Source organism: Mesotoga sp. B105.6.4 (genome assembly GCF_002896535.1).
Lineage (GTDB): Bacteria > Thermotogota > Thermotogae > Petrotogales > Kosmotogaceae > Mesotoga.
In genome coordinates this window covers 1-114,401 of sequence record NZ_JWIM01000004.1, presented here as the reverse complement: position 1 = coordinate 114,401, position 114,401 = coordinate 1, and the positions used below count along the sequence as shown (strand labels likewise).

At 45.1% G+C, this 114,401-nt stretch carries 117 protein-coding genes, 3 tRNA genes and 1 pseudogene; 50 read left to right on the top strand and 71 right to left on the bottom strand.

Annotation, left to right across the window (positions count from 1 at the left end):
- Positions 1-150 precede the first annotated feature (150 nt).
- Together panB and RJ60_RS01460 are read left to right on the top strand one after the other, a co-directional pair.
- Positions 151-951 (top strand): 3-methyl-2-oxobutanoate hydroxymethyltransferase, encoded by an 801-nt coding sequence (gene panB, locus RJ60_RS01465; RefSeq protein WP_099830644.1) that lies wholly within the window; start codon positions 151-153, stop codon positions 949-951.
- Positions 952-999: 48 nt separating this feature from the next.
- The gene (locus tag RJ60_RS01460; protein ID WP_103133905.1) at positions 1,000-1,728 is read left to right on the top strand and encodes a biotin--[acetyl-CoA-carboxylase] ligase; all 729 of its coding nucleotides are present in this window, start codon (positions 1,000-1,002) and stop codon (positions 1,726-1,728) included.
- Here the strand turns inward: RJ60_RS01460 and RJ60_RS01455 are convergent.
- Positions 1,718-1,942, bottom strand: a complete 225-nt coding sequence (locus tag RJ60_RS01455; RefSeq protein ID WP_103133904.1) for a S4 domain-containing protein — start codon at positions 1,940-1,942, stop codon at positions 1,718-1,720. The two genes, RJ60_RS01460 and RJ60_RS01455, sit on opposite strands and share 11 nt — an antisense overlap.
- Before the next feature lie 109 nt (positions 1,943-2,051).
- A complete protein-coding gene (locus tag RJ60_RS01450) occupies positions 2,052-3,386 on the bottom strand; it encodes a hypothetical protein (RefSeq protein ID WP_103133903.1) in 1,335 nt (444 codons plus the stop codon).
- Between the two features lie 241 nt (positions 3,387-3,627).
- On the opposite strand from RJ60_RS01450, the gene RJ60_RS01445 reads away from it, so the two are divergent.
- From RJ60_RS01445 to RJ60_RS01430, 4 genes are all read left to right on the top strand, one after another.
- Positions 3,628-4,764, top strand: coding sequence for an ABC transporter permease (locus RJ60_RS01445; protein ID WP_103133902.1), 1,137 nt, complete (start codon positions 3,628-3,630; stop codon positions 4,762-4,764).
- 111 nt (positions 4,765-4,875) lie between these two features.
- Positions 4,876-5,334, top strand: coding sequence for a ribosome maturation factor RimP (rimP, locus tag RJ60_RS01440; protein ID WP_258006153.1), 459 nt, complete (start codon positions 4,876-4,878; stop codon positions 5,332-5,334).
- Positions 5,335-5,355: 21 nt separating this feature from the next.
- Positions 5,356-6,384 (top strand): transcription termination factor NusA, encoded by a 1,029-nt coding sequence (gene nusA / locus RJ60_RS01435; RefSeq protein WP_103133901.1) that lies wholly within the window; start codon positions 5,356-5,358, stop codon positions 6,382-6,384.
- A gap of 28 nt (positions 6,385-6,412) precedes the next feature.
- Positions 6,413-6,880, top strand: a complete 468-nt coding sequence (locus tag RJ60_RS01430) for a Fur family transcriptional regulator (protein ID WP_103133900.1) — start codon at positions 6,413-6,415, stop codon at positions 6,878-6,880.
- Here RJ60_RS01430 and RJ60_RS01425 read toward each other — a convergent pair.
- Positions 6,811-8,172, bottom strand: coding sequence for a ComEC/Rec2 family competence protein (locus RJ60_RS01425; protein WP_103133899.1), 1,362 nt, complete (start codon positions 8,170-8,172; stop codon positions 6,811-6,813). The genes RJ60_RS01430 and RJ60_RS01425 overlap by 70 nt on opposite strands.
- 98 nt (positions 8,173-8,270) lie before the next feature.
- Here RJ60_RS01425 and RJ60_RS01420 point away from each other — a divergent pair, with 98 nt between their 5' ends.
- The 10 genes from RJ60_RS01420 to RJ60_RS01375 all read left to right on the top strand — a co-directional run bounded on the left by RJ60_RS01420 (position 8,271) and on the right by RJ60_RS01375 (position 18,851).
- Positions 8,271-9,338 (top strand): polysaccharide pyruvyl transferase family protein, encoded by a 1,068-nt coding sequence (locus RJ60_RS01420; protein ID WP_103133898.1) that lies wholly within the window; start codon positions 8,271-8,273, stop codon positions 9,336-9,338.
- Positions 9,339-9,342: 4 nt separating this feature from the next.
- Complete coding sequence (locus tag RJ60_RS01415; RefSeq protein WP_103133897.1) at positions 9,343-10,443, top strand: iron-containing alcohol dehydrogenase family protein; 1,101 nt, start codon at positions 9,343-9,345, stop codon at positions 10,441-10,443.
- Positions 10,440-11,618 (top strand): class I SAM-dependent rRNA methyltransferase, encoded by a 1,179-nt coding sequence (locus tag RJ60_RS01410; RefSeq protein ID WP_103133896.1) that lies wholly within the window; start codon positions 10,440-10,442, stop codon positions 11,616-11,618. Before RJ60_RS01415 ends, RJ60_RS01410 begins: the two co-directional genes overlap by 4 nt.
- Before the next feature lie 77 nt (positions 11,619-11,695).
- Positions 11,696-12,508, top strand: coding sequence for a septum site-determining protein MinD (gene minD / locus RJ60_RS01405; protein ID WP_099830633.1), 813 nt, complete (start codon positions 11,696-11,698; stop codon positions 12,506-12,508).
- A gap of 16 nt (positions 12,509-12,524) precedes the next feature.
- Entirely contained in the window at positions 12,525-12,800 is a 276-nt protein-coding gene (locus RJ60_RS01400; RefSeq protein ID WP_006491911.1) for a cell division topological specificity factor MinE, read from the top strand.
- Between the two features lie 5 nt (positions 12,801-12,805).
- A complete protein-coding gene (locus tag RJ60_RS01395; protein WP_103133915.1) occupies positions 12,806-13,195 on the top strand; it encodes a secondary thiamine-phosphate synthase enzyme YjbQ in 390 nt (129 codons plus the stop codon).
- A gap of 72 nt (positions 13,196-13,267) precedes the next feature.
- The gene (locus tag RJ60_RS01390; protein ID WP_103133895.1) at positions 13,268-16,018 is read left to right on the top strand and encodes an O-antigen ligase; all 2,751 of its coding nucleotides are present in this window, start codon (positions 13,268-13,270) and stop codon (positions 16,016-16,018) included.
- 101 nt (positions 16,019-16,119) lie between these two features.
- A complete protein-coding gene (locus tag RJ60_RS01385) occupies positions 16,120-16,857 on the top strand; it encodes an ATP-binding cassette domain-containing protein (RefSeq protein WP_103133894.1) in 738 nt (245 codons plus the stop codon).
- Positions 16,850-17,806: a SufD family Fe-S cluster assembly protein gene (locus RJ60_RS01380; RefSeq protein WP_103133893.1), complete on the top strand. Its 957-nt coding sequence runs from the start codon at positions 16,850-16,852 to the stop codon at positions 17,804-17,806. The genes RJ60_RS01385 and RJ60_RS01380 overlap by 8 nt, the downstream gene beginning before the upstream one ends.
- Positions 17,807-17,822: 16 nt before the next feature.
- The gene (locus RJ60_RS01375) at positions 17,823-18,851 is read left to right on the top strand and encodes a M42 family metallopeptidase (RefSeq protein ID WP_219725862.1); all 1,029 of its coding nucleotides are present in this window, start codon (positions 17,823-17,825) and stop codon (positions 18,849-18,851) included.
- A 46-nt stretch (positions 18,852-18,897) separates the two neighbouring features.
- Here the strand turns inward: RJ60_RS01375 and RJ60_RS01370 are convergent, their stop codons facing one another.
- The 5 genes from RJ60_RS01370 to RJ60_RS01350 form a co-directional block, all read right to left on the bottom strand.
- Positions 18,898-19,323: a hypothetical protein gene (locus tag RJ60_RS01370; RefSeq protein WP_099830629.1), complete on the bottom strand. Its 426-nt coding sequence runs from the start codon at positions 19,321-19,323 to the stop codon at positions 18,898-18,900.
- Between the two features lie 89 nt (positions 19,324-19,412).
- Positions 19,413-19,976: a multidrug transporter gene (locus RJ60_RS01365; RefSeq protein ID WP_103133892.1), complete on the bottom strand. Its 564-nt coding sequence runs from the start codon at positions 19,974-19,976 to the stop codon at positions 19,413-19,415.
- Positions 19,973-20,734: an ABC transporter ATP-binding protein gene (locus RJ60_RS01360; RefSeq protein ID WP_103133891.1), complete on the bottom strand. Its 762-nt coding sequence runs from the start codon at positions 20,732-20,734 to the stop codon at positions 19,973-19,975. The genes RJ60_RS01365 and RJ60_RS01360 overlap by 4 nt, the downstream gene beginning before the upstream one ends.
- A complete protein-coding gene (gene dnaB, locus RJ60_RS01355) occupies positions 20,734-22,080 on the bottom strand; it encodes a replicative DNA helicase (protein ID WP_180979883.1) in 1,347 nt (448 codons plus the stop codon). Before dnaB ends, RJ60_RS01360 begins: the two co-directional genes overlap by 1 nt.
- 12 nt (positions 22,081-22,092) lie before the next feature.
- Positions 22,093-23,214, bottom strand: a complete 1,122-nt coding sequence (locus RJ60_RS01350; protein WP_103133890.1) for an alanyl-tRNA editing protein — start codon at positions 23,212-23,214, stop codon at positions 22,093-22,095.
- 114 nt (positions 23,215-23,328) lie between these two features.
- On the opposite strand from RJ60_RS01350, the gene RJ60_RS01345 reads away from it, so the two are divergent.
- From RJ60_RS01345 to RJ60_RS01325, 5 genes are all read left to right on the top strand, one after another.
- The gene (locus RJ60_RS01345) at positions 23,329-24,366 is read left to right on the top strand and encodes an ABC transporter ATP-binding protein (RefSeq protein ID WP_103133889.1); all 1,038 of its coding nucleotides are present in this window, start codon (positions 23,329-23,331) and stop codon (positions 24,364-24,366) included.
- Positions 24,363-25,535 (top strand): ABC transporter ATP-binding protein, encoded by a 1,173-nt coding sequence (locus RJ60_RS01340; protein WP_103133888.1) that lies wholly within the window; start codon positions 24,363-24,365, stop codon positions 25,533-25,535. The genes RJ60_RS01345 and RJ60_RS01340 overlap by 4 nt, the downstream gene beginning before the upstream one ends.
- Entirely contained in the window at positions 25,532-27,256 is a 1,725-nt protein-coding gene (locus RJ60_RS01335; RefSeq protein ID WP_103133887.1) for an ABC transporter substrate-binding protein, read from the top strand. The genes RJ60_RS01340 and RJ60_RS01335 overlap by 4 nt, the downstream gene beginning before the upstream one ends.
- 85 nt (positions 27,257-27,341) lie before the next feature.
- Positions 27,342-28,313 carry an ABC transporter permease gene (locus RJ60_RS01330; protein WP_103133886.1) on the top strand — a complete coding sequence of 324 codons (972 nt, stop codon included), beginning with the start codon at positions 27,342-27,344 and terminating at the stop codon, positions 28,311-28,313.
- A 10-nt stretch (positions 28,314-28,323) separates the two neighbouring features.
- Positions 28,324-29,985: an ABC transporter permease gene (locus RJ60_RS01325; protein WP_103133885.1), complete on the top strand. Its 1,662-nt coding sequence runs from the start codon at positions 28,324-28,326 to the stop codon at positions 29,983-29,985.
- A 1,123-nt stretch (positions 29,986-31,108) separates the two neighbouring features.
- On the opposite strand, the gene RJ60_RS01315 is transcribed toward RJ60_RS01325, so the two are convergent.
- The 5 genes from RJ60_RS01315 to secG form a co-directional block, all read right to left on the bottom strand.
- Positions 31,109-31,537 carry a hypothetical protein gene (locus RJ60_RS01315; RefSeq protein WP_103133883.1) on the bottom strand — a complete coding sequence of 143 codons (429 nt, stop codon included), beginning with the start codon at positions 31,535-31,537 and terminating at the stop codon, positions 31,109-31,111.
- Positions 31,538-31,590: 53 nt separating this feature from the next.
- Complete coding sequence (locus RJ60_RS01310) at positions 31,591-32,838, bottom strand: hypothetical protein (RefSeq protein WP_103133882.1); 1,248 nt, start codon at positions 32,836-32,838, stop codon at positions 31,591-31,593.
- 116 nt (positions 32,839-32,954) lie between these two features.
- On the bottom strand, positions 32,955-34,643 hold the full coding sequence (locus tag RJ60_RS01305; RefSeq protein ID WP_103133881.1) for an S-layer homology domain-containing protein: 1,689 nt from the start codon (positions 34,641-34,643) through the stop codon (positions 32,955-32,957).
- Positions 34,644-34,732: 89 nt separating this feature from the next.
- Positions 34,733-35,926, bottom strand: a complete 1,194-nt coding sequence (gene tyrS / locus RJ60_RS01300; protein WP_103133880.1) for a tyrosine--tRNA ligase — start codon at positions 35,924-35,926, stop codon at positions 34,733-34,735.
- A gap of 12 nt (positions 35,927-35,938) precedes the next feature.
- Positions 35,939-36,190, bottom strand: coding sequence for a preprotein translocase subunit SecG (gene secG, locus RJ60_RS01295; protein WP_103133879.1), 252 nt, complete (start codon positions 36,188-36,190; stop codon positions 35,939-35,941).
- Between the two features lie 96 nt (positions 36,191-36,286).
- Between secG and RJ60_RS01290 the strand changes: the two genes are divergently transcribed.
- Together RJ60_RS01290 and RJ60_RS01285 are read left to right on the top strand one after the other, a co-directional pair.
- The gene (locus RJ60_RS01290) at positions 36,287-37,987 is read left to right on the top strand and encodes a lipopolysaccharide assembly protein LapB (protein WP_103133878.1); all 1,701 of its coding nucleotides are present in this window, start codon (positions 36,287-36,289) and stop codon (positions 37,985-37,987) included.
- Positions 37,987-38,259, top strand: coding sequence for a chromosome segregation protein SMC (locus tag RJ60_RS01285; protein ID WP_099829124.1), 273 nt, complete (start codon positions 37,987-37,989; stop codon positions 38,257-38,259). The genes RJ60_RS01290 and RJ60_RS01285 overlap by 1 nt, the downstream gene beginning before the upstream one ends.
- Before the next feature lie 48 nt (positions 38,260-38,307).
- Here the strand turns inward: RJ60_RS01285 and sufU are convergent, their stop codons facing one another.
- From sufU to sufC, 5 genes are read right to left on the bottom strand one after another with little or no spacing between them, the layout of a single operon-like run.
- Complete coding sequence (gene sufU, locus RJ60_RS01280; RefSeq protein WP_103133877.1) at positions 38,308-38,748, bottom strand: Fe-S cluster assembly sulfur transfer protein SufU; 441 nt, start codon at positions 38,746-38,748, stop codon at positions 38,308-38,310.
- Complete coding sequence (locus RJ60_RS01275; protein ID WP_103133876.1) at positions 38,745-39,968, bottom strand: aminotransferase class V-fold PLP-dependent enzyme; 1,224 nt, start codon at positions 39,966-39,968, stop codon at positions 38,745-38,747. Before RJ60_RS01275 ends, sufU begins: the two co-directional genes overlap by 4 nt.
- Positions 39,946-41,142 (bottom strand): SufD family Fe-S cluster assembly protein, encoded by a 1,197-nt coding sequence (locus RJ60_RS01270; protein WP_103133875.1) that lies wholly within the window; start codon positions 41,140-41,142, stop codon positions 39,946-39,948. Before RJ60_RS01270 ends, RJ60_RS01275 begins: the two co-directional genes overlap by 23 nt.
- A gap of 10 nt (positions 41,143-41,152) precedes the next feature.
- Complete coding sequence (sufB, locus tag RJ60_RS01265) at positions 41,153-42,547, bottom strand: Fe-S cluster assembly protein SufB (protein WP_103133874.1); 1,395 nt, start codon at positions 42,545-42,547, stop codon at positions 41,153-41,155.
- A gap of 2 nt (positions 42,548-42,549) precedes the next feature.
- Positions 42,550-43,302 (bottom strand): Fe-S cluster assembly ATPase SufC, encoded by a 753-nt coding sequence (gene sufC / locus RJ60_RS01260; RefSeq protein WP_103133873.1) that lies wholly within the window; start codon positions 43,300-43,302, stop codon positions 42,550-42,552.
- A 143-nt stretch (positions 43,303-43,445) separates the two neighbouring features.
- On the opposite strand from sufC, the gene RJ60_RS01255 reads away from it, so the two are divergent.
- Positions 43,446-44,264: a DUF368 domain-containing protein gene (locus RJ60_RS01255; RefSeq protein WP_103133872.1), complete on the top strand. Its 819-nt coding sequence runs from the start codon at positions 43,446-43,448 to the stop codon at positions 44,262-44,264.
- Here RJ60_RS01255 and RJ60_RS01250 read toward each other — a convergent pair whose 3' ends face one another.
- From RJ60_RS01250 to recJ, 5 genes are all read right to left on the bottom strand, one after another.
- Positions 44,265-45,275, bottom strand: coding sequence for a rod shape-determining protein (locus RJ60_RS01250; protein ID WP_099829117.1), 1,011 nt, complete (start codon positions 45,273-45,275; stop codon positions 44,265-44,267). It lies immediately after the preceding gene.
- A gap of 24 nt (positions 45,276-45,299) precedes the next feature.
- Positions 45,300-45,375: transfer RNA gene (locus RJ60_RS01245), tRNA-Arg, on the bottom strand.
- Entirely contained in the window at positions 45,354-46,064 is a 711-nt protein-coding gene (gene ruvX / locus RJ60_RS01240; protein WP_103133871.1) for a Holliday junction resolvase RuvX, read from the bottom strand. Before ruvX ends, RJ60_RS01245 begins: the two co-directional genes overlap by 22 nt.
- Complete coding sequence (locus RJ60_RS16460; protein WP_374704099.1) at positions 46,045-46,305, bottom strand: DUF3343 domain-containing protein; 261 nt, start codon at positions 46,303-46,305, stop codon at positions 46,045-46,047. Before RJ60_RS16460 ends, ruvX begins: the two co-directional genes overlap by 20 nt.
- A 4-nt stretch (positions 46,306-46,309) precedes the next feature.
- On the bottom strand, positions 46,310-49,453 hold the full coding sequence (gene recJ, locus RJ60_RS01230; protein WP_103133870.1) for a single-stranded-DNA-specific exonuclease RecJ: 3,144 nt from the start codon (positions 49,451-49,453) through the stop codon (positions 46,310-46,312).
- Positions 49,454-49,517: 64 nt separating this feature from the next.
- Here recJ and RJ60_RS01225 point away from each other — a divergent pair, with 64 nt between their 5' ends.
- Entirely contained in the window at positions 49,518-50,255 is a 738-nt protein-coding gene (locus tag RJ60_RS01225) for a pseudouridine synthase (protein ID WP_258006151.1), read from the top strand.
- 31 nt (positions 50,256-50,286) lie between these two features.
- Here the strand turns inward: RJ60_RS01225 and RJ60_RS01220 are convergent, their stop codons facing one another.
- From RJ60_RS01220 to acpP, 5 genes are read right to left on the bottom strand one after another with little or no spacing between them, the layout of a single operon-like run.
- Positions 50,287-52,110, bottom strand: coding sequence for a PEGA domain-containing protein (locus tag RJ60_RS01220; protein WP_103133869.1), 1,824 nt, complete (start codon positions 52,108-52,110; stop codon positions 50,287-50,289).
- A gap of 25 nt (positions 52,111-52,135) precedes the next feature.
- Positions 52,136-53,647, bottom strand: a complete 1,512-nt coding sequence (locus RJ60_RS01215) for a DUF5693 family protein (RefSeq protein WP_258006150.1) — start codon at positions 53,645-53,647, stop codon at positions 52,136-52,138.
- On the bottom strand, positions 53,575-54,339 hold the full coding sequence (locus tag RJ60_RS01210) for a hypothetical protein (protein WP_103133868.1): 765 nt from the start codon (positions 54,337-54,339) through the stop codon (positions 53,575-53,577). The genes RJ60_RS01215 and RJ60_RS01210 overlap by 73 nt, the downstream gene beginning before the upstream one ends.
- Positions 54,336-55,241, bottom strand: a complete 906-nt coding sequence (locus tag RJ60_RS01205) for an RluA family pseudouridine synthase (RefSeq protein ID WP_102818924.1) — start codon at positions 55,239-55,241, stop codon at positions 54,336-54,338. The genes RJ60_RS01210 and RJ60_RS01205 overlap by 4 nt, the downstream gene beginning before the upstream one ends.
- 29 nt (positions 55,242-55,270) lie before the next feature.
- Complete coding sequence (gene acpP / locus RJ60_RS01200; RefSeq protein WP_099829110.1) at positions 55,271-55,522, bottom strand: acyl carrier protein; 252 nt, start codon at positions 55,520-55,522, stop codon at positions 55,271-55,273.
- A 136-nt stretch (positions 55,523-55,658) separates the two neighbouring features.
- On the opposite strand from acpP, the gene RJ60_RS01195 reads away from it, so the two are divergent.
- Together RJ60_RS01195 and RJ60_RS01190 are read left to right on the top strand one after the other, a co-directional pair.
- Entirely contained in the window at positions 55,659-56,480 is an 822-nt protein-coding gene (locus tag RJ60_RS01195; protein WP_103133867.1) for a purine-nucleoside phosphorylase, read from the top strand.
- The gene (locus RJ60_RS01190; protein ID WP_258006149.1) at positions 56,477-57,463 is read left to right on the top strand and encodes a bifunctional oligoribonuclease/PAP phosphatase NrnA; all 987 of its coding nucleotides are present in this window, start codon (positions 56,477-56,479) and stop codon (positions 57,461-57,463) included. The genes RJ60_RS01195 and RJ60_RS01190 overlap by 4 nt, the downstream gene beginning before the upstream one ends.
- Here the strand turns inward: RJ60_RS01190 and RJ60_RS01185 are convergent.
- Genes RJ60_RS01185 through folE2 form a run of 4 tightly spaced genes read right to left on the bottom strand, consistent with a single transcriptional unit; the run spans position 57,460 to position 60,234 of the window.
- Entirely contained in the window at positions 57,460-58,098 is a 639-nt protein-coding gene (locus RJ60_RS01185) for a site-2 protease family protein (protein WP_258006148.1), read from the bottom strand. The two genes, RJ60_RS01190 and RJ60_RS01185, sit on opposite strands and share 4 nt — an antisense overlap.
- Positions 58,088-58,792, bottom strand: a complete 705-nt coding sequence (gene rsmI, locus RJ60_RS01180) for a 16S rRNA (cytidine(1402)-2'-O)-methyltransferase (protein ID WP_103133865.1) — start codon at positions 58,790-58,792, stop codon at positions 58,088-58,090. Before rsmI ends, RJ60_RS01185 begins: the two co-directional genes overlap by 11 nt.
- Complete coding sequence (gene rsmG, locus RJ60_RS01175; protein WP_103133864.1) at positions 58,789-59,466, bottom strand: 16S rRNA (guanine(527)-N(7))-methyltransferase RsmG; 678 nt, start codon at positions 59,464-59,466, stop codon at positions 58,789-58,791. The genes rsmI and rsmG overlap by 4 nt, the downstream gene beginning before the upstream one ends.
- 3 nt (positions 59,467-59,469) lie before the next feature.
- A complete protein-coding gene (gene folE2, locus RJ60_RS01170; protein WP_374704098.1) occupies positions 59,470-60,234 on the bottom strand; it encodes a GTP cyclohydrolase FolE2 in 765 nt (254 codons plus the stop codon).
- A 50-nt stretch (positions 60,235-60,284) separates the two neighbouring features.
- On the opposite strand from folE2, the gene RJ60_RS01165 reads away from it, so the two are divergent.
- A tRNA-Ser gene (locus RJ60_RS01165) sits at positions 60,285-60,373 on the top strand.
- Positions 60,374-60,391: 18 nt separating this feature from the next.
- On the opposite strand, the gene lepB is transcribed toward RJ60_RS01165, so the two are convergent.
- From lepB to RJ60_RS01055, 22 genes are all read right to left on the bottom strand, one after another.
- On the bottom strand, positions 60,392-61,234 hold the full coding sequence (gene lepB / locus RJ60_RS01160) for a signal peptidase I (RefSeq protein WP_099829104.1): 843 nt from the start codon (positions 61,232-61,234) through the stop codon (positions 60,392-60,394).
- Between the two features lie 6 nt (positions 61,235-61,240).
- Positions 61,241-61,588 carry a 50S ribosomal protein L19 gene (gene rplS / locus RJ60_RS01155; RefSeq protein WP_099829103.1) on the bottom strand — a complete coding sequence of 116 codons (348 nt, stop codon included), beginning with the start codon at positions 61,586-61,588 and terminating at the stop codon, positions 61,241-61,243.
- Between the two features lies 1 nt (position 61,589).
- Positions 61,590-62,174 carry an RNA methyltransferase gene (locus tag RJ60_RS01150; protein ID WP_103133862.1) on the bottom strand — a complete coding sequence of 195 codons (585 nt, stop codon included), beginning with the start codon at positions 62,172-62,174 and terminating at the stop codon, positions 61,590-61,592.
- Positions 62,164-62,907, bottom strand: coding sequence for a tRNA (guanosine(37)-N1)-methyltransferase TrmD (trmD, locus tag RJ60_RS01145; RefSeq protein ID WP_103133861.1), 744 nt, complete (start codon positions 62,905-62,907; stop codon positions 62,164-62,166). The genes RJ60_RS01150 and trmD overlap by 11 nt, the downstream gene beginning before the upstream one ends.
- Positions 62,904-63,464: a ribosome maturation factor RimM gene (rimM, locus tag RJ60_RS01140; RefSeq protein ID WP_103133860.1), complete on the bottom strand. Its 561-nt coding sequence runs from the start codon at positions 63,462-63,464 to the stop codon at positions 62,904-62,906. The genes trmD and rimM overlap by 4 nt, the downstream gene beginning before the upstream one ends.
- Positions 63,461-63,694: a KH domain-containing protein gene (locus tag RJ60_RS01135; RefSeq protein WP_099829099.1), complete on the bottom strand. Its 234-nt coding sequence runs from the start codon at positions 63,692-63,694 to the stop codon at positions 63,461-63,463. Before RJ60_RS01135 ends, rimM begins: the two co-directional genes overlap by 4 nt.
- Positions 63,694-63,984 carry a 30S ribosomal protein S16 gene (gene rpsP / locus RJ60_RS01130; RefSeq protein WP_099829098.1) on the bottom strand — a complete coding sequence of 97 codons (291 nt, stop codon included), beginning with the start codon at positions 63,982-63,984 and terminating at the stop codon, positions 63,694-63,696. The genes RJ60_RS01135 and rpsP overlap by 1 nt, the downstream gene beginning before the upstream one ends.
- A gap of 31 nt (positions 63,985-64,015) precedes the next feature.
- On the bottom strand, positions 64,016-65,332 hold the full coding sequence (ffh, locus tag RJ60_RS01125) for a signal recognition particle protein (RefSeq protein ID WP_103133859.1): 1,317 nt from the start codon (positions 65,330-65,332) through the stop codon (positions 64,016-64,018).
- Positions 65,333-65,575: 243 nt separating this feature from the next.
- A complete protein-coding gene (locus tag RJ60_RS01120) occupies positions 65,576-66,142 on the bottom strand; it encodes a thymidine kinase (protein ID WP_103133858.1) in 567 nt (188 codons plus the stop codon).
- 4 nt (positions 66,143-66,146) lie between these two features.
- Positions 66,147-66,941 (bottom strand): carbohydrate kinase family protein, encoded by a 795-nt coding sequence (locus RJ60_RS01115; protein ID WP_103133857.1) that lies wholly within the window; start codon positions 66,939-66,941, stop codon positions 66,147-66,149.
- Complete coding sequence (upp, locus tag RJ60_RS01110) at positions 66,910-67,548, bottom strand: uracil phosphoribosyltransferase (RefSeq protein WP_165775336.1); 639 nt, start codon at positions 67,546-67,548, stop codon at positions 66,910-66,912. The genes RJ60_RS01115 and upp overlap by 32 nt, the downstream gene beginning before the upstream one ends.
- Entirely contained in the window at positions 67,535-68,824 is a 1,290-nt protein-coding gene (gene glyA, locus RJ60_RS01105; RefSeq protein ID WP_103133856.1) for a serine hydroxymethyltransferase, read from the bottom strand. The genes upp and glyA overlap by 14 nt, the downstream gene beginning before the upstream one ends.
- A gap of 21 nt (positions 68,825-68,845) precedes the next feature.
- Entirely contained in the window at positions 68,846-69,892 is a 1,047-nt protein-coding gene (mtnA, locus tag RJ60_RS01100; protein WP_103133855.1) for an S-methyl-5-thioribose-1-phosphate isomerase, read from the bottom strand.
- Positions 69,892-70,698: an Mrp/NBP35 family ATP-binding protein gene (locus RJ60_RS01095; RefSeq protein WP_180979882.1), complete on the bottom strand. Its 807-nt coding sequence runs from the start codon at positions 70,696-70,698 to the stop codon at positions 69,892-69,894. The genes mtnA and RJ60_RS01095 overlap by 1 nt, the downstream gene beginning before the upstream one ends.
- Entirely contained in the window at positions 70,695-71,117 is a 423-nt protein-coding gene (locus tag RJ60_RS01090; protein ID WP_099829091.1) for an OsmC family protein, read from the bottom strand. The genes RJ60_RS01095 and RJ60_RS01090 overlap by 4 nt, the downstream gene beginning before the upstream one ends.
- A gap of 40 nt (positions 71,118-71,157) precedes the next feature.
- The gene (gene rplT / locus RJ60_RS01085; RefSeq protein WP_099829090.1) at positions 71,158-71,517 is read right to left on the bottom strand and encodes a 50S ribosomal protein L20; all 360 of its coding nucleotides are present in this window, start codon (positions 71,515-71,517) and stop codon (positions 71,158-71,160) included.
- A 23-nt stretch (positions 71,518-71,540) separates the two neighbouring features.
- On the bottom strand, positions 71,541-71,744 hold the full coding sequence (rpmI, locus tag RJ60_RS01080; RefSeq protein ID WP_006491740.1) for a 50S ribosomal protein L35: 204 nt from the start codon (positions 71,742-71,744) through the stop codon (positions 71,541-71,543).
- Positions 71,713-72,279, bottom strand: a complete 567-nt coding sequence (infC, locus tag RJ60_RS01075) for a translation initiation factor IF-3 (protein WP_258001819.1) — start codon at positions 72,277-72,279, stop codon at positions 71,713-71,715. The genes rpmI and infC overlap by 32 nt, the downstream gene beginning before the upstream one ends.
- Positions 72,280-72,403: 124 nt before the next feature.
- Positions 72,404-72,479, bottom strand: a tRNA-Lys gene (locus RJ60_RS01070).
- Positions 72,480-72,528: 49 nt separating this feature from the next.
- Positions 72,529-73,332 carry a carbon-nitrogen hydrolase family protein gene (locus RJ60_RS01065; protein ID WP_103133854.1) on the bottom strand — a complete coding sequence of 268 codons (804 nt, stop codon included), beginning with the start codon at positions 73,330-73,332 and terminating at the stop codon, positions 72,529-72,531.
- Positions 73,325-73,819 (bottom strand): hypothetical protein, encoded by a 495-nt coding sequence (locus RJ60_RS01060; protein WP_103133853.1) that lies wholly within the window; start codon positions 73,817-73,819, stop codon positions 73,325-73,327. Before RJ60_RS01060 ends, RJ60_RS01065 begins: the two co-directional genes overlap by 8 nt.
- Positions 73,819-74,535, bottom strand: a complete 717-nt coding sequence (locus RJ60_RS01055) for a tetratricopeptide repeat protein (RefSeq protein ID WP_099829086.1) — start codon at positions 74,533-74,535, stop codon at positions 73,819-73,821. Before RJ60_RS01055 ends, RJ60_RS01060 begins: the two co-directional genes overlap by 1 nt.
- Positions 74,536-74,616: 81 nt before the next feature.
- On the opposite strand from RJ60_RS01055, the gene thiI reads away from it, so the two are divergent.
- The 4 genes from thiI to RJ60_RS01035 are packed head-to-tail and all read left to right on the top strand — an operon-like array spanning position 74,617 to position 77,925.
- A complete protein-coding gene (gene thiI, locus RJ60_RS01050) occupies positions 74,617-75,831 on the top strand; it encodes a tRNA uracil 4-sulfurtransferase ThiI (RefSeq protein ID WP_099829085.1) in 1,215 nt (404 codons plus the stop codon).
- A complete protein-coding gene (locus tag RJ60_RS01045) occupies positions 75,806-76,558 on the top strand; it encodes a 1-acyl-sn-glycerol-3-phosphate acyltransferase (protein WP_099829084.1) in 753 nt (250 codons plus the stop codon). The genes thiI and RJ60_RS01045 overlap by 26 nt, the downstream gene beginning before the upstream one ends.
- Before the next feature lie 10 nt (positions 76,559-76,568).
- A complete protein-coding gene (locus RJ60_RS01040; RefSeq protein WP_099829083.1) occupies positions 76,569-77,099 on the top strand; it encodes a bifunctional nuclease family protein in 531 nt (176 codons plus the stop codon).
- Entirely contained in the window at positions 77,086-77,925 is an 840-nt protein-coding gene (locus RJ60_RS01035) for a polyprenyl synthetase family protein (protein WP_103133852.1), read from the top strand. The genes RJ60_RS01040 and RJ60_RS01035 overlap by 14 nt, the downstream gene beginning before the upstream one ends.
- A gap of 1 nt (position 77,926) precedes the next feature.
- On the opposite strand, the gene RJ60_RS01030 is transcribed toward RJ60_RS01035, so the two are convergent.
- On the bottom strand, positions 77,927-78,748 hold the full coding sequence (locus tag RJ60_RS01030) for a serine/threonine-protein kinase (protein ID WP_258006146.1): 822 nt from the start codon (positions 78,746-78,748) through the stop codon (positions 77,927-77,929).
- Between the two features lie 84 nt (positions 78,749-78,832).
- On the opposite strand from RJ60_RS01030, the gene RJ60_RS01025 reads away from it, so the two are divergent.
- A complete protein-coding gene (locus RJ60_RS01025; RefSeq protein ID WP_103133851.1) occupies positions 78,833-79,684 on the top strand; it encodes a PHP domain-containing protein in 852 nt (283 codons plus the stop codon).
- Here RJ60_RS01025 and RJ60_RS01020 read toward each other — a convergent pair.
- The 7 genes from RJ60_RS01020 to argS all read right to left on the bottom strand — a co-directional run bounded on the left by RJ60_RS01020 (position 79,646) and on the right by argS (position 87,234).
- Complete coding sequence (locus RJ60_RS01020; protein WP_103133850.1) at positions 79,646-79,834, bottom strand: MoaD/ThiS family protein; 189 nt, start codon at positions 79,832-79,834, stop codon at positions 79,646-79,648. The two genes, RJ60_RS01025 and RJ60_RS01020, sit on opposite strands and share 39 nt — an antisense overlap.
- On the bottom strand, positions 79,818-80,726 hold the full coding sequence (locus tag RJ60_RS01015; RefSeq protein ID WP_103133849.1) for a bifunctional enoyl-CoA hydratase/phosphate acetyltransferase: 909 nt from the start codon (positions 80,724-80,726) through the stop codon (positions 79,818-79,820). Before RJ60_RS01015 ends, RJ60_RS01020 begins: the two co-directional genes overlap by 17 nt.
- Positions 80,727-80,811: 85 nt before the next feature.
- Positions 80,812-81,618, bottom strand: coding sequence for an endonuclease VIII (locus tag RJ60_RS01010; protein ID WP_103133848.1), 807 nt, complete (start codon positions 81,616-81,618; stop codon positions 80,812-80,814).
- 532 nt (positions 81,619-82,150) lie between these two features.
- Positions 82,151-82,828 carry a PspA/IM30 family protein gene (locus tag RJ60_RS01005; RefSeq protein WP_103133847.1) on the bottom strand — a complete coding sequence of 226 codons (678 nt, stop codon included), beginning with the start codon at positions 82,826-82,828 and terminating at the stop codon, positions 82,151-82,153.
- A gap of 58 nt (positions 82,829-82,886) precedes the next feature.
- A complete protein-coding gene (locus tag RJ60_RS01000) occupies positions 82,887-83,975 on the bottom strand; it encodes a hypothetical protein (RefSeq protein WP_103133846.1) in 1,089 nt (362 codons plus the stop codon).
- A 311-nt stretch (positions 83,976-84,286) separates the two neighbouring features.
- Positions 84,287-85,603 (bottom strand): 23S rRNA (uracil(1939)-C(5))-methyltransferase RlmD, encoded by a 1,317-nt coding sequence (rlmD, locus tag RJ60_RS00995; RefSeq protein ID WP_103133845.1) that lies wholly within the window; start codon positions 85,601-85,603, stop codon positions 84,287-84,289.
- Positions 85,603-87,234: an arginine--tRNA ligase gene (gene argS / locus RJ60_RS00990; protein ID WP_103133844.1), complete on the bottom strand. Its 1,632-nt coding sequence runs from the start codon at positions 87,232-87,234 to the stop codon at positions 85,603-85,605. Before argS ends, rlmD begins: the two co-directional genes overlap by 1 nt.
- Before the next feature lie 163 nt (positions 87,235-87,397).
- Between argS and argF the strand changes: the two genes are divergently transcribed.
- The 3 genes from argF (at position 87,398) to RJ60_RS00975 (ending at position 89,929) form a co-directional block, all read left to right on the top strand.
- On the top strand, positions 87,398-88,339 hold the full coding sequence (argF, locus tag RJ60_RS00985) for an ornithine carbamoyltransferase (protein WP_099829076.1): 942 nt from the start codon (positions 87,398-87,400) through the stop codon (positions 88,337-88,339).
- 8 nt (positions 88,340-88,347) lie between these two features.
- The gene (arcC, locus tag RJ60_RS00980) at positions 88,348-89,286 is read left to right on the top strand and encodes a carbamate kinase (protein WP_103133843.1); all 939 of its coding nucleotides are present in this window, start codon (positions 88,348-88,350) and stop codon (positions 89,284-89,286) included.
- Positions 89,287-89,377: 91 nt separating this feature from the next.
- Positions 89,378-89,929, top strand: coding sequence for a TetR/AcrR family transcriptional regulator (locus RJ60_RS00975; protein ID WP_099829074.1), 552 nt, complete (start codon positions 89,378-89,380; stop codon positions 89,927-89,929).
- Between the two features lie 84 nt (positions 89,930-90,013).
- On the opposite strand, the gene RJ60_RS00970 is transcribed toward RJ60_RS00975, so the two are convergent.
- Positions 90,014-90,658, bottom strand: a complete 645-nt coding sequence (locus RJ60_RS00970) for a hypothetical protein (RefSeq protein WP_103133842.1) — start codon at positions 90,656-90,658, stop codon at positions 90,014-90,016.
- Between the two features lie 74 nt (positions 90,659-90,732).
- Between RJ60_RS00970 and RJ60_RS00965 the strand changes: the two genes are divergently transcribed.
- Positions 90,733-91,827 (top strand): AI-2E family transporter, encoded by a 1,095-nt coding sequence (locus tag RJ60_RS00965; protein ID WP_103133841.1) that lies wholly within the window; start codon positions 90,733-90,735, stop codon positions 91,825-91,827.
- Positions 91,828-91,957: 130 nt separating this feature from the next.
- Here the strand turns inward: RJ60_RS00965 and RJ60_RS00960 are convergent, their stop codons facing one another.
- Positions 91,958-93,589, bottom strand: coding sequence for a capsule assembly Wzi family protein (locus tag RJ60_RS00960; RefSeq protein ID WP_103133840.1), 1,632 nt, complete (start codon positions 93,587-93,589; stop codon positions 91,958-91,960).
- Positions 93,590-93,602: 13 nt separating this feature from the next.
- Positions 93,603-94,982, bottom strand: a complete 1,380-nt coding sequence (locus tag RJ60_RS00955) for a hypothetical protein (protein ID WP_258006145.1) — start codon at positions 94,980-94,982, stop codon at positions 93,603-93,605.
- A gap of 46 nt (positions 94,983-95,028) precedes the next feature.
- Here RJ60_RS00955 and RJ60_RS00950 point away from each other — a divergent pair, with 46 nt between their 5' ends.
- The 3 genes from RJ60_RS00950 to cysK are packed head-to-tail and all read left to right on the top strand — an operon-like array spanning position 95,029 to position 97,699.
- A complete protein-coding gene (locus RJ60_RS00950) occupies positions 95,029-96,192 on the top strand; it encodes an MFS transporter (protein WP_103133839.1) in 1,164 nt (387 codons plus the stop codon).
- 59 nt (positions 96,193-96,251) lie between these two features.
- The gene (gene epsC / locus RJ60_RS00945) at positions 96,252-96,815 is read left to right on the top strand and encodes a serine O-acetyltransferase EpsC (protein ID WP_258006144.1); all 564 of its coding nucleotides are present in this window, start codon (positions 96,252-96,254) and stop codon (positions 96,813-96,815) included.
- Positions 96,812-97,699: a cysteine synthase A gene (gene cysK / locus RJ60_RS00940; RefSeq protein ID WP_103133838.1), complete on the top strand. Its 888-nt coding sequence runs from the start codon at positions 96,812-96,814 to the stop codon at positions 97,697-97,699. Before epsC ends, cysK begins: the two co-directional genes overlap by 4 nt.
- Positions 97,700-97,710: 11 nt before the next feature.
- Here the strand turns inward: cysK and RJ60_RS00935 are convergent, their stop codons facing one another.
- Genes RJ60_RS00935 through RJ60_RS00910 form a run of 6 tightly spaced genes read right to left on the bottom strand, consistent with a single transcriptional unit; the run spans position 97,711 to position 103,518 of the window.
- A complete protein-coding gene (locus RJ60_RS00935; RefSeq protein ID WP_103133837.1) occupies positions 97,711-98,565 on the bottom strand; it encodes a hypothetical protein in 855 nt (284 codons plus the stop codon).
- Positions 98,562-99,374, bottom strand: a complete 813-nt coding sequence (locus RJ60_RS00930) for an Ig-like domain-containing protein (protein WP_146028882.1) — start codon at positions 99,372-99,374, stop codon at positions 98,562-98,564. Before RJ60_RS00930 ends, RJ60_RS00935 begins: the two co-directional genes overlap by 4 nt.
- A 9-nt stretch (positions 99,375-99,383) precedes the next feature.
- Positions 99,384-100,481, bottom strand: a complete 1,098-nt coding sequence (locus RJ60_RS00925; RefSeq protein WP_103133835.1) for a YncE family protein — start codon at positions 100,479-100,481, stop codon at positions 99,384-99,386.
- Positions 100,478-102,295: a peptidoglycan DD-metalloendopeptidase family protein gene (locus RJ60_RS00920; RefSeq protein WP_258006143.1), complete on the bottom strand. Its 1,818-nt coding sequence runs from the start codon at positions 102,293-102,295 to the stop codon at positions 100,478-100,480. Before RJ60_RS00920 ends, RJ60_RS00925 begins: the two co-directional genes overlap by 4 nt.
- Before the next feature lie 5 nt (positions 102,296-102,300).
- Positions 102,301-103,197, bottom strand: a complete 897-nt coding sequence (locus tag RJ60_RS00915; protein ID WP_103133833.1) for a DUF881 domain-containing protein — start codon at positions 103,195-103,197, stop codon at positions 102,301-102,303.
- 48 nt (positions 103,198-103,245) lie between these two features.
- Positions 103,246-103,518, bottom strand: coding sequence for an HU family DNA-binding protein (locus tag RJ60_RS00910; protein ID WP_103133832.1), 273 nt, complete (start codon positions 103,516-103,518; stop codon positions 103,246-103,248).
- Between the two features lie 216 nt (positions 103,519-103,734).
- On the opposite strand from RJ60_RS00910, the gene RJ60_RS00905 reads away from it, so the two are divergent.
- From RJ60_RS00905 to RJ60_RS00860, 10 genes and pseudogenes are all read left to right on the top strand, one after another.
- The gene (locus tag RJ60_RS00905) at positions 103,735-104,655 is read left to right on the top strand and encodes an ABC transporter substrate-binding protein (protein ID WP_103133831.1); all 921 of its coding nucleotides are present in this window, start codon (positions 103,735-103,737) and stop codon (positions 104,653-104,655) included.
- Positions 104,639-105,400 carry an ABC transporter permease gene (locus tag RJ60_RS00900; RefSeq protein ID WP_103133830.1) on the top strand — a complete coding sequence of 254 codons (762 nt, stop codon included), beginning with the start codon at positions 104,639-104,641 and terminating at the stop codon, positions 105,398-105,400. Before RJ60_RS00905 ends, RJ60_RS00900 begins: the two co-directional genes overlap by 17 nt.
- Positions 105,384-106,073 carry an ABC transporter ATP-binding protein gene (locus RJ60_RS00895; RefSeq protein WP_099829061.1) on the top strand — a complete coding sequence of 230 codons (690 nt, stop codon included), beginning with the start codon at positions 105,384-105,386 and terminating at the stop codon, positions 106,071-106,073. Before RJ60_RS00900 ends, RJ60_RS00895 begins: the two co-directional genes overlap by 17 nt.
- A 58-nt stretch (positions 106,074-106,131) precedes the next feature.
- Entirely contained in the window at positions 106,132-106,668 is a 537-nt protein-coding gene (locus RJ60_RS00890; protein ID WP_103133829.1) for a DUF177 domain-containing protein, read from the top strand.
- A gap of 17 nt (positions 106,669-106,685) precedes the next feature.
- Positions 106,686-106,868, top strand: a complete 183-nt coding sequence (rpmF, locus tag RJ60_RS00885; protein ID WP_099829059.1) for a 50S ribosomal protein L32 — start codon at positions 106,686-106,688, stop codon at positions 106,866-106,868.
- 3 nt (positions 106,869-106,871) lie between these two features.
- Positions 106,872-107,870: a phosphate acyltransferase PlsX gene (gene plsX, locus RJ60_RS00880; RefSeq protein WP_103133828.1), complete on the top strand. Its 999-nt coding sequence runs from the start codon at positions 106,872-106,874 to the stop codon at positions 107,868-107,870.
- 1 nt (position 107,871) lies between these two features.
- Positions 107,872-109,698: a glutamine--fructose-6-phosphate transaminase (isomerizing) gene (glmS, locus tag RJ60_RS00875; RefSeq protein WP_103133827.1), complete on the top strand. Its 1,827-nt coding sequence runs from the start codon at positions 107,872-107,874 to the stop codon at positions 109,696-109,698.
- A gap of 107 nt (positions 109,699-109,805) precedes the next feature.
- Complete coding sequence (rsfS, locus tag RJ60_RS00870) at positions 109,806-110,192, top strand: ribosome silencing factor (protein ID WP_103133826.1); 387 nt, start codon at positions 109,806-109,808, stop codon at positions 110,190-110,192.
- 78 nt (positions 110,193-110,270) lie between these two features.
- The gene (gene rpsB, locus RJ60_RS00865) at positions 110,271-111,080 is read left to right on the top strand and encodes a 30S ribosomal protein S2 (protein WP_103133825.1); all 810 of its coding nucleotides are present in this window, start codon (positions 110,271-110,273) and stop codon (positions 111,078-111,080) included.
- A gap of 899 nt (positions 111,081-111,979) precedes the next feature.
- Positions 111,980-114,401: pseudogene (locus tag RJ60_RS00860) on the top strand (hypothetical protein); the annotation flags it as partial.

Here is a 114,401-nt window from a genome sequence, read left to right as displayed (position 1 = left end):
ATTATTTGTGATGCATATCGTCAGATTGCTCTGGAGGTAGGCAAAAATGTATAATCTCATTGTTAGGGTCAATTTTTCAGAAATAGCGAGATATTGAATATTAGAACCTGAGACAGGCAAATTCGATTTTTGAAGGACGTGAGGTTGATTATGAATGTAAGAGAAATCATTGAATCAAAGGATCAAAGAAAGCTTTCCATGGTTTCCGCATACAGTTACTTTGAAGCCAAATTCGCAGAACAGGCCGGTGTTGATTTAATCCTTGTAGGAGACTCCCTCGGAACTATGGTTATGGGCAAAAGAGATACATTATCGGTAACAATGGACGAAATGATCTGGTCTCTTAAATCTGCCCGCAGGGGCTCAAAGCAGGGGTTTATTGTTGCCGATATGCCTTTTGGATCCTATCAATGTTCAAGAGAGAAGGCAGTTGAAAATGTTATTGCCTTTCTAAGGCACGGCGCCAACGCTGTAAAGATTGAGGGAGGTTACGAAACTGCAGACCTTATCAAGTATCTAGTTGATAGAGGATTACCTGTTATGGGACATATTGGAATAACTCCTGAACACGCCAGCTTGGATGGGGAGTACCACATACAGGGAAGAGATGAAAGAAGCATCAAGAGGCTTATTGAATCTGTGAATGATCTCGAAGAAGCAGGCGTCTTTGCGATTCTTCTGGAAATGGTTGTTGAAGACGTTGCCAAGAGGCTGACTGAGGACACGTCAGTACCAACATTCGGCTTGGGTTCAGGGCGTTACTGCAATGGACAGTTTCTTAGATTGCATGATCTTCTCGGCATAAACGACGAGTCGAAACCTAAGTACATAAAGAGATACGCTAACCTGAAAACAGATATCATTGCTGCTCTTTCAAGGTTTGACGAAGAAGTGAAGTCGGGAATGTTCCCCGATGAGGAAAACGCATTTGAGGGTGTTGAAGAGGTTTGAAGAGCGGCGGTTACAGGCTTGATGATGCGGAAAAGATGAAGTGTTGACATGATGGTAGGAGAGAATGTAGTTTCTTTCTCTGAAATCGATTCGACAAATCGATTCGCTATTGATAACCTAGACAGGCTGCCTTCTGGCTCGGTCATATGGTCACTTTCTCAAACAGAGGGTTATGGTAGACATGGAAGAGCCTGGTATTCAGGTAAAGGTGGATTGTGGTTCTCCGTTGTATTCAAGCCAACGCTAATCAAAGAGCCAAATGAATACACAAAGACCGTCTCTGTTGCTATAGTCGAGACTCTATTGCAGCTGGACTTTAAGTCTGTCAGAATAAAATGGCCCAACGATATCCTCATTAGCAACAAGAAAGTTGCTGGCGTATTAACTGAAGCTGTCTTCACCGGGAACTCGCTCAATGGTATCGTGGTTGGCATAGGCATAAACGTAAACAACGAGATCCCCGCTGAACTGAAGAAGATTGCCACATCTCTTAACTCGGTGAAAGGAACCTACATATCCCTCGAATTGCTTCTTGGCAAGCTCAACAAAAGGATTGAACTTCTGAGGAAGCGATATATCATCAGAGGGAAGAACAAATACTTGACGAGACTTTGGAAGAAACACCTTGCTTTTTCCGAGGGAGACGAAATAACTGTATCCCTACACAAAGAGGAGAAAGTGACAGGTATAATAAAGAGGATCAACCCATCATCGTTACAGATCGAACGAGAAGACGGGGAGATCCTTGATATCAAGTCCGGCGAGCTTATTCTCTAGTTTCCCTAATCACTTCTGAAAGAAATTCTTCTGTGACTCTTACTACAAGAGTCCTATTCGAAAAGCTTATTGAAACGACATCTCCGGGTTTTAGTTCGGAAGATGGTTTCGCCGGAACATTGTTCCTTTCAACATAACCCTTATCAATCGCTTCTTTTGCAATTACTCTTCGCTTTATTATTCCATTAACCTTAAGAAATTTATCCAGGCGCAAATCAAATCTCCTATAAGTATACACTTGACTATCTATCTTCAAAAAGGTATAATTATGTCAACGAGATGTTCTTGCCCCCGCCACTCCGCTAAGTGCAGGGGCTCTTTTTTTACTTGATTACCACAAGGCTTCTGATTAAACCCATATCTTCGATGAACTCGATATTTATAAGCACTCCGCTCTCAATCTCCAATCCCATAAGCCCGGTCAATATGTAGCCTGAATCAATAAAGAGACGCGCAAACCCATCAGAACCTACGAACCCGAGGAGTTTGTTGTATGTTTTCAGTTCCGAGACTACCACTCCATTTTGAAGCTCTTCGTTGGTTCTGATTTGATTCTTCGAAGAAACGTACAACCAGCTATCCTGAATCCAAATGTACTGGCCCTCAACAATGAGAACGTCGCCTGAAACCAATACTTGCAGATCGGGATCAGTCTTTTCAATCATAGATCTAGCATCATCTATTGATCCTTTGTACCCTGTCCTAACTACATAAGAATATCCAACTGATTCAGAGTCATCGGAAGCAGCCCCCTGCGTTCCCATAAGGCTTGAGAAGATATCGTCAACCGAGATATTTGCATCGATCATAATCTCGCCTGTCATATCTTTTGAGAAATCTACGAAGCTCACATTACCTATTCTGAGAGCTTCCAACTCTAGAGGAACAAAGCCGAGACCGTCAAATTCAAGTTCCGATAGAAAGGAAAGATCGTTAATCCTTGCAAATCCAGAAACAAGTGGGAGGTGACGAGTAACTTCAAGATCGTCAACAGAGGCTCCTTCTAGAGCAACATGAAACCTCTCTCTGCTTTCTTCAAAAAGAGGAATAGACAATGCCTCTGCAATCAATATCCCCTCCTCATTCCAAACAGAGCCCTTCTGAATAGTGCCTCCCATATCCACGTAGAAATAGCCGAAACCCGGCGAGAGATCAGACTTAACCAGAGAGAGGTTGTATCCCTTTCCAACCATCGAATATGCCTCGATGTCGCCAATGTAAAGGTACTCTTGATCCACAGCAACACTCAGTTTGATATCAGAAGGCAGCAACTGTGGAAGCAATTTCTCAATTGCCGTCTTCACAGTTCTGGGGTTTGATATCGGGCCAAGGATTGCTATCACTCGATCTAAGCCCTCTGAATCCACCCATGCGGCCAACCCGAAATCTCCATCGAAAGCCCTAAAAATATCCTTCGGATCAAGACCATTATTATATGCCAGCATCTCAACGTACTGAGCAATCAGCTGTTCTATGGCCAGCTGATTGAGCACCATATCAAATAAAACTGTTTGCTTCGAAACTTTGTAATTATCATTTAAGTGCTCTACTACCAGGACGCTCTGCGACGACACTGGCAGTCTCTCAGCCATGGAATCAACACTAGCTAGTGATATTGCTCCGACAACAAGTAAAACAAGCACCGTCAACTTCTTCATTTATTCACCTCCAAGATCGTACTTTGATTTTAGACGACTGAACAGCCCGAACTGTTCTTGGTGTGATTCTACCACTAGATAGTTGTGTAGGTGTGACTGCCATCCTCGTTGTGGCTTTTAAACTATGAGTGTAGTAATTGGAAAAAGAAGGTCTTGAGCTAATGATTCTAATTGGTATATAGTATAATAATTGTTGTCAAACGTGATTTGGTGCCGAGACCTAGAAAGAGAGGAGCGTTGCTTGAGGTTTCTGAAGCTTGTCCAAAATGATCTTCTTCTCATTTTCAAGTCAAGAGCTTTTCTTCTGATGCTGGTATTGCTGCCGGTAGTTCTTGCATCAATCTCTTCCATAACTTCCGATACTGGAGGTTACTCAAACTTGAGGATAGGTATTGTAAATGAAGACAAGACATTTGTAGGGCTTTTTTTCGTACAGTACGCTACATCAATGCTTAAAGGCGAAAATATCGTCCAGCTTTCAAGCAGGAGTGAAATCGACTCCGTAATCGATGATCTAGATGGTGTCTTTGTTATTCCAAGGGGATTTGCAAACAATCTCCTTTTTCAGGAACCGTCGGAGCTAATCTTCATTCCCAATCCCGGTTCGATGCAGACTGCGGTTGCAATCTATCAAGTGATGAGCAACGTATTGAGAGAATTCAAAGCTCTCCCCGTTGTTGCAGATCCAGAATTCATGAAAACAGTGGATATCGACCCGAATTATGTGGCACCCTCTCTCTCCGTCGAAGGGATAACTGAGTCAAGACTCAGTTTCTCTTCCCTTCTCTTTCCAATAGTCCTGGTTACGACGATAATGTTTGTTTCAACAGTCGGAGCCGCAACGGGAATCTTCGAGGATCGCAGAAGTGGAGTGATTGACCTTCTACGGCTTTCGAACGTTGGAGCATTAGAGTATACAGGAGCCAAGGTTTTGAGTTTCACGGTTTTTTCCACAATACAGGTTCTGATATTCATAACTGCTGGAAGCCTTTTTGGGCTCCAGATAGCCTCTAATCTCTTTCTCTATATAGCGGTAATTGAGGTATTTATTCTCCTTTTCACATCCATAGGGATTCTGATCGGCACGATTTTCAATTCTGCTAGGAGTGCGCAGCTTACATCTGTTTCTATTGTTACGACCGTGCTAATTCTCAGTGGAATCCTGATACCTCATTCAATGTTCCCCGAATGGCTTGAGATCTTCAGTAAAAACCTTCCCGTAACATCTCTTCTCGTAGCGCTTCAAGGCATCTCGATGCTAGATTTCAGTCTCTCCAAGGTGATTGCTCCTTCCGTTCTGAATCTCTCACTGGCAGTTATAATAGTTCTTCTTGGCGGAATTGTGGTAAGGAGAGAGGACATATCACTAGCAGATTAGATCGTCGTATTGACTGCTGCTGACAAAAGAGTTATAATTGCTTTAGTTGAAATGCTCCCAAAGGGAGAGGGCTTGTTTTGCCCTCTATTTTTTATTATGGTGGTGTTGTTTGTGGAGGACCTGAAGAAAGAGTTGCTCGCACTGGCAAATGAAGTCGCAAACAACCTGGGGTATTCGATCTATGACCTAGGTCTCTCAAGAAGAGGAAAGAAGAGACTGGTGAAAGTCACGATCGATAAGCTGGACAGATATATCTCAATAAGCGACTGTGAATCATTTTCGGCCGAGTTTGATAGAGCACTTGATTCAGCGGACCTCGTTCCCTTCTCTTATGATCTGGTAGTCGAATCCCCGGGGCTTGAACGTGCATTAAGAGATCTTGATGATTATGTCAGATTCACTGGAGAGAAGGCAAAGATTATACTCAAGGAACCCGTTGAAGGGATTTCAGTTGTGATTGGAAAGATTGTCTCGTGCCAAGGTGAAGTTGTTACTGTCGAGAGCTCTGAGAACGGTAAAGAGATAGCATTCCACTTTTCAAATGTTAAGCGTGCTAACCTAAAACTATGATTTGGATGGTGAGGAGTTCATATGAATCTCAATCTCTTGGAAGCCCTTGACCAACTGCAGGACGAAAAGAGTATCGAAAAAGAAGAGGTCATTGATATACTTGAGAAAGCGCTGCAAAGCGCCTACAAGAAGAATTTCGCTTCGGAAAGCGATGTCGATGTGAGAATAGACAGACTTACAGGTGACATTGAGGTTTTCGAAAGGCTTGTTGTTGTTGATACAGTAGAGAATCCTTCTTTGGAAGTAACTCTGGAAGAAGCTCTCAAGGTAAATTCTGCCGCTGAGATAGGCACCGTAATTGAGAGAAAGTTGAATATCAAGAAGTTCAAGAGAATCGCTGCACAGACAGCTCGGCAGGTGCTAATTCAAAAGATCCGTGAAAAGGAAAAAGAAAACCTGTTCGATAAGTATGTAGATATGAAAGGCACAGCAACCACTTCTGAGATATTGAGAGTCACTTCCGAATGGGTTGACCTTCGAATAGGAAAGTTAGAGACTAGAATTCCCACAAAGGAACTAATTCCTGGAGAACAGCCGAGGCTGAACTCTCTGATGAAGGTCTTTGTTGTGGATGTTGCGAGATCTGCAAGAGGTCCTCGTTTGCTTGTGACGAGACGTACACCTGAATTCGTCATCGAGCTGCTCAGACTTCAGGTTCCAGAGATCGAAAGCGGAGATGTGACAGTCAAAGCAATAGCTCGAGAGGAAGGGGTCCGGTCTAAGGTAGCTGTCTTCAGCGATAATACCAAGGTTGATCCCGTAGGAGCCTGCATAGGGGAAAGCGGTGCAAGAATTGCCGAGGTTCTTCGCGAGATAAAACCCGAAAAGGTCGATATCCTAAGATGGAGCAATGTTCCGGCCGAACTAGTCGGCAATTCGATTGCACCAGCCTCCGCTTTAGAAGTGAAAATTGTGAATGCAGAAACCCACGAGGCGGTGGTTTACGTTTCTCCAACACAATTATCTCTAGCAATTGGAAAAGGCGGACAGAACGCGAGACTTGCCGCAAAACTGACAGGCTGGAAGATCGACATAAAGCCCATAATGTAACTCAGTCTGGAACGGACGGTGACTGATTATGAAGAAAGACCAACTAAGGGCCGAACTTAAGAGAAGAAACCAGAGAATGACAGCTCAAAGAGAGTACGTGCTAAGATTCTTCTTTGAAGCTGAGACAGATCACTTAAGCGCCGACGAAGTCTACCACAAGATTCAGAGCAAGAAATTCGGGATAAGCAAAGCAACCGTTTATAGAACCATTGAGTTGCTCGTAGAGATAGGCCTTCTAAGGAAGATTATTTTCGAAGATGGAATTGTAAGGTACGAACCGGTGAAAAGGGGAGAGCATCATCATCATCACATAATTTGCAGCAACTGCGGTTCCGTTGTCGAGTTTCACCTTGACAATCTCGAAGAACTTGAAGAGCTTGTGAAGTCAAGAACAGGATATAGTATAGACGATCATCAGCTTAAATTCTACGGTTTGTGTCCAGAATGCCAGAGCAAAGTGAAGAATAAGAAAAGTGACAGCAACGATAATAGATAGGCAGTAAGAGGTTCAAAGCGTATCGTCGGGATGACTCCCCCAATTACACTAGTGACTTCACCAAGTAATGAGGACATTGCTCTGAGGCTACCAGCAATAAAACTGCCTACTATTTGCAGCCCAACAAGATCTGCTATCAAGATGAAAATCATTCCAAGATACGAAGGCACAACGAAGACTGGAACCATTACTACGGTTAACGGTACTCCTGCTAGAGACAACGTGCCAAATGTACTGAGAGAAAGCGGGATGATAGCCGTCTGAGCGATCGCTCCAACAAGCAATGTCTGACTTAGCAGATTCTTATTCTCGATTGCAGGCAAGAAGATTAGAAGCGCAGCTGTTGCAAAGAAACTCAGCTGGAATGAAATTGACGTAACAATAGATGGTTGTGCCATAACGATAATAATTCCGGAAAATCCCAGAATATTAAGCGGGTGCTGTCGATAATCAATGATCTTCAGTAGTGAATAACACAGTAACATTAAAAATGTTCTGGTAGCAGATATCGCTGGACCAGTAGATAAGGTATAGAAGAAGAGCAAGACAATAGAAAGTATCAGCTTCGTTTTCCTACCTAACATGAGAAAAGAGAGAGCGGAATGGACCAGCAAATACATAAGACCGATGTGCAAACCAGAAACCGCAAACAAATGCGCAACTCCAAGATCAGAAATCCTCTCCCTGGTCTCAAAATCAATGTGGCTTCTATCGCCGGTGAAGACGGCTGCAGCAATCGTGTCATTTAGTTTGTACCTCGAAAGTAACTCAGTAACATACTTTCCAGGATAAGAGAAGACCTCTAGCCTCTCGACACAGGCCTCAATATTTGATTCGATCTTGAAAAGAGGAAATGATTCTTGCCTTATAAGAGTTCCCGCTGTCCAGATTATCTGGCCCGCAAAAGCTGCGGCTTTTCTGTCGGAAAGCCTTATGTTTACAGCGACGGGAAGATTCATCCACTTTCCCTCAACAAGCACTCTTCCCATGCTTGCCTCAACGTTTCCAGTTCCGCCTCTGGATATGTATCCCACATATTCTACTTTTCCAGGATCAAGTGTCTTCAACGTTAGAGACTGACCGAGGCAACCGACCACAAAGAATATGAGCCATATGAAAGGGCTGACCCATCTGGAAGAAAGAAGAATGACGGCTGTCGATACAAAGATAAGTGGTATCCATGCACCTGCCGTCCAGGCAAGTGCAAATACCAACAGCTCCCCAAGCATCGTTGCAAGGAGATAGTATAGAAACGGGAAAGAGGTTTTCCTTTTCAGAAGTCCACCTAGCATAAATAGATTGTACATCCCTTGCAACGCTTTGTGAACAGCGTGTTCGATGATTCACATGTGATAGAATATTATCGTTGAATGTTCCTGGAGGTTTTGAGGTGAGACAGTTTTCTTTTGGCGGGCTGACGCTGGTGGGTTACTATGGATATAATAACCTTGGCGACGATCTACTATTGCTTTCATCACTATCCCTAATTGATGAGATAGGGTTTGAAGGGCCAATATACTTGCCCGCATCTTCTCAAATAGAGCAAATAACTCATAGATTCCCTTCGAAACTCGATATCAGATTGGTTAGTCGCTTTAGTATTGGTGAGATCACAAACTCAATTAGGCACTCAATTGTCACCATCTTCGGAGGGGGAAATCTCCTACAGGACCAGACTAGTTGGAGGAGCTTCCTTTACTATTATGAGATTGCCAGGCATACCCTTAACAGGGGGAAACCTCTGCTTCTTCTCTCTCAAGGTTTTGGACCGTTGAACAGACAGATCAACAGAAAGGCTCTAAATAAGCTGCTGAATAATCCTCTTACCTTTGGTGTAATGAGAGACTTAGTCAGCTACAAATATTTCGCTTCTATCTCGAAGAGAGTTATCTCAGGTACTGACTACGGCCCCTACTATTTGCAGAAAATGGGAATAATTCCGGAAAAACGAACAACCGAAAGTGGTCTTGCGGTAATTGTATTGAAGAATGGAACAAGTGTTGATGACGTCCTCAATTCGCTGAGGCTGAACAATCTGACTGAAGTGTGCGCTGTGGGTTTTCACAATCATCATGACGAAGAAAAGAGAAGTGAGCTCGAATCTAAGGCCAGATCAAATGGATTCAAAGTTAGAAAGCCTCCCGAAGACCTCGAAGGCATGATAAGAATCTTCAACAATGCAGAACTGATAATTACTGAGCGTCTTCACGGAGCAATTCTCGCTATCTCATTAGGAGTTCCATTTGTGTGGAAGAAGAACACGAAACTCGATAGATTTGTGAGATCTCTTAACAAGGATTGCGAACTCTCATTTGAAGGAAGCTGCGAGAGCTTGAGTCTAGCCATCAACAGTTCTCTGAAAGAGCCTGTTAATCTCAAAGACGAATACTGGTCTCAACTTGAGAAAACGGCAACCGAATCAAAAGAAGTATTGATTAAGTTGATCTATAGAAGGTGATTGAATGTGGAAATATTTCCTGCCAACTAGAGTCTTCTCGGGGACTAAAACAATAAGTCATAATAATGAGCTGTTCAGAGAGATCGGAACTAATGCTTTCATAGTCACTGGAAGGTCTTCAGCAATAAAGAGCGGGGCACTTGACGATGTGCAGGAAGTGCTTGACGCGTTGGATATTCCAAGCACATTATTTGATGAAGTGGAAGAGAATCCCTCCTTCTCAACAATTGAGAAGGGCGGAAAAATGCTCTCAAATAGCGCGTGCGATTTCGTGTTAGCTATCGGTGGTGGCAGTCCGCTAGATGCTGCCAAGGCTATCTCAGTAGTTGGGAAGAATGGCAACTGCAGCTGCAGAGATCTATTCAAAGGAAAGGATCTTCCCGCATTTCCAATTGTCACAGTCCCCACCACGTCTGGGACCGGAAGTGAAGTTACACAGTACTCGATTTTAACCGATCCGGAAGGTTCGAAAAAGGGCTTTGGCATGCCTTCAACATTTCCTAGAATCTCTTTCTTGGATGCGAGATACACCGTAACAATGCCCGTGGATGTGACAATTTCAACTGCACTCGATGCCTTATCTCATTCTATAGAAGGCGAAGCAGTCAACAAGGGACAGAACCCCCTGGTGAAGATGCTTTCGAAGGAAGCAACGAAGATTATAAAGCAATCACTCCGTGAAGTCTTGAAGAATGAAAATGATGTCTCTTCCCGAGAGCGGATACAGTTCGCCGCGACACTTGCCGGGATTGTTATTGCCCACACGGGAACGACCGCAGTTCATGCCGCAGGTTATCCTCTCTCATCCTTCAAAGGCATAAAGCATGGAATGGCAAATGCACTCATGTTGATTGGGATATTCGAAAGAATAGCCAGAACCGACCCGAATAGAATAAGCGGTGCAATAGAACCTTTCACTGATCTGGATGAGCTTAACGCCTTCTTACAGGAGTTTGGTGTAGGAAGAGTCTCATTACAGCTCTCCGAAGAAGAGATAGAGAAATGGTCCGATCAGACCTCTAAAGCATCTCATCTGAAAAAGACGCCGGGTGACTTCGACAAGCAATTCTTCGTTAATCTTTACAAGAGGATAATAAGCGATTGAGCCCCAGAGTGTTCCTCAAGAAAGAAATCAAGAGGAGGGTAGCTTTTGGCCATCCGTGGGTCTACGACAACGAAATCGAAAAACACGACCCGCTCGTTGATGGTTGCATAGTGGACGTGTTTACGTATTCTGGGCAATTCTTGGGAAAGGGTTACTACAATTCCGGTTCCACGATAAGAGTAAGATTCATTACAAGAAGGAACTGCAAACTCGATACAGACTTCTTTTCAGGAAAAATCCGAAGAGCAATACAACTGAAGTCTCTACTTCTGGAAGATAGTGACGCCTTGAGAATCGTATTCGGCGAGGCGGATGGTCTACCAGGATTGATAGTTGATAGATTCTCCGATTGGCTCGTTGTTCAATTCAATACTCTTGGCATCCAGCTAATGAAGAAGGAAATCATCGAAGCCTTGATCCTCGTTTTGAAACCAAAGGGGATTTTCGAAAAGAGCGAAGGAATCTCCATTGCAAAGGAGGGCCTGGAAGCTAAAGAAGGATGGTTGTACGGCAACGGGCCGGAGCTTCTGCCATTCAGCTTAAACGGGATTAGTTTTCTTGCAGACACAAAAGGCCAGAAGACCGGTTTTTTTCTCGATCAGAGAGAAAACGCAAAGCGCTTATCAGAGTACGCCGCCGGTCGAAGAGTACTCGACGTTTTTTCTTACACAGGTAATTTCTCCTTTCATTGCATAAACAAAGGAGCACGAAGTGCGATACTGGTCGATTCCTCTGAGCGTGCGCTCTCCGTCGCAAAGGAAGTAGCAGAGATAAACAGGTTCTCTGATAAGTGTGAGTTCATCAAGACAAATGCTTTTGATTACTTGAGAGAGAACAGTCTTTCAGGCTTTGGTCTTGCAGTAATAGACCCTCCGGCAATGGCGAAATCTCCATCTTCCAAGAAGAACGCTCTCAGGGGCTACAAAGAACTGAACCTGAGAGTAATCAAGAGTTTAAACGACGGGGCATTGATTGCTTCTTCTTCTTGCACACAGATCGTTTCGGAAGAAGATTGGATGAGAACGATCAATGATGCTTTTCACGATTGTAAGAAATTGGGTCTAGTAGCTTTCAGGGGTGGACAATCACTGGATCATCCAGAGGTTACTTCGATATTCGAGACCAAGTATCTTAAGTTCTGTCTATTTCGCATCTTTGAATTGATAAATTACTGAAAATCGGGCTAGTTACTGCTGAAGTATTAATGTAATGCTATAATTCAGAAAAGTCTAACGGCTGGAGGTAGATAGAAATGGCCAAAGTATACGTTGTGACTTCCGGAAAAGGGGGAGTCGGCAAGACAACAATCACGGCCAATATTGGTTGTGCTCTTGCCAATTCAGGGGCGAAGGTTTGCCTTATTGACGCAGACATAGGTCTCAAGAATCTGGACATCACATTGGGTCTTGAGAATAGAGTTGTGCATACAATTCTAGATGTTGCAAATGGTAAGGTAACTGCTTCTGAAGCGCTAGTGAGGCATAAGCAAATCAAGGGACTTTATCTACTCGCGGCCTCACAAATTGCAACGAAAGAAATGCTTTCCCCCGAAGATATGAAGAAAATGATTAGTGAGCTGTATCCGAAGTTTGACTATGTCATTGTGGACTCACCTGCAGGAATAGAGAGAGGATTCAGGAACGCCATAGCTGCAGCTGAAAAAGCTTTGATTGTTACTACTCCCGAACTTCCAGCCATTACTGACGCTGATCGGGTCATCGGACTTCTGGAGAACTCCGGGATGCAGGAAGCGAATATCAGACTCGTGATAAACCGTTTCAAAGTTCAGATGGTCAAACGTGGTGATATGCTTACAAGAGAGGATATTCAAAGTAACCTCGCAATCGACCTGATCGGGATTATTCCAGATAGTGACGAGGTGATCATAGCAACAAACAAGGGTGTACCGGTTATCCTGAACGGAAATGGAGAAGGAATCGGAAAGGTCTTCGAGAACATTGCTTTGAGGATGAAGGGAGAACCGATCCCCGTTGAACGGGATATCCTTGAGCAAGGATCGAAAGGATTCCTTGAATTCCTTAAGCGCATCTTCAGAAGAGACTAAGAGGGAGTTGAAGTGTATGTTCTTTGGACTTTTCAGGAAGAAGAAGAAAACCGAAGGAAGCAGAAAAGAAGCAAAGGATAGACTTGATTCCATAACTGGTGGCAGGAGGTATTCAGTACCGGTGAGAGAAGTGATCCCTCAAGATATCCTCCAGAATAGCGGTAAGGATATGGTACACCAGATAAAGACTTACGTTGCCGATAAGTATAAGGTTAAGGAAGAAAACGTCAAAGTTCAGCTTGAAGAGCACAACGGATACGTGGTAATTATTACAAACGTGGTCTTCCATTGATTCTTATGAGATATGCTGTAAAAACAAGCCTTAGAAATCAGCTGATAGATATTACCGATTTCATAGTTGAGTCAGTTAGAGAGTCTGGGGTCTCACACGGTATTGTTAATGTCTTTGTTCCGCATACCACGGCAGGAGTAACAATCAACGAGAATTCCGATCCAGATGTTGTTCAGGACATCTTAGAATGGATGGGAAAAAGCATTCCAAAAAGTGATAGATTCAGACACCGCGAAGGGAATTCTGATGCACATATTAAGGCTTCCTTGGTTGGTTCTTCAGTTACAATACCTTTCAGAGACAATTCACTCGCGCTGGGAACATGGCAGTGCGTTTATTTCTGCGAATTTGACGGTCCTAGGAGCCGTGAGGTAATCGTTACGATAGTGGAGTAGCAATTTCTCTCATGAGTCTTCGTCACTTACAGTAATTGGGGCTCTGAGAGAAGACTGTGGGGAGGGGACACAATGCGAAAAGGAAGATTCTTGTTTCTTGCTGTTCTAGTTTTCGGATCTTCGCTCTTCGCAATCAAGGGCTTCACCTGGGACATGGGCATACCTAAGTTCTATTTTGCATCGGTCTCAATAGCGATCTTCATAGTCTCTTTCTCATTGAAAGCTGTGAGAAATCCCTGCAGTGTCAGAGTAACGCTTCCGCAGCTGCTTTCATTGTTGTTTGGATTCCATGCGTGTCTGACTACCTTCCAACTTCTGAACACGCTGCCAAACGTCTTTCTTACTTCACTCGGTTTTGCAATGAATCTGCTTCTCTTTCTCCTCTTTTCATTGCTCATCTCGGCAGAGAAACAGGAAACTCTACTGACTATTCTCCAACTTTTCCTGTTTGCGGGGCTCATCATAGCCTTTGATGCCGTATTTTCATTCTACACAGGATATGGCTTGCTTTGGGGGACTGAGAACAATCCGTTCACAAGAGGAAATCTCTCATCCGTTATAGGAAACGTGAACTTCACGACCGACCTAATGGCAATGCTGCTATTTCCAGCTGCTTTTCTAACCGTTTCCAAGAAGAAGATCTGGAAGCACGAGAAGATTCGTCACTACTTCTACCTTTCACTCTACTCACTTTTCTTGATTGTAATAGTGATAGGCCAAACAAGAGCAGTCTATTATTCAGTAATAATATCGATGGTCTTTCTAGTAGTCTTCTTGATTTTCTCAATTCTGAGGTTCAAACTCAGATCCTTCATTTCTATATTTAGCAGGCTATTTGTCATTCTTCTTATTATCTCCACGATAGTAATTATGATCGTCTACTCTGGAGACAACCCTTTGACAAGCGGCCGTTTCAGCTTCTCTGAGAGGTTAACGTATACCACTGACGACTACGTTTCCGTCGACGTCAGAATTCTTCAGTGGAAAGCAGCTATCAAACAGTGGGAGAGTTCAGCCTTTCTGGGTACAGGCTTCGGATCATACAAGTATCTTTCTACGGAGAATATGGGAAAGGTACTGACTGAAGAGCCAGAGTACATGTATGTTGCAGGTCTGAACAGCATCCGAACCCACAACGAGTATCTTCAGCAGATGAGTGAAACAGGAATAATCGGAATCGTCCTAATTATGACCTTCATAGTTGCAATGCTTTTCTACACTGTCGGGGTGGTGAAGAGATCCTCCTCTGTCGAGAAGGTCACAAAGTATCTCTTTCTCGAAGCCGGGTTACTGATAATATTCGTTCATTCAGTACTTTCCTTTCCTGGTCATCTAATGCCAAACGCATTACTAGCTGTCTTCCTTTTTGGATTCATCATGAGCCCTGAGTTTTCCGAAGCGAAGGGAGTCACTGTTCCTATGTCAAAGGTACTTCCGCTACTGCTGGTTGTATTCGCGCTGAGTACATCAGTTCTGATGAGTAGAACGTTTTTCGCGGAAGGCCTTTTCACAAAAGGCTACATTGACTACAGAAGAATTGAAAGCATAAACCCGCAGATTCCAGAGTTAGTAAACTCGATCGGAAGTATCAAGAGGGAAATCGAGAATCTTGAGGACTATGAGGGAAGGTACTCCTATCTTCAACATGATGACTATATTCCCGATAGATTGATTGAATTGCAGAAGACTTATCCTGAGGCACCCTCAGAGTTGCTTCAACATATGGCTTCTGAAGAACGAGAAAATGCCTTTGCGTCAACGTTATCCGCGCTGGATTCTAAGCTACGATCTGCTTCTTCAGCGCTTCTAAGGGCGAGGCAGGACTCGTCAAACAGTTTCTACTCCGCGATGCGTAATCTGTCGACATCTAGAGAGATTTCCAGAGGCCAATATTTGTCAGAGGCTTACATAGGATACATGTATTTGACTGCTCAGAGAAAGGAAGATTTCCGTCTAAAGCTCAATATGTCGGGCAATGCATTAGCCGATGCCTTCACAGAGATATTCGCCAGAGAAGATGTCTTCTCGACCTGGCTTAACGAAGACACATCGCCGGGAGGTATGCTCAGCGAGTTGGAAATCGATCACTCATACCTTAGAGAGTTACCCGGTTTGTTGCGAGCAGACCTTACGGCTACCGATGTTTCTGCTCTGCTAGAGGTCTTGGATATCAATCTGCTTATCGACTATCAAGTGACTCTGGATGCGATAGATGCTCTTCTGAGGTCCACAAAGATATCTCCCGATCTTCAGGTAGTGAGAAATGTGGCAAGCTTGCTTTTCCGCGCGATGGCTGCCGCCGAGAGAGTCTCAGAAGAACTGGAGAAACTCGAAGGTTTTGTTGCAGACAGCGGCTCTCTAACCTCTCTAGTAGATTCGATCAGGAAGCTTCCGAAATCTAAGAGAGGGCATCTCGAGACACTCTACGAAACCGCCATCGAATACAACCCTGGTGGATGGTTGAAGGGAAGCAACAACGTCTACGGCGAGTATTCAAGAAACGTACTTCTTCTCTACGGTCTCGATGGACTGGATAAGGTTCAAGAGATAGCAGAGAGAGAGGTCTTTGCCTGGAATACGATGAAAGCAACGAATCGAGTCGTCCCATTAGGCAGCATTGGCCAGCTAACTCCTCTAAAGGATTACGTTTCAAGAGAATGGTTCGACAATCTTTACGAAGAAGTATATTTCTGGAGCGAGGAAACTTCATCCCTAATTATGAGAGAGATGGAAGAAGAACAGTTCTCAGGAATAGCACTTGAGAAGGCCGAATCAGCCCTAAACGAAATCGAGAAGTTCCTTCAGCTTTATTCACTTTGGTAACCCGTTAAACGTCACCTGGGTGTTACACAGGTAATACTTCGGGTATTGCTGACGTTATTGATCGGACTTATGATAGTGTTGAAGAAGATGGAGGTATATAAATGCTGGAAGTTAAAGAGGTCAAGTTAATCCGAGATGAACGAAACATTCTGAACAGTCTCACTGCTTCCTTTGAAAAAGGACGTGTTTACGCGATTCTTGGAAACAACGGTGTAGGAAAATCAACTCTATCATATGTGCTGATGGGGCTAGAATCTCACAACGACTACAAAGGAAAGATACTTCTAGATGGCGAAGAAATCGACACTCTATCAGTATCTGACAGGGCAAAGAAGGGAATTTCTCTGAGTTGGCAGGAACCGGCCAGGTTCAAAGGACTTACTGTGAAAGAGTATCTGACGCTCGGCGGAAAACTAAGACTCTCGAGAGAAGAACTCGATGAGACCCTGTCAATTGTGGGACTCAACAAGGAATATCTAGATAGACTTGTCGATGAGTCACTCAGTGGAGGGGAAAGAAAGAGAGTGGAACTCGCCTCGATAATGCTGGTAAATCCTAGAGTAACGATCCTTGACGAACCAGACTCAGGCATTGACATTATGTCCATGGAGATGATTGAACGAGTTCTTGAAAGACTGCGAGATAAGGGTTCGGTAGTAATAATCATCACTCATCGTGAAGAGATTGCGCGAATGGCAGATGAAGCATATCTTCTCTGTGGGGGAAGAATGATTGCCTCCGGCGAGCCAGAAGAGATTGTCAGCTTCTACAGGAAACTCTGTGACACTTGTCAGCACATAAATGAACCGATTACAGAAGGCGGTCTTGCAAATGATTGAATCAAGTTATGAGAGGGAATTCACTGCTATCGCAAAAGAGTACGAAAAATCAGGCGGTAACGTCTCTGATTTTCTGCGCAAAGACATCGTCTCTATTATAGTGAGCGGGAACAAAGTGATCGGAAGGAATACGGTCGAAGGTGTCCATGTTAGAGCAAAAGAATTGGATAACGGAGTGGAAATCTGGCTCGATATTGAAGATGACGTTGTTATCGAAAACCCTATTCACCTATGCACAGGTTATCTGAAACCTGAAGGAACACAGGAAGTGCTTATTCACAACCGTCTTGGAAGTCGAGCCCGGGCGAAATTCATATCACACTGCGTATTCCCGAGCGGAGTGAATTTCACGCACTCGATGGTTGCCGACACCGATGTTGGAGAAAACGCTGAGATGTTCTACGAAGACACTCACATGCACAGCAAGGACGGCGGAGTAACGGTTAGGGCAACCTACAATACAGTCGTTAGAAAAGGTGGCAGATTCCAGAATATGTTCTATCTTACCAAGACTAGAGTAGGAAAGCTCTTTGTAAAGATGAACGTCAATCTTGAGAAGAATTCTACAGCGCATATCGAATCAAAAGTATATGAGCGTGAAGACGATTATCTCGAAATTGATGAAGAGCTCCATCTGAATGGCGAAGGCTCATCCGGAATTGCAAAAACTACTGTTTTTGCTACAGACAGAAGTAAGGCGAAAATCATCAACAAAGCCTATGGAAACGCACCATATTCGAGAGGCCATATTGAGTGCAACGAAATCATTAAGGGCGATTCTGTAGAAGTAGGTACTATGCCTGAGTTGTATGTAAAAAACGAGAAGGCCGAACTGACACACGAAGCCTCTATTGGCAGAGTAAATGTCAAGCAGATGGAAACCTTGATGTCAAAAGGGTTGAGCGAGGAAGAAGCCACTGATATGATTGTCAAAGGTTTGCTCAGATAGAAGTGGAGGGAGTTACTTGAAATACAGCGAGATGTACATTGTGAAGAAACTAGTCGATCTAGCCAACATACCAAGTCCATCCGGATTCACCAACACCGTTATTGGCTATCTTGAGTCTGAACTGCAGGAAATGGGGTTCAGTCCGCGAAGAACAAGAAAGGGAGCTCTGGTGGCAGAGCTCGGCGGCAAAGGAAGACCTCTGGTGTTGGCTGCACACGTTGACACGCTTGGGGCTATGGTTAAATCCCTGAAGCCGAATGGCCGGTTAGAGATAACCAACGTTGGCGGATTCACAATGAATAGCATTGAAAACGAGAACTGCGTAATTCACACGAAAACCGGAAAATCCTTCACGGGAACAATCCAGTCCATATCACCTTCCGTTCATGTCTTTGAAAATGCAAGGACTCTTGAACGCAAGATATCAAATATGGAAATCCGGGTAGACGAATTGGTAAGAAGCGAAGAAGATCTTAAAAACCTTGGTATTGAAGCAGGGGATTTCGTTTCATTTGATCCTAGAGTGATGGTTACCGATAGTGGTTTTGTGAAGTCAAGACATCTTGATGACAAAGCAAGCGCAGCAATCCTTCTAGAGTTAGCAAAGAAAGTCTCTTCTGGCGAAGCGATCTGCGGAAGAAAAATCTACTTGTTTTTCTCGAACTATGAAGAAGTAGGACATGGTGCATCGGCTGCGATGCCAGATGATTGCGAAGAGATAATCTCTGTTGATATGGGAGCGATAGGCGATACTCTGAAGACCGATGAATTTGTGGTCTCGATATGTGCTAAGGATTCGGGTGGACCTTACGATCACTCAATCGTTAAGGGATTGATCGAAACTGCAAAGAAAGTGAAAGCCGAATACTCAGTAGACATCTATCCCTTTTATGGATCTGATGTGGAAGCATCTCTGAGAGCTGGATACGATGTCAGGTTTGGACTAGTCGGTCCCGGAGTTGAAGCCTCTCACGGATACGAAAGGACTCATTACAGAGCGCTCGAAAATACTTTGAAGCTTCTTAAGGGATATATTGAAAACTGAGGCGCAAAAGCGCCTCAGTCATTACTAGTTCTCCGCAACCATAGTTCTAGAAAACTATCTTGCCCTTCTTGTTACCTATCTCCTGACCAAGCTGGTTAACAAAACCGGCAGGAGCAACATCGATTACTTTGCTCTTCTCAGCTTCCATAGCTTCCTGAAGCTTCTTTCTGTAGGCATCCATTTTCTCTCTGAGTTCAGATACGTCCCCTTCAAGCCACCCATAGATACTTTCTGTAAGCTTCTCAGAAATCGCCTCTATTTCGTCGTTTTCTTCCATCATTCCTGCTTCTTTCGTTACCTCCAGCTCTTCACTTACTGCCCTCTCAACATCATCTTTCGTTAGCTGAGGAACGGCCGACTTTACCAAACGCATAGCGATGTTTGTTCTGAGTCTCAGATCATCTATGGTTGCCTCAAGATTATCTACTCTGGACATTATCGCACCCAAGAATTGATCAAGTGAAATCTGCATTTATTATTCAGCTCCTTTCAATGGTTTCTTATAACGATTTTACTACTTAGAAAGCCAACTATAGTTAAGCTCATGTTTTGCTTGTAATCTCAGCCTTTCTTGTCGAATCGATATCTGATTCTAATAAGCCATAGGGACAAAACAACAACAAGGATGAAAGCAGTAAGGTCGCCAGAAACAATTTGGAGAAGCCAGAAAGAAGGAAGATATCCGCTGGTAAACAGCGAAGATTTCAGAATTGATGGAAATACCCAACCTGTTATAAGCGTGGTAGCTGCAATGAAGACCGCTACAGATTTCTCCTCTATTCTCCTCAGCTTTCTAAATGGAAGAAAGGAAAACGAAGCGAGTGAGATCACTAAGGCCATAGATGAAACAAAACCAAGAATCGAAAAGAGACTCCTGTTCCAGCAGATCAACAACGAAATCAAGAGTATCAGGACAGATGGCTTCTTTAGAACTCCCTTGGCACTATCAGTAAGCATATCTTTTGAACATATGTTCTTTTCAAACTCCTGTCTGTAGACGACTATTCCCATAAGAATCGATAAAGGCATCAATCCGGCTGAAAGTGAGGCTTCCCAGAAGAAGAGCTGAGAGATTGCTATCGATCCAACAAGAATCTCGTGCAGAAATGTCAGAAAAACCCTCACTCTTCCCCCTCCAGACTCTCTATCAAGGCCTTCACACCGTTATCACCGGTAATGTCCAGGAAGAGATCCTCAAGACTTGACTCCACACTGCCGAAGCTTTCTTTCAGATCAGAAAGCGTGCCTTCTGCGATCATCCTACCTCTATCAATAATTCCAATTCTGTCGCACATCTTTTCCGCTACTTCGAGCACGTGAGTTGTCATGAATACAGTTGCTCCCCTATTTGCAATGTTTCTAAGCCATGCTTTCAGCTTCCCTGCGCTTGAGGCATCAAGGCCAACGGTAGGTTCATCGAGGAATATCACAGATGATTCTCTCATAAGAGCAATGGCAACCATGAGTTTCTGCTTCATCCCATGAGAGTAATCTCCTATGTACTTTCCAAGGTAATCGATCTTGAACGCGTCTGCCAGATTTCTAAGCCTTGATATGGTCTCTTCGGGTTGAAGCTTGTATATGTCGATTATGAACTTCACAAATTCTATTCCCTTGAGATTTTCGTACATCTTAGGTTCATCTGGAACAACAGATATTATCTGTTTGATCTCCATGAGGTCTCTTTCAATATCGAGCCCCGCAATTCGTATACTTCCCGAGCTAGGAGCAATTACTCCGGTCAGCATCTTTATAGTAGTTGTCTTGCCCGCGCCGTTTGGTCCAAGAAAACCGTATATCTCTCCTGACGATACTCTCAGATTCAGATTATCAACGGCTGTTAGATCCCCGAAACGCCTTGTCAAATCAAATGCTTCTATCATCATTCTTCTTCAAACGCCTTGTCGTAAAAAGTTGCAGTTTTTGGATGGAACATCAGTTCTATGGTACCTACCGGACCATTTCTTTGCTTTCCGATTATCACTTTGGTAACCTGTGGAAAATTGCTTACATCGCTCTTATCTTTGTAATAATCATCACGATAAAGGAACATCACTGTGTCAGCATCTTGTTCAATAGCTCCAGACTCACGGAGATCACTAAGACGCGGCATCTTGTCTTCTCTTTGCTCCACCGCTCTGGAAAGCTGCGAAAGTGCAACAACGGTGATGTTCAATTCCCTTGCCAGGAGCTTCATAGATCTCGAGATCTCCGAGATCTCCTGCTGACGGTTGTCGGATCTGCCTTTCGTATGCATCAGTTGGAGGTAATCGACAAATATGACCTGAACGTTGTGCTCCATCTTGATTCTCCTCGCCTTTGCTCTGAGCGTTCTGGGATCAAGGGATGGTTCATCGTCTATAATTATAGGAGCCGTCTGCAGGGTACTGGCACCATTTGTCAAACGTTTCCAATCTTCAGTGCCAATATCTCCTGCCCTGAGGCGAGATAGTTCAAAATTAGTGACATTACACAGAAGTCGCTGTGCAAGCTGTTCCTTCGACATCTCAAGGCAGAAGACAGCTACTGGCAACTGAAATCTCAGAGACATATTGGTTGCCAGACTAAGAGCAAAAGCAGTCTTTCCCATCGATGGACGTGCAGCAACAATAACTAAATCCGACGGTCTAAATCCTGTGGTAACTTCATCCAATTTCCTGTAACCAGATGCGATACCCGTGATCCTACCGGTCACCGCATTCTCTTTCAGCCTTTCAAGATTCTGGAATAGCTCATGCATTATTTTACCAATATGCTGATACGTCTTCGAAATCTGCGCCTCTGTAATCTGGAATATCGCTTTCTCTGCATTGTCAAGGATCTCGTCTGTTTCTTCTCCCTCATATGCGTTTTCAACTATCGAGCTGGCCGCAGTTATCAGCGATCGCAGAAGAGCCTTCTCCTTTACAGTCTTGCCGTAATAAAAGAAGTTGGCAGAAGTTGGAACGACATCCGCGAGTTTGGCAAGCTCGATTTCGCCTCCCATTTCTTCGAGCACTCCGCCGGTTCTTAGTCTTTCAGTAACTGACACAATATCCACCGGACTCCCCTCATCAAACAACTTCTCCATTGCGGAGAAGATCAACTGGTTCTTTCGAGAGTAGAAATCCCTACTTGTGAGAAGCTCCATCACATCCGGGACCACATCTGGATCAATCAAGATGCTCCCTATAACAGCCTCTTCAGATTCAATACTATTCGGAGGAATTCTCGTCTTCAATTCATTCACCAACTCTTCCAATTATGAGAAGTTCTTTAGAATAAGCTCCTTTACCGCTGAAAAATCTCCTTCGAAAAGAAACTGCCCTCTATCCTTACCAGAACCACCTCTAACTTCCAGTTCTTCCTTGACTCTTGTAAGGACCTCCTGACAGTCAAAGCCTTTACCAAAAAGCAGGAATCTATCATTTGCCTTTCCAATAATAAGATACTCTTCCAGTGTGACGAATTTGGTAATTGCAGCTAGAACACTCTCCTCTTCTTCAAGAAAAGTAATCCTCGATCGCGATCTATCAATATCTTCCGCTATATAATGACCTAGCCTTTCAGAGAGGCTTCTTATTATCGAATTGCTTGCTTTGAGCTCGCCTATTAAGGATTCGATCCGATTCGGCAGATCGGAGTATTTGCAGGTAAGAAATAAAGCCGACTTGGTTGTGAGATTGTGTTTTGCGACATAGTCATCTAGGGCTCTATTTCCCGCGGCGAAGAAAACTCTGGTGAGAGAACCCTTGACTTTCTCGCGTTTCAGGATTTTCACGAGCCTAATTTGCCCCGTCCTCTCAACATGAAGACCCGAGCAGGCGCTTACATCTATCCCTTCAATCTCAATCACTCTGATGTCCTTGTCACTTTCGCTGATTCTCCGATCTATCTCTTTCCTCAATCCCAACTCCTGGAGCTGAGATCTTTTGACACTGAAGCTTTTTACTGGAAGATTCTCACCGATCAAATCGTTGCAGATTCTCTCAACGTGAGAAATCATATCATCTGTGAGAACACCAAGCGAAAGGTCGATTGTCGTGTGTTCTTCCCCCATCTGAAACCCAACGGTTTCGGCATCCAATTCTCGAAGAAACACTGCCGATAACAGGTGCTGCGCAGTGTGCTGCTGCGAGATGTCCCATCTCCTCGTCTCATCGATCCTGATGTCCACCGATTCACCTCTGTCCTTATCTATTATTCCATCTACTTTGATAAGAATCTCATTATTCGACTCATTTACTGACAAGATATCCAGTCCGTCCACTTTTCCACGATCTCCAAGTTGTCCTGCTTCTCCGTCAGCATACACATTACCGTAACATATCTTGACGTAGGTAGTACCTTCTCCAAACCATATTTCCCTTACTGCTTCTAACATACATCGCCTCCGGCCACTTGATATTATGTGCAAATATATGTAATAATTATACAGTAAGCATTTACTTAACTCCGTGGGTGATAATTCGAGAAAAATGAATATGGGGTGATTTGGTTGCAGGAAAGGCCAATCCTTTCGGTAAAAAACCTCTCTACTCACTTCAATATGGCCGAGGGAGTTGTTAAGGCCGTTCAAGATGTCTCTTTCGATCTTTATCGAGATGAGGTCTTGGGAATAGTTGGAGAGACCGGTTCTGGTAAGAGTGTAACTGTGAAAACAGTTGCCGGAATGGTTGATAACCCAGGCTTTATTGCTGGTGGCGAGATTCTCTTTTTAACCGACGAATTCAGTAATAGCGGTGAAAAGGATTATATTGACTTGGCAAAGCTTCCGAAAGATAGTTTCTCCAGAGTCAGGGGAAAACACATAGGGATGATCTTTCAAGACCCTATGACCTCCCTTGACCCGATGTACACAGTTGGTAACCAGATGATAGAGACCATTGTTCATCACAAGAAAGTTACCGAAGAGGAAGCAAGAGAACGATCGATAAAGCTTCTCGAACAGGTAGGAATTCCTAAGCCTTCCGAACGAATCGATGATTATCCCTTTCAACTCTCCGGGGGACAGCGCCAGAGAGTAGTAATAGCGATAGCGCTGTCGTGCGATCCTGAAATCCTGGTTGCCGATGAGCCTTCAACAGCTCTAGACGTGACAGTTCAAGCTCAGATTTTAGAACTGATGAAGGATCTTCAGGAGCAGTTCAACAGCAGCATGATTTTCATTACCCATGATCTCGCAGTAATCGCTGAAATTGCTACGAGAATCAGCGTTATGTATGGAAGCTATCAAATGGAAATGGCGGACTCTCTCGAAATCTTTGACAGTCCGATGAATCCATACACATTTGCACTTCTTGAGTGCATTCCAAGACTTGATATAAAACAAGATAAACTCCTTCCTATTCCTGGCCAGCCGCCAGTTATGTTGAATCCACCCGTGCTATGCCCATTCCTTCCAAGGTGCTCAAGAGCAACAGACAAATGCTACAAAGAGATGCCACAGCTTGAGCAAATGAAGGATAATCATTTCGTCAGATGCTGGAACCCAATCACTAACAAAGTATTGCTGGTCAAGGAGGCTCAAGAATGAAGCTTCTTGAAGTTAGAAATCTGAAAAAATACTTTCCAGTCAAGCAAGGTTTCCTCATCGAGAGAGTTGTAGGATTCGTCAAGGCAGTTGATGATGTTTCTTTCTCGGTAGATAGAGGAAAGACAATCGGTATAGTTGGAGAATCGGGTTGTGGCAAGACTACAATCGGTAAGTCGATTATCCGCCTTCATGAAGTGACTGATGGAGAGATGCTCATTGATGAAGAAGACACCACTTTCTACTTCATGAAGAAGCGAAGGGCAAAACAGTATCTGAAAGAGAAGTATTTCGATACGGAGAAATTTAATAATGGTGACGGAGTTGGTTTTGAGCCTTTCGAAAAGAAGATGTACGAGATCTACAATAGTGTCAATAAGGACTCTTCCAAGGCAATCGATATTCTATTTGATAAGTCAGATCACAAGAAGAAGCTTCTCAGGCAAAAGGCACAGATAGTATTTCAGGACCCAATGTCTTCTCTGAATCCAAGGATGACAGTTGGGCAGATGTTAACTGAACCACTCCTTTTTCACAAACTTGCAAAAGACCTTGACGAAGCAGTTGAAATGGTGAAGGAACTGCTTGTAAAAGTCGGTCTTAAGCAATATCACGTGGACAGATATCCGCACCAGTTCAGCGGTGGTCAGAGGCAGAGAATAGCCGTTGCAAGGGCTATCAGTGTAAACCCCGATCTCATCGTTCTCGATGAGCCGACTTCTGCCTTGGATGTTTCGGTTCAAGCTCAGATAGTCAATCTCTTTGAGAAGCTGCAGGAGCAGCTCAATGCAGGTTATGTATTTATCTCTCATAATCTTTCTCTGGTAAGGTTTATTTCTCAAGAAGTCTCTGTCATGTATCTTGGTAGGATCGTAGAGCAGGGCAATAGTGAGTCGATCTTCAGCAACCCATTGCATCCTTACACAAAGGCGCTCCTGGCGGCTGCTCCAATACCCGATCCAAAGAAGAAACGTAACCGGAAAGACCTGGTTGGCGGACAGGTTCCCAGTCCAATAAACAGACCGTCTGGCTGTTTCTTCAATCCGAGATGCAAGTACAGAATGGATATTTGTACCAAGGAATATCCGCCCATGTTCAAGGCGGATGAAAACCATTATGTTGCGTGCCATCTTTATTCCACATCTCATGAACAAGGAGGGGAAAGTAAATGAAGAAACTCTTAGTGCTTCTCGTAGTACTCATTGCTGTTGGAATCCTTTTCGCAGCTCCCGAGTATCACGTAGAAGAGACATGGAACGGCAAGCCCGGAGGTACTTTCTATTACTGGGGCTTGGGAGATCCAAAGACATTTAACTATGACTGGGCACAGGAAACTAGTTCAACAGATCCTCTAGGATTCATACTGGCAACTCTTATTGAAGCCGATGAGGGTGGTATGCCGTCGCTTCCCGGTCTTGCAAAAGACTGGTGGTTCTCTGATGACGGATTGACTTTCTTCGTGCAGATAAGAGAGGGCATTCAGTGGTCCGATGGAGCACCATTCACACTTGACGATGTTTACTGGACATTCGTAAATGTTTCCTTTGTCCCGGAAAACACGGCAAACGGCAACGGGTCCTATCTGGATTCCAACGACCAGCTACCGGTTGTAGAAATTGTAGATGATACCACAATTTCCTTCACCTGGACAGTTCCCCAGGTAACGGCCCTTAGGCAGATCGGCTTCCGCCCCATCATGCCAAAGCATGTGCTCGAGGAAGTTGTCGCCAACGGTACCTATCCGGAATTCTGGACGATCGCTGACTTTGACAAGCTTGTTGGAATGGGGCCCTTTGTGATTACAGATTACATCGAAGGCGTCAGAATCGTTTTCGAGAGAAATCCATATTACTGGAAAGTCGATGGCAACGGTGTAAGATTGCCATACTTCGATAAGCTGAATTACGAGCTTCTCGCCGACCAGAATACCTCTCTGCTCAGATTTGAAGCAGGACAGATCGATCTCTACGGACCGACTGCCGAGCAGTTCCCAAGGCTAGCAGAAATGGCCGCAGATAAGGGCTGGATAACCGGTGTCGGTGGTCCCGCTCTCGGCTCGCAGTTTGTTACCTTCAACTTCAACAACCCAGATCCCGTTAAGCGAGAATGGTTCAGAAACGATGGGTTCAGAAGAGCTTTCGTCTACGCGATGGATAGAGACGCTATAATTGAATCTCTATACAATGGGCTTGGCTCTCCTCTATACGGTCCGGTCTCTCCATCAAGCGGTTTCTACTACCCTGAAATCGAGAAATTCGATTACAAGTACTCAATAACTAGAGCCAGACTTCAGCTCAGGAGAGGCGGCTTCGACTGGCTTCCAGATGGAACCTGTGTTGATGCAAATGGAAACCCGATTGAGTTTGAGCTCACTACAAATGCTGGAAACGTAGTCAGAGAGGCAATAAGCAACATCATCGTCGATGGGGCTGCAAAACTTGGAATTAAGGTCAATTTCAGACCTATTGACTTCAATACCGTTGTTTCAAGACTGACAGATGCGACCTACGACGCTGTCGTCATTGGACTCACCGGTAGTGTTGACCCCGGAACAGGCTGGAACGTTTACAGGCTTGACGGCGGACTGCACTTCTGGAACTATCCTCCGGACTACAATCCTGACGATCACATAACTGAGGACATGTATATTCTCCCCGACTGGGAGAAGAGAGTCGATGAAATCTACAGACTCCAGACGTCAGCGGTTGATCCACAAGACAGATATGACCTATTTGCTGAATTCCAGATGCTCTTTGCTGAGTATCAGCCAATTGTGTTCACAATGGCACAGAACTTCCTTTATGTCTACAAGAACAATATTAAGATGCCGGTCGAAAAACTAACACCTGCAACAGGCCTGCTATTCCAGTTAGAAGGCTGGTGGAAAGAGTAATATCTTAATTCTCGTTGCGGGAGGGTTTCCCTCCCGCTTTTCGTATCATCGAGAGACTTAGTGTGAGTTTTGAGGAGGGAATAAGGTGCTGAAATATATAGTTAGAAGGCTGATTCTAGCAATTCCGGTTCTGCTCGGAGTCTCTATACTGGCCTTCATGATTATATCCGCTGCCCCCGGTGATTTCTTGGATGCATACAGGTTAAACCCTTCTATTTCGAGAGATCAGATAAAGGTTCTTGAGAATCAATTTGGCCTTGATCAGAATGTATTCGTTCAGTATTTCAAGTGGTTGGGCAACGTTCTTACAGGGAACTTCGGTTATTCATTTAGTTACAGGATTCCTGTCTTCGAACTGGTTTTCAGGAGACTGGGAGCAACTCTTCTGCTTAGCATCACCACACTGATTTTTACCTGGGGAATCGGCATTCCTCTTGGCATATATTCAGCCCTTCATCAATACTCGCTCAGTGATCAGGCTTTTGCCTTCCTTGCATTCATTGGTATTTCTATTCCAAACTTCTTCTTTGCTTTGCTATGGCTCTTTATGTCGGCGAAGACAGGGTGGTTCCCAATAGGAGGATTGATCTCGCAAAACTTCAACGAACTGAGTATTATCGGCAAGATCGGTGATTATCTCTGGCACGTGGTCGGGCCAATGGTCACCTTGGGTACTGCTGGACTTGCCGGTCTGATGAGGCAAATGAGAGGTCAGTTGCTCGACCAGCTGAGGCAAGACTATGTTCTTTTTGCTAGGGCAAAGGGAATGCCTGAGAAGAACGTTATCTACAAGCACGCAGTTCGAAATGCTATCAATCCTATAGTCACAATGTTTGGATATGCACTTTCTGGTTTGCTCGGCGGCGCAGTTCTTACAGAGACGGTTTTCGGCTGGCCAGGAATGGGAAGACTAGTCATTGAAGCCCTGAATGCTCAGGATTTGTTCCTTGTCATGGCCACGTTGCTCCTTTCCGCTGTCCTTCTGGTAGTCGGCAATCTGCTGGCCGATCTTCTGCTTGCATGGGTCGATCCCAGAATTCGTTATAGACTGAGCTGAGGGGTGTAAAATGAAGAAGAAAAAAACCAATGATAACAATACATTGAAAAGTGCTGAAGTCAGTAAAGAAGATCTCTTTGAAGTAAAGTACATGAGTAGATGGCAGCTTGTGTGGAGAGCTTTGAGAAAGCACAAGTTGGGGATGATTTCTTTATGGATCCTGATAATCATGTACATCATAGCATTGCTGGCCGACTTCTTGTCCCCTACCAACCCTTATGAACAGACACAGGGACTTTCTTTTGCGCCACCTTCAAGAGTTCATTGGACCGACGAGAGCGGTAAGCTTACTGCTCCTTACATTTACGCCTGGGTAATGGAAAGAGACCCCGAAACGTACAGAACAACATTTGTTGAAGGTGTTTCAATAGGTTCGATCACTGCGTTGGATAGGTCAACTGGCACAGAAACCACTTTCACAAAGGGTAAAGACGGGGTAATAGATATATTTCTTACCATAAAAACGGTTAGATATGCTCTTGACGCAGAAGGCAATAGGGCTAATCTGGGACAACCCGACTACTCGGTTATCCAGAACATCAAGCTGAGCGAACTGGAGCTCTTCGAAAAGATGATGGTCAGTGAGACTTCTAATAGAACCACCATAGATTCCCTTAGCCCAAGCAGGTTCAGAGAACTTCAAAGGATTGGGCCGCCAGTAAAAGTCGTAACTGAGCGTTCTCTTCACAGAGTGTTTGCTCAAAAGGAAGCAGAAATCAAGGACATTGTTCTCGAGGCTATAAGTATTTACAATGAAGTTATCGACATTGATGGAGAAGACGTTGAGCTAGCAAAGGAGTTTCTAACCGAGCTCGAAATCTCACCTAATCTTCTTGGAGTAGTCGTCGAACCCGAAGTTACAGAGTACGAAACTGTTAAGTACCCGATCAAGTTCTTCGCCAAGTCCTGGGATTACAAGCTCTTATGGTTATTTCCAACTAACATTCACTTATTCGGAACAGACCAGCCATCGAAACTCTTGTTGTTTGGGGCAGACAGATACGGAAGGGACGTATTCTCGAGGATTCTTGCTGGGTCTAGAATTTCTATGAGTATTGGACTTCTTGCCATACTTATCACTTTCTCTCTTGGACTTTCGATTGGAGGTGCCGCTGGATATTTTGGTGGTATTACCGATGAAATTCTCATGAGGGTCACCGAGGTTCTGATGTCGATACCCAGTTTCTATCTTTTGATCTCGCTGCGTGCGATTCTGCCTACAAGCATACCTTCGCATATGACTTATCTCTTGATAGTTGTAATTCTGAGTTTTATTGGTTGGCCCGGGATGTCAAGGGTAATCCGAGGCATGGTTCTGGGACTGAAAGAGACAGAGTTCGTTCAAGCAGCCGTTGCTATGGGTTATCCATCATCGCGAGTTATTTTACGGCACATAATCCCGAACACGGCAACGTACATTATCGTTGCAGCAACTCTGTCGATACCCGGATACATTCTTGGAGAAGCAGGCTTAAGTTTCCTTGGGCTGGGAATAACTGAACCTTCGGCAAGCTGGGGATTGATGTTGTCGCAGGCACAAAGTATAAAGGCAATGACAGAAGCTCCCTGGTTACTAATACCGGGGATATTCATATTCATTGTTGTTATGGGCTTCAACCTCCTCGGGGATGCACTGAGAGATGCTCTCGATCCCAGATCTCTAGGGTACTAGACCTTTAAGAAGCTAATAGGCTGGATTTTAAGCGGGTCGAATGACCCGCTTTCTTAAGCGATATTTTATCCCCTACGGACTCGTTTTCAGAAGATAATACATTCTCAGCAGAAGCAACGGTTTGTGTAACCAGGTCTTTCAGGTTCGCGAAAACAATAACAGTAACTCCACTCTGTAAATTCCAGCCGCTCCTTCTCTCTTCCAAGCAGTCACAAACAATGTGTGTTCTCATAAGAGACGCACCTCAAGCTCGGAGCGAAATCTAGTTATGCAGATTCTGAATGAAAAAGAGGTAGTCTTAAGACAGAGATTAGGCCATCATCCGTGAAGTATTTTTCGGCTTTCTTTTGGGAATCCCTGACATAATCGGATTACCTTTATCCAGTGTTCGCAGTCCAGTCGATTGCTTGCTGATGCAAAGAATCTTGATAAAGTGAGCATCATCAATTATACTGTCCAGTTTAAGTGAGCGGCCGAGTATCCTGCAGTTGCTGTCAAGCTCGGATCTCTCACAGCTGCTTGCCTGGGATCCAATTTAGGTGGAATGAATTCACCTGATTGGGGGCTATCTTTCCAACAACACCTGCTAATTCCTTGGCTGTTTCTTATACTTGTCCCAATAAGATTTGGCTTCATATACAAACAAACAATCTCAGTCATCTTATTGACCTGCCTAAGATGAAGATAATCATTTCTCTTTCAAAAGCCAAACAGGGTTGATCCTTATCCACAAACCTATACTGGTTCAGAAAGTACTTTTTCTGAAAACTCTATCGGTCTTCTAAGAAGTATTGAAGCTAGTTGAAATGTTACTTCGACCTTTTTTCAATACTAAGTGAGATCATAGCAGCCGGGGGAGTCTTATCGGAAGTAAAACACACCAACATAGTCTGACAATACTTGTAATCACATTATTGAAAGTTGCTAACTCTACAAGCCCTAACAAGTAAGCGTTCATAATCGATTGAACATCAACTTTCGACTTCTCAGACTTCCAGATGAAGTCGATCATTGAGTGATAGATGTTTCTCACAATCACTCCTCGAACAAGTCAAGTCTGATTATTTCCTGTTTTCCACCAGTTCACAGGCCAAAGCGATACTCTTCTTGAAAGTTAGCCTCTCTACTCCTCTTCCTTTTCTCCAGAGACTATGATCATAAGTACTATTAGCGTCGCCATGACAAAGACGATTACTCCCGGCAACAGGTAGCCAATGATCGTAAAGGCAAGAGAAGAGGGAATGTAGTCTCTCAGAGGAGTCAGCCACCAGGTGAAGCCGCCTGCAAGGCTATCTCTGATATATAGAAACAGAGTGGCGCCAAGCAGCAGCTCTTCAAAGATCGGCAGAGCAATTCTCTTAGCAAGAGAACAATACTGAAGGAAGAAACCGGTAATAAACAGAGCAAATGGAAAGAGAAAGTCCATAATGTCTATATCAATGCTCTTTCCCTCCAGCAGAGAATTGACAACCTGCCCTCCTCCAAACAACAGTGCTATTGTCACTGCAATGATCATTAAGAGATTACCCAGAAATATATATATTCCCCTCATTCTCTTACCTCAAAAAAACCGGCCCAAGAGGGCCGGCTCATATACCAACTGAATCAGAATGTTTTGGAGAAGTAAAGTCCAACTGACCAGTCAACTGCGGGGAGAATATCAACGTTTGCCTCGAAAGTAACGAGATCAAGAACGGGGAAGCTCAGGTTCACGTTGAGCGCAGATGCTGAGTCCTTAATGTAGTATCCGCCATTGGCGCCGATCGTCGGCTTGAATCCGCCCATCTCGAGTGACAAACCAGCTTCTGCATAAGCAGATATGTTTGTCCAGTCGGCAAGAACGTCTGTGAGAATCTGATATCCAAAACCTGCTTTGTTTACATCATCCTTTGTTCTGAAATCACCTGAACCGACGAAGACGTCGAGACTAACAGGACCTGCTGCCCAACCGAGAGACTTAACCAGGAAGCCCAGCTCCATTGTCTGTGCCGGAGTTGCGAAGTCATAGTTATATACGAACTTGACTCCCGCATAGCCGATTCCATCCTTGGAAATGACGGGCTGTATCCATGCACCAAGCGCATTTGCAGCGATGTCGTATTCCACGTTTGCATCAATAGCAAGAACACCTATTTCATATCCAACGTTGAGACCGACCCACTGTCCAAGAGTATCGGAGTATCTCGCATATGGGTTCAGAGTCAGAAGACCGACTTCAAGAACGTAACCGACATCGACTACGTAATTGAAGACTGGAGTTCCCGTAAGGTCGCTTGCACTGACACCGCCCTTAATCGTTAGACCTTTGAAAGGTACCAGAGCTGCCTCAAGGATTACATCGCCGCTCCACTTAAGAGCATTGAGTCCGGTCTGTGCAGAGAAGGAGAAAATGTCCCATGCTCCTCTAAGAGCTATCCTATCGCTTGCACCCAGCAGGTCAGGTTCCTGAGTGGCAACCTGAAGACCGAGTTCCTTTAGATTGAGAACGAAAGTGGTTCCCTTTGTCATGCCATAATAAGAGAACCAGTTAAGACCGTAGCCGAGGTCATACGCAAAAGACTTTGCCTCGTACCAGCTGGCGGCGGCCTTGTCGTTCTCGACCGTGAAAGAGTTGAGAGTTACTGCTTTTCCAGCAAGGTCGATGTCTAGACTAAATGTCAGACCATCGACATCTGCAGACGCTCCGAAGCCGATTCCCACAAGAGTGAAGCCCAGATCTGTGTCCAGGCCGTTCTTATCGAGTTCTACATGCCCCCACAGTGTTCCTGTCAAGTAGGGATTCAGAGTTACTGTAGCAGAGAAAGCAACCGAGATGGCCAGAAGTACCACTAAGATTCCAACAAGCTTCTTCATGCACACTTACCCCCTTTATAAGAGTGTTTTTGGTTTTTGGTGATGCGCATAACGTAAATATACCATATTTCATGTAACAAAAGCAAACACACGTGTTGCTAAGTTGCACAGAGAGATCATTTCAGGATTAGCCCTACCGCACCAAATGCTAGTGCCACAAAAGAAAGAATAATAGCTGCATTTGTATTGATCACATTCTGCTTCTGTATCTCTTCCAGAGCCGATATCTTGCTTTCCAAGGCCACGTCGTTCTCTTCGAGCACAGAGATCCTCGTTTCTGCAGCTGCAAGAGCAGTCTTGTCTGCCTTGTTCCTGTCGAGCTTGAACATTTGAATGGCCATTGTGTTGGTAATGCTCTTCAGACTGTCGACTTCTTCCTCGAGAACTCCAACTTTTCCCTCAAGAGAAGTTGTTCTGCCTTCGATAGAAGCGATCATATCGGCGTGTTCGTCAAGAACTGCGATGTTGGCATCAATCTGATCGAAGGCGACTTCTAACATCTCGTAGTTGTCGGAAACGTCACTTCTCAGCGAGGATAGCTCATTACCGAGAATTCCGATCTCTGCCTTCAGTCTCTCTTCTGTGAGTCCAAGTTTCTTGTAAAGGAAATTCATTTTTGCTGTCAGCTGATCAGGAGTCACATAGTTCAACTCTGCTATCCGCTTATTCGCAGCCATCACAGCATTGCTAAGCATCTTAGCTGTTACTTCGAGATCCGTTACTCTTGCCTTGATCGAATCGACATCGCTCGCCATTGCTTTCGTTGAGAGATCAGCTTTAATTTCAGCAAGCTTTCCGTCCAAGTCGTCAAGTCTTGCAATGTTCAAGTCAACCTGATCGAAAGCAACTTCTAGCATTTCTTCCGCGTCAAAGATAGCCGACTCCAGTTTAACTATCTCTGAGTCGTAGTACTTGACTTCGGGCATCTTGGCAATGCTGTCCTGAATCATGAGGATCCGCGTGTACATTACCGAAAGCTTGTCATTTAACTCCTCATTGGTCACGAAAGGCTCGAGATCAGGCATTTCGCCCGTCAGTCTCGCTTCCAAATCTGCAAGGTCAGCCTTCGTAGCCATCCCTCTCCTTAGTGCAAATAGGTCAGAAGTCAAGCTATTGATAACATTTTCGGAAGCATCGACCCTTGAGGCAAGCGCAGCAAAATCAGCTTCTTGAGCAGTTTCATTCTTCTTCATGTTGGCAATCGCCTGTCCGAGGAGCTTAACCGTTACTTCAAGGTCGGTGGCCCTATTCTTTAGAGCCTCAATGTCCGAGGGAACGCCTGTCAACGCTTTCAGATTCTCATTAATGAGTTCAATACCCTCATTTGCGCTTACTGCTTCCACAGAGAGTCTGTCGATCTCATCATAGAGAAATGCAACTGTGTCGTCAAAAGTCTTTAGCGACACGAAATCCCCTGTTACTGCACTCTGCTTTAGAGATGCGACAGTTGCTTCAAGAGCCCTCAGTTCCGCCGTTAAGTCAACCAAATTCTTCTTGTTGTCAGAGATCTCCAGGGAGAGTCCCGCAACTTTCTTAGTGAGGGAAAATACCACTTCCTGAAGTTTAGCATCCCCGGCATCAGAATAATCCATGAACCTGGCAAGAGTCATGGCAAGCTGGTAACGCGTAGCAAATTCAGTACCTCTGAATGTGCCATCAGGGAAACCAATGAACAATCCACCGGATGTCGTCTTAATAACGCTATCGTAGGCCCAGTGATTCTCTGACAAATCGCTGTACTCTACACCCAGAGTTAGGGCTGCAAAAGCAACAACGACAAGTGCCAGTATAGAAAGCTTCTTCATGGATCCTACCCCCTTTCAAAATGTTGTCATTTTCTACAGCAAACTACGTATTAATTATACAGTAAAAATGCGTCTATATTCAAGAGTATTCAGCACTTAACAAGGCGATAGAAACGCTTCTTTCCGATTCTAAGAACATCACCATCGGAAATCTCAAGAACTGAATGGATATCGTCTAGTACTTGATCATTTATTCTCACTCCACCCTGATCTATCAATCTTCTTGCTTCGCTTCTTGATTGAATCTTAGCACGAGAAACGAGAAGATCGACAATCGAAATACTGTCTTCCACAAGTTTTATTTCCGGCATCTCCTCAGGAAGCTCCTTATTTCGGAAAATGTTTATAAACTCCTCTTTTGAGCTTTCGGCAATCTCTCTATCAAAGAACTGAGAAGTGATCTCCACAGCCAATTCTAGTTTCAGATCTCTTGGATTCACTGTTTTATCTTGGAGTTTCTTATCTATCTCCTCAAGCTCCCGATCGCTTTTATCGGTTAACAGTCTGAAATACTTTGACATCAGCGAGTCTGGAATTGACATAACCTTGCCAAACATGTCCCTCGGAGAATCATCAAAAGCTATGTAATTGTCGTAGCTTTTCGACATCTTCAGCTTTCCATCTGTCCCTTCGATCAAAGGAACGGTGAGAATTGCCTGAGCCTCAAGTCCGTACTCTTCCTGTATCTTTCTGCCAACAACAAGGTTGAAAAATTGATCATCACCGCCGATCTCTACATCGGCTTTAACAACGACAGAATCGTAAGCTTGCGCAAGAGGATAGAGAAATTCCGAGACACCAATTGGTTCGTTATCAGCGTATCTCCTGGCGAAATCATGCCTTTCCATCATTCTGGCCACAGTATACTTTGCAGAAAGACGAATCACATCCTCAAAACTCATTGGGTCAAGCCATTCAGAGTTGAACCTAATCTCGGTGCGATCTCTGTCCAAAATCCTGAACGCCTGCTTGCTGTAGGATTCAGCGTTCAGTCTCGCTTCTTCCCTTGAAAGCATGGGTCTGGTCTTTGATCTACCCGAAGGATCGCCGATCCTCGCAGTGAAGTCTCCGATGATCAACACCACTTGATGCCCGAAATCCTGAAAGAGACGAAGCTTCCTCAGGACCACCGCATGACCAAGATGTAAGTCCGGTCTAGATGGATCAACTCCCAGTTTAACCCTCAACGACCGCTTATTCTTAAGTTTTCCAAGAAGCTCTTCTTCAGAAATTAGTGAAACATGATTCTTCGAAAGCTCCTTAAACTGTTCTTCAGGGTTCAACAACTCTACCACCTAAGCGCCAAATGCTCTGGAAACTACAAATGCAATCAAAATACTGTTTGCCATAAATCCTATGGCAAGACCAAGTGTTATCTTTCCCATGGTATCCAGACCTTTCTTTCTTCCAAACATAGTGTGGGAAGCACCACCTCCGAAAGCTCCACCGAGCTCTGCAGACTTAGACATCTGCAGCATCACAGCAATTCCAAGTCCTGCACTTATTGCAATGTGCAGGGAAATAAGTACATAAGCAAGAACAACCATCAAGAAAACCTCCTGTATCTTCTATCGCTCTTCTGGTATTATACAATATGTGCGAGTTTGTAGCAAATGAGAGCAGAAAGCGGTTGGTGATTTTTTTTGAAGGACAAAACTGTCTTAATCTATCTTCCAATAAAGCCAGAAATGGCAAAGGCGAACAATCTTCCGGTGAAGCTTCCCGTCCTTGCAGAAGATCTGGAGAAAATCGCAGACAGGGACAGGATAGAACTAGACATAATAATCAGGGGACTTGAAGCCCAATGTAAGATCGAACGAGATGACTACTACGAATCCTATCTGCTCTACTACTACTTCGAGGCCTTCAAAAGAGCTTTGAACTCTGGGGCTATCGGGGAATCAAAGGAGTATTTAGATAAGGCAGGCAAGATAAAGAAGGATTACAGATATCACTTCTATCGAGGACTGATGTTTAGGGAAGAGGCAAGAACTGAACTTGCCGAAATCGAACTGAGAAGGTCTATTGAGATGAACGATGAATTCTACATCGGTTACTTTGAACTCGGAAGGCTGCTCCAGTCTCAAGAGGAATTTGATGATGCAATTGCCTCCTACCTGAAATCAATAGAAGAGTCTGGAGGGCAGTTTGCCCTTCCTTTTGTCGCAGTAATTGATTGCTTCATCTCTAAGGGAGAGTACAATGAGGCGTTGGAGATAGCCGGAAAGATAGGAAAGGGATTCCCCCTTTATTCGGATATCCTGCTGAGAAAGGGTGTTATCCTAAACGAAGTTCAAAAGTTTGCCTTGGCAGAAGAGACGTTCACTGAAAGCATCGGTAGTAATGAAGACTGGAGGAGCTTCTACAATCGCTCCTTTTCGAAGGCTAGACAGGGCAAGCTATATGAAGCCTACGAAGACCTAAAGACAGCCTATGCCATAAGCGGGAACCATGATGTCCTATACGAACTCGCGATCAATGAGAAAAATATGGGAATGCTCGAGGACTCTCTTTCGCATTGCCGAAGTTACTATAACAACACCGCCGATCAAAAAGCTCTGATGTTTGAATCACGTGTGCTTGACATGATGGGCGAGTACGACGTTGCACTCGAGTTGCTCGATGATACTTACCTCGAGCTCAAGACGCTTCTGCTCCTTCATAAGTATTTGTCAGAGGGAGTTATTGAGAGAGAGCTTGTCTTCGAAAACACACTGAATGAGTCTTATTACAGGTACTTGAGAGGACGGTTTCTCAGCAAAGACTTTTCGACTTGTAACTTGATCGAATCGGGAAAGATTAACGTTGAATCTCTTACTGGGTTGCTCTCTGAACTTGACAATGCCGAAGTAACCAAAAGGATCTCTGCGTTCTCTGAAGGAACTATCCCAAAGGAAATCAGGGAGATTACTTTGGCTGAAATGGGTTTCTTCACAGAACTTATCTATCAAATGGAAGCTTATCCTTCTCAGCAAGAATATCTTTCATACCTTATGGCCTTCCTTATATCTGGAAGTGGCAAGACTACCGGGATATTCAGGACGTTATTGTACGTTCAGAGATGGGTACTCTCGGGCTTGCCCTTCAGAACCGACTCCTTTATAGATGAGTACCTTGAAGAGCTAAAGGATTTGAGCTTCGATTTTGCGCTTAGGATCGCGAAGCTTTCTGCATATGGCGGAACCGACGTTGATACACTTGAAGAAGAAGCGAACGAGAATCCCGAAGAAGTAACCCTGGCAATTCTCTGTGCGTTAGAGAAGGGCACGGTCAGTGAGATTAAGACTAACAATGATTCGCTAGGTAAGTACATAATGAGGCTTTCTCGATCAGGAGGAGAATAGTGAATAATATTGACGAGTTATTAGAGAGGCTTTTTGAAGCACTTGAAAGCGACACCAGTGATAGAACAGATGAAGAAAAGGTTAAGCAAGCGCTGAAGACTGAATTCAGTGAAAATGAGCGAGAGATGCTTATGGGCGTATTAGATTCTCTCTTTGGCGAAGTTACGAAAATGGCAGAAAACCCGAAGAATTACTTTTTCAGCAACGAGCAAGAGAAACTGGACAAGTATCTGGCGGAGAGAGACAAAAAAGTTGATTCTACAGACCAATAAGTGTATAATCAAACTGTAGGGTTACTTCAGCGCAGAGTATAGCCGGTGTTATGCACCGGTCTTTTTTTGCTCGTTCAAAGCCAGAGCTTTGGCTGCCGTCTTCCAGGGTAGAGTCACACATTTGACTCTCATCGGGTGATCCTTCAGTCCCTGAAAGAACAACGCATCACCAATCAGCGATTCGTTAAAGCTCTCCCCTCGCAACATCTTTTCAAAACTCTCAACTATCTCCCGGGCCTCCTCATAAGTCTTGCCTTCTAGAATCTCAGCCATGACTGAAGCCGATGCCTGGCTGATCGCACAGCCCTCGCCCTCAAATCTCACTGCCCGAATAGTGGATTCGCCTTCTTCGAGATGAATGATGATCGAGTCACCGCAAGACGCATTCGATCCTTCTACACTGCACGTAGAGGCCGGGAGAACTCCTCTGTACATGCTGTTCTTATAGTGATGCATTACGAAGTCGGCATAAAGCTGCTCGAAGTTCACGAGAACCACCTCTCCGCTTTCGTTAATCCCTCAAAAAGCCTATCGATATCTTCAAGAGTATTATACAGATATAGAGACGCCCTGCATGCCGAAGATACTCCAAGAGCACCCATCTGCAACTGTGCACAGTGATGGCCGCTTCTTACGGCAACGTTCTGGGTTCTACCAAGGAACTCGGCGAGATCATGAGAGTGTATTCTCCTGTGAGAAAACAGCAGTATGGCATGGCTCGATGATGGGCTATGAATAGTTAAGTCAGGTATTTCCGCCAATCTCTCTCTTGCGATATTCGTAAGATAGGAGACGTGATCATTTATCCACTTCATGCCAATCCCTTTGAGATACTTTGTTGCACCGGCAAGGGAGATCGCGCCCGCTATGTTCTGAGTCCCCCCTTCGAGTTTAGAGACCCCCTCCGAGAAAGAGGAATCTTCAACATCCACGCGGTTGACCATTCCTCCTCCAAGAACTAAAGGCGAAAGCTCCTCTATTAGGCTCGATCGACCAACAAGGCAACCGATACCGGTTTCGGCAAGCATCTTGTGCCCGGAAAAGACAAGAAAGTCCGTTTTCGATTCTCTGAAATCGAAACTCTCGTGAGGAATTAGTTGAGCTCCGTCGATGACAATAATCCCACCGAGAGAATGGACAATCTCCGTAATCTCCTCAAAGGGAGTCCTGTAACCTGTAGAATTCATCAAGCCACCGATGGAAAAAACGAAAGGTCCTTCGATATCCCGAAGCGACCTATGTAAATCTTCAACCGATAACTCTGCGCCAACGGCGGGCAGAGCCACAAAGTCTAACCCGTTTCTCCGGGCGTAATACTGCCATGGGAGGAAATTGCTGTGATGTTCGATTATTGGAACTACGAAGGTCCCGTACTCACCTGAGGAGGCAAGCGAAGCAGCCAGAAGACTGAGGCTCTCGGTGGCACCTTTTGTGAAGACTACTTCATCTTGGTCAGCCCCGACAAAATGTGCTATTTCTTGTCTGCTGTACTCATAAAGACTGGTAGCCCTTTCCGCAAGAGGATATACCGCCCTATGAACGTTAGCGTTCTCGGCTTCGTAGAAACTTTTTACAAGATCTATTATGGACGCGGGTTTATGGGTTGTGGCTGCATTGTCCAGATACACTAGAGACGGATGATTACGGAAGATCGGAAAATCTCTTCTAAGGTCTTTCACCCTGGGTTCAGACTTCTTTTGCGAATTCATTTCTTACCACCCCCGTGAAGGTAGGAAAGATCTTGTCGATCTCTTTGAGTACTGGCTCAAAAGTTCCCTGAACAATGAATCGGATCGCCCGTTCTCTGGAAAACCCTCTTGACATTAGATAGAAGACTCTTTGTTCATCTACAGATCCTACGGTCGCTGCATGAGAAGCTTCTACTTCACTTTCTCCTACAAGCAGCGATGGTATCGTATCTGCTCTAGCTTTTTGAGAGAGCATCAAGACGCTGCTGTGTTCACTTGCTTTTGATCCCTTTGCGCCTTTCCTCATGTCCAATGTTCCTCTGAAGACGCTTCTCCCGTTGTCAAGGAGAACACCTGATCCGGAAATCATGCCTTCCGAGTTACGCGAAATTGCTTTCACCACATAATGCATATCGAGAACAGTATCTCCGCGAGCAACGAATAGAGGTTCTACAGATGCTTGTGCACCTTCACCTTCGAGGAGAACCATATGGAAAACCGCCATTGAGGCTTTTCCCGTACTCACCTCAACTACTCTTAGCTTAGCGTTCTTCTCCAGAAAGTACAGGTTGTTCGAAAACCCATAACCTCTTTCAGTCATTCTATTTATGTAAAGGACCTCCACAGTGGAATCCTCCTTGATAAGAAACCTGTTGTTCTGGAGAAGCCAGCTACCTGAAGACGTGCTATCTATGACTAACTTTATGGACGAGCCCTTCCCAGAAACAAATAGGTTGTTCATAATTCTTGAGTCCCTACTAAACGGAATCACATATGGTTTGCTTACTCTCTTTCGAGGCGGGACGGAGATCATTGCACCTTCAGAGAAGCAAATGTCTCCAAGCAAGAGAAGTTTTCTGTCAGAACCTTCAAAATCCAGCCTGTCAAGAAGTTCTACTTCGTCGCTGCTAAGAGAGATCATGGGTTTTGCATTTGGATCTGTATACTTCGTGCGATGCCTGACAGAGATGTCAGGCAAGGTCATTCCAGTTAACTTAAACCGCTTCCATAAAGGAAATGACAGTTTCTTGTATTCAGAATACCTGTTGCTAATGAAAGCAGACATCGCAGGCGAAGCCAAATCTGCGGTGAGAAGCAAGTCTCTATCGGCAAAATCCCCAACTGAAACCTCTTCTCTTCTGGGTGGTCTAACCATTTTGTAATTATTGTGAACGAAATCAGTTGTTACTTCCATCGTAGTCACCTCAACCAATACTGCTTTCAATCTCCATATCTATCAATCTATTGAGTTCCACCGCATACTCCACAGGGAACTGGCGCGATACGGGTTCCATAAATCCCCTGACAATCATTGCCTTAGCCTCCGATTCGCTCAGACCACGGCTCATGAGATAATATATTTCATCCTCCCCTAATCTTCCTATTCTCGCCTCGTGGCCGATTTCTGCTGAGTCATTCATTACCTCAATGATCGGAACTGTGTCGGATCTCGAATCGTTGTCTATCATCAGCGCCGTACATCGAACTGAAGACCTGCTGTTTTTCGCTCTTGAAGATATTTCTAGTAGACCTCTATAGAAAGCCCAGCCTCCACCCGCACTTATGCTTCTAGCATCTACAAGTGAACTGGTTTCAGGAGCAAGATGGATAACTTTGGATCCAATGTCCATTTGCTGACCGGGACCGGCGTAAGTTATTCCAAGATGCTCGGCCCTTGCACCTCTTCCCTTCAAAACGGATGTAGGATACAACATTGTTTTCAGACTTCCAAGAGAGCCCGATATCCATTCGATTGTTCCATCTTCCTCAACGATCGCTCTCTTGGTGTTGAGGTTGAATGTGTTCTTCGACCAGTTCTGAATAGTCGAGTACTTGACCCTGGCTTTGTTCAGAACGAATATCTCTACCATTCCTACATGGAGGTTCAGATCGTTGAATCTCGGTGCAGAACAGCCCTCAATGAACTGAAGATCAGATCCCTCATCAGCAATGATAAGCGTGTGTTCAAACTGTCCGCTGCCCCCCACATTCATTCTGAAATATGCCTGAAGCGGGAGCGGTACCTTCACCCCTTTGGGAACATATACGAAAGAACCTCCACTCCAGACGGCCCCGTGGAGCGCAGCGTATTTGTGATCGCCAGGTGGAACCGCCTTCATAAAATATCTCCTGACCAATTCCGAATGCTCTTTAACAGCCGTCTCCATATCCAAAAAGACTATGCCGAGACCCTCAAGCTCCCTTCTGATATTCTGATACACTATCTCAGAATCATATTGAGCTCCTACCCCTGCAAACGATTCCCGCTCTGCCTCTGGAATACCTAATCTGTCGAATGTCTCTCTGATCTCCTCAGGCACATCATCCCATGATCTCTTCTTGTCTGCATCGGGACTTAGATAAGAGATTATCCTGCTTAGGTCTAGACTTTCTGTATCAACTCCAAACCCAGGATCTCTCAAAGAGTTGAAGATTCTCAGAGATTCAAGGCGTTTATGAAGCATCCACTCAGGCTCGCTTTTCCTTTTCGAGACATCGATTATTAGGTCTTCCCTGAATCCTCTTTCGCTAACAAACCTGTACCTGGAATCTGAACTAAAATCGAACCTTGTACTGTCGATTAATCCTTCTTTTCGCACCCTCAGGCCCCCTTTGCTGACCCAAAGATCCCCTCGTAGCCATTCTCTTCAACTTCTACTGAAAGCTCCTTACCTCCAGTTATTGCCATCGTTCCATTTACATAGATATGCACATAATCCGGCTCCACATGTTCAAGCAACCTTTTGTAATGTGTGATCAGAATAATCGCGTTCTCCGAGTATCTGAATTCATTGATGGATCGAGCGATGCTCTTGAGCGCATCTATATCCAACCCGGAATCGATTTCGTCAAGGATAGCCAACTTAGGTTTCAAAAAACACATTTGAACTATTTCGGCCTTTTTCTTCTCACCACCAGAGAAACCTACGTTAAGATATCTATCTATGAGTTCCATCTCCAAACCTACATTATAAGCCAATCTGTCAACTTCCTGACTCATTTTAAGCAAAGGCGTTTTGTTCCCAAAGCTCCGAGAGGCAGCCATGAGAAAACTTCTGAGCTTGACTCCGGATATTTCCTGCGGCTGTTGGAAAGAGAGAAAGATGCCTAGCCTAGCCCTCTCGTCAACAGACAATCTTGATATGTTCTTGTTCATGAACCTCATGGTGCCTTCGGTCACTGTGTATTTTGGGTTGCCCATCAGCACATTTGCAAAGGTGGATTTCCCGCTTCCGTTAGGCCCCATAATGGCATGAATCTCTCCGCTCCTAACGGTTAGGTTCACTCCCTTCAATATCTCTTCATTATTCTCAGCAAGAACAGCGTGAAGATTCCTCACTTCTAGAAGAGTCAAGTCAATCCCTCCAAATCCGTTATTTCTTATCTGAATTATAACATATACCGACTATTATAGACGAGATTAAAGAAGAGTACACAAAGTGAGGAAAACAAGTCACAGGATATATAATTAGAGATATGGCGATCTGGGGGTGTCTAATGCTCTATGTGATCTTTGTAGGTGTACTAATGGGTCTAGCCAATCTCATTCCAGGTGTAAGTGGTGGTACAATCGCTCTTCTAGGAGGCATATATGAGCGATTTGTGGATTCAGTCTCATCGCTGACAGCTTTGAGGATCAAGAAGAAGGAGTTCGTATTCCTGATTCAGCTTATCGCGGGCATGGGGATAGGGATCTTCGCTTTCGCAGCTCTAATAGATCTCTCTCTTTCAGTCGTCCCTTCGCTAATGTATGGGATGTTCTCCGGACTCGTTGCTGGAGGAATTCCAGTTGTATTCAGGCGCATTGAAAAAATCGGCGCGACTTCGATTATCTCTTTCGCAGCCGGGGTAGTACTCGTTGTCATAATATCTCTGCTTGGTTCAAGGTCGGTAGAAGGTAGTGTTTCTGATCGCGGTGCTCTTAATCTCGTTTTTGATGTGGTAGCAGGTTTTTTTGGAGCGGCGGCTATGGTCCTTCCCGGACTTAGCGGTGCCTTCATACTTCTACTGCTCGGTGAATACACTAGGGCAATATCTGCTCTCAAGAACCTAGACTTAGTAATCATTGCCTTCATCGGAGTCGGTGTTATTCTTGGCGTGGTCTTCGTAAGCAGACTTCTGAAGTTCTTGATGAAGAGATGCCGCTGTGCGACTTTCTCATTCCTTCTTGGCCTTATGCTAGGCTCAATACCCGATCTACTCTCCAGACCGGGGATCAACTTCAATCTGATACAAATAGCGGTGGGAATTCTCTCGGGACTAGCATTCTCATACCTTATAGTAATACTCGAAAAGAGAAATAGAGTAAGAACCTAGCTATTTGTTGTGATTTATCGCTACTCTCTGAAGATGCTTATCGCTTTCAAGGAGCTCTCCTATTCCCTTGACAACGCAAGTTCTTGGATCCTCGGAGACTATGGTTTTGATACCGGTCTCCTGAATTATCAAATCCGGTAATCCTCGGATCAAAGAACCACCTCCTGTGAGCACAACGCCTGTATCCATTATGTCGGCAGCGATTTCCGGAGGTGTCTCTTCCAGAATCTGTCTAAGATTAAGAACAATATCCTGCAAGATCTGAGATATCGCCTCATGAATATCGTCAGAAGTGATCCTAATATTACCCGGAAGACCGTTCAGGGCATCTCTTCCTCTTACCTCAAGCTCGTAGCTTTCCAGAGTGGGAAAGGCCTTCCCGATCTTAATTTTGACGTCCTCTGCAGTCGAGCTGCCAATAAGAAACTTGTACTTGCGCTTTACAAACTTGATTATCGCGTCGTCCATTGCATCTCCTGCAGTTCTCAGAGAACGCGAGACTACTATCCCGCCAAGGCTGATTACGGCAATGTCGGAAGTCCCTCCTCCAATATCCACAACCATATTACCCACTGAATCAAATATGTGAAGGCCTGCTCCGATTGCAGCGACCACAGGTTCAAGAACCAGGTAAACTCTGCTTGCTCCTGCAGCCGTTGTGGCTTCGATAACTGCTCTTCTCTCAACACTTGTAACCTTGGCCGGAACACCGACAACAACCGCAGGTCTGGAAAGCGAGAATTTCGTGCGAGTTCGCTTCACAAGTTCCTTGAGAGCCTGTTCTAAAATCTGATAGTCTGCAATAACCCCATCTCGAATTGGCCTTACAGCCTTTATGTCCTTTGGTGTCTTACCGATCATTTCCTTAGCTTCAGAACCAATTGAGATTATCTTTCCCGTCTTCGTTTCAACAGCGATGACCGAAGGCTCATCAATCACTATATCCTTGCCCTTCTGAAAGACCAAGAGAGAAGCGGTTCCCAAATCGATGCCAAGATCACCCTTTTTCATACAAAACCTCCCGCGTTGCAAACATGGTGTGCTCGGTGGGATTTGAACCCACAGTCTCTGGATCCGGAGTCCAGCGCTCTATCCGTTGAGCCACGAGCACTCAATAACCTGCGGACCTTCTGAGTTCAGATCTAACTTCCCATCAAGCTCTTCTCCACAAGCGATTACTATTATATCGTAAGTTGAAAAGTCTATGTCATCAATGAGGTTTACCGGGTTCATTCCTTTTCTCTTGAATGCCAGAAAGATCTGAGGATCTTCGACAAAAACTCCTGGGTCTGTCTCCAGAGAGTCAATACCTTCTATTCGAGCAGATTCTGGTTTGTACAGCAATACCCTGCTATTTGAAGGGATTTCACGAAGATCACGGCAGACGACTCTTCTCTCACGTACCTCCCACCTTCTGGCCGTAATAGAAGACTCATTTCTAAGAATCTGCATTGCACTGAAAACATCCTTTACTTTCGAGAAATCCTGTCCAACTTCTTGAGACATTCTCATCGCCGTCTCTGTAGTTAGAGATTCATCCACCAGAAAGACTGGGCCAGAATAGATGTTCTTTACCTTTTCAGCAAATGAGACCGCTCTCATAGTAGATTCGCTGAATCTGCCAGACATTGAGATTGGTAATCCAATAACAACTATCTCGACTTTCTTCTCCTCTAGTATTCTTGAGAGTGTTTTGCGATAACCTGAGTGATCAATGGTTCTTAGAGGGATTTCTACACCCTCTATCTGTAAAGCAAGGCCGATTCTTGATGTGCCAAAGTCAATGCCAAGTTTTACCATAGAAGGACCTTACCGGGTTTTCGTCACAATGGTTAGTGAGGAGAATCTCAATGTCTGCCTCTTTTAGGAGGCTGACGCTTGCGCAAAGATCTCCAGATGAGATCGCAATTGAAAGCGAGCAACCCAAGAATAAATCTGGTGGAGTAGGGAAGATCTTCGCATTCAAACCTCCGTCCCTAATCAGCGACAGCGCCTTCATAATTTCTTGCCGCGAGACTGTTATCAGAGAATCCAGCACCATGGTGTCAACCAACCTTAAGCACCTCTTCTGCGTTTGTAAGACTCCGAAGCAGTCCTCTTGTCGTCATTGTCGAAAGCTTGGTGGCGAACCATCTGGTCATTCTCTTTTCAGCGATTCCCTCTCTGTAACGCAATGTCTTTTTCACCTGAACTGAGTCGAGTTCCGAGCTCGAACTGCTGTACCAGATTCCTTCGTCAGCACTTACAAGCTTCATCTCCTCCAACATAGAAAGAAAGACCTTCGAGATTCCGTCTTCAAAGCTAAGGGCCTTTCTGATATCCCTCTCAGACGCTGGCAGAACATCCTTAAGGTCCTGATAAACGGCTTCAAGCTCTTCAACTGTCGGAAAAAGCCTGTCCATTTCACCGGTATTAGAAATCAAGTCGGCCTTGTTGAAAGATAGATTCAAGAACAACTCCGAATCTTCACCGGGTCTGGTCGAAACAGAATCAATAATCTCCAGGAAGTTCCTTGGCGCACTGTAGAATACAATATTAGAGTTACCTAAAGTGACACCGAGTCCGTCGCTAGATGGAGTAGTAATCAGGACCCTGATCTTCTGTCTCTCAACAAGTGAGTATATTACCGACCTCTGAAAGTCCTTCAGCAGATAATTGTAGAAAATCAGTTCCCCATTCTGAAGAGCATGGGATAATCTTGATCCCATAGATTTGGCAAGAGTGACCGTCTTATGTGGGGAATCAACAATCACAGCGACATTCTCACCATGACCGACGATCGACATCACCTGCTCGACCTTCTTTCTGGAGCCTCGGTTGTCGATTATGCCCACCCTTTTGATTGGACTTGGCTTATATACGTGAGATATCCTTCTATCCGATAGAAAATCCTTCAAATCATCATAGTAGACACTTCCTGCAAATCCAGATATTCCTAGGACCTTATCGATGTTTGAGAAAAAACCTTCAAGATCCGGATGGTCCTTGAAAATGCCCGAGAGAATATAAGTAGGTTCGTCGAAAATAATCTCTCCGGCTATTTCAGCAATCTCGTCAAACCTTTCAACGAAGAAGGGCAGAGTGGTGAAAACAACGGGTTCATCCAACCTTCCTCTGTACAGAGAGTTGGCAAAGACTGGTTTTATCGAATCCAGATAGTGCTGTAGAGAATAATAGGTATGTGCAAGCGTGCCGTTTATTGCAGACACAACGAAAGTCTTCTTGCCTTGCTGATAGTTTTTAAGTATTTTGAGAGCGAGAAAAGGGTTCTTCAGTCTGATGTTGCCAAACACTCCCCATGGATTCTTGATACTTACTTCCATGAACTCCGGACACTTATGAGAGAGCTTCTTCTCAAGCTCGCTTATCAGAGCGGATACATCAGTTTTTACCTGCGAACCGGGCTGCTGATTCTTCCAATCTCTTATAAACTCAAAAACGAAATTCTTGTCCCTTACTTCTTCTTCAAAGACTGGATCAATGTAAAGCTTTGCATCCGAAAGAGAGAGTTTGACACTCTGCAGTCCATAAAGGTTCTCGCTCTTAATTGAAGCAACCGCATCCACCTTTAGGAGATTTGGCTTCACATATTTGAAGTCATCAAACATTGAACCCATGTTGTAACCTATCGCAAGCGTCTTTCTATCTCCAGAACGTAGAATCAACTTCACGTGATCGCTGCCGCTGCCAAACATCTTCGCTTTCTCTATGTTAAGTCCCTTTATAAGGAATCTCGGTTCGGGATTCGAGTGGCCAAAGGGTCTCAAGAGCTCCAGTTTATCAAGAATAGCGGATGTAATAGAATCAATAGAGAGGACATCGTCGATGTCTATCTTGAAAACCGGCTGCTTTTTCCCATAAAGTCTTATGTAAGCATCGTTTATTGCCGTTCGGAATTCAGTGATGTTCTCCTTGTCTATGCTGAATCCTGCAGCCATCTCATGCCCGCCAAACTCCCTCAAAAGGTGAGAGACTTCGTTAAGGAGACTGATTATGCTTACACCGGCAGGACTTCTTGCGGAACCCTTACCGTCGGAACCGTTGGTAGATATCAAGAAAACCGGCTTGTTGTGAATTGATACAAGTCTGGAGGCAACAATCCCCAGAACTCCAAGGTGCCAGTTATCGCCGTCAACAACAAGCGCATAGTCATCTTTGAAACTGGACGTGCTGTCAATATCTCTTTCAGTCTGGTCGAAGATCTTCGCCTCTATTGTCTGTCTATTCTGATTGTGCTTCAGAAGCCGGCTAGCAGTGTTCATTGCTGAATCCATGTCTTCACTTATTAATAGTTCGAGGGCAACAATAGCTGAATCCATTCTCCCTGCCGCGTTAAGTTTGGGCGCAATCTTGAAGGCAATATCCTGCGCAGTCAGGTTTTCAGACGGGATTCTAAGATACGACAAAAGTGCCTTTAGTCCAAGAAGCGGGCTACTCTGGATCTTTGCGGTACCTTGCCTGACTATGTAGCGGTTTTCATCTCTCAAGGGTACAATATCCGCTATAGTACCAAGCGCCACGATATCCAGATATTCCTCCGGATCGATAGGACAGTGTAGAGTCTCATTAAGCGCAACAAGCAATTTGAAAGCTACGCCAACTCCAGCAAGTCCCTTAAAGGGATAGTTGTCGTCAGGTCTTTTGGGATTGACTATGGCGTCGGCTGGCGGAAGAATATCCTTCACCTCGTGATGATCGGTTACGACAACATTGAATCCTATTTCCTTTGCATACTTGATTTCCTCAAACGAAGTGACTCCACAGTCAACGGTAATCAATAGTTTATGGCCCTGTTCTCTAAGATCCTTTATTGCGCCCTTGCTCAAACCGTACCCTTCCTCAAGCCTTAAAGGAATGTAATAACTAACATTGAACCCCATTCTTTTCATTGCAAGATACAGGAGCGCTGTACTGGTTACACCATCGACATCATAATCACCGAAGACAACGATGCTCTCGTTTCTCTCTCTAGTCTCTATTATTGTACGAACTGCAAGCTGCATACCTTCAAGAATGAAGGGATCATGAAGAATCGTCTTATCTGGATTCAGGAACCTCATTGCTTCAACTTCGTCATCAATTCCTCGCGTTACCAGTAATCTTGCCAAAAACACATCGATTCCCATGAATTCGACCAATCTGTTTACGGCCTCATCATCGGGCTTTAGGAGAAGCCACTCCTTTCTCATATAGATCCACCCTCTCTTTTTCTTTTAAAAGATTATAACATCATGCACAATAGCTTGGAGGTGCGTGATACTGGTACCTCAAGAAGGTGTATTGTACAATCTGTTTATGAGATTGGATGGCTATGTTTCTAAGTTTTCTGGCTTCAGCAGAAGCCAGAGCAGAAAGATGATAAGAAGTCAAAGAGTAGTCGTTAATGGAAGAGTCGTCGATACCCCGTCTGCAAGTGTTAGCGTGAACGATGAAGTACTTCTGGACGGAAAGCACATAAAAACCTTTGGAATGGTCTACATAGCTCTGAACAAACCTGGAGGTTTTGTCTGCTCAAGAGAGAGAGACGAAGGAGAGAATGTCTTCGACCTGATAGATGAAGTCTTTTCTGCCGAACTGTCCATTGCCGGAAGGCTTGATAAAGACACAACAGGACTTGTAATACTCTCAAACGACGGCGAGTTCATTCACAACGTGATTTCGCCGAACAAGCTGGTCGAGAAGGAGTATTTCGTAGAGACTGTCAATGAGATTACTTCAGATGAGATCTCACTTCTCTCGCAAGGAGTCTCAATAGGCGATGAAGAGTTTTCTATGCCGGTATCAGTTGAAGAACTAGATTCTTTTCATCTGAGAATTGTACTGACGGAGGGCAGGTATCACGAAGTCAAGAGACTCGTTCTGGCAGTGGGAAACAAGGTGAGAAACCTTCACCGAAACAGGATCGGCGCATATTACCTTCCCGATCGATTGAGCCCCGGAAAGTGGATATACCTATCTGAGACAGACAGAAAAAGAATAACCGGGACTTGAGTCCCGGTTATTCGGATAACAGGAAAAGACATTAGTCGATTCTTGAAAGGTTGAAGGAGAGATTGTGATCTCCCTTGCCAAAGTATCTATATGTAACCGACACGCGATATCCGTCCAGAACAAGCACTACTTCATAATATCCTGGATCAAGTTCAACTACCCTGTTTGATCTACCATAATCTTTTCCGTTAATGAAGATTCTCGCATTGCTCGGATCAGAGGAAATTGTAATCCTGGCAACCGGCCTTTCTTCAATCAGAGTGATTTTCGTCGATGAACTGGTTCCGGCAGCGAGATTGACATCTTTGCTGTCCGTTATATAGCCAGACTTCTCTACTCTGATCGTATGCCTCCCCGCATCAAGATCAACGGATAGCGGAGATCTGCCCACATAAACGTTATCTACAAAAACTGATGCATTTGTCGGCTCTGTTTCTATTGTCAGTCTGGCCTTCTTTGCATAAAGAGTGGCACTTACTTGTCTATCACCAGCAAGTGTTACGTTAGTAGAGAAATCTTCATAGCCATCTGCGGTTACTCTGACGGCGTAAGATCCCTCCCTCAAGGTAAGAGTAAGCGGAGTTCTGCCTTGATATGTTCCGTTTATGTAGACAAGGGCGTTCGAAGGTGAACTCGTTACGCTCAATCTGTACTCTTTCACTTGAGGAGTCAAGGTAATGGATTTCGAAATCGAGCGATCAAGAATGAAGTTTTCAGTGTATGTCTCGTATCCCGATCTCTCAATTCTCAAGTTCTTTGTTCCGCCTTCCAGAGTCACATTCAACGGGGATCTACCAATGTAAGCGTTATTCACATAAATATCTGCCCCTGAAGGACTCGTTATTACCGACAGTTGATAATTCTGAACCATAGAAGTCAGAGTGATAGACTTGGAAATATTTCGATTCAGGACAAAAGTCTCTGTGTATGTCTGATATCCAGCCTTAGAAACGCTGATACTCTTCGTGCCTTCTTCCAAGGTGACATTCAGAGGTGTTCTTCCTACAAGCCTGCCATCAATATGCACAGTTGCATCGCTTGGGTTTGTGACAAGAGAGAATTGATACTCTTTTGCTAACTTCTGCAAATCAAGTCTTACATCCAGCGTTCTCCCACTTTCGATAGTGAACTGTCTGGTTTCGGTCCTGTAACCGTTCATGTATGCTGTGACCATGTGGTTTCCCACATCTAGGTCTATGTTAATGGGACTCCTGCCGACCATCTTTCCGTCAATATATACGGTTGCATTTGACGGAGTTGTTGTTATCCTCGCTCTACCTGTGCTGGGCATCACATCCAGATAGAACCAGGCAGTGGAAACGGCATACTCCTGCTTATCAATAACAGGTATTACTTTTGAAACTACGAAGTCCTCCGCCCCTGAACTGGCCTTGGGGAAGATATCCCCTGCCTCAGCTCTCACCATCAAATCGTCAAGAAATCCAAGGGAAGAGGTCGATGCAACAATCTGAAAGATCTCCTTTCCTCCACCTGTCTCACTCGTCAACTGAAGACGGTATCTCGTCGTAGCGTTCTCCGTTGGAAGAGTGTAGGTCACTCCAGCCTTGACGAAATTGCTGCGATCATAACCATTAGGGAATATCAGCTGGATTTCTCCATTTGGTGTGATATCGTATATCGCTATATATGCATCTTTATTGACTTTGAAGTAAGTCTTAACCTCTTCGCCTGAATAGTAAAGAGAACCGTTATCTCTGTCAAGCCAAATGGAAACCTCCAGCCCCCCCTGCGGCTTCTCCGGTACAATAATTACCTTCTGCATGTCATAAGTTACAATCCCAAACAGTGATACTGCCAAGAAAAAACTGAGAATAACCAGTATTGTTTTCTTCATAGATTATCCCTCCCATCATCAGATGCTAATTAGACTTGTCTTCATCAGACTCGTTCAACAAGTTGTTAGCGATGTCCCTTGATCTATTATACTTTTTGATGATCGCGATTATTAGAAGTGAAAGCACTGTACCGAAGATTAAACCATACGCACTTCTCAGCAGGCCTGTCCACAGAGGAACAGTAGCGTGGCAGAAGGTATTAACTATAGATACAGTTACAAGTGATCCACCTGCAGCAATTATCGGTCCGAGTTTCCCTTTGAGATCAAAAGAGAAGTGAATCATCACTGCCAGAAGCGGATATGCGAGCAATTCCTTGAAACGCGGACGGACTATGAGGACGTTGTCAAGATAGTCTCGCATTGTTCTTTCCACATCAAGCACAAAAGAGAAGTTCCCGCTTCTAAGGATGTAATAGACGGCTACCAGCCCCGCAAGAAGAACGACAAGTATATCTCCCCTAGAAACCTTTTTCGAAACGCTTCTACCAAAACCAGTGACAAAAAGCCAGAAGGGGAGGGCTACCAATGAGATCTTCACGCCTCTGAAGAGCTCCAGCCCATTCTGATAGGAGGCCCCTACCATCGAGGCGTTGATTGCTATTCCGAGGAAAATCGAGAAGGAAAAGAAAAGAAGGAGACCCTTGATCACCCCGGTTTTCAAAGAAGAAATCCTCCGATATATGGCAAACTCACCGAAGACAGCGGCCGCGGGAAGACCAACAGTTGGAAACAACACGAATAACGCTGTAACAACAGCTGCAAGCAAAGGACTGACAGATAACAGGAGAACAAACACAAACAGAGATGCCAGCAAGGCGAACCTGGATGAACCAGTCCTTGGAGAAACTACTTCGGTCGAAACTAATCCCATTCCGTCGAGTATTCCATAAACTTGTGATACCAGCTCATCATAGTCAAAATCATTGTCGGGAGTCAAAAAGAGAAGTGCATCAATGCTCCTTTCCCTGACAGCTCTAAGGTACCTGGTCACTGCCTTGTCAACATCATAGTTTGGATACTCTTTCTTCTTCAGATTGTGCACTCGAAACACCAGAGATTTGTTCTCCCTTGCCCTCAGCACATCTAGGACATAATGGCCTCTTTCGTCAAACTCCATGTATCCCGTGTATGCGAAGTGATTGTCAAGAATCGATGCAAGTTCCGAGACTGTGTAAGGGGAGACTCCAGTAAGGATCATCGGGATCTGCAGAGCCAATATCTCCTCCAGCCTATGCCAGTCGTCTCTCAGATCCACCAGAATAACCGAAGACTCCAAATTCGAGACGTTCTCCAGATCTTCCACGTAAATCAGCTGCTTTGAAGGGACTGCGTCTACCGCCTTCTCTGTAATTACCACAGCATCGTTGTAGTTGAAATCCAGGGAAACTCTCCAGGGAATGTAGAACAAAGACAGAAGCAATCCGGAAATGAAGGCAACAACGACTATACCGTTGCCAAGTCTTAGTGCGCTCTTCTGTTTTTCGTTTCTTCGTCTTCTCTGAGACTTTCTAGGTCTAACGGGAACTTCCGCCAATACTTGTCTCTCCTCCCAATCAGAAGATAAAGAAATAATACTACACCGATGAGAAATGGAGAATACGGAAGCAAGAAGATAAGTCTCCACTTTAGAATCATAGACTCTAGACTCGATCCAAAAACCTTCGAAAAGGCTGCACTCATATCCCCTTCTTCTAAGAACTCTTCTGCGACGCTCGTCAGATCAATATATGAATGCCTCTCCAGAATGTATCCAGCGAAGCTCGAAACAGCTCCATAGAAAACAGATTGGTCATCCTTATTAGGGTACCTTCTGTCAAACTCTGTGAAATCATAGAAGGCAACTCTGAGTATCGGAATTCTCGTCCTCGAATGAAGACTCTGAAAGCCTTCCGCCATTAATTCATGGTACCATACAGGAATCTCATTAGGAGTGAAGCCGATGCTCCTAAGGTACTCAAAGAAATAGACATGTGCGAGTTCATGTCTTGCGACTCCGGATCTATAGGAAGTCGTGTAAAGAAAGATCTGGTAGATTCCATTATCATCAATTGCTGCTGGCTGCTCATGGCCTTCGCCTTTGAGAATCGTAAGACTATACTTGACCGAAAAGCCGTATATCTGTGAGAGTTCAGCGTTTGCTTCTTCAATCTCTCTCCTGATCTCCACCTGACTGAATGCGTAGATCGAAATGAGAATGACCGTCAAAAGCAGAAGAGCTGACTTCATTTGAGTTTGACCAACACCTTCTCAAGGTCGTCGGGAAGTCCCGAAAGAATCTCGATCGTCTTTCCACCTTCCCAAATAAAGGAGAGTCTCGAACAGTGCAAGAAGTATCTTCTGAGCCCGGTCTCTTTCTTGAACTCCCTGTTGAACAATCTGTCTCCATAGACATCGTCCCCAACAACTGGATACCCGGCTTCGCTCAGCTGACGACGTATCTGGTGCTTCTTCCCTGTGTGAAGATCTATCCACAATAGTGAAACCGAGGCAAAACTCTTTTCAATTCTGAACGTCAATGACTCAGTGTGTTTCTCTCTCTCGGAAACAAGTCTTCCTTTAGCTTCCGGCACTCCTTTCACAAGCGTCTGGTAACCCTTTTCCATTCCTCGCAGCCTAAACAGTGATGACAACTCTCTAGCCGACTCTGGAGATTTGGCGAAGACTATCACTCCTGAGGTATGCTTATCGAGCCGGTGGACGGGCCGCGGCAAGAAACCTCTTGCCTCTCCATATGCCATGAGTCCTTCGACCAACGTTACAATCTGGATGCCTTTTCCGGGATGAACGGATATCCCCGCCGGTTTGTCGACCGCGATTATTGAATCGTCTTCGAATAGTATCTTAAGGGGAATCTCGTGAGGAATCAGTTCACGCGATTCTCTAAGACGCTTCAGTCTTGAAGGATCTCCAGAAAAACCTACTCGAACTAAATCTCCTATCTCAAGCCTGAAGGAGCCATCCTTGACTTTCTTCTCATTGACTTTCACATTTCCCTTTCTCAGCAACTTGTAGATAGATGACAACTTCAGGTCTGAGAGCTCCCTTCTCAAGAACCTGTCCAATCTCTCATAGAAGTTTTCTTTTGATACTCTGAATTCTCTATCTATCGATACCACTCCACTCAACATTAAGGGGGCCTTAAGCCCCCTTGAAAGACTCAGTCTTCAACTCCCAGACCTTTGCTGATACTTTCCACAATATCTCCTACCGTAGAGATGCTCTCAATCTGCTCATCTTCGACCTTAAAATCGAATTCATCTTCAAATGCCATCACCAGGTCGACCAGATCAAGAGAATCGGCACCGAGATCCTCTGTCAAACTGGAATCCATAGCGATTTCATCTTCTTCGACTCCAAGTTTCTCGGAAATTATGTTCTTCACTCTGTCGAAAACTTCATCGGCCGTCAAAGGATTTCCTCCCTTCGAATTCTGAAAATCGGAACAATTATATTAACCGAGAGCTTCAAAGTCAAACGGGTCTCGATTCCCAAAAGCATTCATTATTATATAATAATTTGAATGGCTTTACTTTCGGAGGTTTTCTATGAATATATTCGAAGTGATGAAAGAAGAGGTAACTGAACGAATCAAAACGACTCCAAAGGCGGCACTAATTCTCGGATCCGGTCTTGGCTATCTGACGGAACACTTCTCCGAACCAATAGCAATAGAGTATTCTGAGATTCCGGGATTTCCTAAAACAACCGTTGAAGGTCATTCTGGAAGATTGGTTTTCGGATACTTTCATGGTCTTCCCGTTGTAGCAATGGAGGGACGATTTCACTACTACGAGGGTCATAACATCAGAGATGTCACTTCTCCGGTGTATTTGTTCAAGGAGCTCGGAATAGAACATCTGCTGATTACGAATGCTGCGGGGGGCATAAATAGAAGCTTCTCTCCAGGAGATATCGTTGCAGTGACTGATGTAGTGAATTTCGGCTTTCGAAATCCTCTCAGGGGAGTCAATTACGAGCAATATGGCGTGAGATTTCCAGATATGTCGGAAATCGTAGACAGTCGCTGGCTGACGGACTTGAAAAACCGTCTTCAAAACACGGGGATAGAATTGAAGGAGGGAACTTATTGTTGGGCTCTTGGTCCAAATTATGAGACTCCGGCAGAGATAAGGGCCTTTGAGTTTTTCGGAGCAGATCTCGTTGGAATGTCGACAGTACCAGAAGTAATCGCTGCCAGGCACTGCGGTATCAAGCTTCTTGTTCTATCCTGCGTTACGAATCTGGCATCGGGAATCCTGAAGGAGAAACTCTCCCATGCCGATGTTGTTAGCACGGCCAGAAGAATCAGACCAAAGTTCAGTTCTATAGTTCGATACGCCATCGAATCATTGTTGGAGAGCAAATGATGATCAGAAAAGCAAGCAGTGTTGTCTCATGTATTCAAAAAGCCGAAACCATCCTTGTAGCTGGCCACATAATGCCCGACGGAGACTGCATTTCTTCCGTGGTCTCGCTTTCGGTGGGTATTGAAAGATTCGGGAAGAAAGCCACACCCGCAATTGATTGGAAAATTCCACCGAACTTCAAAGTCTTTCCCTGGATAGAAAAGATCAAAGGTTTTGACGAGGAGATTCCTAAGCCAGACTTGATTATCGTGGTTGACGCATCATCACCGGACAGAATCGGAAGGTTTGAAAACTTCCTCGGAATGGGAGTTCCTTCGATAGTGATCGATCACCATGCAACAAACACATACTTCGCAAACGAATGCTGGGTAGACCCTTCATACTCGTCGACAGCTCAAATGATTCTCGATCTTCTGAGGCTTATGGATATTGAATATGACAGGGATCTTGCGTTGATGAATTACTTAGGGATTGCAACAGACACGGGATTCTTCAGATACTCAAACGTTGACAGCTCGGTGTTTCAAGCTGCTGCTGAGCTTGTTAGTTTGGGAGCCGATCCCGATTTCGTGGCAACAGCGATTCTCGAGACCCGAAAGATTGAGGAGCTATTTCTTGAAAGAGATGCTATTGATAACATGACGCTGCTTTCAAACAACAGATTTGCTTACTCATATCTGACACTGGCTGATTTTGAAAAGTATTCACTTACAGACGATGATTTCACGGGTTTCGTTGGAGAATTGAGATCAATAGAGAGCGTAGAAGTGGCTCTTTTTGCTTCAGAAGCCCGTTCAGGTGAGGCACACGTTTCACTTAGATCGAAGAAATACTTCGATGTCAGTGAGATTGCCGTTGCATTTGGCGGTGGAGGTCACCAGAAAGCTTCCGGCTTCACCCTCAAATACGAAGGTGACCTTAAGAGCGCGCTTTCCGAAGCAGTTCAAATGATTGACTCTCGACTGCAAAATGAAAGGACTTAAGCAATCAGCCTCGCCAGTAGCTGAATGAACTGCGTTATCGGCCACATTACTAGCTGTATTATGCCCATAAGTGAAAGCACTAGAAGTGTAAGTATTCCGTAGAGTTCATATTTCACCAGCCAATTGACCTGGTTCTCCGGAACAATCATTGTAACAATGTTTGCTCCGTCAAGAGGCGGAATTGGAATTAGGTTGAACAAGGCTGTATTGAGATCAATTACCATCATCCAGTACACTACATCGGCGATGTAGCTCAATGGAAATGAATTGACGGCTTCCGGCATAAACGTGGAGTACTGGTGGAGACCCGAAAGGTAGAAAACTAGACCGGCAATAAGACCGATCGAAAAATTGGCAATAGAACCAGAAATCGCCGTGAGTATACCCTTGAAATATCCGGCTTTTCTCAGCTTCCAGTAGTTCACAGGGAAAGGTCGAGACCAGCCGAATTTGAAGAAGTAGTACATGAGCAGACCTACAGGGTCTATCCTTTTTATGAATCCGGGTCCTCCCCATTCGGGTTTCACCGCGTCGAATCTCTTCGCGGTTATGAAACGAGAATACTCGTGAGAGATTATGGCCACCGCTATGGCAGGGGTGAGGCTGAAGAAGTTCCTCATCATCTCAAGCATCATTATTCTCCCTTCCAGAGAGAACTACGGTTATCTCCCCTTTTGGCTCGGTCGCCTTGAATCTCTCAACTACGTCAGAAAGACTGCCGAAATAACTCTCTTGAAAGAGTTTAGTCATCTCTCTCCCAACGAAGACCTCCCTATCGCCAACTATCTCAAGAAGCTCTCCTAAGGTATCTAGTAGCCGAAATGGAGACTCGAAGAAGACGATGACGCCGTCTCCATAAAGACCCTGAGCAATCTTCCTGAAAACCCTTCTACGATTCTTGCCTCTTGGCAGAAACCCAAGAAAAGTGAAGTGAGTCCCCGGAAAGCCGCTTATCGCGAGTCCACATGAAACAGCACATGGGCCGGGCGCAACATCCACTTCGAAGCCTCTCTCACGACAAGTTTTGACGACATGAGCTCCCGGGTCCGAGATCACAGGCATACCGGCATCACTTGAAAGCGCTATTTGCTCTCCCTTGCTCAGACGATCAATTATTAACGGAACTCTCTCGTCCTGATTATGCATATTCAGAGACAGAACAACCTTCTTATCTATTCCCATAGAAGAAAGCAAAGACCTCATCCTTCTAGTGTCTTCGGCGAGAATCAGGTCTGCCTCTTCCAGAATTTTCTTTCCTCTTATGGTCATATCCTCTAGATTTCCTATAGGTGTTCCCACAATCCAAAGCTTCCCTTTTTCAGCAGTCACTTTGAACCTCCCAAAGGAGACTTTGAAGCCATTCCGCACCTTCTCGGAAACCCATCTGGGGTCTCTCTCTTCTTTGCATAGACTATCATGAACCGGATAGATCCGTCTGATAGACAGTACTCCTTCTCCTGCAACAGGCCAAGACCTAGTTTCTCTTCAGCAACGCGTGAGAATACCCTCTCCTCACACCATCCCGGTCCTTTGTAAAGATATACGATGCCTCCGGTTTTCACAAGAGGAGTTGCCAGTTCCAAAGAAGTATCGCATCTGGCGACAGCTCTCATGAACGCTGCATCGAACTTCTCTCTTTCTTCCAGCGCCAATTCCTCCGCTCTTGCTGTTTTCACAACGACGTTCTTCAGTTCCAGCTCATGGGCAAATCTCTCGATCTCCTTTGTCTTCTTCGCAATAGAGTCTACCAATACCCATTCCGCTTCTGGAAAGGCAATTGCCAAGACAAGACCGGGAATCCCGCCGCCACTTCCAATATCCACGAAGCGACCCCTAAATGTTGAACCACAGAATGGTTTTAGAGAATCCTCCACGTGTACAATCATAGCTCTCTCGAAGTCTCTAACAGACGTAAGGTTGTGTTGAGAAGATGTTATTAGCTCCAGAAGCCTTGTTAGTTTGATGCGACTAGGCGGGTCGATCTGCTCATTCAGGAAACACATGTGCTATTCCTTTTCTATGCAAGCGTAAGCCTCGTGATTATGAATTGATTCCTGGCTTATTACTTCGATTCTATACCAATCGATGCGGTCATCTTCTTGCAGAGACAGAACTACCTCCCGAGAAAGGTCTTCAACAAATCGGGGGTTATCGAAAGAGTGCTCGGTAATGTATTTCTCGTCTTCTCTCTTGAGAAGAGAGAAGATCGGAGCGCTCGCAGATTTCTCGACATACTCGATTATCTCTTCTATCCATACGAGGGAGTTCATTCGAACGGAAACGAACACCTCGGCTCTCTGATTGTGAGCTCCTCTATCGCTGATTTCTTTAGAACAGGGACAGACAGTCATCACCGGAACCTTAACTCCGAGCACAAAATCGAACTCTCCATCCTTCGTTGTGGAAAACGAACAGCCAAACGAGCTGAAACTCTCACTGCCGCTTATAGGCGCCTTCTTTCTTATGAAGTATGGAAATTGCACCTTGATGTGCGCAACATCTGCCCTAAGTGAATCTCTAATGTCGTTCAGAATCGATTCCATGTTTTTCGGCGTGATTTTCTTGTGATGTCTTTCAAGAACCTCAACGAATCTCGACATATGTGTGCCTCGAAAATCCGTCGGAAGATCCACAAAGAGATCGAAATTGCCTACCGTATGCTGTGTTCCAAATTCCCTATCCAAAACCACGATGGGATATTCAATTGACTTTATCCCGACCATGTTGATTCTGATGTTTCTCTTGTCCCTCTCATTCTGTACGTCTCTCAAGATCAACACCCCTTGAATCTGCTCTTTCGAAGAGGTATAATCAGCTAAGTGGAGGCGTATCCTAATTGGCTAAGGAGCCGGTCTTGAAAATCGGTGGGGTTGACGCCCCTTGTGGGTTCGAGTCCCACCGCCTCCGCCAGAACCGGGGATTCCCCGGTTATTTTCTTAATGGCCCAAAATCAGATAATGGCCATATTGTGAGCATAGGACTCCCAATTATAGCTTCCTCTGGCACAAAACCGAAATACCTGCTGTCAAAGCTGTTGGTAGAGTTATCCCCCATCATGAATCTAAACCCTTCCGGAACAATAACCTTTACCTCTCCCGTTGCAGGATCTTGCTGAATATACTTTTCCAGACCGAGCGGTTGCAACACCGTATCGTAGAACTCCGCGTACTCAATAAGCCCCTTGTATGCCTGATACAATCTGTAATATGGCGAAAACCTCACCGAAGGGTCATCCGGGTGAGCCAACCCAAAGAAGAACATCGGATCATAAAAGACCCCTTCCCTGACATATCGCCTTTCCTCCAGCGAAGGAGGAATGTCTCCATTAACGTACAACTGGTAAACTGGATTAGCAGCAGTATAGTCTGGAGCCCTCTTGAGTTCAAGAACATCACCGGGCTTTCCAACCAACCGCTTCACGTATTTCACGTGGCCCCTATATTCTGCGGGTGCGAAGAAATCCATAAACTTGTCGAAGGCCCTGAGATACTTCTGAGACTCGATGTCTACGTAAGGTGTCCAGAATACGACGATATCTCCGTAATCAGGCTGTCTGTATTCGTATGTGATCTTCTCCACAAATAACCTGGCGGGAGGATTTATGGTAGGTATCATAGAACCCGTCGGAACTAGCATAGTCTCAAAAACAAACAGACGAATTATCGTTCCAAAGACAACCGCGTAAAGAATCGCCTTTCCCCACTCCTTCACTTCGTGGAGAAAGCGCGATCCCTTTTTGTCAGAGGCCTTTTCCGACTTCTTAGCAGACACTAGGCCTCAGTCCCTTTTCTCTTTTATCTTTACCTTACCCTGCACGTCTCTAATGTAGTAGATCTTCGCTCTCCTAACTTTTCCTCTTCTCAGAACCTCAATCTTTTCAAGAGAAGGACTTGTAAATGGGAAAATCCTTTCTACTCCAACTCCTGCAGCCCCCACTCTTCTAACAGTAAACGACTTGCCCGTTCCACTGCCCCTGATGCCCATAACAATACCTTCAAAGGCCTGTATCCTTTCCTTGTTCCCTTCTCTTATTCTTACGCTTACCCGTACAGTATCGCCCGGGCCAATCTGTGGAAGATCTTCTCTCAAATGTTCGTTTTCCAGAGATCTTATGTACTGATCCATCTTAATCCCTCCTAACTTCTACTGTATCCTCGTGAATTAATCTGTCTAATATTATCGCAACCGCCGCCCTGACCGAGAGATGATTGAAATCCGAATCTGCTCTCAGCGGCTCAAGCGAATAGTCGCAAGTCTTCTCAATTTCTTTGGGCAAGCCCCAACTTGTTCCAAAAAGAAGAAGATGAGGTTTCTCACTTGATATGATAACCTTCCTCATTTCCTCATAAGTTAGTCTGTCTATTCCCTTCTTGGCCGAAGTGAATATAAGAACCGGTTTCTTACCCTCAATCCTATCGATTTCTTCAATAACGTCTTCGATGTACGACGCCCTCTTAACAACAGTAAGGGCCTCACTTCTACTAGGATTGTACTCTCTTCCGAACTCCTCAAGCCAGTAATTAAGAACATTATCTACTATTTCTCTCTGCGCGGGAAGATTGCTCACTACGAAGTAGCCCTTGATGTTGTACGTTCTGCATGTTCGGGCAATATCGTGCACATCGAGATTAGTAACCGCGCTGGAAACGATATTTCCATGCCTACCCAAAACTGGGTAGTGAATTAGAGCAAGGTATATGTTATTCAGCATCTCTTTTCAGCTCCTTGAAGAGCGCAAGCAAGGCCTTCTTATCCGTCAAATCGAAATCATGCTTCAAAAAGACATCCGGTCTTCTCTCCATAGTCCTCTTCAAACTCTCGATCCTTCTGTAAATCTCTATCATCTCATGATTCCCGCTAAGGAGCTCGTCGGGCACCTTCATACCGTTCAGTTCTCTCGGTCTTGTGTAATGAGGATGATCAAGGAGTTCAGAGAAGAATGAATCGTTTATCACCGACTCCATATCCCCCACCACACCGGGCACAAATCTTGAGATAGCCTCTATCATGAGCATTGCAGGAACTTCTCCACCGCTAAGTACGAAGTCTCCCACCGAAAGCTCTTCGTCAACTACATTCATAACTCTTTCGTCTATTCCCTCATATCGACCACAGATGAAGGCAATACTTTCTAACCTACTTAGTTCCTGAGCCTTGTTATTGTCAAAGGCCTTACCCTGAGGAGATGCATAGATTACGTAGGGTTTGGTTCCTTCGTCGGACAGACTCTCAACTGCCTTCAGAATTGGTTCGGCCTTCATTACTAGACCGCTTCCCCCTCCAAAAGGGTAGTCGTCGGTGGTCCTGTGACGATCCTCCGTGAAATCTCTTATATCGACGGCTCTAAAGAATATAATCTCTCTTTCTATTGCTCGAGATATGACTCCCCAGCTGAAAACCGTTTCAAAGAGCCGTGGAAAGATCGTCAAGACGTCGATTCTCATCCAGACTTAACCTCTTCAAATTCCATAGTCTTCGCTACTATAGCCTTCCCATCTAGATTCAACTCGACAATGTAATCCTTTATTAGAGGTATCAGCTCTTCCTTCACGGTTAAGTCCTTCTGATCTCGAACAACAACCATAACATCGTTTGCGCCGGTGTCGATGATGTCGTTCACCATACCAATAAGTCGACCTTTTTCATCGTAGACACTGCAACCAAGAATCTGGAAGTAGTAATACTCTCCCTCTCCAAGTTCAGGCAAGGCCTGCCTTTCAATATATATGTGGAAGCCCACAAACCTCTCTGCCTGAACCATCGAGTCAACACCGTCAAAGTGGACAATCCATCCCTTTGGTGCTTTCCTGACTCCGTCTAGAGATACTCTAAGGAGAGATCCCGTTTTCTCGTTGTACAGTGAGACATCCTCGATACCTCTGAACACTTCTTCGTCTTCTAGAGAAATCTTGGCCTTCATCTCGCCCCGAAGACCGTGTGGCTTGACTATCCTTCCCACAGGGATCATGTCCTCAGAAAGGCCACCTCTCAAATCGCTCATCGAACCACCTTTAGGATGAAACTCTCCTTCGACGAGCCTGCGAGAGCATTGAGAAGAACATTCACTGACTTTATGGTTCTGCCATCTTTCCCGATTATCTGGCCGACATCTTCTTCTGCAGCACTTATTTCAAAGACCGTGTTTCCGTTTTCGTCAGTTGTCTGATCTACTGCAATCTGATCAGGGTTTCTAACTATTCCCTTCAGAATATGTTCAAGCACTTCCTTCATTACTCCGTTTTCTCTCCTGACTCTTTTACGAATTTGAGTTCATGAACCTTCTTCATAACTCCAAACTTTGCGAGAATAGATCTCGCGGTTTCCGTTGGCTGCGCACCCTTCATAATCCATTCTACGGCCTTGTCGACATCAACACTCATGATTCCCGGATCCCTGATGGGATCATAGAAACCTAGAGAGTCAATATATGCTCCGTCTCTACGTTTCTGAGAATCTACCACGACAAGCCTGTAAAAAGGCCTGTTTCTTCTACCCATTCTTGTTAGCCTTATTCTTACCATTCTTTGCGTACACCTCCTGATTCTTTACTATCTAAAATGGAAATCCTTTCATACTTTTGAACAGCTTTCCCTTCTTTCCGAACTGCTTCATCATGCTTCTCATCTGATCATATGACTTCAAGAGCTTGTTCACATCCTGGATAGTCGTACCGCTGCCTCTTGCAACCCTTTGTTTTCTTGAGTAGTTCAGAAGCTTGGGGTTTCTCCTCTCTTTCGAGGTCATTGAGCTTATAATCGCTTCCGTTCGCTTCATGCTTTTCTCGCTTCCCGCAAGATCCACATCTTTGGGTGCTCCGGGAATCATTTCCATGATGTCTGCTATGGAACCCAGCTTCTTCACTTCCTTAAGCTGGTTTAGAAAGTCCTCAAGATCGAACTTGTTCTTGAGAAACTTCTCTTCCATCTCTTTTGCCTTTTCCTCGTCTATGTTCAACTGCAGTTTATCTATTAGTGATAGTACGTCTCCCATGCCAAGTATTCGACCGGTCACTCTGTCTGGATAGAAAGTCTCAATCCCATCGGGCTTCTCGGAAATCCCTATGAACTTGACCGGTCTGCCCGTCACATGCCGTATCGATAGAATCACTCCGCCTCTGGCATCTCCATCTAGCTTCGTCACAACGAACCCCGACAGCTCAAGCGCTTCATTAAATGCCTTTGCAGAATTCACTGCATCCTGACCAGTCATCGCGTCAACAACCATTAGGATCTCGTCGGGCTTGACCGTGGCAACGATCTCTCTGAGTTCACTCATCATTGTTTCATCTATATGAAGCCGCCCGGCCGTATCTAGAATTATCACATCGTTAATATTCTTTACTGCCTGCTGAACCGCTTCCTTAGCAATTCTCACCGGATTCTTTCTTTCGCCGGTGAAAACGGGCAAATCTATCTGCTTTCCGAGCTGAATAAGTTGATCAATAGCAGCCGGTCTGTAAACATCTGCTGCAACAAGGAGAGGTTTCTTGCCTTCCTTTCTCAGTAGAGCACCGAGCTTGGCAGTAGTCGTCGTCTTCCCGCTGCCCTGAAGACCTACCAACATGATTATGGCAGGCTGACTAGAAAGTCTCAACGGAACCGACTTCTCACCAAGCATCTTGATCAGCTCATCCCTAACGATCTTTATGAACTGTTGATCCGGTGTGAAAGATTTCAGCACCTCTTCACCAAGAGCCTTTTCTGTTACCCCTCCTATAAACTCTTTGACAACCTTGTAGTTGACATCGGCTTCTAGGAGCGATAGCTTAACTTGCTTAACGGCGTCTTCTATATTCTTTTCCGAGATCCTTCCTTTTCCACTCAGCAGCTTAAATGCTCTGCCGAGTTTGTCCTGGAGATTCTCAAACATCTAAACACCTCCGCAGCCTGAAAAGTATACAATGGACCGGCGCAAGAATGTTGAACTTATCTGAACAACAACCGCGATTATCATCTACTTATATTAATTTTCAATTACCACTCTAATATCAATATACTTAATTCACCTATGTGCTTGCGAATAATTTCTTAAGCAATGCTATCAACCACCAAATGGCGAAGAGGCTAAACATTCTTCTAAAGAAGATTATGACATCGAAGCGGCGCGTGCTATCTAGTCAGATGAATTAAGTTCTCTGTAACAATCCCTGCAGACGGCTATATATTTCTCCATTCCACCCACATCTATCTCACTATCTATCGAACCCGAAATCCTGTGCGTAACGGTTGCATTGTACTCCCCACACCTGTGGCATACGGCCTTCTTTTTGACGACTTCATCTGCAGCCGCCATCAAACTTGCAGTGACGGTAAAAGGCCTGTGTTTGAAACTGAGATCTAACCCCACACAGAAGACATCAATCCCGCTAAATACTATCTCTTCCACTACCTCTAGCAGACTTTGATCGAAAAAGTTAGTCTCATCTATGAAAATCGCGTCGAGCTTCTCCTTTTCCAGTGAAACGATTTCTCGGATTTTTGAAGAGTCTTCCACGTTAATGGCCTCTGCCTTCTGTCCCGAGTGACTAACCACATGATTGGAAGAGTATCTGTTATCAATTATCGGCTTGAAAACCTTTATTCTCTTTCTTCCAAGTGTATATATCTCTATCATGGATAGAAGTGTCGAAGTCTTCCCGGAATACATTGGTCCCGCAACAACTGTTAGTTTCCCAGACATATGCTCAACCCCTTATAGAGTTATCAATGACAGCTCTCTTATGAAGCACGAACTGCTCTAGCGATCGTTCCTGATAGCAGAACTCGCTGCTGATCTCAACGGCCTCTCTTATGGCGCCATCGATGGTCCTTCCTGCAAGAATCATAATCGACAAGATCGCTCCAAACAAATCTCCGCTGCCGAAACGATTCTCACCGATTCTACGGGGTTTGTAATCATGTCCCCCGTAAGAGGCTCCTTTTGACGATGCCTTAGTAATCACTCTCCTGTCTTTCTTGTCAAAGGCCATATAATCATTGGCGAGAATAAGATCGTACAACGAAAGTCCCCCGTTCCCCCTATATTCGTGCCCAGGAGAAGGATCGAGCACCTTCAAACGTGACTTAATGGCGCTCACCGTCGCAGCAGCCGACTGGCCTATCTCTAGAGTACTGTAAATGAGATCAAACTCCTCTCTTAGCAAAATGCCGATCAGCTCTTCTTCAATACCGACTATCGACGGCTTTTCCACGGCGAGAACTTCATTCTTCCTAAAAAGAAACTTTCCACTTGAACATTCTGATCTAATTGGGATAGACTTGAACTCCCACTGGCTCGATTCACCAGGGCCAAAACAGCTCAGAAAAAGGACATCAACACCAAACAAGGAAAGGCAGTTTGCCACATTGAAGCCCGATCCTCCAGTAGCCTGGATTATTCTAGCATTGTGGCCACTGCCTGAGACCTCAATATCCTCTAGATATCCGCCGACAACAAGAGCCCGTGCCCTACTTCGTTCTGTAGAGTCTGTCACCTGCATCTCCTAATCCAGGAATGATATAGGCATGATCATTCAGTTTTTCATCAAGAGCTGCGGTAAAGACCTTTACATCCGGATGATTCTTCTGTATGAAACTAACTCCTTCGGGAGCTGCAATCAAACACATCAAAGAGATCTGTTTCCCTCCTGCTTTCTTGACCAGTTTAAGGGCCCACGATGACGAAACACCCGTTGCCAGCATTGGATCCAGCACAAATATCTGAGTCGTTTCGTCGATCTTTGGCAGTTTTGAGTAATACTCAACGGGTTGAATCGTGTCGGGATCTCTGTATATGCCAATATAACCGACTGATGCGTTAGGCATTAGGGAGAGAACGCCCTCAACCATGCCCAATCCAGCTCTAAGAATCGGAACAACAGTCACCTTCTTATCTTCGATACTTTGACCGATCATCTTCACGAGTGGAGTAGTTATCTCTTTCTCAAAAGTTGGAATATGCCTTGTAGCCTCATAAGTAAGTAACAGAGTGATTTCTTTCAGGAGTTCCCTAAACTCCTTTGGACCGGTTTGATCATCTCTCATTATTCCTAGCTTGTGCTGAATGAGCGGATGGTTAACTATCGTGAGCTGATCAAACACCTGCATCACTCCTGTGAACCAGATCCGGGTAGAGCGGGAATTTCTCAGCCAAAGCCTTGACCTCTTCACTTATCTCTCTCACCTTTGTCTGAGATATCTCTCCCTTATCTCCTTCTATGCTCTTAAGGACTCTGATTATCAAGTCCGCAATAATTGGCATTTCCTTCTCAGTCATTCCCCTTGTAGTAACCGCAGGGGTTCCAATTCTTATGCCACTGGTTACGAAAGGAGATCTTGTCTCCCTAGGTATTGTGTTCTTATTAACCGTAATATCAGCCTTTTCAAGTGCTTTCTCGGCAGACTTACCGGTGACATTTATTGGAGTCAAATCTACCAGGAAGAGATGTGTATCCGTTCCTCCCGAGACTATCCTTAGACCTTTCTCTTCAAGAGACTTCGCCAAATAACGAGTATTCTCGACAATACTCTGCTGATAGACTTTGAATTCATCTCTGAGAGCCTCTCCAAATGATACTGCTTTCGAGGCGATTACGTGCATCAGCGGACCGCCCTGAGTTCCCGGGAACACCATCTTGTCAACCGCTTTGGCGATTTCTTCACTATTGGTAAGTATCATTCCACCCCGAGGTCCTCTCAATGTCTTGTGAGTAGTAGTGGTTACTATATGGGCGAAATCAAGCGGGTTGGGATGAATTCCTGCCGCCACCAAGCCGGCAAAATGCGCCATGTCAACCATCAACACTGCACCGACTTCATCGGCGATCTCCCTGAACTTCTTGAAATCGATTATTCTAGAATAAGCACTCCCGCCAGCCACAATTACTGAAGGCTTCGACTCGAGGGCAATCCTTCTGACTTCTTTGTAATCGATTACCTCACTCTCCTCATCAACTCCATAAGCGACAACGTTGAAAAGCTTTCCAGAAAAGTTTACCGGTGATCCGTGGGTGAGGTGGCCCCCGTGACTAAGAGACATTCCCATTATAGTATCGCCCGGTTTGGCAATAGCCAGATAGGCAGCCATGTTTGCCTGGGAGCCCGAGTGAGGCTGAACGTTTGAAAACCCGGCATCGAAGAGCTTTTTGGCTCTCTCTCGTGCAAGCTCCTCGACCTCGTCGACAAAAACACAGCCTCCGTAGTATCTTTTGGACGGGTAACCTTCCGCATATTTGTTTGTCATCACTGATCCCATCGCCTCCATGACGGCTTTAGAGACGAAATTCTCAGAAGCGATCAGTTCGAGCCCATTTCTTTGTCTATCAAGCTCTTTGACCATAATATCGAATACTTGTCTATCGGTTCTCTCCAAAGATTCCCACATGCAAAAAACCTCCTAACGATTCTATTCAAACATTTTCTTCAACGAAACATCGTATGGTGCACGAGCAATTCCTTTTTCAGTAATTATCCCGGTTATAAGGCTTGATGGAGTAATATCAAATGCAGGGTTGAAACACTTGACACCCTCGGGGGCTATCTGATAATCCCCAATTTGCGTTATCTCAAGATGGCTTCTCTCCTCAATCGGAATCCCATCACCACTTTTGGTCAGAAGATCCACTGTGCTCAGCGGAGCAACAATGTAGAAGGGAATCCCGTGTTTTTGAGCAAGAATGGCAACCGAATAGGTTCCGATCTTGTTTGCCGTATCACCGTTAGCAGCGATCCTATCTGCCCCGACCAACACTAGATCGACTAACCCCTTCTTCATAACCCATCCTGCCATATTGTCGCAGATAAGAGTAACATCGATTCCTGATTTCATAAGCTCCCAAGCCGTCAGCCTAGCCCCTTGGAGATACGGTCGAGTCTCATCGGCATAAACCGATATCTTTTTACCTTGCTCCACGGCCGCCCTCATCACACCTAGTGCCGTTCCATAATCCACAGTCGCGAGTGCTCCTGCGTTGCAGTGAGTAAGTACTCCGTCACCGTCTCTCACAACAGTTGCACCGTTTTTCCCAATCGTCATATTGATCTCAATATCTTCCTCTGCAATAGCAAGCGCTTCGCTCTCAAGACTCTCTACTAACCTTTTTCTATCTAATTCACGAAGGGTGTTGAGTGTCTTTTCCATTCTGTTGAGAGCCCAGAAAAGATTTACGGCCGTAGGTCTGCTTTCTGAGAGCCTTCTCTTCACCAAATCCATATGGTCGAAGAACACTTCCTTAGAGCTTGCCAGAACCTCTTTAGCACCAAGGAGATAACCAAATGCCGCGCTTGCTCCTATCGCAGGGGCTCCTCGGATAACCATATCCCTTATCGCATGATACACGTCTTCGTGGGTCTGGCATTCAACATACTTTTCAACTGAAGGTAGTTTTCTTTGGTCTATTAGTATCAGTCGATCTTCTTTCCATTCAAGCGTTATACTCTTGAACTTTCCCACTAGATATTCACCCTCTTAACGATCTCTTTCACCGTTGAGCGGTATGCGACTTCAAGTTCAGACCCTCTCATGTGAGTAACGATGCTTTTGCCGTTGTCCGAAAAACCTACTAGCGTAGGATCGAAGGGGAGCGACCCTAAAAGGGGGATGCTGAAGAGGGTCTCGAGATTCTTACCTCCACCTTCTCCAAATAACTTCGTGATTTCTCCACAGTGCGGGCATCTCATATATGACATGTTTTCCACAATTCCCAGTGGGTTCCTGTGCATTGTCTCTACCAGATTGATCGCTCTCTTCACATCCTGAACTGCAACGGCTTGAGGTGTAGTAACTATAAGCGCCATTATATCAGGAAGAGTCTGAAGAACTGTCAAAGGCTCGTCGCCGGTACCTGGAGGAGAGTCAATTACGAGGAAGTCGAGCTCTCCCCACGCAACATCACCAAGAAACTGATAGATCGCCGTTGTCTTCATTGGACCACGCCAAATAACCGGAGCATCTTCTTCAACGAAACTTGAAATGCTTATTACCTTAAGATTTGGTAGAACTTCGGGAGGAAAAATCTGTCCTTCTACGACTTCGGGCTGCTTTTTCAGACCTACCATCCTGGCAACGTTTGGTCCATGAAGATCAATATCCATCAGACCCGTCTTGAAGCCTTCATCCGCAAGAGCCAGCGCCAGATTAACCGCGACCGTCGACTTGCCGACTCCGCCTTTACCTGACATCACTAGTATTTTGTTCTTTATTGACTTAACGTTTTCTCTTATGCTTTCCATCCTCTCAGCCATCTCTTGTGGATTCACTTCTCTTCACCTTCATAGTCAATCTTCATTGACATTTTCGCTGTCTTATTTAGCATTGCCGAGACGGAGCAATATCTTTCCTGAGAAAGGACAACTGCCTTTTCAATCTTATCCTTCGGCAGATCTTTGCCCGAAAAGTGATACACGAGTTCGATACTCGTGAAAACCTTCGGATGTTCCTTCGCATACTCATAGTTTGCAGAAATCCAGTACTCGTAATCTGTAACCTTCATCTTGGAAAGAATCGAAACAACATCCATTGAAGTGCAACCCATCAAGGCAGCTATTACCGTCTCCATTGGAGTCGGTGCCGATCCATCGCCTCCGGAACTTTCCTTTGCATCCATATGTATGTCATGGCCAGAAGGAGTCTTCGCGTAGAAGGCCATCTTCCCTATTCTCTTAGCAGAGTATTCCATTGTCTCATCCCCTCTCAAAAAAAAAGGGCCTAAGCCCCTTTTAATTTCCGTTCAGTGCCGATTTGGCAATCTCGCAATACTCCCTAAACGTATTGAAGTCATTAACTGCAAGGTCAGCAAGCATCTTTCTGTTGATGTTCACACCGGCCAATTTCAAACCGTGAATGAGATCGTTGTACTTCGTACCGGCAATTCTAGCACCAGCATTTATCCTGGTTATCCATAGCTTTCGGAAATCTCTCTTTCTGATCTTCCTTCCAGCATATGCGTAGACTCCCGATCTTATGTAATACTGCTTTGCAAGTCTGTATCTTCTACTCAACGCACCTCTATAGCCTTTCGCGGCCTTCAAGTATTTCAGCTTTTTCTTTTTGGAGTTCACTCCACCTTTTACTCGCATCTAAATCTCACCTCTCAGAAGGGTCAAATGCCCAGGCTTTTCTTTACTTTCTTCTCGTATCCGCCTTCAACCAATTTCCATTTTCGGGCCTCTCGGCGGCTGCTTTCGCTCTTCTTACCGGTATTATGACCAGTTCCAGACTGGTTTCTCATTATCTTTCCACTACCGGTTACCTTATATCTTTTCGCACTTGCCTTATGAGTCTTCATCTTTACTTTGTTGCCCATTATCTTTACCTCCTTGAGGAGCTGCCTTTGGCTTAAGAATCATCCACATATCTCTTCCCTCCAACTTTGGAGGACGGTCGATATCGGAAATTAGTTGAAGCTGGTCTGCAACTCTTTCGAGAATCTCTCTCCCTTTATCTGAAAAGACGATCTCCCTTCCTCTGAACATTATGACCACCCTAACCTTGCTTCCCTTTTCAAGAAACTCTTTGATCCTGTTCGTCTTCGTCTGGAAATCGTGCTCATCGATCCTGATCCTGAATTTCATTTCTTTGAGTTGAGACTGTTTCGTCTTCTTCTTTGCTTCCTTCTTGCGCTTGTCCTTTTCGTATTTATACTTACCGTAGTCCATAATTCTTGCTACAGGAGGATTTGCTGATGGAGCAACAAGAACCAGATCGAGTCCTTTTTCTCTTGCGATTCTCAATGCCTCCGTTGTCTGTACTACTCCAAGCTGTTCTCCGTCAATGTCAACGAGTCTAACAGTCTTCGTCATTATTTCGTTGTTTTTCGGTGTTGAATCACCTCTTACGATACTACATCACCTCTCATAAAAAAATTGGCGGAACAACCCGCCATGTCAATAACCAGTTTTCAAGCTATTGACCCCTCAACCTTTGGGCGGGGGTGGGAGAAGATCTCCACTTAATACTACTTTCTGGTGAGCCGTGCAGGGATCGAACCTGCAACCTATTGATTAAGAATCAATCGCTCTGCCTGCTGAGCTAACGGCCCACTGACGGTATTTATTGTATCCCATGCGAATGAACCTGTCAACCGGGTTTCAACGATAAAGGTCATTCCTGAAGTTAGAAAAATACCCGTGTGAATCGCGGGTTTCACTGTACCGGTACTTCTTCACAAGCTTGGTATCAATATCGGTAGAAGCGAAGCCTTCTGCACCACCGCAATCTACAAGAATTTCGCCTGAGGGAGACACAATTCTGCTCTCTCCGACGAAGCTAATTGATCTACCGACTCCACATTGGCTTGCAGCAACGACAAAACATGCGTTTTCTATCGCACGAGCTCTCGTTGCAACATCGAAAATCGTTCTTCTCTCTCTCCCAAAAGCGAAGGGAATCAATAGAATCTCTGCTCCATTCAGACAGAGTTTTCTTGAGATTTCGGGGAATCCTACTTCGTAGCACATCAGCACTCCGAAACTGACTCCTGAATACTCGAATGACCTGAATTCGCTTCCAGGAGTGAAGACCTTTTTCTCGTCTCGAAAGAGATGAGTCTTGTTGTAGTAGATTGGTTCGAGGTACGGAAACATTATCACAGTGGAATTGAAAACGGCCCCATCCTTTCTGTTGACCATCCCACCTACTATGGCGATATCGTTATAATCCGCAAGTGCAGACAGAACTTCCACGGTTTCTTCTTGCATCTCAATCGCGTTGTTCACTGTGGTCTCGTCCGTTCCGTATCCACTATTGAACATCTCGGGAAGGAGCACTAGATCCACTTCTTCTTCTACTAGATTCTCTATGTAGTTAGTCGCTCTCTCAAGGTTTTCTCCAGGTTCATCGTTATACGCTCTAAACTGCACGATTCCGATTCTTACTTTACCTGCACTACTCATTACTGTCTTCACCACCGTGCATAAAAGGGTTCTTAGCCAAAGGTTTGAAAATCCTTCTGACATCCTGCGCAGCAACTAGCAGCATTAGTACTACCGTAAGAACGATTCCACTATTTCCCAGCCGAAAATAAGCTATTCTTCCCATAGCAACTCCTACCAGAATCCAGTATCCCAGCGAGAAGACCACTGCCAGCAGTCTTTTCTGGTGAAGTAAGCCGTAAAAGCCAGACACACCTTGAGCCGCAACCAGAATCATGACCTCGGTTCTGTAGATTGTGCCGGTTGTATCATGAAAGTAGCCGAATATGAGAACCACATAGAAAAGAATCATCGTGAGATTCTGTATTCTAGCCACTCGATCCGTCTTGTTTCCGAGAATCATTCCCGGAAGGATTACTAACACGGCTATCACCGAGTCTAAGAATTGGTAATTGAGAAATGGCATCAGGAAAAGCGGAACAAGCGAGAAAAGTATCCTATAAAGCATCAGTAACCGTTATCTTCAAGCCACTTCTGGGCCTTTTCCTTCGACTCCTGTCCTTGAGCAACAAAAGCCGGTTGCAGATCCAACTCAACAACCCTTTTGTAGTACTGCGCCGCCAGATCTTTCTTTTTCCATACTTCATACAGAACGGCCAGCTCGTAGTAGCTGTTGATGTATTCAGGATCATTTTCAATGGCCTTCAGGAATCGTTCTTCCGACTTTCCGTAATTTCGGTATGGCCAGGGAGTATCCCTATCTCTCATGCCTTTAGCAATAAACGGAAACGGGCTGTCGGGCATCAGTTCCATAGCTTTGTCAATACTCTTGTCGAAGTCAGATATCAGGAACATCGACTGGATTATGCCTGCCATTTGTGCCAGCTGACCGATTGCCGCCCCTTTCACGTAATATGCCATTCCGTAAGAGGCATCCATCTCTATAGCCTTCTCGGCAAGCTCTCTTGCCTTCTTATAATGAGTCTCTCTCGATTTCTTGTCTTCGATCCAGTTCGCGTATTCTCTGTGCGAATCAGCTAGCAAAGTAAGAATCTCTATGTTTCCCATGTCCTCCAACTCAAGCTTTCCTATGAACGCTGACATCATCTCTACATTCTCTAAAGCTCTTATTCCAACGAATTCAGAATACAGAGTCTCATAATCAGAAGCGAGGATCATGACTGAACACACGATCAAAAATACAACTGTAAGCAGTTTCTTCATGTAAAGGTACACCTCCCAAAGAAGATTGTATGATAGGAATATTATATAACTACATGATCAAAAGATGCCGGAGGAAGTTTGATGGATAAATTTCTAGTGGTTAGATATGGAGAAATCGCCCTTAAGCAAGGAAATAGGAAGTTGTTTGAGAAAACCCTGGTGAACAACATTAAGAGACAGCTTGGAAGCTCCACAGTAGAAAGAATCAGAGGGCGAATCATTGTTTCGGTACCCTCCGAGAGACTCAAAGCTGCTACAGAAGTTGCGTCAAGAACATTCGGAATTCAGAACTTCAGTGTCGGCACATGGACTTCATATGATCTGGAGGACATCTATCGAACTTCCGTTGACCTCGCTCATGAAGAGATTATGAGAGGAAGAAGAACCTTCAAGGTTGAAACAAGGAGGCTGGACAAGAGATTCCCGCTTAAGAGCATTGAACTGAACCCTTTAGTAGGTGAGCGGATTCTTGAGAAAATCCCTGAGACATCTGTTGATCTTCACAACCCCGATTTCAAAATCGAGATCGAGATAAGAGATGAGGGAGTTCTCGTTTCTTGCGGAAAGACAACCGCGAGCGGAGGTCTCCCGGTTGGAGTAAGTGGCAGAGCAATGCTTATGCTTTCTGGAGGTATAGACAGTCCTGTGGCAGGGTGGCTCGCTCAGAAAAGGGGGTTGGATCTAGATGCCATTCACTTCTCCAGTCCACCTTACACGGGAGAGAAATCTTTTGACAAAGTTCTCTCTCTTGCAAGAACGCTTTCTCTGTACAACGGGGGCAGGGAGTTCAGAATGTATTCCGTTCACTTCACCGAAGCTCAAATTGCTATCCATAAGCACGTTGAAGAGAGATACAGCCTTCTATGCCAGAGAAGGCTCATGATGAGAATCGCCAGCAAGATTGCCGAGAATAATGGGATAGTTGCTATCGTAACAGGAGAGAACCTTGGGCAGGTTGCCAGCCAGACTCTGGAAAACCTTAGGGTCATAGAAGAACAGACAGGTCTGATCGTACTCAGACCGCTCGTTACTTACGATAAAATCGAGACGATAGAACTGGCGAAGAGAATTGGCACATTCGATACATCGATACTGCCGTATGAAGATTGTTGTACTGTGTTTGTTCCTTCAAATCCAGCTACCAAAGCGAGATTATTTGATATCAACAGGGTTGAGGCCGGTCTTGACTTCGAAGACTTAGGTGCAATAGCACTTGACAAGTCGAGAATGTACAGGTTGAAGAATGGAGAGGTATTGGAGGTAGGAGTCATTGGGGTTCCTCAAGAAGATTCTTAGTCTGCTCGTTACGATCTGGATAGCCGTAATCGGGGTTCTTTACATCTACGTTTACGGGGGAATCATTATTCTAATCGGAAATCTCATAGGTAAGCTCAAGGGGAAGAAAGAGCGGAAGACATTCATATCCCGCGAAGTGTCGAGGTTTGGCCGTGCGGCCTTTATTCTTTCAGGTTCAAAAGTTAAGGTAGTAGGCAAAGAAAACGTGCCGCAGACAGGCTCTATGGTGATAGTCGCAAATCATCAGAGCGCATTCGACATTCCTCTGATTCCCGGCTATGTGTACGCAGAAATCTCTTTTATTGCGAAGAAGGAATTATCGAAGATTCCGGGAATCAATTGGTTTGTTAGCGCTCTCGACGGAGTGTACATCGAAAGGGGAAACAAATCGCAGACCGCAGGAGCAATGAGAAAAATATTCCGGATACTGAAAGAAGACGGAACGATTCTGCTCTTTCCAGAAGGAACGCGGAGCACCGGCGGTGAGATTGGGGAATTCAAAGAGGGAAGTCTTTCAATACCCTTTAAGCTTGGAATAAGGGTTCTGCCTGTTGCCCTGGACGGAACACGAAATCTCCTTAAGAAGAATAGCTTCCTAATAACTCCGTCAAGGATATCTCTTTCGATATGTAAACCGGTCTTGCCCGAAGATTTCGAATCCGAGGAAGAGTTCAGTGAAGCAGTCTATAATATAATTAAGGGGTCACTGGAATCACTTAGAAATTGAGGTGGGTTTTATGTTACAGGTAAGACTCAGAGGTCTGGCTCTTGATCAGAGCAATTCTCCGGTAGTCATACTAGAAGTCGAAAAGACAAACAAAGGCTTTGGAATATGGATAGGTCCGTTTGAAGCTGAGGCTCTTGCCCTTGCAGTGAGTGGAAAGGACTTTCCCAGACCGTTGACGTACGATCTGTTCTTGAATACAGTCTTACAGCTTGGCGGGACTTTCGAAAAGGCGGTTATCGGCCAGGTGAAAGACAACATATACTACGCTTCCTTGCACTTACAGGACAGAAACGGTCAGCTGCATGTTATTGATGCGCGTCCTTCAGACTGTTTGGTGCTTGCAGTGAAGAAAGGTTTTCCGATATTCGTGGAAGATGCCGTTTTCATGGAAAGCTCTATTGATTTGAGCAGTCTTCAGGCCGATGCTCTTCACCAGGGTCAAGAAGAAGACAATGATAGCTTCAAGAAATTCGTTGAGAACCTTGACATCGAAGAACTGAAAAAACACTTCAGAAGAGACCAGGATAATGAGACTAGCTGAGTTCATACCATTCTTCAATCGAAGACTTGAACAGTTTCTAGATGGGTTGCCGGTCGCCGGACCCTTGAAAGAGGTCGTTTCTTACACTCCCCTATCAGGGGGAAAGAGACTTAGAGCATATCTTATCTGGGAGCTCTCAAAGGTTACGGCTTTTGGAGATGAAAACTCCATGACTGCCGGCATGGCTGTCGAACTCTTCCACAGCGGAAGCCTCATCCACGACGACTTACCTGAAATAGACAACGACAGTATTAGGCGTGGTCAGCCTTCTAGTCATGTGAAGTTCGGCGAGTGCAAAGCCATACTTGCCGGGGACTATCTTATGTTGTTACCTCAAAGACTCCTCTCTTCTCTGAACCTCGACTGTGATTTCAAACAGACTTTGATCAAACTATGGCATGAGACTTCGCTGAAAGTTGTTGAAGGCGAATTTGAAGATGTGTTTCCCCAAGAAAGATCCAGAGAACAGATGGAGAGAATTCATGCCGCAAAGACCGGCGCCCTTTTCGGCTTCTGCTTCGCGGCTCCATTTGTGGTGGAGAGCGAACAGAGGCTCAATGAGATGCATCGATTAGGCTTAAAATTCGGTAAGCTATTTCAGTTTTTGGACGACATAAAAGACGTAACCTCCACAGAGCGAGAACTCGGAAAGACTCCGGGAAAAGACGGAATCCAAGACAAACTGACCATTCTTTCGTTTGAATCGATTGAAAGTGCTCAGTCAAGAGTTGAAGGGATGTTTCATAAGCTTCTAGAAGAAATATCCGTCTTCACAGATCTAAAGAGCGAGATGGTGGAAATCTACGACCTCATCACGAGAAGATAAGCTAAAACCCAAGAAACCTTGATTTCAAGGCTCTTCTGAAATCGTTTGCGTTTGAGTATCTCTTCTCTGCAACCAGAGACATCGATTTGTCTAGAATGCGCCTCGCTTTTCTTGTGAACTCATCAAATACAAGCGGAATTCCTTTCATTCTATCTGTCGAAGGAACTGGATCTCTTCCACAAAGAAGGAAGTATAGAATCCCTCCTACAGAATAGACATCCCATGAAGAACTGGGACGCGAGGACGAAAAGAACTTCTCAGGACAGGCATAACTCAGGGAGACCACTTTCGAGAGAGAGTTGATAAGGTAGACATCCTTCAGACAGGCCGCACCAAAATCCATCACCTTGATTTTACCGTAGTCCGTCATCATCACGTTTGTTGGTTTTAGATCACTGTGAATATAGCCTCTATTGTGAATAGATGCGACTCCCTTCAGAATCTCATCGATTACTTCATAAGCCCTCGAATCCTCCATTGCCCCATCTGCTCTTACTGCATCTCTCAAGGTCTTTCCGCTTAAGAACTCCATAACGTAGTAGGCGGTGTTGTTTTCTGTGAAAAGATCAAGAACCTTCACAACCCTGTCATCTTCGATTTTGGACAGAATAGTGAACTCCTCTGAGAAAGAAGAAAGTTTCTCATAATATACATCCTTCAGATCACTGTCTACTGGCTTTACATTGTTGTTTTCTCTTTCAACACCTCTTGGAAAGAACTCCTTCACGGCCACTTTAGTTCCCATGTGAAAATCCGAGCACAAATAGGTCAGCCCGAACCCGCCCCTCCCCAATGGCTCGATCACTCTGTAGCGCTTCTTCAAAATCGTCCCTTCGCCGAGGTAGTATTCTATTATGATCACCTCTAGTAGAATAATATCATCATTGCAAGAAAAGGCGGTAGACAAATGGTAGTTGATTTTCACTGTCATTCCGATCATTCGGACGGAACTGACCCGGTTACGATAGTAGTTGAGAAGGCTCATGAAAAAGCTATATCTGTTCTTTCTATCACAGATCACGACACGCTTTCCGGTCAGAAAGCTGCTGCAGAGCTTTCTTCGAAGATGGGTATTGCTTACGTAAAAGGAGTGGAGATTGGTTGTGATTTTCACGAGACTCTGGATATATTGGGTTACGGAATGATTTCTACAGAAGACTCAATCGAAAAACATCTTGAACAGATACGACTAAAGAGGAACCTAAGAAATACAAGGATTCTCTATAAGTTGCGTTCACTTGGAATCGATATAACTGATGAAGAGCTGGAAAGCTCGTTTCCGGGCGAGAGTCTTGGAAGGCCTCACATTGCAAGCCTGATTGTCAAGAAGGGTTACGCTGATTCAATAGAACAGGCTTTCTCTCGGTTCATCGGGAGAGAGGGAAGAGCATACGTAGAGAAAGAAAAACTATCGATTAAAGCCGCCATAGAACTCATCCTTTCTGCCGAGGGCATTCCAGTCCTGGCTCACCCTCTTTCCATGACGCTCGATCGTGATCAGACCATAGAGATGGTAAGAACAATGAAATCTTACGGTCTGAAAGGAATCGAGGTGTTTTACAAGACGTACGATATGGAGACAAGGAATGATCTTCTTGAGATCTCGAAGGAACTTGATCTACTTGCCACAGGCGGCAGCGACTACCATGGAGAGCACAAAAAGAATCTTGAACTAGGTGTTGAGATCCCTGATAACTTTGTCTGCAGCTTCCTTGAATCTCTACCCACCCACGACAGCTTTGATGATCAAGACCTCTGAACCGTCATCAAGAAAACTGTCCAGATCAGCCATTTTTTTGTCCTTCAATACTATGTACCGATCGGAATCAACGTCCAGACTGATAAGAAGTTCTCTGACTGAAATTCCGCCTTCAAGATCCAGAACTTCATCTTCAAACACTACTTTCATTATTATCTCCTAATGAGTAACTTGCCAAAGCTATCGAAGCAAGTTTTGAAGGAGCGGAGTCGGCTCTAGAAACAATGACGATGGGCGCCGCAGCTCCGAGAATCAGCCCCGCAATTGTTCCGCCTGCAAGGTATACTGCCGATTTTCCCAAGATGTTTCCGCTTACGATATCCGGAACAACAAGCAGATCTGCCTTTCCTGCAACTGGACCAGATATCCTCTTAATCTCTGCTGCTATAATCGATAGTGCGTTATCCATTCCTAGAGGTCCATCCACATCGCACCCGGTGAGCTGTCCTCTTTGAGACATCTTCGAGATAACCGCAGCATCAAGCGTTTCCGGCATATCTTCATTTACAACTTCTACAGCAGCAACCAATGCCACTCTTGGTCTTTCGTACCCGATGGACTTCAGAAAGGCGACCGCGTTCTCAATTATCGATACTTTTGTCGGCAAATCTGGTCGGATCACCATACCGCCATCAGTAACAAAAACCACCCTATCAAGTACCGGGACATCTAGAGCCGCAACATGGCTCAGAACTTTCCCCGATCTCAGACCCCAATCCTTGTTAAGAACAGCCTTGAGCAGTGTCGATGTCTTGACAAGGCCTTTCATAACAATGTCGGCGTCTCCTGACCTCACAAGTCTAATACCCTTCTCGCAAGCTTCTTCGGGAGTTGACGCATTGATTACTTCACCATAGAGTCCCTCTTCACTAAGAATAGCTCTAGTCTTTTCTTTTTCTCCAACCAGAAAAGGCTTCGCTATTCCTTCATCGGATGCAAGTTTAAGAGCCCTGATGGCCTCGCGGTCGTCAGAACCAACAAGAACTACCTTTCGTGGCCCCCTTGCTTTAGCCAAAGAAAGCATCTCAGAAAAATCTCTCAACTGAAACCCTCCTCGCCTTTACTACTTTCGTTATAAGTATACCTCATGATTTGAGAATTCTATGCAAACCGTGTACTGAAAGGAGTTATCTCTCTAGCCAACGAGAGGTATACACGTTATATCCTTTGACATTTAGGACAGAAGTAGATCTTGCCCCCAAATAATCTTGTCTCTCAATGTTTCTGCCGCATCTAGGGCAGGGCCCACCATAGGTAGTTCTTCCGATTTTCGTCGTGTATTCACCAGCTTTTCCAAACAGGTCTCTTTCAGTTTCCCTACCACCGTTGTCGGCCATGTTCTTGAGCACGTTCTTTATGGAGTTTAATAGCCTTTGCCTATCGTCGGAAGAAAGCGAATCCACCTTTGCCTTTGGATGAAGCTCCGCAGTCCATAAGATATCCTGCAAAGTGCCGTTACCAAGACCCGGTATTCGCTGTTCGGTTGCCAAAAATGCCTTTAGACTGAGCTTCTCGGACTTCTCAGTCTCGAAGAGTCTCAAATAGTAGCTCTCATCGAAATCACTGTGCAGGGGAGAAGGTTTTTCCTGTGCAACTGAATAGTAGATGTTGTCAAAGCCTCCTTGGCTGAAACACCACAGTCCGCCGTATAACTGAATGCCTACGCACAAGAATGAACCATCACTGAACTCAATTGTTAGTCGTGACTTCCGATTCGGTTCTTCATTTCGATCAAACAGCCTGGGAATGGCTCCATTGGAGAATAAAATCCGCTTGTCGTCAGCCATGATTTCAACCATTCCACCGATTGCCCTGCCCCCGCAGATGTATGAATCGCGCATTAGAGTATCGTAATCGTTGGGGTCGCCAAGGTAGAAAGAGAACCTGCCAGGACTTCGCGGGATCTTAATACCTTTGATTCTCTTACCAGCCATGCCCTAATTGATCTGATCTGCCAGTACCACGACCTCTGGAATCTCAATCATAGAAACCTCCGGTTTACTGTACCATATTCTTGAGAACAAACTTCTATGAAGGGCGGCGGCTAGAAGTACACATCCTCCTATTCCAGATATACACCTAGAAGTAACCCTCCACCAGTACGGGGGAAGCGTCTCGCCAAACTGCCGGAAGAGTGGGAATCAGCTCAGTCACTTCGGGACACCCCGTGAGAATTCATACTTCAGTCTCTTATCAAGAAAGCTTCACTCACAGACTTTACTCTGAAAAAAGTCCCGGGTTCGGCCCCGGGATATTCTATGCCTCTGATTCTCAAAACATTATTCATCGCGCAGATTCATGAGCTGCATCTCTCATCTAGCACTTCATGAAAGACGAGAACAACAGAACCATCGTATGCAAGCAACTGATGAATCTAATCTTAGTTAGCTCCAGTAGTTTCTCCACACCTTCAGAGAAATGACACACTCTCGCCGCCGCCATATCCCTTGCACAGAGGCCAAGACTTTAAAGTCCCAATTCCTTCTTCATCTGTTCAAGCTCTTCATCAACTGCGAACGAACTCTTGGCGGCGTATTTTTCTTCGAGTGATTTTGCTTTGTCTATAGGTTCAGTATTGAGTTCTGACATGGCATTTGCTTCATCCAGCATCTTCTGAGCCTTTTCTTCCATTCTTCCCACAGCGTCCACTACGCCCTTGGTTTTCCCTGCGGCAGAACTGACTTCATTGATCTTCTTCTGTGTCTTAGCGACTGCTACTTTCGTCTTTATCATCGCTCGCTTCGATTTTAGAGACTCGATATCCGAAACCAGCTTGTCGTGAAGCTGCCGCATTTTCACGGCGTTTTCATGGGCCGACGCATATGCAGTCATCAGGCCCGCCCCGACATTCTCCAGTTCCTGCTTCTTGGCAATGAAGACTTTGGCATCCTCATCGTTTTTCGCTAGTAAAGCTCTCTTAGCAAAATCCGAGTATTTCGCGACTTCTCCCATGTTCTCGTCAACCAAGCGCTTTGTTCTAGTCTCTTCCGCAATTACACCAGCCGTTCCTCGCTTCACTTCCGCGAGATCTTCTGTCAGTTCTCGAAGATACTGATCGATCATCTTCGAAGGATTCTCCATTTTGTCGAGAAGAGCATTAACATTTGACTTAATAATGTCGTTGAACCTGTCGAGAATTCCCATTTTGTCCTCCTGTAATCAAGCCATTATGGCTCGTGCTATTGTTTCTGATGTTCTAACACTAACTTTCTTTATCTTCCTGATACTTCTTGGCCAAATCATCGACTTCCTTATCGCCAAATGTCTCAAGAGGAGTGTTCAAAATCTCTTGAGTTCGCTTCGCTTCGATATTCTTCTGTTTCTTCACGTTGCTCCACCAGAAAAGCAGCAACACGATGAGCGCAATTATTCCTATAATAATGAACACCGGAATCCATGGCGACCTTGTAACAGTCATTATTCGATCTGCCGCATCTCTAAAGGCTTTACTGAAGAATTCCTCATCTGAAAGTCCTTCGTAGTAATAGTACTTGTCTATATAATCGAGCAGAATGTCCGCAGCCCCATCGTCGATTACAGTTTTGGCCTGACTTCCGCACACATACCGATCCATATACGCATCACCATATTCAAAAAACACTAGAAGACAATGAGCCTCATCTGTGAAAAGATCATCGTAAAGGCTCTCAGCAAAAGCAGCTAGGTCCTCAACCCTGGGGAAGTGCGATCCATTTACAGTATCTGTAATGAAAAGATAGGGTTGAACTCCGGTCTTCTGATAAAAATGCTTCATTCCGTCAAGAAGGGTCGTTTGGTTGTTTATCCAGCCAAGCTCATCGGTATAGTATGGAGTTTCATTTACTGAGCCCTTTGGAAGAGGCTCTCTTGCAATAGTTGATCTCGTTATTTCCACATTAGTGTTCGTCCTTCCGCACGAAGAGAAGACGCCTGAAGAAACAAGGATGACTAACACAACTGCGATTATAATTACCCCGAATCCGAAACCGCTACAACCCCCGCACCCCGCACAACCGGCTGCCGCACTAGACCCTGAGCTAGTTGAAACAGATCTTCTTACACCTGAAGTTGGAACCCTGAAAGGAAACGCAGATATCCTTTTTCCAGAAGAACCGCCGAGCCCTGTTGATGGCTTCTTGCTGGTTGTATTGCTGGGAGTGTTTCCTCCTGAGCTACTACTGGAACTGCTTCTTGTGGAACCTCCACTCCGACTACTGCTAAGTGAGCCACCGCTTCTTCCACCACTGCTTCTACTGCTGGATGATGATCCACCACTACTCCTGCTCGAAGAACCCCCACTCCTTTTACTCATCTCTTATCTCCTTTCAAGCAGAGAACCTCTCAGCCTATTATAGGTGAACGGAACGATAATTGTACCCTAAGAAACGAGTATCCGACTGGCAAATCTATCGAGTACCGAAATGTGAGTTGGAGATGCGATGCTCTTTTTCGAAATCTACCAACCTTGATTCTCGTAAGCATATCCAATTGAACTAGATGGTTGTTTTTTTGTGTGCCTCATTTCCAGGGCAGTGAGAATCGCCGCAAGTATACTCGTCTTTCTTTTCCTCAAAAGTCTCCTCTTTCGGCTATCAACTGCAAGAAAACGGGTTTCTCAAGCCGCTAGCCTTTCTCGAGACGGACAACAGTCTCCACATGCCACGTTTGAGGAAACATGTCAAAGGCCTTTATCGAAGAGATTTTGAATCCTGCTTCTACTAACCTGGAAACATCTCTCGCAAGAGTAGCCGGATCACAGGAAACATAGAATATCGTAGAAGGATTAACCTTTTGGAGCAACACAATATCATCGCCGACTCCGGACCTAGGAGGATCAAGGATTATCGTCGAGAAGTGGGTCTCGATCGACTTCAAGTATTCAATGGTATCGCTCATAATCAGGTCAGCGCCGAACATTCCATTGATGTTCGAATTAGCTTTGAGAGCCTTTACTGAAATTGGATTTGATTCGACGGATGTGACGTTCTTCATCTGGCTGCCAATAGTGATGGAGAAGGTTCCTATCCCGCTGTATAGATCAAGAAGTGAATCGCCTTGAGATGACCCAAGTTCGCAAGATATGTGCCTAATAATCGACTCTGTTATTTGGAGATTATTCTGAAAGAATGCAGCAGGAGGAACCTCGAATCTCTTTCCAAAAAGCTCCTGTTCGAGGAGACCTTCTCCAAAAAGCGTTCTCGAAACCCCACGCATAACAACCCTGTCATTTGCGTTCATGAGATGTACAAGAGTAGTTACCTCTCCAAGTCTATTCTTCACCTCATGAACCAACCTGCTCTCATCAGGGAGATGCTCACCCTTCGTAACCAGTATTGCCATTATCCCGCTTCCATTACCCCTGAGAATTAGGTGCTTGAGTTCGCCTTTGCCGTTCGCCTGGTTATAGGGTCTGACTGAGGTTCTTCTCAAAATGCCTTCCATAAAGGCCCTCACCTTTTCAAAACCTTCAAGACCCAATACGCATCCTTGACAGCTAACCGGTGACTTGCTTTTTCTTCTGTAAAGCCCAAGAGAGAGTCCGTTTTTTCCCTGAAAACAAACATACTCCATTTTCAGTCTGTAATTGATCTCCTTTGGTGAAGCGACTATATCGAACTCGTCTAGATCGATCTTGCCAACTCTGCCGAACTGCTCCGCAATGATCTTCTTCTTCCATAAGAGCTGCTCCGGGTATTCCAGAGTCTGCCAATCACAACCCCCACATATTGGAAAGCTTCTACAGAGTCTCTCTCTTCTTGAATTTGAAGGGGTTATGATCTTCTCAACTTTCATCAGGCGAAAATCGCTCTTTCCCTTCTTTCTGCTAGCAAGCACAGCTTCTCCGGGATAACCGGCATCAAGCAGGGCAACCTTCCCGTCTTTTGTCCTGGCAAGTGAGAACCCACCTGCGATAAGCTTTTCGATCCTCAGTTCTTCCATCACATGCTGTCGGGAGCCTCAACGCCAAGAAGCTCCAGCCCGCCTTTGAGAATATTCTGAAGCGCCTTGCACAAAGCTAATCGAGCCCCCGACAAAGCCGGATTCGCGGGATCGACAATTATGTTTTTGTTGTAGTATGCGTGAAAAGCTCTTGATATATCCTCTAGATAGGAAGTCAGGCGATTCGTCCTGTAATCGGCAACTACTGAATCAAGTATTTCAGGGAAGATGGTCAGCAGTTTTATAATTCTTCTGTCATCCTGACTGTCAAGCAATTCTAGAGAATCGCCTGAGACAGCTACGCTCTTCTCCTGTGCAGTCCTGAAGACGTTGCTTATTCTTGCATTTGCGTACTGGACATAGAATACCGGGTTGTCATTGGACTTCTGTCTTGCCAGGTCAATATCGAACAGCATGTGAGTGTCGGGATCAAACATCGCAAAGAAATACCTCGTCGAATCGACACCGACCGCTTCTACAAGTTCATCGAGTGTCGTGAATTCACCTCTTCTAGTTGACATCTTGACAACTTCGCCCTCTCTCTTCAGGTTCACATACTGGTGAATTATCACATTGAGGAAATCGTCTTCAATTCCGAGAGCTTTCATTGCGGCCTTCATTCTAGGTATGTGACCCATGTGATCCGCTCCCCAAATGTCGAAAACTTTCTCGAAATTCCTTTGATGCTTATTGTAGTGGTATGCAATATCGGTCATGAAGTACGTGTTTGTCCCGTTAGATCTGACTAGAACCTTATCGTCATCTTCAACAAAACTTGAGACTCTGAGCCACTTCGCACCTTCTGATTCATATGTAAGCCCCTTTCGATCTAGTATCTCAATGACTGATTTCACAGTTCCGTCTTCAATTAGCGAACTCTCAAAAAACACGTTGTCAAATTCCACTCTCAATGTCCTCAAGGTTCCAAGAATATCTTCAAGCATCTTCCCAAGAGCGTACTTCTTGAAGTAACTCTCAGAGTCGTCATTCCAGACACCTTTAAAGCGCTCACCTACTTCTCCTGCAAGATCTCGCGCAATGTCAATTAGGTACCCTCCCTGGTAGCCATCTTCAGGAAGCTCCTCTTCCAGACCGAGGAGTTGATTATACCTTACCCAAAGAGAGCGCCCGAGAAGCCCTATCTGTCTACCTGCATCGTTGATGTACATTTCCCTTTGAACCCTGTAACCTCTCGAAAAGAAGACCCTATATAGAACATCTCCGAATACTGCCTGACGACCATGGCCAACAGTGAAGGGACCGGTTGGATTTGCACTTGCGAATTCGAGTTGAATGCTTGTTTCGCCCGTCTTTTTCCAGAAATCCGGAGTTTGAAGAATGTTCTCCAAGACCGATGAAACATATTTCGAAGAGAAATCAACATTTATGAACCCCGAACCAGCTACCTCAACTCTGCTGTAATCTAGCTCCTTGCTGAGACTCTCAGAAATCAATGTGGCAATTTCTCTTGGGCTTTTCTTGAGAGTCTTTGACAGCATGAAAGCAACATTTGTCGATAAATCCCCAAATCCCTCAGGAGGCATCTCGATCTTGAAGTCAATCGTCTCGTCTTCAATGGCGAACTCCCTAATTGCATTTTTTACTGAACTTTCCAACTTCTCCTTGAACACCGGGCACCTCCGAATTAGGGCAATATACCTTAGCATACAAAAGCATAACACCGCATTGTTGTGATATGGTTTAATCCACGTTTCCTCGAGCCAATAAACGCAATTGAAAGCCGGAACTTATATATGTATTATATTAGAGATAACCAAAACAAGGAGGGTTAAGATGGGCGTAAACTTAAAAGGGAGAAGCTTTTTGACGCTACTTGATTTCACAAGCGACGAGATTCGTTATCTTCTGGATGTAGCCAGACAGGTTAAGGTCGAGAAGAGAGCCGGAACACCAACCGTCAGATTTGCAGGGAAGACTCTGGCAATTGTCTTTGAAAAGCGCTCCACACGAACAAGAACTGCATTCGAGACTTCCTTCGGAGAAGAAGGTGGGCATGCTGTCTTTCTTTCGAAAGACGACATTCATCTGGGAGTGAAAGAAGACCTTAAGGATACCGCACGAGTCCTGGGAAGAATGTTTGATGCGATAGCTTTCAGAGGCTTCAAACAGGAAACCGTTGAAGTGCTATCTCAGTGGTCAGGCGTTCCCGTGTACAACGGCCTAACAGATCTGTACCATCCAACTCAGATTCTCGCCGATTTCATGACGATTGAAGAGACACTCGGGACTTTGAAGGGGCGAAAACTCGTCTTCGTTGGCGATTCCAGAAACAACATGGCCAACTCTCTTATGATAGGTTCTGCGAAGATGGGTTTGCATTTCGTTGCATGCGGCCCAAAGAGCCTTCACACAGACCCGGCGATAGTTGATAAGTGCAGGGAGCTTGCGAAAGAGTCTGGAGCTAAAATTGAGGTTACTGAAGACGTGGAGAAGGCACTGATGGATGCCGATGCGGTTTACACCGATGTTTGGGCATCTATGGGAGAAGAAGCAAAGCTGCAGGAAAGAATAGCCCTTTTGAAGCCCTATCAGGTAAATGCCGAGATGATGAGAAAGACTGGAAAGGCGGAGACGATCTTCCTTCACTGCCTCCCCGCAGTCAAAGGAAACGAAGTGACTGAAGATGTCTTTGAGAGTCCCATTTCAAGAGTCTTTGAAGAAGCCGAGAACAGAAAGCACACAATTAAGGCAGTTATGATAGCCACACTGCTATAGGGGGAAAAATGAAGAGAATCGTTGTTGCAATAGGTGGCAATGCTCTAAATAAACCAAACGAAAAACCAACTGCAGAAATTATGGAGAAGAACCTCCTCTCAACTACCTCTTATCTCGCAGATCTTGTAGAGGAAGGTTATGAACTGATAATCACACACGGAAACGGCCCGCAGGTGGGCAACTTGTTGGTTCAACAGGATATGTCAAAAGACGTATTCCCCCCTTTTCCGATCGATGTAAACGATGCAATGACTCAGGGATCTATTGGCTACTTGATTACTCAGACCCTGAACAATGAGCTTCTGAAGCGAGGCAAAAGAAGAGACATTGCGTGCGTTCTGACTCAAATCGTAGTAGATAAGGAAGACGAGGGATTCCTGCACCCTTCAAAGCCGGTCGGACCGTTCTATGATGAGAAGACCGCTAAGGAACTTGAAAGAACCAAAGGCTGGACTGTGAAAGAAGATGCGGGTAGGGGTTTTCGTCGTGTAGTCCCCTCTCCGATACCACTTGATGTGCTGGAGATTGAACCGATACGAGAGATGATCAACGATGGGACAATTGTTGTTGCGGCAGGCGGTGGAGGAATTCCGGTTGCTAGAGATGAGAGGGGAATGATAAAAGGTGTAGAGGCGGTCATCGATAAAGATAGAGCATCCGCACTGCTTGCGAAATTGATTGATGCCGATGCCTTAGTAATTCTTACTGGTGTCGACCACGCATACATAAACTTTGGAAAGAAAGACCAAAGAGAACTGAGGGTAGTTACTGTCGAAGAAGGTAAAATGTTGATCGATGCCGGTCACTTCGCAAAGGGAAGCATGCTGCCGAAAATAGAATCAGCAATTGAATTTGCTTCAAGAACGGGAAAGGAAGCAATAATAACCTCTCTGGAGAAGGTCGACCTGGCACTTAGGGGAAAGTCGGGCACAAGGATTATTCCATAAAAAGAAGCCGGGTATTTCCCGGCTTCGCCGTTCACTTTCAAACACAATGTGATATAATGTGTTATACGAATGATTGAAAGGGGTGACGACAGTGCGTGGACAAGAAACGAGAGAGAGAATTATGGAAGCCGCTATACAGGTGATCGCTGAGGAAACAATTGAGGGACTGAGCACACGAAAGGTTTCAAGCATCGCAGAAGTCAATCTTGCTGCAATTCACTATCACCATCGCTCCAAAGAGGGAATGCTCATAGATCTATCCAGGCACATTCTGAACAACTACGTACTTCCAAGACTCGAACCACTCATCGATCAAGCCAAACAACCCGTTGAGATTGCCAGGGATCTCTATGCCGAGGTGCTAAAGCTTTATTCCGAAAGATCTGACATAATGGTTTCTCTTGTTTATCTTTGGCTTCATGGAATGAAGAACAAAAGGGTAAGAGAGATTCTAATCAACGCAAGAGCCGACTTCTACGATAGAGTCGAGAGGGCTCTAGGAGCTTCTATGTCCATGAGAAGAGCTTCCAAGGTATCCCATCGCCTCTTAACCTACATGGCGGGTAAGGTTATGGAGATGTCCGTCGATGGAGAGATGTCCGACGAAAAAGAAGTAGATGAGATAGCAAAACTCCTTTCATGAACTTGTCGGTATGAGGATTATTCATCACAGGAGCAGATACATATATTGCCATTCCTGTCAAGGAGCAGGAAAAGACTTCGCTTCTCAGTTAAGAAATCCTAGATTCAGCTGTATCCCCACGAAACTGTAAGCAGGAAAAGGGTTGAAAGAGGCGAGATCGTCTTTGACTTCCCACTTCAGTGTGCCGACCAGTTCAATACTTTCAATATTTACAAAGTAAAACTTCTTGTCAATATCCAGTCTTCTCCTCGCTGAGAACCCCACAGAGGTGTAGCTTTTCTTTTCAGTCTCGCCGGCTACCTTCTGAAATCTTCCCAGAGTGGCACTGACAGTACTCAAATAGTTGTCAAAGAATACTTCTGTTTTCAGTTGCCCACCAAGGAAGGATGCGTCAGGCGCAGAATATTCATACAGGCCGCTAACTTCCAGATACACAACATTGAAGTCATATCCTAACTCTGCAACCACCCTCGCTTCCTCCAGTGAAGAAAATGAGACGCGGGACGCGACATGAAAGTTGCCATCGTAGCCAAGAGTGAAGTATGAACCCTCATCGATGAACCAACCGGCCTCTAGAAAGGGAAGTATGCCGATCCTCAATCCCACATCTTTGAAACCCAGCATAGCCTTCACCGATCCGGGAGACAGTATTCTTGAAGAGTGAGTTGATCCAAATGACATCACAGAAATTAAAAAAAACACGATCACTATAATATATACTCTTCTCATAGGACACCTCAGTTCCAAAATATACATAATGAGTATACAACAGATTTGCCATTATTCTCCTGCGGAGGGCCAATATGAAGACAACAAAATTCTGGGTTCTTGGGTATTTCATAGCAATCTTCATGACTCTTTTTCTCTTTCCTATGACTTCTCGAGTCTTAGGCCTGGCATTTATATTCTCGCTAATAATCAATACACCGGCACGGTTCGTCAGCAGAAAGATCCCTAAAGGAGCTCTCAAGATCATCACAGGTATTGCCCTTCTTACATTCATGGTCTTCCTAATATACAGCGCTATTCCAATAACCGTAAGAGGAGTGAGCAGCCTATCTACCGAGTTAGGTTCACTGTTCAATGACGGAGCGTTTGACAAGTGGTTAGAGAAGCTTCCTCCTTTTGTTTCCGAAATTACAGTCGATATCGTTGAAAGTGCGTCTCAGTGGCTGAGTGATGCAGCGATCACGATCGGACAGTACGTTGCATCAAACATAACTTCATGGATTACCGGAGTTGTGCTGCTTATCATAGCGGGATTTGTTATTGCTCGCAGAACCGGTTTGATTCAAAAAGTCGCGCCAATACTTTTTCCCGGTTGCGACCAGAATAAGGTTGGCAGTTTTTTTGACTCACTTTACAAGGATTTTCAGACCTACATAGGTGGCCAGCTGATCATTGCGCTTTTTGTAGGGACCATTATTGGTATCGGATCTGCAATAATCGGAGTCCCAAACGCAATATTCCTCGGATTGCTCGCCGGAATAACAAATTTCATCCCGTATTTGGGAGTAGTACTTACATCCATTCCAATGATAGTGCTTTCTTTCGTCAGCAAGGGTTTTTGGGGGGTTGTCGGAGCCATTGTTCTGCTTGTGTTCGCAAACCAGATAGAGATTTGGTTTCTCTCTCCGAAAATCCTGTCGAATATAGTCAAGATCAACTGGTTCATAGTTCTTGTATCTATAATTGGATTTGGAGAACTCCTAGGTGTCTTCGGAGTGGTTTTTGCCGTTCCAATTCTGATATTCGTCAAGAGATTCTGGATGGACTTCGTCCTCAAGGAAAGGGGTGAAAACAATTGGGAATCTACGATAGAGACTGGTACAAAGAAAGTCAAAGAGGAGAATCCCCAACTCCAGGAAGAAAACCAGACAAATTCACAAAAGGACTGATTGTTGGTTTAGTAGTTGGATTCATCATCGGGTTCCTGGTCTTTGGCTTTATTTGATCAAGTACAAAAAAGGGGCGGCTAGCTGGTCGCCCCTTCTGAGTACCGGTCAACACATAGGCACACAGTTTCATCTAGAAAACGTAAGATACATAAGGCCTTATTTCGAAAATCGGTTTGTCATAACCACCGTTCTTCTTGAAATAACCTCCGAAATACATCGAGAAGTCGCTTCCGAAAGTGAAGTCCCTGTAAGGAATCATTATGTTCAGTGTCATGATATTTGCATTTACGGTCTCACCGACGGGGCCACTCCAATCTTCCGGATTCGTAAACTGACCGGGGTCGTCTTCAGGTTCTTCCATGTTCAAGTATGGTGTCTTAAGAGTAACCTCTCCCTGTTTGAAATGATCATAAACGAAGGAGATTGAAAGCCCGTTCGTCATTATCGCATTAGCCATAAGAGAAAAACCGTTCAGATCAGGGCCATATTTGAAGCCGAGCGGATAGTCCGTGAAATCCCTGCTTCCGGGAAGTTCGGATTTTGTGTAGATTCTGTTTGTAAATGTGAGAAGCGGCTGCCAGCGATTGTACATCCACGTGTCTGTATGATAGAGCTCCACAGAGGCAAGAAGCAACGTTCCCTTTATATCCGTCGCGTATCTAAGACCCCCACCATAAGCCAGGGCCGTTGGTTTGCCCCGCGCTCCGGCCTCTGTCGAACCGAACGAAACGTCATCGATGGCGATTTCTCCGTAGGCCTCGATTCCCTTAAACGGCGCTAGAGAAAAATCGAGCGAAGCCATGACGTTGGAGAAATCTTCACCGTAAGTATTGTGGAAGATGATGAATGGGTTGGCGTCGTTCAAATCCGGGTGCTTCCCTCCGACAACATTGATCTCGCCTACCCCGACCCTCCCCCAGCTTGCAAACTGGACATCGAACCGATGCCCTATGATCGTCTTCGCTCCTTCAGTGTATGGTCTTCTTTGATTGAGATCCCACACCTTTCCCTGCTTTATCCATTCTTCATCGTTCAGGAGAGAAGTCGGGGTAATGACCAGAAAAGAATACGTGAACCGGCCGTTTTTCCAGAGGGGAGTAGTATATGAAGAAGAGATATTATCGTAATAAGATGACGCATCGCTTATTGCAAGTCCATTTCTCATCGGACCCCAGGCAAGTTTATATCTACCTAGAGAAGCGTAGAAGCTTTCATTTGCGTAGGATACATAGCCGAAAGTAGGCCAGCTCATATCTAGCGCCTCGATTTTTCCTTCAAAAAACTCCACTGGAAAATTCATGTAGGGCTTCGAATCAAAATCATCACCGTGACTAATGTAACTCCGATAGTCTTTAGGAATATCTAGATTTATATACCCTGTGATATAGTCGGATACTTCACTTTCAAAACCCAGTACAAGCCAGGGCTTCAGAGTATCATAACGGTATCTCAAATAGAGCGGAACCACGGATTTTAGCCAGCCCTTCTCCTTGAAAGGCTCGAAATTGTGGATGAGGAACTGAGGAGTAACTCTCAAGTGGATTTCTGTTCCTGGAGAAGTCTTCACAACGGGTTGCTTAAGCTGGACTAAAGCAAAACCCTCAGGAATCCCTGTATTAGGTGTAAAGAGAGTTTTTCCTTCAATCAAGTTTCTGCCCAAAAATAAGTCATATTGATCTGTACCCTTGAATATCAACGTACCCTGGCTTGCAAGAATTGCCACCGACAACACCAAGAAAAACAGCAAAACAATCTTCTTCATCGGAATTACCTCCCTAAAATAGTGAAAAACCTTTTATGAAACCCACGTTAATCCAGAAATCAATGTGATCGGCGAAAATTACTTTACCGCCAGCAAAGAGCGCCGTATCTGGGCAGTAAGCGAAGAAACTCGCCAAAGACAGAATCATAGATCTGTTGATCGGTTTCTTTGGACCGTACCAGTTCTGGTCAAAAGGTGGCTCATAAGGAGAATCGATATTGGCTGAGCCAGTTCTGAGAAGCTCTGCCTTGACGCTAAGAGATATATTCTGACTCTCGTACTCGATGCCGACAAGGCTCAACGTTGAGTCAGGTCCAAAAGGAAATCCAAAAAAACCAGTGATAACTGGCCAAGAATCAAGATGCAAGACATTGAACCGGTATTGATAAGTGAACTTGCCGATGCTTATACCCCTATTGTAGAGATAGGTGGTTGCGTGGTAGTGTTCCATCCGCACTCTAAGTCCGCCGCTATTCAGAAGTGTTCGATCTCTGACTTCGTTCTCCGCTTCAGTGAATCTCAGTCCGGAATAGGGCAAGCCATCAGATATTTTCCATGAAAAACCTGCAAGCCAACCAAAGGCCGTGGGATTTGAATTAGGACTCTCCGTCGAAAGTCTGAAATCATCAAGTGTAAACTCACCGTAGGCAATAGCGCGGTCAATCTTAACCTCTGCCGCTATGGTTGCAGTTACGTTTGAATGATCCTGATAGGTATGATGATAGATTAGAAAAGGCCCAATATCCTGCAGATCAGGATAGACACCGTAAACGAGATTTTCTTCGCCAAAAGTGACCTTGAGATTGTCGTTCATATATCCGAACCGGTGACCAAGAAGTGTCTTGGGTCCCCCGCTAACTGTTCTGTCGGAAGATATAACAAAGAAATTATAAAGATACTCTCCTGATTTGGCTTTTCCATTCAACTCAATCCACAGGTGATCAAAATACGGCGGAGTATTTGAGAGAACAAAACTGTAAGTAGAACCACCAAGACTCAGTTTTCGCCTGCCCAAAGAGATCAGCGAATTCTCATCTCTTCTCTCGAAGTAACCGAGCCTGGGAAAATTCATGTCTACCGAAGGAAGGAAATTTGTCGTCGACAGCGGGAGATTCGAGAACCAGTTGCCCATCAAGTAATCGGAAAACTCCTGTCTCAGATCCATATTCAAATACAGCCTTGACTTCCCCAGGGAAATCTCCATGCCGCCCGAGAAGATTGCAGGAACACTCAAATAGCGATTGAGGTCTTCCAGGCTTGGCTTGTAGCTGTTGCTGACTGCAGGAAAGCTGTTAATCGACAGTGATGGTGACAGAATCACATGAAGTCCAGTGCTCCCAAGAGCCAATAGTGGTATGATAAGCATCAAAAGCAGCGCACGTTTTTTCGACAAGAGATTCACCCCCACTAGAATTCTACACCAGGAGGTTTGATATTCAGTGCGAATTTCTCTTTTTAGAGCCTCTTCCAGCATCCGTGAGATCTTTACCGAAATATTCATATATTCAAATCTCAGCATCACCGCTCTCTTTAGTCAGCTTTTTTACAGCAAAGGCTTTTCTGCAATAGAGATCGGGATTCTGATGGCGGTCACTCCTACCCTCTCAATTATTGCAAATCCTTTTTGGTTCAGGCGATCAAGCAGGACAGGCGGACCAACTGTCATGGGAATGGTCTCTATTGTATCGGCAGTCTCTGTCTGGGCAGTTTTCTTCTCACCAACCTTTGAAACTTCATTGATCGCAATGTGTTTCTTCTCATTCTTTGTTGTGAGCATAATACCTATCGCTGAGTCTGTGGTCGTTCCTTCTTTGAGAAACAAGGGCAAACGCTTTGATCGCGTGAGATTGTTCGGAACGGTTGGCTATTCCATTACCGCCCTTATCTCGGGAATCGTATTGAAGTACGGATTTGTCTTTTTCTTCATAATGGCCACAGTGTCATTTTCTACAGTAGCCTTGGTTAGTAAAGCCTATCCGACTGGCCGGAAGCTAAAAAGGACAGATGAAGAGACCGATCGATCATCTTTGCCACTTCAGTTTTACCTGCTTGTACTGGCCGGTGTCGCATCCATTACTATTGGAGCCTTCGGATCAACTTTTCTCCCTGTTTTAACTAGTGAAAGGGGCTTCAGTGTTTCCTCAGCAGGGTTCGCGTTTTCGTTGATGGCTTTTTCGGAAGTTCCCTTCCTTTTCTTCGCAGAAAATTTGGTTGAGAGACTGGGTAACACGCGCCTTCTCGTGATAGGAATCTTTGCAACAGGTCTTCGATGGTTTTTGACATCTATGGCGACTTCTTTTCCCATCTTTCTACTTCTTCAAATGCTTCACGGCATAAACTACATCGTAGTCTATTACTCTGTCATGAATTACATTCACACAAGATTTGAAGCCAGCAAAGTCACCAGGGCGCTCACAATCTACTGGATGTCGACTACCGGACTGAGCTATCTTCTTGGCTCCGTACTTGGCGGGGTGCTCATTCGTACATTTGGGATTGTAAGGGTGTACAACGCTACAGGAATAACCGGTATGGCGATTGCCATCTTCTTCTCGTTGATATTTGCAGCGTTTCACAAACGAACTGCCTTCACAAAGCGTTAACTCTAATGCCGATAAATATGGTATACTTAAAATACATAATTTCTATTGAGGGTGATGCAGTGAAAGAGAAGAACCGCATAAAGCAAACAATGATAGATATCTCTAAGGACATAGACGCCTATCTTGAGAAGGACCCGACAGCTTCAGGTAAATGGCACATAATTCTCTTCTCTGCGGGTTTTCACGGCCTCTTGCTATACAGGATTTCTACCCTTTTCTGGAAAAACAAGCTTGGGTTCCTCGCAAGAGGCTTACATTACGTTTCAAGGATACTTTATTCAATGGACATTCACCCTTCAGCTCGAATAGAAGGCGGCGTTGTAATTGATCATGGTGTGGGAGTTGTTATAGGCTCGACAGCTTCAGTGGGAACTGGAACGCTGATATATCACGGAGTTACTTTAGGCTCAAAGAATGTGATGAAGGGAAAGCGTCACCCGGATATTGGCCGAAACGTTGTACTTGGGGCGGGGGCGAAGATTCTTGGCCCGATATATGTTGGAGACAATTCTAAAGTCGGAGCGAACAGCGTGGTGCTTGAACACGTCCCTCAAGACTCTCTTGTTACCGGGATACCGGGGAGAGTCCATAGGATATCTGAAAGACTGGGATCACGACAATGAAAACTGTTGATTCTTTAATAGGCAACACCCCGATCATTAGGCTTCGATCTCTTGGAGATGCTTCATCGATAATGCTTAAAATTGAGAAAAATAATCCCGGAGGAAGCATAAAGGATAGAACGGTGCTTGGAATGATTCTTGAAGCCGAGAGAAGTGGTGCTCTCAAAAACGGGATGACCATAGTGGAGCCAACTAGTGGCAACACGGGAATAGCCATCGCAATGCTTTCCGCTTCTAGAGGTTACGGGTCGGTTATCTTTATGCCCGAATCGGCAAGTATCGAAAGAGTTAAGCTTATGGAAGCCTTTGGTGCAAAAGTGATAAGAACTCTCGCTGATAAAGGAATATCCGGTTCATATGACGAAGCCAAGAGCTTTCTCCGGAATAATCCCGGTTCAATAATGCTTGATCAATTCAATAATGAGGCTAATCCCTTTTTTCACTTCTCTACTACCGGTCCTGAGATGTTTCGGCAGGTCAACCGAGAGCTTGACGCTTTCATTTGCGGCATGGGAACGGGAGGAACAGTGACCGGGATTGGACGCTTTCTCAAAAAGGAAGCTCAACGTATTCATATTGCCGGCATCGAACCTGCAGGTTCGCCCTTCATTTCACAAGGGAGATCGGGCTCTCACAAAATTCAAGGAATCGGCCCCGGTTTCAGACCGAAGGTCCTCGACCTATCAGTGCTGGACGAAGTAATAACAGTTGAGGACGAAGAAGCTCTCTCTATGATGAAATGGCTTCACAGAAAAGAGGGGTTGATGGTCGGAATATCGTCCGGAGCCAACGTTTCAGGCGCTCTCAAACTCGCCGAAAAGGGCTTTCGAAGAATCGCAACCGTTGCTCCGGACACTTATGAAAGATACCTAAGTCTGACCTAGAAGTATCGATCCTATGGGCAATCGTGCGTATAGTTTGCTACTAGATTCACCGGACAATCCATTTTGACAACGATTACTTCCCCACACACTATCCCATAAGTCTCGTTAAGATCCCAGTCTCTGAAAGTGTACCCCTCGATTTTCGGAGCGGTAACAACAACTGTGGCCCCTTCATCATGCCATCCTTCACCAGGTATTTCTTGTTCATATCGGGCAGATGTCGCAATATTCAAGTAATAGGTCACTGAAAATCTTGCAGTTAATTTCAAAGAGTGATCCATGAGGATTTCTCTATATGGTGAAGTCTCCCCGTCGTCCCACTCGATAAAGCTGACCCTAACATCATCTCCGATAGGCTTTCTATAATCAAACTCTTGAAGTTCATCTATTTCAACTACTAGAGTCTGATCCCTTTCAGCAACATAATCCAATGGAATATTCAGGGCTTGATCATCAATAGAAACCTTGGGCGAAACTATCAATTCCTTGTCGGAGACAATTCTCAGAATCACTGGTGGGACTACGGTGGTGAATTCCCATATAGGGCCCTCTGTTTCGTCTTCACCGTCTGAAGCAACGACCTTCCAATAATAGCGGGCTCCCTCCTCAAGGTGAACCGGCTTATAAGTCTCTCCGGAAACTCCTGAAGCAACAAGGACAGGATTCGGAGTCTTACCGAGATAGACATCATACAACAAAGAATCGCCATCAAGGTCTTCGCATGACCAGCTAAGTGAAGTGTTTGTCGGAACAATTGTTTCGACCATTTTGGGGACAGGATCGAATGGTATGCTAGGTGGTCTATTGACATCAATTACGGTTATCTCGAAGCTTCCTGAAGAAGACGCTCCTTCTGAATCGCTCACAGCGATCTCAACATCATACGTTCCTGAACTCTCTTGACAGCAACGAAGACGTATTGAATGCCTTCAATAACTCCCACACCGGTGATTAAGGCGAAGGTAATCCCATCCCCATCGGGATCAAATGCATAATCAAGAAGGTCCAGATAAAGGGTCTCGTTCTCTTTGATTGTAAAATCAGGAATGACTATTTCGGGAGGCTGATTCGAGTCAAACACTGTGACCAGAAAAGTGCAGCTCCCCTGGCCCCCTTTGCCGTCCGACGCCCGAACTTCTACCTGGTACACTCCAACTTGCATTTCTCTTGCATCGAAAAACAGTTCTGTTCCAATTATCTGCCCAAACTGACCTACTAGCTCATAGGTAAGAGAGTCACCGTCAGGGTCTGTCGATAATTCGCTCAAGTCTATGGTCATTTCCTCGCCGACTGAAATCCGAAGATCACTGATTTCTATAGAAGGAGCTATATTGTTATCTATAACCGTCACCTTGAACCTTCTGAAATCTGAATCACTCCCGTTACTTGCTTGTAGTTTTACCCAGTAATCTCCAGCTTTATCATAACCGGGAGCGTAAAGATAATAACTTCCCTTGATCTCGCCAATTCCTTCCAAAACCTGAAAGTTCAGATCTACGGCGTTCCCTGACAAAATGTAACTGGCCAGCAATAATTCAAGAGTTTCTCCCTCAGTGACAACCTGAGGATCTATCTGCTTCAGTAATCTAGCTCTGGGAACCAACATGAAGAAGAAACCATCAGAACGACTAACAAGCAAAGAGTGATTCACAGAATCTTTTAAAACCCAATTCAAACCTCTGACTCATTGTGCTTTGAGAACCAGCAGAGCTCCAGTGTTTTTTCCTGTCTGCCAGTCTTCCTGAAGCAAAACAGCGATTTCCTTTCCGTTGAAAACAATATCTACCGGATAGCCATCTAACTCTACATATTCTATCGTATTTCCTCTGCTATCCAAAATCTCAAGTGTTCCAGTAATGGTCTCAAGAACGTAAATTCTTTCCCCGTTATGAAAGACTTTTATCGGGCCACGACCTAATAGATCATAATACTCCGTCCGGTAACTTGAAAGTTCCACAGTCATTATCTGGTCTTCACCGGTCAGAGCAACCCATATCTTTCCATTATGGACTATCGGAAAATTCGGGTACCTGCCAAGGTAGACTGTGCGCATTTCGCTGAAATCAGTTTTGGAAAGGATCTTCAGACTCTCCTCAACGTAGGAGATAACAAAGAGCCTATCGCCTTCGAGATGTATGTATGAAGGTCTCTTGCCGATATTCACTTCCTTTACCAGATTTCCCCATTCATCGAATACTAGCAGTCCCTTTTCGGTTTCGTGAGACCGGGTTAACATATTGTAATTGTGAAAAAGCGAGACGAAAAAATGCTCTGAATCCTCTGCCACAGAGAGTCCAATCACCGGGAGTTTGTGCCTCTTGATTATCTCTCTCTTAGCAATATCAAGCACTAGGAACTCATAGTCATTTGTGAGTATTCCGATTTTTCCATCAATGAACGATCCCGTAATCAGTCTGCTCGATGTTGGAATCTCATCAATCTTCTTCCATCTACTCGGATGCAAAGAAGCATCCACGACAACCAGCCTACCGCTGTAGAATCCAAAGCAGTACAGTTTCCCATCTCTATAGATGAGATCATTAATTCCGTCATTTCTCATAGTATCGAAAATCGTGATGGGCCTGAAACTGGTGTCGAAGACAACTAGTTCTGAATCGCCTTTCACAAGAGTAACGTAGTATGTACCGCTGCTGTTTTCGACCTCAACAATTCTCGAGGGCATAACTCCAAGGGGATATCTTTGCCCGAAAGTGATCGTTCCGAGCACATTACCTTTAAGAATCACGATGAAAAGAAGAAAGAGCATCATTGATCTTTTCAAGGGCGCTTCACCACATATACCAGAAGATCTTCTTTGAAACTCGACGCGATATTGAAATCATGGGTGTAAACATCGATCTTGTTACCCCTTATAGAACTACCGGTGTCCTCAACAACAAAGAATCCCTTGTTTGGAGAGGACGAGAAAAACGGAATATAGACAATCGAGCCAAGAGGAATTACGCTGGGATCGGCGGCAACCGTTCGATATCCCTTCACGAAATCCCCACTTGCAGTCATTTTGAAAGAAGGCGATGTCGGATTCTTTGCATCATCCCACTCAGTGTACATTGTAACCTCAAAAGTCCCCACATTATCGAAGATTATATCGGCTGGATTCACAGGGACATCTGCCTTCCAGAATTCAAAGTGGAGATTTCCCTTTGCATCTGATGCCAATCCAATGGTGTCTCCAACCCTTACAAAATCACCCTTGATAACCGTTCGGCTTCCCAGGCGTGCATAGACAGTCTTAAGGTTGTTCCCATGATCGACAACAACCATTTCACCGTAAAGATCGTTTACACGCTCCGAGAGAATAACTTTACCGGGAAGAAAGGCGGTTATCCTGGAATTCGGCGGGACGGTCAGATCCATTCCCGGGTTGGCATAGCCGTAATCATAGCTTCCGAAGTTCGATTCAATTGAATCAACGAGAAAGTCTACCCCAAGATTCAAGCCGAAATGAGTAGCGATTGATGCCTTAGCCATGAGATTATCCAGTGAGAGAGGTATCTTTATCTCATCCCCTCGGAATATTAGGTCCCAGTTCTTGACCTGAGGATTCATTTCCTTCAGCTGATCTACTGTGACACCGTAAGCCTGTGCAATGTTCCACAGACTGTCGCCCGATTTGACTATGTATGACACGTAAGACATTGGTTCTATGGTCTCGTAAGCTGCCGCGCCAAGTCTGCTGCGAATATCGGAAATCTCTCCAAGAAAGGTGGTCATTGTCACATAATCCCTCTGTTCAGGCTGTTCCTGTTGCTCAATAGCCTCCAGATTGACCGCAAGCTCGCGTGTCCTGGAGTCCATTTCCTCAATCCTCAATACCAGTTCGTTGAAAACCTCTGCATCTATAACGGCCGATCCAACAGTCTCTTCAAGTTCTGCAAGCCTCCTTGCAATCGAGTCATATCTTGCGCTATCGATGGCTGAAGTATCCGTTCTTGCTGCAAGCTGCTCGATCTTTCGCACGAGTTCTTCGTATTTCCCGTCATCTCGCTCAGGCTCCTGTTGAACAACAACAACTTCAGTGTTCTTTATCTCTTCTATTCTTCTGAGGAGCTCTTCGAATTTCGCCTCATCAATTGAGCTGTCGTAGCTACCCACTTCGGAGATTCTCTGGACGAGCTCTGTGTATCTTGAAGAGTTCAGAGATTCTAGGGCCTGGACTTTTCTGTTAAGATCGTCGATCTCCCGCGTCATTATGTTGGTTTCTACCGAGCTGGTCAATACTCCGTCGATCTTGTCATAGAGCGTCTTAACGATTGCTGCAGACGAGGCGGAGTCTATAACCGATTCAGCAAGCATATTCTTTATTATCTGAAGTTCTGCTCTCAGCGCTTCAAGCTCATCATAGCCTGTATAGGTGGGCTCTATTGCTTGAACAAAGTTTATGCGAAAGGCAAGCTCCTGTACAGCATCTTCAAGCTCAACTATCTTCCTTTGACTAAGAGCAATAGAGTCAATCTTCTCTTCAATAGCATCCATCTTTGCAAGAAAATCATCTCTAGTAATGAACGGAGAGTTACACCCCGTGAAGAGCACGAAAACAGGTATAAGAAGAGTAAGAAGGGTAACCCTTTTCAACTGAATCAACCCCCTCCCGCGGGAATGGTAATAAACTCAAGAGGCAGAAAAGTCATTTCAATCTCCCTGCCCTTGAAAAACTCCTTCAAGAGACCCAGACCGGAAACCAAATAATCATAATCGCCCAACACCTCAATAACAATAGGCGAAATTTGAGTAGGTACATCATCAATTATAACAGTTGCTCCTACGCAACGCACGTAAGTATATGGCATTATTCTCTTCCCATTTAATGAGATCTTAGTTGCCCTCAAGGCATATATTTCGTTCAGAATCATAAGGATATCGCTGTCATGGATAATGCTACTTCCTTTGAAGCCAGATTCAATTCTTATTCGTACACCTTTTCCAACCTCTTCCTCGTAAAACTCACTCCGAGTACTGTAAGGGACAACAGTTCCAGAAACGGCGTTTTTGACATCAACCATACTGGATTCTACAAGCGACTTGAGCTCTTCCAGCTGCCACTCAAGAGAGACAATCTTTCCTCTTATTCCCTCTATCTGGGTCGAGTAGTCTACAGTCTCTCTTCTATCCAGTGAAGTGAGAAGATTCCGAATGTTTTGCATATCATTTGAGAGATTTGTCAACGAGTCCCCAACGGAAGAACTGCTAACAGCAGCCGAGGCTGAGTTCAGGTTTGCAATAATCCCCTGAAAATCGGTGATTATCTTCGAAAGATCCTGTCTCACTTCAAGAGAAGAAAGTGAGTCGAGATTCTGGTTGAGCTGGGAAACTCTTTCGGACATGGTCTGAAGTTTGTTCTCTATTTCCTTTGTGCTGAGACTCGAAACCATTTCATCGCCAAACTGCCTGAGAAAGTAGATGTTCAAGAAAGCACCCAAAGCCACAATAATAATGAAGATAACAAAGAGAACCCAGATTCCTTTCAAGTCTTTCACTCCAAAACAAAAGCGGCGGCAACTCCGGCCGCCGCAGAGTCTACGACACTATTTTACCTTTTCCTTCAGTTCCTTTCCAGGTACGAATTTAGGAACTTTTCCGCCCGGTATCGTAATGGGCTTCTTGGTTCTCGGATTGACACCCTTTCTGGCCTTCCTTGAAGCTACCATAAATGTGCCAAAACCAACGAGTCTCACAACATCACCTTTAGACAGTGTCTTCTCGATGATCTCGATCACTGTGTCAAGGGTCTTTCCAGCATCTTTCTTAGTAACACCCGTTTTCTCAGCGATTTCAGCGATGAGTTCTTTTTTGTTCATACTGTTCCCCCCTTCGCATGAGATGTCGCTATTATTCTACCACTCAGAGCTCAAATTACCAAACTCCTTATAGAGGGCGATTCTAGCCTTCATCGGGAAGAAATCGGCCCTGAGAGTGCTGATTCGGCTTCAGACTCGCGATTTGGCCTTCAAAGCTGTTAAGCCGTCGTCAGGCAGGCGAATTGAGTGTATAATTGCTAGTGGAGGTGGTTCTATATGAAGAAACTCATTATTACAGTTTTTGTGGTGTCTCTAGCCCTCGTATCTTTTGGTATCAATTACATAAATCCAGTTGGTCCTACTCTAATTCCAATTGCTGAGTTACTCTCCTCGGATATCTCTAATGAAGTTCCGGGTCTCGAAATCAATTTGTGGAGAAGCGTCGACGAAGCGATTTCAATGCTGGTTACAGGGAGGGCACAGATAAGCCTTCTTCCCGTAACCGTTGGAGTTAAGCTGGCAGCTTCTGGAGTAGATATTAAGCTCGCGGCAGTGAGCATGTGGAATGGCTTCTATTTCATATCTACAGAGAAGTCGATAGATGATATAAAAGACCTGGTAGGAACGGTGATCTATACCTTGCAGGCACCCGGTCAGACAGCAGACACCATTCTTCGCGGCGCCCTTGAGTCCCGTGGATATGAAGTCGGAAGAGATGTGTCGATAGTCTACGTAGGTGGCGCCGAGGCTGTGCAGCTTCTTGCGAGCGGAAAAGCCAAGCTCATACTTGTACCTGAACCGTTTGCTTCTCTTGCCGAGGCTCGTGTTCAAAGTGTAATAAGGTCCATGCCGATTGAAGATCTATGGGAAAGCTTCAACGATAGGAGAATCAACATTCCTACATCGGGGATATTCGTAAGCGGTTCTCTCGATAGAAGTGTTGTCGAATCATTTCTTCTCCTTTACCAGCAGTCCATGAGCCTGTCGCTCGCTAATAGGGAGAAGACTGCAGAGATAGTGTCAGAAAAGATGGGTGGCTTCCCCATTCCTGTACTGCAGAAGGCAATGGATACGGCAGGCTTTCTATTTGCAGACTCCGAAAAAGCCAGGGAAGAAACAACGATATACATTGAAAAGCTGCGGGAACTCGATCAGGAACTGACGGGTGATATTGATCTAGATGCTCTCTTCTTCTAGAAGGAAACAGCTTGCGCCAATTCTCTCGGTAGGTTTTCTTCTACTGGTGTGGTTTGTCGCATCTCTGCTGGTTTCAAGCAACCTTCTATTGCCTGGTCCAGGCGAAACAATAGCTGAATTCACGAAAATACTCTCAAGCGCTAGAGGCTGGTCGAATATTGTCGAAACATGCTCAAAGGCTTTTATTGGGCTTTTTCTCGCGCTGGGGATGGCCATGGTGACCGGGTTTCTTATGGGTCTGATCGATGTATTGTATGAATTGCTCAGACCGTTGGTAGTGATTCTCCAGTCTATTCCTATCGTATCCTGGCTTGCTCTGGCGATCTTCTGGTGGGGGGTAGGGTTCTCTTCTCCAGTATATATTGTATTGCTTACGCTATTTCCTATCTTCACAATTAATATTGCAGAGGGAGTCAGAAACGTAGACAAGAAGTTGGTAGAGATGGCAAAAGTTTACAGGCTCTCCAGGAAGGTTGTTCTCAGGAAGATCTATCTTTCCTCTGCCTTTCCCTTCATAGTGTCGTCAATGAGAGTGGGGGTTGGAATCATGTGGAAATCAGTCGCAGTAGCTGAGTTCATGGTTGGGGCATCCGGTATAGGAAGAGCAATGTCCGATGCGAAGTACTCAATAAACACTACCAGAGTCTTCGCTTACACTCTGATCCTTGTGATTCTCGGCATACTTACCGAGAAGCTTCTAGATCTGCTAATACGAAGGAGTGCCCGCTATGCACTTAAGAATTAGAGATCTGCATAAGCAGTTTGACGGGGAGAAGATAATAGATGGTTTCAGCTACTCTATAGACGGTGATTTCTTCCTAACGATCCTCGGCAGCTCCGGCTGCGGTAAAACCACACTACTGAGAATCATCGGCGGTATCCTGAAGCCCGATAGCGGAACTGTTGAACTTGACAGCAAACGCTTGGGATTTGTATTCCAGGACGATAGGTTAATCCCGTGGTTGACGGCTGCCCAGAATATCTCCATTGTCTCACCTGGGTGCGACCCGGTTGAGTTTCTCTCATTTGTTGGACTGAAGAAGCATAAGAGCAAGTATCCTTCTCAGCTAAGCGGCGGGATGCGCAGGAGAGTCAATATAGCGAGGGCGTTAGCCTTCAACCCTGATATCATTCTTTTGGACGAGCCGTTCAGTTCTCTAGATGTTGTAATTAAGGACAGGCTGATGGAAGACATCCAGAAAATCTGGATGAGGAGGGGAATCAGTGTGATAATGGTTACACATGATCCTGCGGAAGCAGCGAGGCTCTCGACAGACATAATAATCATACAGGACAAACTTTCGAAGACTGATTCTATAGATCTCGGCAGTCCGGAAGAGAGAACAATGGACGAAATCGATCGAATAGCTCGTAGCCTGTTATCTAGAATGAAGGAATCTTCTTCATTTGTTCAATGAAACGTGAGTAAATCGAAATAGCCGTGATGTAGTATTTGCTGGCACAGAGGTGATTGAAATGGCGAAAATCCATGAGTTAATCGTTGATCTGAACAGCTTCGAATTCAAGAAGACGATAGATGTCGTTCTGGACCCAGACTTCACAGAAGAGATAAAGCTGACAAGCGCTGCAGAGACCCACATCGAATTGTATAAAGATAAGGATTCGATCATTGTAACAGGTTCGGTGAAAACAATCCTCGAAGAGAACTGCGCAAGGTGTTTGAAAGAAGTCTCAATCCCGATTGAAGGAACAATTGAAGCCACCTACGTACTTCAAGACAGTGTTGTTTTTGCAGAAGACGGCACAAGCGCCGACCTGGATAATGTTCTGAGGCTTGAGGGAGATCTGCTGGACTTGTCAGAACGCGTTATTGAGGCTATAATTGTTGAGGTTCCTCAGAAGGTTCTGTGCGAAAAAGACTGTGCAGGTCTGTGTCCGTATTGTGGAGCAAACCTTAACGATGAGCAAAACCATTCGTGCCAGAAGAGGGAAGAGATTCAGGATGAATGGCACAAGGCTATTTCCGACCTGAGAGAGAAATTGAAGAGTTAGATATAGGAGGGATTAGAGTGGCCGTTCCAAAGCAAAAGCGAAGCAGGAGCAGAACCCGCTTGAAGCGCGCAAAGACATATAGTGCGATCAAAGTGGCTGTTTCTACATGTCCAAACTGCGGCGAACCAAAACAGCCACACAGAGTGTGCCTGCACTGTGGCTATTATGGAGGAAGACAGATTCTTGAGATTGGTGAGTAACAGATGCAAGGCGTAAGAATTGCCCTCGATGCTTTTGGTGGAGATAATGCTCCCGAAGTTAACATAGATGGTGCTTTTCTTGCTCTCGAAGAGTTTCACGATCTTGAGATAGTTCTGGTAGGAAAAGAAGAAAGTCTCAAGCCTTTGCTGAAAGAGACGCCTGAAAGCTCAAGAATTCGAATAGTTGATGCGGGAGAGGTTTTTCCGATGTCGGAAAAGCCTTCTCTTTTGCTGAGAAAAAAGGAGACCTCTCTTTACAAAGCCGCACAGCAGGTGAAAGACGGAAAGGTCGATGCTCTTGTTTCTGCAGGGAATACGGGCGGGGTTCTTGCCGCCGCACTTTTCATTGTGGGAAGAATAAAAGGCGTTGATCGAGGCGCTATCGCCGTTCTAACTCCCTCCAAGAATGGATTCACCATACTGGTCGATGCCGGAGCAAACTCCGAAGTCAGGTCTGAGCACCTCCGCGACTTCGGCAGAATGGGCTATGAATACGCGAAGCTTCTCGGAAGAACCGACCCGAAGGTTGGGCTGCTTAATGTTGGTGAAGAGCAAGAGAAAGGTACTGAACTCACTAAGCAGGCATTCGACTATCTGAAAGCTGAGCTTGGCGATGATTTTGCTGGGAATGTTGAAGGCAGTGATATCAACTACGGAGATGTAGATGTAGTTGTCTGCAGCGGATTCGACGGAAACGTTGCCATGAAAGCAATGGAAGGCACGGGAAAGCTGATTTCAGCAACGCTTAAGAAAGAAATCAAGAGGAGCGGTCTTTTCGGACTGATCGGTGCTCTCTTTCTCAAACGTGCGCTGGGACGGCTGAAAAGAGCTATGGACCCGAGTGAGTACGGAGGTGCTTTCATCCTTGGTGTTAAAGGGGCCGTTGTGAAGGCCCACGGCAATTCTAATGCCCTCGCCATAAAGAACGCAATTAGAGTTGCTTACCAGGGAGTCAAGGGCGATCTAGTTAAGAGCCTCGAAATGAAGATTGGAGAAAAGTAGTATGTGCGGCATTGTTGGAATGGTTGGAGAAGACCTCACAATAAGAAAGCTTGTAGATGCCCTGAAGAAGCTTGAATATAGAGGCTACGACTCTGCAGGAGTTGCCGTGAACAGTCGAGAAGGTCTAAGAGTAGCGAAGGCCGTTGGAAGGATTTCCGCTCTCGAAAAGATTCTTGGAGACGAGCTGGATTCGAGCGTTGTTCAGGGAATTGCCCACACCAGATGGGCAACTCATGGAGGGCCTTCCGATTTCAATGCACATCCTCATACCGATTGCACGGGAAAGATAGCGGTTGTGCACAATGGTATTATCGAGAATTTCGACGTTCTGCGAATAGATCTAGAAAAGAAGGGCCACATTTTCAAGTCGGTGACCGACACAGAGGTAATAGCCCATCTCATTGAAGACCATTATTCCGGTGACATTGTTTCAGCCGTAAGGCATACTTTGGTGGATCTTGAAGGTGCGTATGCAATTGGCGTAGTTCATCAGGACCATCCCGACGTAATCGTTGCAGCTCGCAAAGGGAGTCCCCTTGTCGTAGGATCTACTGGCGAAAGCGGCTATCTTGCCTCAGACGTTACGCCTCTATTGAAGCATATTAGAGACGTCTACTTCATCGATGATGGAGAACTTGCCGTAATTCGTCCAGGCAGTGTAAGTATATCCAGATTGGACGGCACATCTGTTAGAAAATCATCAACTAGGATAACCTGGGGCGAGGACTCGGCTGAAAAGGGCGGCTATGATCATTTCATGCTCAAAGAGATATTCGAAGAGCCACAGACTCTTAGAAATGCTCTCATGTCCAGAATAAAGGATGGAGCTCCCAGGTTCAAAGAGATTGATCATCTGAAAGAAGAGATCGCGAAGGCTAGATCGATAACTGTACTGGCTTGCGGAACAAGTTACCACGCAGGATTAGTCTTCCAGAGATTCATACAGGACTATTCTGGGATTCGGATAGAAGTTGAAGTGGCTTCAGAATTTCGTTACAGAAGATTGCCGGAAGGATTCAGTGACCTTGTCATAGCTATTTCCCAATCAGGTGAGACGGCAGATACTCTTGAGGGGATTCGTAAGGCGAAAAGACTTGGGACCAGAATCATATCTCTTACAAATGTTGTTGGGTCAACAATTTCGAGAGAGAGCGACGCAGTGATTTATATAAATGCCGGTCCGGAGATAGGTGTGGCAGCCACCAAAACTTACGTCGCACAGGTTGCAGTCCTGCTTCTTCTGGGAGCCTGCATCTCCACCATCATAGGTCAAAGCAGTTCAGATATCGCAAAGATTGTTAATGAGCTGGAAGGGATGCCCACGGTTTTTGAGAATACACTCCCAGCCGCTAACGAACAGTGTAAAAGACTGGCAGCGGAATACTCCGATTTCAAACATTTCATGTACATGGGCAGAGGGTACAGCTATGCAACTGCCCTGGAAGGCGCCTTGAAGCTCAAAGAGATCAGTTATATTCACGCAAGCGGTTATCAAGCCGGAGAGCTTAAGCATGGCCCTATAGCTTTACTGGATAAGGACTTTCCGGTCTTTGCTATAGTTCCTGAGGATGAATTGAAGTCGAAGATGATTTCCAACATAATGGAAACCAGAGCTCGAGATGCAAAGGTTCTGGCTATCTGTTCAGAGAACGACAAAGAAGTCTCAAAGACCGTGAACAGTCGTATCGAGGTTCCTCGTGTTCTCGACCCCCTATATCCGCTGGTGATGTCACCTTATCTGCAGCTCTTCGCATACTACATCGCGGTTAAGAGAGGACTCGATCCAGACAAACCGAGAAACCTGGCTAAGAGCGTCACTGTTGAATAGAGCAGAATCAAGATCGATTTTGGCGCGGTTTTGGAAGTGGTTTTGCATGGATCGTTTTCTGAAGGGTTTTTTCGGAGTACGGTGAACCGTCAACGGATGACCATGATATGAATAGGAGAATCAATTTGGATAACGTAGTTAAGGAGATCGCAGACATTTTGGATGAAAAGCATGGAGAAGACATAGTAATACTGGACGTCTCCAAGGTGTCAAATCTATCTGATTACTTTGTCGTAGCAACTGCCAATTCCGACCCCCATATGGGTGCTCTTCGAGAGGCGATACTCGAGTACATCGAAAAGGAAACCGTCGAGATCATCTACTATGACAAAGGAAAAGGCTATGATTGGCTGGTAATAGATGGCGGTTACTTCATCGTCCACATATTCAGTAAGAAGGGAAGAGAGTTCTATTCTCTCGAAGACCTTTGGTTGAACGCAAAGCGTTACACATATAGAGATCTCGTCGCTGACGAGGACAACACACGGCAGTAATCGCAGTCGATCCCGGTGCCCCTTCTGTAGGGGTCGATCGGCGCAAAGCCGGAGGAAAACCAAAACGGAGGTGTATTTGTGTCGGTAGTATCTATGAAACAGCTTCTCGAAGCCGGAGTTCACTTCGGTCACAGAACGAGAAGATGGAACCCCAAGATGAAGCCATATATTTATGGTGAGAGAAAAGGCATCTACATCGTAGACCTTCAGAAGACACTTAAGCTCATTGAAGAGGCCTATGAGTATGTGAGAAATTCTGCTCAGGAAGGTGCTACGTTCCTTTTTGTTGGCACAAAGAGGCAGGCTCAGCAAATCGTACAGGAAGAAGCGAAGAGATGTGACTCCTTTTACGTCAACAGCCGCTGGCTCGGTGGCCTTTTGACGAATTTCACCACGATCAAGAAGAGAATCGAGGCTCTCAAGAACTTCGAAGAAATGGAGGAGTCGGGAAAGCTCGCCGCTCTACCGAAGAAAGAGCAGAGCATGATCAACAAAAGGCTCGATAAGCTTAGAAAGAACCTGAGCGGTGTCAAAGAAATGCAGAAGCTTCCCGATGTTATCTTCATTGTTGACCCCAAACAAGAAGAGATTGCCGTGGCGGAAGCCAACAAACTCGGCATAAAGGTTATCGGTATAGCAGACACCAACTGTGATCCAGATGTAATAGACTTCATAATCCCCGGAAACGACGACGCCATAAGGGCAATTCAGTTGATCGTTCATACCATGGCCGATGCTATTCTTGAGGGCAGAGAGGGTCTAAACGCCGCTGCTCTCGAAACTAAGAAAGAATCGACTGCCGAAAAAACTGTCGAAGTCTCTTCAGATGAAGAAAAACCCTCCGAAGAATTAGTCGATGACTTAGATGATTCAGAGGACGAAGAATAATAGAAGCAAATTACGCCTTTAGTAAGTCGGGGAGCCTTTCGGCTCCCCGTTTTTTTAACTAATCAATACTCACAACATCTTCTTTGGAGTTCCATAGTCTTGTCCTCAGCTCTAGAATCAGTCATCATTATCAAATAACTACGGTTTCATGCATCTCTACGTTCTTGATTTTAAGTCCCCGCTTGAGCGCTCAAACTGGATCTCATCTCATCCGTCTCATGCTCTCTCTAAACGCTGCGCTCTTCTTACCTCTTTCCTCTGGCCTCTTACATCTTTTGCCCCCTTCCCCTTCGACCCCCAATGGCCCTTCCATTAGGTTTCTGAACGGTGGTTTGAAGCCTCCACCTGCATGGCGGCTTCGAGGGGCCCTCCCTCATCTTCGATTAAGCATGGCTTGAAGTTTCCTTCTTCGCCTTCTTGGCACACAGCAACCAATAACTTTATTACCTGAAAGAGATCTGCAGAATTTCGTAGACTCTTTCTCTTTGAAATGCTCTATTGTTCCGCTACGCTTTTTCAGCTGCAAAGTGATTACTTCGGTCTCCGGAAACAAACTGATAATTCGCACTGTTCTTTCGCTAAATGCTCAATAATCCAGAAATTTCGGATCAATTTTTAATGTTGTTTCTTTGTAAATTAATGGTAAATACTCATAACGATGCCAGATTATGTATCGGTAAAAAAAGTCATCCGTTCGCTTGCAAGATAAAGTAATACTTCCACCTCTCTCATAATGAGGTATAAGTGACGGACAATGATTTCCGCAATTACACACAGATAGATATGAAAACTTAGGTCAGATGATTGATGCGTATGCATCTGTCGAATATGTATACAAATAGATTGGATCGTATATAATAATTCTATGGAGTTGCATTCCTGATTTTGGGGGAATACTTATGAGGATAAACTTGAAAGGCATACTGATATCGATTTTCATAGTTTTCATAGTACTTATGAGCAGTTGCGTACCGAGAGTGAGACTCTTCACTCTGGAAGTGATTTCCGAACCCGATACTATTGGGATCGTTCTTCTGGATGAGATAGAGCAAACTGAATTCGAGCCTTCGGACATCCGTCTGACTCCGTTCAGCATTAGCTTGAAGCCTGAGGAGCGAGTCGTAGTTAGAGTCGTGGACGAAGAACCTTTGCAGGAACTGGAAGAGATTCACGTTTTCTACGGCTGGAGTGATGGATCACAAGACAATCCCAGGGTAATAACAATTGATTCCAACAAGAAACTCGAAGCAAAGACTTTGACGAAGTTCAAGGTGACTGTCAGCACAGATCCTAAGAAACTCGTGGGGATTCCCGGAAGTGGCTGGTACGAAAAGGGAAGCAGCCTAACGCTCACCGCCCCGCAGGTTGAGAACTACACCTTCAACGGCTGGAATGTCAACGGAGAGACGATAAACGACAATCCCCTCGTGATTACAGTCAATAAACCAACAAAGATCGAAGCCGTTTACAGTGAAATACCTTTCAGGACGCTTTCTGTTGGAAGCGAACCCGAAGGATTGAAGATAATCATAGACTCACTTGAATACACGTCACCTTGGAGCATTCAAGCAAGAGAAGGTACTTCCCATACGATAGAGTTCAAAGCTCAGGAGAGGGACGAAAGCTCTTTCGTATCCGGTATAGACACAAAATACACATTCAAGTCATGGAACGATTCCATTACTTCAAATCCGAGAACGGTGCTCCTCGATTCGGATAAGAGCTTCACAGTCCAGACGGAGACACGATATCTAGTCGAGACCTCGACACTGCCCGAAGGAGTTGCCAGCATAGATGGCGCTGGCTGGAAAGTAAAGGACTCTCTTTTTTCTTATGTATCACCTGATTCAATCGGATACGACTTTTCGCACTGGGAAGTAAACGGGATCAGGATAGATGGAAGAAGTATAGAGATAATTCACGATTCACCAAAAAAGATAGTCGCCGTATATACGCTCAAGGGATACAGCGTGAATGTGGACACTGAACCTTCGGGACTTGAAGTGAAAGTGAACGGAGTCAAGAAAGTAGCTCCGGCAAGTGTGGTAGTTAATCATGGAGATACGGTATCACTTGAGATACTGACTCCACAGGAGAGAGACGAGAGCGGTAATGTAGAAGGAATAGACACAAAGTACAGTTTCACCAGGTGGAACGACGGAAACACATCAACAACCAGGAATCTCGTTCTCTCTTCTTCTGTCTCTTACACCGCCCAAATGAAGAGTGAGTATTTCGTAAGCGTGAGCTCATCGGTAGTCTCTATTCCCGGAAGTGGCTGGTACGAGAAGGGCAGCAACCTCACACTCACCGCTCCGCAGGTTGAAGGCTACTCCTTCCTCAACTGGACGGTGAACGGAGAGATAGTCGAGAATCAAGAACTCTGCATAACAGTAGGCGAACCTTCGAAAATCGAAGCCGTTTACAGTGAAATACCTTTCAGGACGCTTTCTGTTGGAAGCGAACCCGAAGGATTGAAGATAATCATAGACTCACTTGAATACACGTCACCTTGGAGCATTCAGGCAAGAGAAGGTACTTCCCATACGATAGAGTTCAAAGCTCAGGAGAGAGACGAAAGCTCTTTCGTATCCGGTATAGACACAAAATACACCTTCAAGTCATGGAACGATTCCATTACTTCAAATCCGAGAACGGTGCTCCTCGATTCGGATAAGAGCTTCACAGTCCAGACGGAGACGCAGTACCTCGTCGAGACCTCGACACTGCCCGAAGGAGTTGCCAGCATAGATGGCGCGGGCTGGAAAGTAAAAGACTCTCTTTTTTCTTATGTATCACCTGATTCAATCGGATACGACTTTTCGCACTGGGAAGTAAACGGGATCAAGATAGATGGAAGAAGCGTAGAGATAACTCATGATTCGCCAAAAAAGATAGTCGCCGTATATGCGCTCAAGGGATACAGCGTGAATGTGGACACTGAACCTTCGGGACTTGAAGTGAAAGTGAACGGAGTCAAGAAAGTAGCTCCGGCAAGTGTGGTAGTCAATCATGGAGACACGGTATCGGTTGAGATAGTAACGCCGCAGGAGAGAGACGAGAGCGTTAATGTAGAAGGAACAGACACAAGGTACAGTTTCACCAGGTGGAGCGACGGAAGCACTGCGAAGGCGAGAACGATAACCGCGACTGGAAACTTATCGTTGACCGCCCAGATGAAGAGCGAATATCTTGTAAGCGTGAGCTCTGCGGTGGCATCTATTCCCGGAAGTGGCTGGTACGAGAAGGGCAGCAGCCTAACACTCACCGCCCCGCAGGTCGAGAACTACACCTTCAACGGCTGGAACGTCAACGGAGAGG

What these genes read in the sequence shown, in the direction of transcription:
- panB (WP_099830644.1), top strand. Translation starts at nt 151, where the DNA reads ATGAATGTAAGAGAAATCATTGAATCAAAGGATCAAAGAAAGCTTTCC.
- RJ60_RS01460 (WP_103133905.1), top strand. Translation starts at nt 1,000, where the DNA reads ATGATGGTAGGAGAGAATGTAGTTTCTTTCTCTGAAATCGATTCGACA.
- RJ60_RS01450 (WP_103133903.1), bottom strand. Translation starts at nt 3,386, where the DNA reads ATGAAGAAGTTGACGGTGCTTGTTTTACTTGTTGTCGGAGCAATATCA.
- nusA (WP_103133901.1), top strand. Translation starts at nt 5,356, where the DNA reads ATGAATCTCAATCTCTTGGAAGCCCTTGACCAACTGCAGGACGAAAAG.
- RJ60_RS01430 (WP_103133900.1), top strand. Translation starts at nt 6,413, where the DNA reads ATGAAGAAAGACCAACTAAGGGCCGAACTTAAGAGAAGAAACCAGAGA.
- RJ60_RS01425 (WP_103133899.1), bottom strand. Translation starts at nt 8,172, where the DNA reads ATGCTAGGTGGACTTCTGAAAAGGAAAACCTCTTTCCCGTTTCTATAC.
- RJ60_RS01415 (WP_103133897.1), top strand. Translation starts at nt 9,343, where the DNA reads ATGTGGAAATATTTCCTGCCAACTAGAGTCTTCTCGGGGACTAAAACA.
- minD (WP_099830633.1), top strand. Translation starts at nt 11,696, where the DNA reads ATGGCCAAAGTATACGTTGTGACTTCCGGAAAAGGGGGAGTCGGCAAG.
- RJ60_RS01400 (WP_006491911.1), top strand. Translation starts at nt 12,525, where the DNA reads ATGTTCTTTGGACTTTTCAGGAAGAAGAAGAAAACCGAAGGAAGCAGA.
- RJ60_RS01395 (WP_103133915.1), top strand. Translation starts at nt 12,806, where the DNA reads ATGAGATATGCTGTAAAAACAAGCCTTAGAAATCAGCTGATAGATATT.
- RJ60_RS01390 (WP_103133895.1), top strand. Translation starts at nt 13,268, where the DNA reads ATGCGAAAAGGAAGATTCTTGTTTCTTGCTGTTCTAGTTTTCGGATCT.
- RJ60_RS01385 (WP_103133894.1), top strand. Translation starts at nt 16,120, where the DNA reads ATGCTGGAAGTTAAAGAGGTCAAGTTAATCCGAGATGAACGAAACATT.
- RJ60_RS01380 (WP_103133893.1), top strand. Translation starts at nt 16,850, where the DNA reads ATGATTGAATCAAGTTATGAGAGGGAATTCACTGCTATCGCAAAAGAG.
- RJ60_RS01370 (WP_099830629.1), bottom strand. Translation starts at nt 19,323, where the DNA reads ATGCAGATTTCACTTGATCAATTCTTGGGTGCGATAATGTCCAGAGTA.
- RJ60_RS01360 (WP_103133891.1), bottom strand. Translation starts at nt 20,734, where the DNA reads ATGATAGAAGCATTTGATTTGACAAGGCGTTTCGGGGATCTAACAGCC.
- RJ60_RS01350 (WP_103133890.1), bottom strand. Translation starts at nt 23,214, where the DNA reads ATGTTAGAAGCAGTAAGGGAAATATGGTTTGGAGAAGGTACTACCTAC.
- RJ60_RS01340 (WP_103133888.1), top strand. Translation starts at nt 24,363, where the DNA reads ATGAAGCTTCTTGAAGTTAGAAATCTGAAAAAATACTTTCCAGTCAAG.
- RJ60_RS01335 (WP_103133887.1), top strand. Translation starts at nt 25,532, where the DNA reads ATGAAGAAACTCTTAGTGCTTCTCGTAGTACTCATTGCTGTTGGAATC.
- RJ60_RS01325 (WP_103133885.1), top strand. Translation starts at nt 28,324, where the DNA reads ATGAAGAAGAAAAAAACCAATGATAACAATACATTGAAAAGTGCTGAA.
- RJ60_RS01315 (WP_103133883.1), bottom strand. Translation starts at nt 31,537, where the DNA reads ATGAGGGGAATATATATATTTCTGGGTAATCTCTTAATGATCATTGCA.
- RJ60_RS01310 (WP_103133882.1), bottom strand. Translation starts at nt 32,838, where the DNA reads ATGAAGAAGCTTGTTGGAATCTTAGTGGTACTTCTGGCCATCTCGGTT.
- RJ60_RS01305 (WP_103133881.1), bottom strand. Translation starts at nt 34,643, where the DNA reads ATGAAGAAGCTTTCTATACTGGCACTTGTCGTTGTTGCTTTTGCAGCC.
- secG (WP_103133879.1), bottom strand. Translation starts at nt 36,190, where the DNA reads ATGGTTGTTCTTGCTTATGTACTTATTTCCCTGCACATTGCAATAAGT.
- RJ60_RS01275 (WP_103133876.1), bottom strand. Translation starts at nt 39,968, where the DNA reads ATGAATTCGCAAAAGAAGTCTGAACCCAGGGTGAAAGACCTTAGAAGA.
- RJ60_RS01270 (WP_103133875.1), bottom strand. Translation starts at nt 41,142, where the DNA reads ATGGAAGTAACAACTGATTTCGTTCACAATAATTACAAAATGGTTAGA.
- RJ60_RS01255 (WP_103133872.1), top strand. Translation starts at nt 43,446, where the DNA reads ATGCTCTATGTGATCTTTGTAGGTGTACTAATGGGTCTAGCCAATCTC.
- RJ60_RS01250 (WP_099829117.1), bottom strand. Translation starts at nt 45,275, where the DNA reads ATGAAAAAGGGTGATCTTGGCATCGATTTGGGAACCGCTTCTCTCTTG.
- ruvX (WP_103133871.1), bottom strand. Translation starts at nt 46,064, where the DNA reads ATGGTAAAACTTGGCATTGACTTTGGCACATCAAGAATCGGCCTTGCT.
- RJ60_RS16460 (WP_374704099.1), bottom strand. Translation starts at nt 46,305, where the DNA reads ATGGTGCTGGATTCTCTGATAACAGTCTCGCGGCAAGAAATTATGAAG.
- recJ (WP_103133870.1), bottom strand. Translation starts at nt 49,453, where the DNA reads ATGAGAAAGGAGTGGCTTCTCCTAAAGCCCGATGATGAGGCCGTAAAC.
- RJ60_RS01220 (WP_103133869.1), bottom strand. Translation starts at nt 52,110, where the DNA reads ATGAAGAAAACAATACTGGTTATTCTCAGTTTTTTCTTGGCAGTATCA.
- RJ60_RS01210 (WP_103133868.1), bottom strand. Translation starts at nt 54,339, where the DNA reads ATGAAGTCAGCTCTTCTGCTTTTGACGGTCATTCTCATTTCGATCTAC.
- RJ60_RS01205 (WP_102818924.1), bottom strand. Translation starts at nt 55,241, where the DNA reads ATGTTGAGTGGAGTGGTATCGATAGATAGAGAATTCAGAGTATCAAAA.
- RJ60_RS01195 (WP_103133867.1), top strand. Translation starts at nt 55,659, where the DNA reads ATGAATATATTCGAAGTGATGAAAGAAGAGGTAACTGAACGAATCAAA.
- RJ60_RS01190 (WP_258006149.1), top strand. Translation starts at nt 56,477, where the DNA reads ATGATGATCAGAAAAGCAAGCAGTGTTGTCTCATGTATTCAAAAAGCC.
- RJ60_RS01185 (WP_258006148.1), bottom strand. Translation starts at nt 58,098, where the DNA reads ATGATGCTTGAGATGATGAGGAACTTCTTCAGCCTCACCCCTGCCATA.
- rsmG (WP_103133864.1), bottom strand. Translation starts at nt 59,466, where the DNA reads ATGTGTTTCCTGAATGAGCAGATCGACCCGCCTAGTCGCATCAAACTA.
- rplS (WP_099829103.1), bottom strand. Translation starts at nt 61,588, where the DNA reads ATGGATCAGTACATAAGATCTCTGGAAAACGAACATTTGAGAGAAGAT.
- RJ60_RS01150 (WP_103133862.1), bottom strand. Translation starts at nt 62,174, where the DNA reads ATGCTGAATAACATATACCTTGCTCTAATTCACTACCCAGTTTTGGGT.
- trmD (WP_103133861.1), bottom strand. Translation starts at nt 62,907, where the DNA reads ATGAGAATCGACGTCTTGACGATCTTTCCACGGCTCTTTGAAACGGTT.
- rimM (WP_103133860.1), bottom strand. Translation starts at nt 63,464, where the DNA reads ATGAGCGATTTGAGAGGTGGCCTTTCTGAGGACATGATCCCTGTGGGA.
- RJ60_RS01135 (WP_099829099.1), bottom strand. Translation starts at nt 63,694, where the DNA reads ATGAAGGAAGTGCTTGAACATATTCTGAAGGGAATAGTTAGAAACCCT.
- rpsP (WP_099829098.1), bottom strand. Translation starts at nt 63,984, where the DNA reads ATGGTAAGAATAAGGCTAACAAGAATGGGTAGAAGAAACAGGCCTTTT.
- ffh (WP_103133859.1), bottom strand. Translation starts at nt 65,332, where the DNA reads ATGTTTGAGAATCTCCAGGACAAACTCGGCAGAGCATTTAAGCTGCTG.
- RJ60_RS01120 (WP_103133858.1), bottom strand. Translation starts at nt 66,142, where the DNA reads ATGTCTGGGAAACTAACAGTTGTTGCGGGACCAATGTATTCCGGGAAG.
- RJ60_RS01115 (WP_103133857.1), bottom strand. Translation starts at nt 66,941, where the DNA reads ATGCAGGTGACAGACTCTACAGAACGAAGTAGGGCACGGGCTCTTGTT.
- upp (WP_165775336.1), bottom strand. Translation starts at nt 67,548, where the DNA reads ATGCAGGTGTTTGATCAGCTCACGATAGTTAACCATCCGCTCATTCAG.
- glyA (WP_103133856.1), bottom strand. Translation starts at nt 68,824, where the DNA reads ATGTGGGAATCTTTGGAGAGAACCGATAGACAAGTATTCGATATTATG.
- RJ60_RS01090 (WP_099829091.1), bottom strand. Translation starts at nt 71,117, where the DNA reads ATGGAATACTCTGCTAAGAGAATAGGGAAGATGGCCTTCTACGCGAAG.
- rplT (WP_099829090.1), bottom strand. Translation starts at nt 71,517, where the DNA reads ATGCGAGTAAAAGGTGGAGTGAACTCCAAAAAGAAAAAGCTGAAATAC.
- rpmI (WP_006491740.1), bottom strand. Translation starts at nt 71,744, where the DNA reads ATGGGCAACAAAGTAAAGATGAAGACTCATAAGGCAAGTGCGAAAAGA.
- RJ60_RS01065 (WP_103133854.1), bottom strand. Translation starts at nt 73,332, where the DNA reads ATGAGTAGTGCAGGTAAAGTAAGAATCGGAATCGTGCAGTTTAGAGCG.
- RJ60_RS01060 (WP_103133853.1), bottom strand. Translation starts at nt 73,819, where the DNA reads ATGCTTTATAGGATACTTTTCTCGCTTGTTCCGCTTTTCCTGATGCCA.
- RJ60_RS01055 (WP_099829086.1), bottom strand. Translation starts at nt 74,535, where the DNA reads ATGAAGAAACTGCTTACAGTTGTATTTTTGATCGTGTGTTCAGTCATG.
- thiI (WP_099829085.1), top strand. Translation starts at nt 74,617, where the DNA reads ATGGATAAATTTCTAGTGGTTAGATATGGAGAAATCGCCCTTAAGCAA.
- RJ60_RS01040 (WP_099829083.1), top strand. Translation starts at nt 76,569, where the DNA reads ATGTTACAGGTAAGACTCAGAGGTCTGGCTCTTGATCAGAGCAATTCT.
- RJ60_RS01035 (WP_103133852.1), top strand. Translation starts at nt 77,086, where the DNA reads ATGAGACTAGCTGAGTTCATACCATTCTTCAATCGAAGACTTGAACAG.
- RJ60_RS01025 (WP_103133851.1), top strand. Translation starts at nt 78,833, where the DNA reads ATGGTAGTTGATTTTCACTGTCATTCCGATCATTCGGACGGAACTGAC.
- RJ60_RS01020 (WP_103133850.1), bottom strand. Translation starts at nt 79,834, where the DNA reads ATGAAAGTAGTGTTTGAAGATGAAGTTCTGGATCTTGAAGGCGGAATT.
- RJ60_RS01010 (WP_103133848.1), bottom strand. Translation starts at nt 81,618, where the DNA reads ATGGCTGGTAAGAGAATCAAAGGTATTAAGATCCCGCGAAGTCCTGGC.
- RJ60_RS01005 (WP_103133847.1), bottom strand. Translation starts at nt 82,828, where the DNA reads ATGGGAATTCTCGACAGGTTCAACGACATTATTAAGTCAAATGTTAAT.
- RJ60_RS01000 (WP_103133846.1), bottom strand. Translation starts at nt 83,975, where the DNA reads ATGAGTAAAAGGAGTGGGGGTTCTTCGAGCAGGAGTAGTGGTGGATCA.
- rlmD (WP_103133845.1), bottom strand. Translation starts at nt 85,603, where the DNA reads ATGGAAGAACTGAGGATCGAAAAGCTTATCGCAGGTGGGTTCTCACTT.
- argF (WP_099829076.1), top strand. Translation starts at nt 87,398, where the DNA reads ATGGGCGTAAACTTAAAAGGGAGAAGCTTTTTGACGCTACTTGATTTC.
- arcC (WP_103133843.1), top strand. Translation starts at nt 88,348, where the DNA reads ATGAAGAGAATCGTTGTTGCAATAGGTGGCAATGCTCTAAATAAACCA.
- RJ60_RS00970 (WP_103133842.1), bottom strand. Translation starts at nt 90,658, where the DNA reads ATGAGAAGAGTATATATTATAGTGATCGTGTTTTTTTTAATTTCTGTG.
- RJ60_RS00965 (WP_103133841.1), top strand. Translation starts at nt 90,733, where the DNA reads ATGAAGACAACAAAATTCTGGGTTCTTGGGTATTTCATAGCAATCTTC.
- RJ60_RS00960 (WP_103133840.1), bottom strand. Translation starts at nt 93,589, where the DNA reads ATGAAGAAGATTGTTTTGCTGTTTTTCTTGGTGTTGTCGGTGGCAATT.
- cysK (WP_103133838.1), top strand. Translation starts at nt 96,812, where the DNA reads ATGAAAACTGTTGATTCTTTAATAGGCAACACCCCGATCATTAGGCTT.
- RJ60_RS00910 (WP_103133832.1), bottom strand. Translation starts at nt 103,518, where the DNA reads ATGAACAAAAAAGAACTCATCGCTGAAATCGCTGAGAAAACGGGTGTT.
- RJ60_RS00905 (WP_103133831.1), top strand. Translation starts at nt 103,735, where the DNA reads ATGAAGAAACTCATTATTACAGTTTTTGTGGTGTCTCTAGCCCTCGTA.
- RJ60_RS00900 (WP_103133830.1), top strand. Translation starts at nt 104,639, where the DNA reads ATGCTCTCTTCTTCTAGAAGGAAACAGCTTGCGCCAATTCTCTCGGTA.
- RJ60_RS00895 (WP_099829061.1), top strand. Translation starts at nt 105,384, where the DNA reads ATGCACTTAAGAATTAGAGATCTGCATAAGCAGTTTGACGGGGAGAAG.
- RJ60_RS00890 (WP_103133829.1), top strand. Translation starts at nt 106,132, where the DNA reads ATGGCGAAAATCCATGAGTTAATCGTTGATCTGAACAGCTTCGAATTC.
- plsX (WP_103133828.1), top strand. Translation starts at nt 106,872, where the DNA reads ATGCAAGGCGTAAGAATTGCCCTCGATGCTTTTGGTGGAGATAATGCT.
- glmS (WP_103133827.1), top strand. Translation starts at nt 107,872, where the DNA reads ATGTGCGGCATTGTTGGAATGGTTGGAGAAGACCTCACAATAAGAAAG.
- rsfS (WP_103133826.1), top strand. Translation starts at nt 109,806, where the DNA reads ATGAATAGGAGAATCAATTTGGATAACGTAGTTAAGGAGATCGCAGAC.